Origin of the sequence: Pectobacterium sp. IFB5596 (assembly GCF_021432585.1) — a bacterium.
Lineage (GTDB): Bacteria > Pseudomonadota > Gammaproteobacteria > Enterobacterales > Enterobacteriaceae > Pectobacterium > Pectobacterium punjabense.
The window spans coordinates 1-115,343 of record NZ_LXFY01000030.1 but is presented as its reverse complement, the minus strand read 5'-3'; the positions used below and the strand labels follow the sequence as shown (position 1 = coordinate 115,343).

The window sequence follows — 115,343 nt, the reverse complement described above, 5'->3', positions numbered from 1 at the left end:
ATACTGATCTTTGCGTTACAATTTTCATAGTAATATCTACAGTGATGATTTAAGAAACGTATGTCATCATCTTTAAATTCTTCATGAGACAACAGGGAATAGAATCCATGAATCAACTGTGTCTCATATATCGCGGAACGGTTTCTAATTCTGCGAAGAAAGCTGGATTGGGCCACCATGCGCAAATGGGGTAGCGTTACTTGTAGTATATCGATGTAAATTTCATTTTTTTTCATTATACCTCCCTATAATATTTAGGTTTAGTAAATAACTTAGTGATAGTTGCAACCGAGGATAGCGGCCCGGCCCACAAGGGCTACTTTGTTATTTGTTAGTGTTGCTCATCAACCAGTCCCAGTAAAGACATATCATAAATAATGTCTTTTCTATCATCATCAGTTATACAGTCGAGGAGTTCATTTAGACTGTGTTTTGATAAAATTTTTAAGATTACATCTTTGTGATATTTTTTAGTTTGTTCAGTCTCCCTTCCTGCGTCCGATATAAGGGTAATAACTTCAAGCATTAGGTCTTCTGTTGGTGAATTAAAGGAGCCTTCCAATGCATCATAGGCAAATGCATGCTCGGACTCATTCTCACTCCATGTTTTACCATTTTCTTTTGATACCAAATTTTTGTTTTGGCAGTAAGAATAGCATGCATTAAAAAAAATGTTTTTTATTTCGTCATAATTGTTCATTTTTAATTCATCCTTTCTTCTTCGGAATTAATCTGGAATGATTCTTATCTAACACGTCTATATTAATATTATGATATCTATCTGGGAATTTTTTCATAACACCTAAACAACTCTCACAGGCTGCCCGTTCTGTGAATATGGGGGTTACACTGCCTTTTGCTGAGATATTGCTTCCTAATCTATCGGCTAAGTTATCTAGTACTTTGTATTCTGAATCAGTGTTTCTTAAAATAGGTCTCACAGCCTGCGGTTGGCGTCACGAGGCTTTTTGACAGGTACTGATTATCGACGCCTGCTTTCCCGATGCCCGCGAATGTGCTCGCTATCGAAATACTAAATCCTAAGGTTTCTTTAGCCCCAAGATGAGGTCAATTAATTATTTTTTTTGCGGCGGCCCGCAAGGGCCGCTCTATCTTAACTATTTAGATTTTTTCAATCAACCCAAGTAGTTGCATGTCAGAAAGTAAGTCTTTCTTCTCATCTTCGCCAATATCTTTAATCAGTTCTTCCAGAGGTTTTTCCGCAAGTATATCAGTAATGAATTTTCGTAGGTTAGACTCTACATCTTTCAGTCCTCTACCTGCTTTAAGTATTAGTGTGAGTACATTAAGCATGAGGTTTTCTATAGGCCGTTCGAATGCATTTTCATATTGATAGTAAGCATAAGCTATTTCTTCGCCACTATATCCCCATTTTTCTCCGGTTTTTTTGTATGTATCTAATTTGCTTCTACAGCAGCTGTAAAAACAGTCTAAAAATTCAGCTTTTAATTCATAATACGTTATGCGGTCTTCCATTAATTTTTTCTCCGAGGGATAAGCATTACATCATTGTTATCGAGGACTTCTATTTTGATATTTGGATATTTTTTCTGAAACTGATCCACTACGCCTAGGCAGCTTTAGCACACAGCTCGCTCTGTGAAGATTGTCACTGTCCCTTTAGCATCTGTGTTTTTTCCTAATTTGTCAGCTAGATTGTCCAATATCTTGTATTCTGAATCAGAGTTTCTTGATATTTTATCTCCCGCCTTATTTGGCAAAATCATATGAGTAAAGTTGCTCTGATTACCTTTTCCTACAAAACTTTTTTCCCCAATGTCAATCTTACTGTGTGCTGCCATGGATTTTGGCATGTCGGGTATATCAATTTGTGCCACGGCCACATTACCTAAGGTTCTTATGTCACGTGAAAATGGTGCTCTTGCGTCCGGCTTGCGGTTGGCGCCTGACAGGTACTGATTACCGACGCCTGCTTTTCCGATGCCCGCGAATGTGCTCGCTATCGAAATACTAAATCCTAAGGTTTCTTTAGCCTCAAGATGAGGTCAATTAATTATTTTTTGGCGGCCCATAAGGGCCGCTTTGTTATTTATTAGGATTGCTTATCAATCAATCCCAGTAAAGACATATCATAGAGAAGGTATGATTTTTCTTCCTCGGTGATCTCCTCTAACAGCTGTTCAAGAGGATGTTCAACGAGAATTTTTTCTATCATCTCTCTATGGTATCTTTCGGTTATTTCTGGCCCTCTTCCTGCAATCATAATTAAAGATAAGACTTCAAGCATCAAATTTTCAATGGGGAGATAATAAGATCCCTCTGCTTGATAATAGGCATAGCCAATCTCTTGAAAGTAAATATTTTCTATTTCTTTCCCTTTGTTCTTAACAAATATCATGTTTCTACAACAGTCATAATATTTAATTAAAAATGATTCTTTTATTTCTTTGTAATAAATATGTTCCATTTTCTAGTTCTTTCTCCCCCAAATAAACCTGACACCATTATTATCTAAGACATAAAATTTAATTTCAGGTTTTTTTCTGAAATTTTTCAATAACACCTAAACAGTTTTCACATGCTGGTTTTTCAGTGAAAGTAGTTTTATTATTGATTTTGGTGATCGTCTGTGCAGCCACTTCTGAGAAATGGCCTGTTCACCGAATGGTAAATAGGCTTGCAATTTAAATGATATCAATTAACTATAGGTCGACGTTTTTTTATGTTCATATTTATTTCCCATGAAAATGGATTTTTTAACTATTCACAACATCCATGAATTAAACTTCATGGATGCTGTCTAAATTACTCTTAATCTCTTATTTTGGACCTTCCCACAGGAGTTTCGACTTCATTTCTTTTGGAACCATCTCAAAAAGAGATGATATAAGTTCTTTTTGTCCACTATAGATTATTGAAATGCCATCGTTACAATTCTCAATATAATACCTTGCCTGATTGTTAAGAAAATAGATGTCGTGATCTTCAAAATCTGGCGTCAAGATAGTATAAACTAAGTTATGGACAAGTTCCGCTTCATAGTAGCATGATAAATCAGATGATTTTTTATGTTGTTGCATGTTCCTGATATAAGGAATGGAAAGTAACAACATCTTTATATATATTTCGTTCTTTTTTAATCTCTTCATGAATAGGATGGCTTCTCTATTTATTAGTGTGTTGTTTTAAATCAGATACTTTATGATGTTATTCTTCAGGAGAAAAATAGATATCAAAAGCACACTCTAGATCTAAATCAGCTAATGCCTTCATCTGCTCTGGCCATAGTACTGGGCCAGAGTGACCGACTGCCGACCACCATACACAGCTGAGTGTCATCTTAACGCCAGGTATATTTTGTAGTTTTTTTAGACCCTCTTGGCAAGGATCAAGCTTAGCGATAATCAAATCAATATGATCTCTTAGGTCTTTTGAAGAAATGAAGTCTTCGGATGACAGAAACCATCCTGATGTTTTTACTTCACGGGTTCGACCTAAACTATTTGTTTTTCTATCACCAATGATATTTTTCTGAGTCGGTTCAATATTGAGGATCGCGCTAACTTCATCAGGGTGCATCTCACCAGGATAAATCAGCAACTTTGCGCGACACTCCAAACATGTCTCATAGTTCGGATTTGGCGGTGTGATTCTTGAATTAACAGTGTTCATGGTAAGTAATCCTCAATATTACCAATTATGTAAACCAATTTATCTATATAATTTCCGAATTTTCTGCTCTATTTTTAAATTATCTTCGGTAATTTCCATTCAAATTCTCCTCATAAATGATCTGGAAAGATTCTTAATAATATTTTTATTATTTAATTCCCCCTGAGCCTATGGTTGGCTCAGGGGGATGGGTTTTATATTATTATCATGTTATCTAAGCCAAAATGGCAGATCATCAGGCCCCAGTGCATCATACTGTTCGAGGGGACGATTTTCATCCTCGATAAACCAAGGTAAGTCAGAAATAACGGTTTTTACTGCTTCGTATTCATACCCCTGATATGAATTGAAAAGATGGTAATTTATTTCAGCAGATTCCACACACTCTAAGAATGCTTCGAAATAACGCTTGAATATATCTGATAGCATAGCTTGATTCGGATTTATCCAGCTTTTTTCTCGACAGCCTATCATTTTATGATCCCAATCAATTGATGTACTGGGGAAGATAGAAAACAAGTCTCTTACTCTATTCATTTTTTCTTTAGCAAGTGATAGTTCTTCAAGGCGTAGATACTTCTTGTAGAGTCTATCAACTAAAATATCCCAATCTGTATCTGGGTAGTTCAATTTTGTTAAATTGTTAATACACTGAAAGAATAGTGAAAGATCATTGACTGTGCCCAGCTCAACGAATAAACCTCCACCACTGAATCCTATTGTTTTCATTCTGTTTTAAACCTGATTGATGAAGGGGTAATACTGCCATTGGATCTCTCGGCTATACTTTTTCTGATAACTGCTGTTTTCCTTTGTGTCATCCGTTGCGCCCCAGCTCCTTAAGCCATGGCTGAGCATCGGGTTGAGCGTAAAATATCCGCCCGCCAGCGTGGTGCTATAGCTGAGTCCAAGGCTAGCGCTACTGACCGTAGGGCTGCTGACTTCAAGGCGTTCACCCGCCATCCGGTTCTCGGTGCGTCGACGAGAGAGCGCGCCGTCCAGCGCCAGCTTCTGCTTCCCATCCCGATAGAGCGTTCTGTTAAGGCTGAGCCGATGAGTATTACTTTGTCCTTCATAGCGATATGCGCTGCTGCCGATCGGGATCGGTTGGAAAAAGTCATTCCAGGCGTATTGGTAGCCGAGCGTCCAGTAGCCATAGGGCAAAGACATCCCGCCCGATAAGGCTTTGCTGCCGTAGTTATGGCTGAACGCGCTATCGCGGCTGGCGGTGAACCACCAGCGATCGGCGAGCCGCAGCGGGTTATCGAGGGTAAGGTGGGTCGAAAGCTGTTCGCGCCCTGTGTTTTTTTGTCCGCTGTTGTCAGCGCTGAGAGAGAGGGTGACAGGACGGGCTTGCGTGGTGCGCTTGAGATAAACAATCGAACTCCCTGCTTGTTTTCCCGGTTGAATATCAATGGCAACCTGCCGCGAAGGCAGACGATTCAACTGTTCCATCCCTTGTTCGATGTCGCGCAGATTAAGAATATGTCCTTCCAGCCTAGGGAAGGCCATCTTGATTGCGAGTGGCGTTTCCCCTTCCATGCGAATAGCTTCTATCTTTCCCTCGCTGACGCTGATGGTGAGCGTGCCGCCGGAGAGGTCTTGCTCCTGTAAATAGGCCTGACTGGTGACAAAGCCACGATTGAGGTAGGCATTGGTGGTTTCCCTCACGGCGTTATGGATTGTGGCTAAATCAAGGCAGCGGCTTTGGTAGCGTTGCTGAATGGCCGTGCGATCTTTCGCTGGGAGCGACTCTGCATCATGAAAGACAACTTTTTGGATGGGGAAGCAGACGGCATCTTTTGTGGTTGGTGCGGTGACCGCCGGTATTGTTAAGGTTGTGCTGTTTTCCAGCGATAAACGCTGCTGTTTGGCCTGTTCCAGTAATGACTTTTGTTGGAGTTCCAGCGCATCTCGATCCGTTGGGCTGATGGCGGTGGCGGCAAAGGTTGAGCTGCTGAGACTCAAAAAAATAAGGCTTATAAAAGAAAGGGTTTTACACAAAATGAACGCAATCCTTACGTTGATTTACATTTTGCGCTTATATACACAAATGCCTTATGCCGTGGCTAGGTAAAATCGATACCCGATAGAAATTCGACAGAATGCATTGAGAAGTTTAATTTATGAGAATAAAAATGATAGTCATTATCATTTTTATATAATTAGGCAGATAACTCTATCGCAAGATAGCGTTATCTTTATATTTATCATAGGGTTTCCGCTGTGGTGGAAACCCTATGAAGTTTGAAGCGAGGAAGGCTATTTAAAGTCTGCGTACGGCGTAAGCGGTTGCGGCGGGCTGTCGAGATCGCCCTGCCAGCCGGCCGCGGAGTAGCGCAGGTAGAGGAGACCGTGGCTTGGGGTATAGTCCTTCGCTTGCTGAATATCAATACCGACACCCAACGTCCAGTGTGAGCTGAGGCGGCGTTCGACGACTGCACGTGCCGTATAGCCGAAACCGGAACTGCTACTTCCCTGCTCGATGGTGTCTCTGTCGGTGAGCGCGGCGTTACCGAGCAGGCCAGTTAGCGGATAGCGGCGCTGGTCTTTGGTAGAGGAGCGTGACCACGACAGCGATCCGCCAAGTTCCCATGACCAGTTTTCTGTCCGCTGCCGATAGTTTACCGGCACGCCCAGCGAGAAGTATTGCTGCGGACTGTAGTAGCCGCCCTGACCGAGTGAATAGCCGCTTAAGTCTTTCTGGTGGCGCCACCACATGCTGTTCAGGCCGACCGTGACGCGTCGGTTATCTTCGTTAATCAACTTGTAGTAGTAGCCTGCCATCGCACGGGCGCGATCGTTATCGGCCACGTTTTTACCGGTAATCTGGTGGACGCTGAAATCACTCCAGACGCCGTGTGCTTCGCCCCGATCGTAGCTCAGACCAAGGCTGACACCCGTCGCACGTACGCCGCCCCAGGTAATGCCGGTGCCCGGATCTCTGGTGCCGCCGAATGCCAGTAATGAGCTGGAGATCGGACGGCGTGAGGCGGTCGCTGTCCAGCCAATCTGACGCCAGTCGCCGCTGTAGCTGGCACCGCCGACGACATCGACGACGTCAAAGCCGAGCGGCGTGGTGCCGATATCCGCTGACCAACGGTTGTTTTTCCAGCCTGCGGCGACGCTTGTGCCGGTGGCTTTCTGTGATTTCCCGTCGAAACAGTCCCGCGTGGCGCAGGTGCCGAAGGTTTCTCGGTAGGCACCGGTACTGTCTGCTGAGAAGGAACCGGCGTTCATCTGCACAGTATCGGTACGGAAGAAGGCGCGGCCATCGTACAGCGGCATATCTAACTGCAACAGGGTGTTGTGGGCGCTTAGATCGGAAATCCCACCGGTGCCGCTTGAACTCGAATAATCATGATCGAGGGTGACGGTAATATCCTGTTTGCGATACAGGTCTGCGGCATCGGCGCGGATGCTGCGTTGTAGCCAGTCGTCGCTGCGATTATTACGCGTCAACCGGGTGTAGTCGTCGTCGCTTTGTGGCAGCGCGGGGGTAATGCCGCTGGCGACCATGGCCTGTTTATAGTCCTGCTTTGCCTGCTCTGGTTGAGACTGCTGCTGTTCAACGCGTGCCGCATCGCGATAGACCAATGCTTTCCCCTGACCGATCGGTTCTTTCTGTGCGTCGATTTTTAGCTGATGGAAAAGCGCGGTCGATTTTTGTGGATTCCCTACCGCTTGCCAGGCGTTGGCGACGCGCCGTTGGCCGTTGAGTGTATCTGCTGCCTGCGCCGGAAGCTGGTTCAGACGCTGACGCGCGTCATCTTGTCGACCCTGTGCGATAAACGCGTCGATCTCACCTAATTGTGCATCGGGGTTCTGCGGTTCTCGTGTACGAATGCGTTGATATTCCGCCAGCGCCGTCGCGTATTCACCCCGAGCCAGCGCCCAGTCTGCCAACAGCAGGTCGATACGGGAGTCTGTCGGTTGCTGACGCAGAAATGCAATGGCAGCGGATTCGTCACCCGCATCGCGCATCGCTTCCGCTTTCGCCAGCGTGGTCTGAATGGTCAGGCGCTGGGATAAATCGCGCATGTCATCGCTCCACTGCGCAGTAGGCAATGTGTTCAGGTGAGCGAGTGCTTGCTCATCCCGGTTGGTGGATGACAGGTAAAGTGAATAAACATAGTTTTTTTCCGCGTTGGCTGGTGGAACGGCAGCAGCACCGTGTACCACGCTGTCCGCCTGCTGCGTTTTCCCCTGTTGGCGCAGCACTTGGGCATAGTGATAGGCCAGCCAGACGTCATTCGGATCTTGCTGGTTCGCCTGACGATATTTTTCCTCCGCCTGCGCCCATTGCTGCTGTTCTGCCAACTGATCCGCCTGCTGTTTCAGGATGTCGAGTTGCAGCGCCGCCAGCGTCTCTCGCATTGTATTCTGCTGGCTGCGCGGCAGGCTGTTGAGGTAAGCGAGTGCTTTCTCCGGCGATTGACGTTGGTAAATACCGACCAGACCGCGCAAGGCGTTGTCATTGCCGGGTTCGAGATGTAAAGCCTGCTGATAGAGTGGTTGTGCGGCGGCATCATTTTTACTGGCAACGGCCACGTCGCCCAGACCAATCAGCGCATAGGCATTGGTGTTATCCATCTGGCGTGCCTGTTGATACTTCTGCCGCGCCAGCGGTAGATTGTTGGCCTTCAGCGCATTGTCACCTTCCGCAATGGTGGTCCAATACTGTGTGCTTTGGATGAGTCCTTCCCATTTGCCGCTGTTCAGGCGATTCACATCCGCCTGTAATGCCTTCTGGAACTGCGCCAGTGCTGTTACCCGATCGCCTGCACGCAGGTAAACCAGACCAATTGCACCGATTAGCTCAGGATCGTTTGGTGTGGCAGCCAGCGCTTTATTTAACTCGCCAAGCGTGGCGCTATTGCCGCCGCCATCCTCAATCTGTGCCAACGCGCGCAGCCGACCTTGATAAACAGGGTCGGCGAGTATCCCCTGCTGACGACTGAGTTCTTTACGTGCAGTTTCTGCCTGCTCACCTTCATCAAACACGGTCAGGAAACGGTTTAGTTCAGCCACGCTTTGTGGCGTAACCAGCATCCGGCCGATAATTTCCAGCCACAGCGAAGCCGCCTGTCCACGCCCGACAGGATCGTTAGAAAGCTGCTTCAGTAGAGGATAGGCTTGTTCGTTACGATTCTGACTAAACAACAAGCGCGATAGCGCCATGCGCAGCGGCACATTATTCGGATAGGCCTGATCCAGCGTTTCCAGTTGCTTAATGGCAAGAGGTTGCTGGTTTGGCAAACGTGAAACCAGACGCCAATACTCCACGGCAAGATCGAGTGTGGGTGGGTCGCCGTGAAAGAGCGCGTCGTACTGCACTTTGGCTTCCGCATAGCGCCCAGATGCTGATAACAAGCGCGCCTGCTGCAATTGTTTACGCGGCTCTTCCTGCGTCAGCGCCAGCGTCATTGCTGACTGACGGTAGATTGCAGAGTCGGGTGCCACAGCCTTCAACTTTTCCAACTGCTGGCGAGCCTGCGCCTGATCGCCTTGACGCAGTACCAGCCGCAACCTGGCAGCGATAACATCGGGGTTATCCGGGTTGATCAGCTCCAGTCGATAGAGCGACTGGCGCACGATATCGTCTTTATTGCTGGCTTCTCCCAAACGCACCTGATCCATCAGGAACTGCTCTGGTGATGCGGTTTCTGCGCTGTAGGCCTGCGGTGCCGCAATCAACAATAACGGGAGGAGTCGCAGCCAGTTTACGGTGTTGTTGTGCATTGGCTGCCTCGGGACGGTAAAAGTTGGCCTTGTGACGTGAAGCGGTAGCGCTTCTCATCCCATCCCTGACCAAAGAGCGTCAGGGATGCAGCGAAATAGGCATTGTCGCCCGGTGGATTCGCGGCAAGCCGTTGTCGCTGGGCCGCTAGTGCATCCGGTTGGCGTGATAGCATTGGCAGCAGTGAAGCGGAAAACCCTACCGGCCCCTGTCCGGTGACGGCACCTGTTGCCGTGTCCGTTTTTTCAGGTGGTAGCCCTTGTTGGATCGTGTGTTGAATCATGGGCTGAAACTGTTTGATCAAGTCGGCTTTTCCTCTGCTGCTATCAGCCATCATCCCCGCCCATAGATAGACGCGAATGGCGTCATAGCTACCGACATTGGGTTTGGTGGTATCGGGTTGCCAGCCTTTGTCTTTTTGCCAGATGACCCAATCAGGCGAAAACCCTTTCGGCGCGGTTTCCAGCAGCAGGCGCTGCGTGGTGCGCTGCATGTTCTTCCACGTTTCACCCAGCGGAGCAAAGCGAGCCAGCAACTGTGGCGGCAGGTAGCTGGGGTTTACGCGCCAGCTTTCTTTTTCTGCAAAGCCTACCTTGCCAGGCAATAGCATCACGCCCAGCCCCGGAATCGTCACGACCTCTTCCTTAGCAATACGTTTAAGCAGTGCCGTGCCCAGCGTTTTGTAGCGCGTATCTTTCCACAACCGACCCGCTTCAAGCAGGTTATAGGCGATCCACAAATCGGCGTCGGACGCGGAGTTAGGGTCGAGCACCGTCCACTGCTTATCTTTGCTTTCTCCCCACAGCCAGGCGGGTAGGTTGGCACGTAAATCGCCTGCGGACAGGTTGTTTTCCGTCCATTGCAGCAGCCGATCAAACATCTCTCGATCGTTGGCGACCAGGGCAAAGAACATGGCGTAGCTTTGCCCTTCAGACGTGGTGATTTTATTGGGGGCGGAGGTATCAATCACCCGCCCTTGCTCGCTGATGTAATACTGTTTGTACTGTTCCCAGGCGGGCCAGTCACAGACGGCCGCGGTGGCTAGGGAAGCCCATAGCCACAACAGCGTTGGGATCAGGTAGCGCAGCACGCGTGGCATGGTGCGTTAATCCCTTTCATCTGGTGACAGGCGACGGCGGCTGAAGAATTTCAGGCCACGCCACAGCAGCCAGGCAACAATAATCACGGTGAGCGTCGATATGACCGCGAGCCAGATGGGATGTTGTGCTAATGCGTGCCAGATACGTTCCCACCACGGCAGATGACCGACGTAATAAACGTCTCCGACACGCAGATTATTGATGCCTGACTCGCGGATGACGGAAACGGAACCGAACAGTGATGCTCTTTTCTCGCTGTCGATTAGCGCGTTGTTGAGTAACGCATAGCCCTGTGGACTATCGGCCAGTAGGGCGACAACACTGCGCTGGTCGTGATACGGGGATTGAAAGCCAATAATCGCCGACATCGCACCCGCGCTGCTGACGGTGGTTTTACTGTCTGGCTTCGCGTCAGAATCGGGCGAGCCGATGTCTGGGATAGCGGTCTGGCGTATCGGCTGTTTGATCCAACTTTGCGTTTGCTCGACCAGTAGATTGATCTTGCCGTCGTCATGCAGTTCAGGCGGGATCGCGCCGATCATCAAAATATCGCTGTCCTGTTTGTCGACCTGTGTCCAATCATCGCTGAGCTGTACCGCCAATGCTGGGTAGCCAGTTTGTGCCCCAATATTGCCGATGGCGTTCAGCATTGCGCTGACCTGAGCGGGTTGAGGCTGTTTGTTCACCAGTACCAGCGTTTGTGACAGGTCAGCCAGCCGGCTGAATGGGTAGCCCGCATTGGCAAAGGCACGCAGATCCGGCATCGCCATAAAGTGGCGATAACCAGAGAAGTTAATGGTTGAATTGCTATCGATGACGGCGTGATTCACGACCGGTGTATAGGTTTCACAGCGGTCAGCAGTGCCGCTGGAGAGCAGCGTGGTGTAATTGAAATCAAAGCGCAGCTGGTTGATGGTGCCGAGTTTCAACGCAGGGATAGTCAGGGTTTTGTTGGAATCCAATAACCCCTGTGTGAGCGGCAAACGCATCAACAGTGAATTCTGGTCGTGTTCCGCTGCCAGCGAGAAGGCTTGTACAAACTGATTATTTAGATTGATGCTCAGACGTGAACCGTCCTGCACCTGCGGCGCGGTGTAGCGATATTTCAGGCGCATATCGATGCCCTGACTGCGGATAAGAAACAGGTCAGGCGGCAGGTTCATCGTCAGTGAAATTGGCCGAGGTACGATACCGTCGGTCTGCAACTGCTCGTTATATTGCTGAAGCTCGGCGAAGGTCATCGGGCGGTCGGTGCGTACCCAGTTTGGCGCATCATACGGTTGGCGTGGGGCGAGCTGTTCGACCTTATCGATGGTAACGCTTTGCCCACGGAACAGCGTGTTCCCCTGTGCAATGCCCTGCACGGCGGTGAGCAACTCATTATCATCACGACCCTGTACCAATAACAGCTTAACGTGGGGATCGTCAGGGTGGCTGATGATAGACACCGTCGGTCCGTTTACGGCCGGGGCATCACGCAGGAAATCAGGGCGCTTGTCGTTGGTGGCGAAAACAATGCCGTGGCGATCTGGCAGTTGGTTGAAAAGAGCAGGGAAAGATTGCCCACGCCATTGTGCTTTGCTGCCAAACCAGGAGGCGAGCATGGCGGCGGCACGCTGTTGCACCAGATCCGGCTGGCCTGCGAAGACGATAGGTAGCGTCAACGGTCGGGTATCGCGGCTGTCAAAAAACGGTGCGGGGAACGGCGACAGGTCGTCCTTCAGCGTCAGCTTCTGGAATTGCAGATTGAGTGCGCTGGCTTTGCTGATATCCAGCCACAGGCTGGTGCTGGCGGGGTTTTCACAGATGTTTTGATAATGGCCGACGAACACCAGTTGCAGACGGTTGAAGTCCGTGATGTAGCGCGGGTCGATAGGAACACGGACACGGTTGGATTTCCCCATCTGCTCTTTGCTAATGGTGGTAACGCCCATCAGCTCATTGTTCAGGTAAACCTTGATATGAGATTCGGTGGGGATCAGCGCCGGTGACGGCGTAAACTCCAGATCGAGCGAGGCTTGTGTCACGACTTCATCGCTGCGAACGCCGAATTCAATCTGTCCGTCGGGATTAATACCGCGCAGCGCAAAGGAGCCCGGTGCAGGCGCAATTTGCGCAAACGGCAGTACCATGTTGCGCACGGCGGCGTTGGCTGACGGCTGCACCAGTGGGATCGTGGGCATGTTCGTCGTAGACATGCCAGTCGCTGGCGCGGCGGTGGCAGCATTGGCGGGTAGCTGGGCGGCACCTCCCGCAGCCGGAGTGGGTGCGTGCGGCGCGGTGACAGCCTGAGATAATGAGCTGACGCCTAAAGCCAATGCGGTGAACCAGATTATTTTTTTCGTCATTGTGTCATCATCGATGTTAAGGGTCTTTTTCTTTGTCGGGAAAAAGACCGTTGGTCACGGCCTGTGAATGGCAATCAAGCCACTGTCTTTTCTGTAAACAGGTTCTCTTGTGCAAATCGCGTTTCATGGGCAGACGGCGTATTGCCCCGATGTACGGCCTTTTTCGCCAGTACAGCATCTGGCTGGTCAGTTACTGCGCGTCTTCCTACATAGCGCGGGATGAATGACACAACCCACACCACGATGTTGAGGAAGGCCAGGATAATATTGCGTATCACTGGCGGTGCGTAATCTGCCAGACGCAGGTAGCCGCGAAAGCCAAGTGCCAGTACATCGACCAGACTTTCGACCGGTTTATCCTGCGGGAAGCTGTCTTGCCAGAGCGCCCAGGTATCGGCGCGGGCAAAGGTACATTGAATGAAATCAATATGCTGGCGGATGCTCAGGTTGGTCATGCGTAAGCCAATTTTGTTGTCGAATGCGCGGGTGACGCTGAAAGGGAAGGCGTACTCCTGCTGGCCGCGTTTTAGCAGCAGCGAGACGTTGTCTCCGACCTGAAGAATACCTGATTCACGGGCTTCAACGCCGACTCCGCCGTCAGAGTAGTCGCGCAAGACGCAAGGGAAAAGGTGGCCATCGGCACGGAGGATGGAAGCGGACATCGACATTTCCACCCGGTGGGCCTGACGTACCTGCTTGGCTTCTACGGCAACCGCGACGGCTCCGCCTAAAATGGTCATGTTGTACACGACCCACAGCAGGCTGATGAGCACCGTCATGATCTCTTCCGGCGGCCCGTAAATCAGACGCCAGAGGCCATACACGACCCCTGCGATATTCAGCAGCACCAGCACCAGATAAGGTCGCGTAATCACCCAATCGACATGCTGTTCTTCCACCAGTCCGCCTTTGGCCGTCACGTTGAATTTCCCTTTGTGTGGGTTAAACAGCGCGACGGTAGTCGGGCGGGCGATGTACCACGCCAGCACGGTTTCATAGATTTCACTCCAAAAAGAGTGGCGGTAGCGGCCCTGAATGCGTGAGTTGGTCAGGCTGGCGTGTACCATGTGTGGCAGCACGTAGAGCGCAATAGCTAACGCCGGGGCGAAGATGATGTAAGCGTGCATCAGGAGAAACGCCAGCGGCGCGGTCAGGAAGATCAGCCGGGGAATACCGGACAGAAAGTGCATCATGGCGTTGGCGTAACACAGCCGCTGTCCTAGCTTCAGCCCTTTGCCGAACAGCGGGTTATCCAACCGGAAAATTTGCACCATCCCGCGCGCCCAGCGAATACGCTGACCGATGTGAGCCGAGAGACTCTCGGTTGCCAGTCCCGCCGCCTGCGGAATGCGGATATAGGCTGAGCTGTAGCCACGGCGATGCAGGCGCAGTGAGGTGTGGGCATCTTCCGTCACTGTTTCGACCGCGATACCGCCAATCTCATCCAGCGGTTTACGCCGCAGAATGGCGCAGGAGCCGCAGAAGAACGTGGCATCCCACATGTCGTTACCGTCCTGAACCAGACCGTAGAACAGCGTGCCTTCATTGGGCGTACGGCGGAAGCGTCCCAGATTGCGTTCGAATGGATCGGGCGAGAAGAAATGGTGCGGTGTTTGTAACATCGCCAACTTTTTATCTTTGAAAAACCAGCCCATGGTTAACTGCAAAAAGGAGCGGGTAGGGACGTGGTCGCAGTCGAAAATGGCAACGAACTCGCCTTTCGCCTGCTTCAGGGCATTGTTGATGTTACCGGCCTTGGCGTGTTCGTGCGTGACGCGGGCGATGTAATGGACGCCGACTTCCTCTGCGAAGGCTTTAAATTCGGCGCGGCCGCCGTCATCCAGAATATAGATGTTGAGCTTGTCTTTAGGCCAGTCGATGCCTAGCGCGGCATACACCGTCGGTTTCACGACGCTCAGTGGTTCATTATAGGTCGGGATCATCAGATCGACGGTCGGCCACGTTTTGCTGTCTTCCGGCAGTGAAACCGGATGACGGTTCAGCGGCCATATCGTCTGAAAGTAGCCTAGCACCAACACGACCCAGGCGTAGGTTTCCGCTGCGAGCAGTAACAGGCCACATACCAGGCTGACAGGGTCGTCCCAGTTCAGGGTTTCGGTATAACGCCACCACAGGTAACGACACGACACCGTGAAAGAGAGTGCGATCATCATGAGCGTCGGCATGCGTCCCGGCATATTGCGAACGAGCATGGCGATGCCCCACAGCAGCGTCATGAAAATAAACTGCGACAGCAAATCAAACGGCTGCGTGATGCACAGCAGCGCCAGCGCCGCACACAGCAGACTCAGTGCCACCGTGACCAGCCTTTGTACGCGGTTCGTCGGTGTGGTGCCTGATTGACTATCTTCGCGATCGTTCGTATTCGCGTGGCTAAAGCGGGCGAACAGCGCTTGCTGCGCGTTCATGTAGCGTTGCCGCCAGCGCGGCAGCGCGGAGAAGTAATTGCGGCGCGATGTCGGCAACTGGCCGTTTTTGATGGTCAGCAGCCAAATACCCTGCGTCACATAGCGAAGCACATCGGCTGGGCGCGGGCGCTGAGGCGAGATGTGCGGGAACCAGTAGGTTCGCTGCGCGCGAATCTGTTGCCATCCCTCAGACTCCAGCCGCAGGACGATCCAGCCGAGTATCGCAAACAGCGTGGCGAAAAAGGCGGCAAAGGCGGAGGCACCCTGCTGACGATAGCTGCGGTAGCGCCGCTGTATCGCCTGTCTGGCGGGCGGAACGAGGAACAAGCGCAGGATGCCACTCATACGCCGCTTTCCTTAACGTGAATCAGGCACCAGTTTGCCAGCGTCATGATCTCTTCCGCTGCCACGCTGTCCGGGCGACATTCGCCCAGCGGTTGCTTCAGCATCAGCGATTCTGCTAAGGCTTCGTCACGGTGTACCACCAGCGGCAGCAGGTGTGACAGCGTGTGCAGCCAGAGCTGGTGCAAATCCTGTTGAAGTGTGCTGAGAGTAGAAAATTGATTCACCAGAAAATGGCACTGGCGCGGCAACGCCTGCTGATGTAAGCGCGAATGGCAGTTGGCATCGGCCACCACCACCTGAAAAACGGTATTCGCGGTGGCTAACGCCTGCCGCGTGAGCGGGCTATTGTCTGCCGGTACATCGATCAGTATCCAGCGATGGCGACCCGCCGCGCTGAGCTGTGCCAGATTGTTTTGCCAGAGTGCGGGGTGCTGGTGGTAATGCTGTTGGAGCGTCGCGATCTCCTGTGTATTCAGGCGACCAAACGGCAGGAAATCCAGTCCGGGGAGATATTGCATGGCACCCGTTTGCCACGGCGCGCCATCGGCTTCCGCTCGCGCCCAGCCGCGGCGCTGTTCAAACGGCATATTAAAATTAATGCGCAGCAAGTTGTCCGGCGAAAAATCAATCACCAGTGCGGATTCGCCCAGCCGTTGGAAGGCCCAACCCAGCGCGGCGGCGATTGAGGTGGTGCCTACGCCTCCGCGGATTCCTTGCAATGCAATAACGGGCATTGTCAGTTGCTCCCAGCCGGTTCTTTTAATTCATCCAGCAGCGGCCAGCGAGCCATCATTTGGCTCAGGCGCGCCTGACGGGAAATATCGATATAGCTTATTTCAGGCAAAGAAAAAGCCTGACTGAGAACCCGTAGATCGTCGTCGGTTCTTGCATTTTCGGTTAAATCGGCGCGTGCGCTGGTATCTATACGAGTCGGTTCGTTATTCATCCCATGCCTCTGAAATAGGCTATCCATTATCATTGATATCGATAAAGGGAAAACATCCAAATAACAGATGTGGTGCGTCTTTTACTGCACCCATAACAGACAGTCTGGCAGATGAAGGGTTATGCCTCTGCTGTCTTTAATAAGGAGTCAGGTGTGCCCGTTAACTATAGCAATGAATTGATGATTGCAATGTGAATAGGAAAAAATAGTAACGGGTGATTTATCAAGGGATAGGAATAATTTATAGCGCAAAGTTGTGATCCTTCGGGGGGCTGCTAGAGTTTATTTTGACTGTGTTATTAAGGTGGAACGCTGCCATTAACGGAAAAGAAAATCAGTCTATGAAGCAGAACTTTTCATTAGGTATCCGTCATCTTTGGGATGAGTTGGCTACGCTCCAACTGGCGGGATTTTATTGGGTGAATATTGACCGACAGGTTGATGCCGCATTATTTTGCCAACAAGTTATGCATAGCCAAAATAACGACGCGAGAGTGGCGTTAATCGGCTGTGGGGAACGGTCTGACGCGCTGTTGACGACATTGTTTAATACCGAAACAAAACAGTTATCTTGCTATATATTGCCGGAAAATAAAGCCGCGTTGCTGAATTTAACCGATGACTTGATGCGCGCATTACGTCCGAAACATCGTCTGTTAGTGCTTTATGCTCCCGCCAGCCTGTGGAGAGATATCTCACCGGAAAGACTACAGCGCTGGGTGGATGACACGGCAGTATGGCTACATCAGCGCCAATGTACGCTGGTGGTTCTCAGCCATAGCAGCGGCGTAACCCGTTTGAGAAATATGTTGATCTCCCAACACCGCGGGCTTTACGGCTTGGCCAGCCTGCAATGGCAGCAGGATCGCGCACAGTATCTGGTGTCATGGTGGGCAACGGAAAGAGGCGTGCGGGCGAATAAGGTACAGATGCTGCAACCCGATCATGGCGGTTGGCAAATGCTGGCGGAAGAGGAACCCATCCTCACACCATCTCTGAATGACGATGGGCTCTTTTTGATGGAAAAGAGCGTGATGGAGGGTGCCCCCGCGCTGTCAGAAAATTGGCAGTTACTGGACGATAATGCCATTTTGGTACAAACCGGCATGTTGACGAATGCGGCGACGCTCGTTTTTGCACTGAATCAAACCAATCAGGTGGATACACTCGTCAAACAGGTTCATAGCCTGCGGCGGCAGCGTGGTGAATTGCTGAAGATTGTGGTGCGGGAAATGAAGCCCTGCCTGCGCGCCAGCGACGAACGCTTGCTATTGGCGTGTGGCGCAAATCTTATTGTCTCCCATTCAGAACCGCTATCTCGCTTCCTGACACGGATTGAAAGCGTGCAAGGGCAGCGCTTTACTAAACATGTTCCTGTCGATGTCGAGGTTCTGCTGACCACCATGCGGCCGCTGCAAATTAAGGGCTATCAGCCGCCTGAGACCTTTCGCCAGTCTGTGCAAATGTTGATTGATAGTACATTGATGCCTGAAGGCAGCAAAGGCGTGCTGGTGGCATTGCGCCCGGTTCCGGGGGTGCGAGCAGCGCAGGTGCTGACGCTGTGCACGCTGCGGCGTTTTGGTGATGTCGTCACGATCGCGCAGGGCCGTCTGTTTTTATTTCTGTCTAATTGTCGTTTGAATGAATTGGATATCGCGTTGAAGTCTATCTTCCGTCTTCCGGTAGATGAAGTGTTCAGTAATCGGATTGTGTGGTCACAAGACTTACAGATTTTAGCGGAAATCAAATCGTTGGTGCAGGACAGCACTTCCGGGCAAGAACAGCAGATTAATGATTACGTCCAATTGCAGCAGACCGAATCTGCACCACGCAGCCAAACGCCGCGGCGTGAGCCTATTGCGATTGATTTACTAAACCCTGATTTACTGGGACCCGATTTACCGACCCGTGTGCCGGGAGAACCATCATGATGAATCTGATTGATATCGTTCAACTGGTGCTATTAAGCGCGGTCATCTTCTTTACGCTTGGCTATTTGGCGCACCGTGTGGTCCCCCACTGGCTTCAGTATTGGAAAAACAGGCTATTGTCGCCGCGTTACCTGAAGCCAGCAAGTGTCTGGATGCGTAGCCCTTCTTCAACCAAGACGGTCTCAACCAAGCCGACTTCAGCAGAGACTAAAAAATAAAATGGACGAAAAAACACGCAAGCAACAGCAAGATACGAAAAAACAGCAGGATACGTGGCGCTACTGGCGTGGTCTCGGTGCCTGGAATGTGTATTTTTTGCTGAAATTTGCCCTGTTATGGTTTGGATACCTGAATTTTCATCCGCTGCTTAATCTGGTCTTTCTGGCATTTTTGTTGTTCCCCATCCCCAACGTCACGCTGCACCGCTGGCGTCATATTATTGCCATTCCGCTCGGTATCGGGCTTTTTTACCACGATACCTGGCTGCCGGGCATCAACAGTATTCTCAGCCAGGGGACGCAGGTTGCTGGCTTTAGCGCCGCCTATTTGCTGGAGCTGTTAGACCGCTTCATTAACTGGCAAATGGTCGGTGCGGCGGTGGTTATCATCGTGGCTTACCTGTTCTTCGCGCAGTGGATTCGTATTACGGTGTTTACCGTGGCGGCGCTGGCATGGCTAAACGTTGTTAATCTGGCAGGCCCTGCCGTTTCGCTGATGCCTGCGGCATCGACGACGCCCGCGCCCTCGGCCGCGGCTTCCCCAACGGGCGGAGAGACCGCGCTACCCGAGGCCACCTTACCGCCAACGAACGCGAACCTCACTGCTTATTTGAACCAGTTTTATACGCGAGAAAAGGCGCGCACCACGGCGTTTCCTACCGTGCTGCCACAGGATGCGCAGCCCTTTGATCTCCTGATTATCAACATTTGTTCGCTGGCATGGTCGGATATAGAAGTGGCGCAGTTGGAAAATCATCCGCTGTGGAAGAAGTTCGATATCCTGTTCCGTCAGTTTAACTCTGCTACCGCGTATAGCGGACCGGCGTCAATTCGCCTGCTGCGGGCAAGCTGTGGTCAACAGTCTCACACCGATTTGTACCAGCCAGTGAACCAGCAGTGCTTCTTGTTCAGTAATTTGGTGAAACTGGGTTTTGAAGAGCAACTGATGCTCGATCATTCCGGCGTCTTTGGGAATTACCTGCGTGAGGTGCGTGAAGAGGGTGACATTCAGATTCCGATGCTGTCACAGGAGGGCATCAGCCACCAGATTACCTCGTTCGACGGTGAGCCGATTTATAACGATTTGGAGCTGTTAAATCGTTGGTTGGGTGAGCGAAATAAAGCAACGACGACGCGTAACGCGACCTTCTTCAACCTGATTCCGCTGCATGATGGTAACCGCTTTGTGGGCACCAACCAGTCGGCTGACTATGCGCCACGTGCAAAGATTCTGTTTGACCAACTGGATGCTTTTTTTGACGTGTTGCAGAAATCTGGTCGCAAAGTCATGGTGGTGGTGGTACCGGAGCACGGCGCAGCGCTGGCTGGCGATAAGATGCAAATGTCTGGCCTACGTGATATTCCCAGTCCGAGCATCACGCATATTCCTGTCGGCGTAAAACTGTTTGGTTTGCAGGCCCCGCATCAGGGCGACGCGCTGGAGGTGACGTCACCGAGCAGCTATCTGGCGATTTCGGAACTGGTCGCGCGGATGGTGGACGGCAAAGTGTTCACCGCACCTTCTGTGGATTGGCAAACGCTGGCGAGCACGTTGCCGCAAACGGAAGCGATTTCGGAGAATGAGAACGCGATCGTGATGCAATATCAGGGAAAACCCTACATTCGTTTGAACGGCGGAGACTGGGTGCCATATCCGCAATAGCGTCAATCGCCATAACATAGTGCGAATCGTTTAAGTATCGAGATACACGGGCGACCACCGGGGTGAGGCATCTCTGCGGGAACCTCCCCCTGTGTTTCCCCTAAAAACGGGCTTAAGTGAGCAAGAGTAGCCCGTCATCACACGTCTTATCGGGTAGCGGCGAGGCTGCTGCTGCCCGCCTTTCTTCATCGCTCGTTATCTTCGCACTGCCCCTGAATCGCTATGCTGGCTTATACAGGGGATATCCCCTATTCTGAGGCCGCGTTACGGCTCCCGCCAAAGGGAGCCTAGGATTAAGATGAAATCCCCTGAGCACCAGCAGAAAACAGCGTTGAGGCGGCGATAAGCTGCCTTATACTGTTTCCAGCGCGCTACTGGTGCGCGTGGCGGTGCGTTTTTCGCGCTGTGTATGGGTCAGATATTCAGATCTGCATAAAAAGGTTGACGGAGAAAGCGCTTGCGGCTCAGACGTTCATTAACGATTAAACAGATGACAGCCGTGTCTGCCGTGGCACTGGTGACAATCAGTCTGTTCATCGTCATACAGCTTTTCCACTTCGTTCACCAGCGCCGTGAGGATTATGCCAAGCAGTTGGAAAGCATCGCGTATTCCGTGCGTCAACCACTGACGGACGCGGTGCTACAAGGGGAGGTGCAACGCGCTGGCAATATTCTGGATAGCTTGCTTCCGGTTGCCTTTCTTAGCCGGGCAGATGTATTGCTGCCGGATGATTTTCAGACGCTCCACGCCAATTTCCCGAAAGAACGCCCGGTGCCGGACTGGATCGCGCGGGTCTTTAAGCTGCCGATCCGTATCTCTATTCCACTCTATTCGCCACCGCAGACGCAATATTCGGCACCGCTGGCGCATCTGGTCTTGCAGGCAGATTCCTATCGGATGTATCAATTTATCGTCAGCACCTTTTCAACCATGTTGGCGACGTATCTGCTGCTGGCGTTGATTATGTCGATCGCCATTACCTGGTGCATTAACCGACTTCTGATACACCCGCTGCGTGGGATTATTGTCGAGTTACAGAATCTACCGCCGGATGCGATGCTTCACCGACCCCTCACGCTGCCACCCTGGCATCAGGATGATGAGCTGGGCGCGCTAGTGCGCAGCTACAACCGTAATCAACAACTGCTGGAGCAATCTCTCTCTGCCAGTACTGAAGGTGTCGGGTTGCCGGACAACGCGCATTTTATACGACGCCTTGAGCAGCGTCTGGCGGATGCGACTCCGTTTAGCCTGCTCGTTTTTGGGCTTGATTCCTCCGCCAGCCAGAGCGATATGGCTGCGCTTGCGAAGCAATTCTGTGCGGTGATAGAAGAACAACATGAGGCAGGGAGCCTTTATCTGGCGCGCCTCGATTGTGACGAGTTCGCCATCATCGGGAAGACGCTAGAATCCGCTGGACGGGCGCAAGATTGGGCACAAAACGTGATGCTGGCGATTAATTCCCCCTTTTTACCTACGGGATCGCACCCTGCTCGGGCTGTCAGCGCCGGTGTCCTAACGATTACCGACCCTCGGCCAGAGGAGGCGGCACTGCGTTTGTCGCAGGCGCGTTTCGCCATGCAGCTGGCGCGGTGTGATAAGAAATGCGGTATTCATCTCCTTATCGCGTCTTCCTGAGTATTAAAAGGTAACGAAAATGTTACTTTTTATCGTGGTATTCCCTGAACGGCATCTTCCCCGTATAGCGGGGCTTTGAGAGCTTTTTACGGATTTTTTCTGCTGTAAAAATGTGCATCTGTTACAAGTAAATTGCACTGATGTTTCTTTATAACTCTTGCTGACGTGATTCAGCTCTTGTTTTTAACCTGTCGTTCACAAACTAAACTTATAAAACATTCTCAGCTTGTTATTGCAATGTTACTTTCCGGCGCAATCACAGGCGGCATTTTCGTACCCTATTCCCCTCCTGTGTTTTCCCCACCATAGGACGTATGTATGAAAACATCAATTTTTAAAAGTCTTTATTTTCAGGTTCTTGCCGCCATTACGATAGGGATACTGTTGGGGCATTTCTACCCCCAGCTTGGTGAGCAAATGAAGCCTCTGGGCGATGGGTTTGTTAAATTAATTAAAATGATTATTGCGCCGGTTATCTTCTGTACGGTCGTAACCGGTATCGCAGGCATGGAAAGTATGAAGTCGGTCGGTCGTACTGGTGCGGCCGCTCTGCTGTATTTTGAAATTGTGAGTACGATTGCGCTGATTATCGGTCTGGTCGTGGTCAACGTGGTGCAACCAGGCGTGGGAATGAATATCGACCCGAGTACGCTTGATGCTTCTGCGGTGGCGGTCTATACCCAACAGGCTTCGCAACAGGGTCTGATTCCATTCCTGATGGATGTGATCCCGGCGAGTGTGGTTGGTGCGTTTGCCAGCGGTAATATCTTGCAGGTTCTGCTGTTTGCTGTGATGTTTGGCTTTGCGCTGCACCGCCTGGGGCCAAAGGGCAAGGTCATTTTTGATGTGATCGACAGCTTCTCCAAGGTCATTTTCGGCGTCATTAACATGATCATGAAATTGGCTCCTCTGGGTGCGTTCGGTGCCATGGCCTTTACCATCGGTAAATATGGCGTTGGTACGCTGGTGCAGTTGGGGCAACTGATCCTCTGCTTCTACATCACCTGTGTTCTGTTTGTATTTCTGGTGTTGGGCAGCATTGCGAAAGCAACGGGCTTCAGTATCTTCAAATTCATTCGTTACATCCGTGAAGAACTGCTGATCGTACTGGGTACGTCCTCTTCTGAATCCGTGCTGCCACGTATGTTGGAGAAGATGGAGAAGGTCGGTTGTAAGAAATCTGTCGTCGGGTTGGTTATCCCTACCGGCTATTCGTTCAACCTTGATGGCACCTCCATCTATCTGACAATGGCGGCAGTGTTTATCGCTCAGGCAACCAACAGCCACATGGATATCTGGCATCAGATTACGCTGCTGGTGGTGCTGTTGCTGTCCTCTAAAGGCGCAGCAGGCGTGACGGGAAGTGGGTTTATTGTACTGGCAGCAACGCTGTCTGCCGTAGGCCATCTGCCTGTTGCTGGTCTGGCGTTGATTCTGGGTATTGACCGCTTCATGTCAGAAGCTCGTGCGCTGACCAACCTGATTGGTAACGGTGTTGCGACTATCGTGGTAGCAAAATACTGTCGCGAGCTGGATGAGAAGAAACTAGACGCTGAGCTGTCCGGTAACAATAAGGGCGATAACGCGGCCACGCCAACGGCACAGTCGTAATTCCAGCATGCAGTTGTAAGCATGTAGTTATCATGTAAGCCTGGTTCTCGTAAGCCTAGTTTTCTAAATCAATTCCCTACGGCGCTCTGCACCGTGGGGAATTTTTTTGTCTGTAAATTTTTTGTGTGTAAACAAGCTGCACCCAACCCAACGGTTTTCCTCCACTTTTTAAACGTCCCAAAACGTAAAAATATTGTTAAATATGACTATTTTTATCTTTTTTGCAGATTATTTCACCTCCTGAAGTGACATAGACAAAAGCGCGCTGTCCAAGGGAATGGTACACTTCGCGTCTTCAATTTTTTTCCGTGATATATCCACGAGAGTGTGCGGTGGCAGACGCAAGGCCACCATAATGATCAACAATAACCACATTATTATGTTGGATAGCTATAAGTAGGGGTTCACATGCAGGGCACCAAAAAGGCGCTTTTCGTTGGTGGTGTGTTGCTGGCCATGGTCAGCAGCAGCGTGCAGGCTGAAGCACTACAGCCCGATCCTGCCTGGCAGCAGGGTAAACTGGACAATGGTTTTACCTGGCAGTTATTAACCACACCACAGCGCCCCGGCGATCGGGTTGAGCTACGTCTGGTTGTTAATGCTGGATCGTTGCTGGAAAACGCCCAGCAAGTGGGCTTTGCACATTTTCTTCCTCGTCTGGCACTCGCGCCCGGTGATAAGCTGTCTGCTGCTCAGTTGCCTTCCATGTGGATGCGTGACGCTAACGGTTCACGCGTCCTGCCCCCGGTCATTGTTTCGTACGATTTCACGTCGTATAACCTGAGCCTGCCGAATAATCGCCCGGAACTGCTGAAAGAAGCGTTGGCGTGGCTAGCGGAAAGCGCAGGGCAGATGACGTTCGACGAAAAAAGGCTACAGGCCGCGCTGAAGGTTCCCGATCAGGTGACCACCTTTCCGATTAACCCGCAGGACCCGAGCTGGCGCTATCGCCTGAAAGGTTCACCCCTATTGGCGCACGATCCGGCTCAAGACGTCAAACCGCCGCTGAATGGCGAGCAACTTCAGCAATTTTATAAAACCTGGTATACGCCAGATGCGATGACGCTCTACATCGTTGGTCATGTGGATAACCGCAACGTGATCGAGCAGATCGGTAAAGCCTTCTCCCCGTTGGAAGGCAAACGCGAAACGCCTGCGCCGCTGCCGACATTAAGCCCGCTGCCACCACAGGCGATTAGCCTGATGAATAACAATGCTCAGCAGGATACGCTGTCGCTGATGTGGGATGCGCCGTGGCACCCGATTCGTGAATCTCAGGCGCTGGTTCGCTACTGGCTGGGCGACATGACGCGAGAAGCGATGTTCTGGCACCTTCAGCAGGTGCTCGAGAAGAGCCCGCAGAAGGGCAACAATCTCCGTTTCGACTGCAACGTGTTTTATACCCGCTCTCAGTGTGCAATTCATATGGATGTCCCGAATAGTGAGAGCGTTGAGCCGAGTGTGATATTTATGGCGCGCGAGCTGGCTGCGCTGCGTGAAAAAGGGCTGACACAACAAGAATTTGACGCGTTGATCGCGCGTAAGACGGACGAATTGAATAAGCTGTTTGCCACCTATGCACGTACCAGCACGGACATCCTGATGGATCAGCGTTTGCGATCCCAGCAGAATGGTGTGGTGGATATTGCTCCCGAGCAGTATCAGAAACTGCGTCAGACTTATCTGTCTGCCTTAACGCTTGATATCCTGAATCAGGAGCTGCACCAGCAACTGGTACAAGATACGACGATGATGTTGATCCAACAGCCGGGTGAACCTGAAGCGAATATGAAGGCGCTACAGGAAACCTACGACCAGATTATGACGCCAGCCGTCGAACCTGTTGCCAGCGCGTCTGCGGCAGCGTCTGAAGACGCTAAATTACAGGACAAGGTTCCCGCTGCGCAGTAATCCCGCGATCCGTAAAGAGAAAAGGCCGCAGTCGCGGCCTTTTGCTTATTATCACACGACGTCATGTTTACGCAGGCATTGCGTCAAGCGGGATGATCGCGCCACGGTATTGAATGACTGTGCTAGCCGTCAGGTGACCGCGCTCTGCCGCTTCCTGCGTGCTGCCGCCGTTCAGGCGAACTGATAGATAGCCCGCGCTGAAGGAATCGCCTGCTGCGGTGGTATCAACCACTTTCTCTTTTGGCAATTTGATCGCGGGAACATCAACCAGTTCTTGCCCGCGCTCTGACACGATGCAGGAATCGGCACCGCGTTTAATGACGACTTCGCTAACGCCCAAACCGTGCGTCCGTTCCAGCACCACTTCCAGCGGCTTCGTACCCCACAGCATGTCTTCGTCATCCAGCGTCAGGAAGGCAATATCCGTACAGGACAGGATGTCGGTGTAGGCCTGTTGCGTTTCTTCCTTGCTCTGCCACAGACGTGGACGGTAGTTGTTATCAAAAATCACTTTACCGCCGTTGGCGCGGCAGGCGCGCAGCAGGGCGAGCAGACGCTGACGGCTTTCGGCATTCAGAATCGCCAGACTGATGCCGCTCAGGTAGAGATAGTCAAATTGCGCCAGCGCCTGACCAATTTTTTCTGCTTCCGGGCTGTCCAACCAGTAGCGTGCCGCGGCATCGTTGCGCCAATAGTAGAATGTGCGCTCGCCGCTATCGTCGGTTTCAATGAAATATAAACCGGGCAGTTTGTTATCCAGCCGCTGAATCAGGTCGGTTTTCACCCCTTCGTTTTGCCAGGCGGCAACCATCTCTGTACTGAAGCTATCGGTGCCGAGTGCGGTCACGTAATGCACGCCCAGCTTTTCAGCGTTTACCTGACGGGCAATGTAAACGGCAGTGTTCAGCGTATCGCCGCCAAATCCACGGTTAAGATCCGTGCCCTTCTGCGACAGTTCGATCATGCATTCGCCGATTACGGCAATGTTAGTAGTTGTCATCACTTTTGGCCTGTTTGAAAAGGTACCCTGGGACGCGAATTATTCGGGTATAAAAAACGCGAAATTAACCTCAGTCTCAACATTACGTGAGACTGAGTCAATAGCCTTGAAACGATGTTTTATTTTTTCATGACGCAGATCGGAAAACCAGCGCTTTCCCGCTGTTTTTAGCGAGGAGGGGGCGGTGCTTTCTCTTTCTCTTGTTCGCTCTGGTCTGTCGAGATGTCGCCTTTGTAGTTCGCCGTCGCGATCCAGGCAGCGCAGAAAAGCGTTAGGCGCGCGAAGAAATAGAAGAACGCCATTAGGCCAATAACCGAGCCGAACGCAGCTCCTGAAGGAGAACTGGCGAGTTTAGGCAGCGCGACGGTCATCGCAAATTTGATGGCTTCAAAACCGACTGCGGCAATCAGCGTGCCGCGAAAGAGCGCTTTGCGCTTGGGTTTGTGGCGCGGTAAAACAAAAAATATCCATAGAAATAACAGATAGTTGGCGAAGATGGAGATTGACAGCGCAATCAGTGTCAACGCGGGACGTAGCCATTCGATGCCATCCAGCCCCAGCGCGGTGACGATCATGTTTTGCGCGGTGCCAGCAACAGAAGTCAGGAAAAGCGTAATAATGAGCGCAATAACCAAACCGGTCAGCGACAGGAAATCCCGCGTGTACTGAAAGTAAATTTTCTCTTCATCTTTCGGGTTTCGTTCCCATACGTCACGCGACTGAGCGCGAATCGCTTCACGCAGATTTCCCATCCAACTGATACCGGAATAGAGTGCGATCAGCAAACCGGTAAGCCCGACGGTGGTACGCTGCTGCACGGCGGTGTTGACGGTACTTTTCAGCGTATTAGCCAGATTGGGATCGCTGATACTGTTAACGATGCGGTTAATCAGCCCGGTCAGCAGGTCGGGGTTAGAGGCCAACACGAAACCTACGGCGGCAAAAGACACCATGAGAATGGGGATCAGCGACAGAAAGGAAAAATAGGTAATCGCCGCGCCAAACTGGTTGCCCATGCGATCGTTGAAACGTTCGCCTGCGCGAATCAGGTGTGCCACGCTGGGAATCGCCTGAATTCGTGCGGCCAGACGTTTGCTCTTGCCCAGAAACGAGAGCGGCTTCTGTGGCAATGTGTCCCCTTCTGGGGTTGACGATGTTGGTTTGCGATCCGGGTCTGCCGGTACAGGCATTGCGTTTCTCCTGTGTTCGGGATTATAAGATTGATTATAACCAACAATATAAGAATGTTACTTTTCGATGTTTTTTGAACGTACGTCATACACGGACGTTAAGCGAGTGAATTTTCCATGCCAACACCTTCCCCATCCGAACCGGCGCTGAGTGGTCTGCGCCTTAATCTGAGTATCGTTTCGATTGTGGCGTTCAACTTCGCCAGCTATTTGAATATTGGTCTGCCGCTGGCGGTGCTGCCGGGGTATGTGCATGACCACCTTGGCTATAGCGCATTCTGGGCCGGGTTGGTCATCAGCCTGCAATATTTCTCCACGCTATTGAGCCGCCCCCATGCCGGTCGCAGTGCTGATGAAAAAGGGCCGAAAAAGATTGTCGTTTGGGGATTAGTCGGTGTCATGCTGAGCGGCGTGTTTTATCTGTTTGCTGCCTTTAGCGATGCGTCGCCCGCGATCACGCTGCTGCTGCTGTGTCTCGGACGTGTCGTGCTGGGTGCCGGACAGAGCTTTGCAGGAACCGGTGCAACGCTCTGGGGCGTTGGCGTGGTGGGCTCCCGACATATCGGGCGCGTGATTTCGTGGAATGGCATCGCGACGTACGGTGCGATGGCGATTGGTGCACCGCTCGGCGTCTGGCTCAATCATATCGGTGGGCTAAAGCTGCTCTCGGTGTGCATCATTCTCATCGCCGCCGTGGCGATTATCTTCGCGCTGCCGCGTCCGGCCGTGCAGGTCGCGCCCGGTAAAAAGATTCCCTTCCGCGAAGTACTGGGGAAAGTCTGGGTTTACGGCATTATTCTGGCGATCGCCTCTGCGGGTTTTGGCGTGATCGCCACATTCATCACGTTGTTTTATGCCGATCGTCATTGGGATGGCGCCGCGCTGACCTTGACCATTTTCAGCTGTGCTTTTGTTGGGGCGCGGCTAGTCTTCCCCAACAGTATTCAGCGGTTTGGCGGGCTGCGCGTCGCGATGGCGTGTTTTGTGGTTGAAATTGTAGGCTTGCTGCTGGTGTGGGGCGCGGTGCAACCGCTCATGGCGGAAGTCGGTGCATTCCTCGCAGGGGCGGGTTTCTCTTTGGTATTCCCAGCATTGGGGGTTGTGGCCGTCAAGGCGGTATCACCACAGAATCAGGGCAGCGCGCTGGCAACCTATACGATATTTCTCGATTTATCGCTGGGCATCGTCGGGCCAGTGGCGGGTGTGCTGATGGCCTATACCGGTATCGCCTCTATTTATCTGGCGGCGGCGCTGCTGGGACTATGCGGTCTGGCACTGACGTGGCGACTGACTCAGCGAATCACCAGCGTATAAGAGAATGACAATACAGGCCGTAGACAATCCTAATTCATGAAATGAAAACGGGGATAATGGAATAGAAGAGTAAAGCGTCCGCGCCAAGGATGGCGCGGCTCGAGCGTACATGGATGTATTTACAGCGTCTTTACGATCTATCCATTATCGCCGCTCTGCGTGCTTTGTTATGTCCTTCGAATAGCCACCGAAGTGGCTACTCTCAGACGATAGCGTCGATTATTTCAGCTTCAGCGTGTGGATGATGCCTTCCGCTTCGCTCTGCGCCTGTTGCTGATTGCTGGCTGGCAGCGTGATCTGCAAGGTCAGCAGTTGGTTTTCCACTTTGCCTAACACTACAGAGGAATAAGCCTGCTGTCCGCTGCTAGTGATAATGCTGTCGAGCTGTTGCAGCTTCTTGCCGTCAACGTCGATGGTTTTGTTGGTAACGACCTGAAGGTTGGCGTCACGCGTGCGCTGATGATCTTCCAGACGCTGCGCCAGCACGGCCAACTCGTCCGTGGTGTCATCGCCAAGAATCACGATGACAGCTTTCTGCCCGTTGTCATTCGCGTAAACGTGCATGTTGTTTGCTTGTGTACCGACTTTACCGCTTTGGTCACTCATATCGGCTGGTAGAGTAAACGCAATTTTACCCTCCAGTAATTCAATGTTCTGGCCCGCGCTGGCTGCGGCGGCAGGTTTATCTTGTGCGCCCGCTTTTGCGGCGTCATCCGTTTTGCCATCACAGGCAGCAAGCAGGCCGACAAGCAGGCCGACACCGAGGTATTTGATTACATTCGACATAGGTTCCCTTTCTCTCGTTTTTTAACAGGTAATCTTTTTAAACAGGTAATAACAGTATGGCACCCTATTCAGATAGCAAAAACAAGCATTTTGTTGTTGCAAACCATTGTTTGAGCCTGCGTTATTTTTACAAAACGATGAGTGGCTTAAGGAAAAAGGCGGTGTGAATCACCGCCCGATAAGAATTAATGGTGACTGCTGGCGGAGTGATAGTCGGCAGTGCTTTTCTGCTCGCTCAGGCGTTTGAGCACCATGTTCAGCATGACACCGTACATCGGCAGGAAGAAGGCCAGACTGATAAGCAGTTTGAAGGCGTAATCGACCATCGCAATTTCGACCCAGTTTGCCGCCATGAAGACATCGGTGCTGCGGTAAAATGCGATGAAGAAAAAGGCCAGCGTGTCGCTGAAGTTACCAAACACGGTTGAAACAGCCGGTGCCACCCACCACGCGCGCTTTTGGCGCAGTCGGTTGAAGACGTGGACATCCAGAATTTGACCGAGAACATACGCCATGAAGCTGGCGCAGGCGATACGTGCCACGACGATATTCACCTGACTCAGCGCCTCGAACGTCTGCCACGATCCCTGATAAAATAGTGACGAAACCAGATAGGAGATCGCCAACGCAGGCACCATTACGGTCAGAATGATACGACGCGCCAGCGGTGCACCGAAAACCCGAACCGTCAGGTCAGTGGCCAGAAAAATAAACGGGAAGGTAAACGCGCCCCAGGTAGTATGAAAACCGAAAATCAATACCGGGAGCTGAACCAGATAATTACTCGACGTAATGATCAGGACGTGGAACAACGATAGCCAGATCAGCGCCGTAAGCCGCTGCTGGGGAGTAAAACGATACATAATGTGACCTTTTTGGTTATTGGGGTTAGGGAACCCAAGGAATAACGTGCAGATTTATGCTGCAACGCGGCGGCATAATACGCAATTGCCTCGCTAATGCAATGTGTTTTGCCAGGAAAAGATGGTTGTTTTCTGCGCAAACGTTGTCGTCGCTTGCGTCGGGAAATCCTCAGCGTAAACTAAGGCGGTTTTTTGATTCCAGTACTGAGAATGTTGATGACCGATCCCTTTACCAACCCGGATAAAACCCTTGATGCGCAGGGGTTGCGCTGTCCTGAGCCTGTGATGATGGTACGTAAGACGGTGCGCCAGATGGAAACCGGGCAAACGCTGCTGATTATTGCCGACGATCCGGCCACCACTCGCGATATTCCCGGTTTTTGCGTGTATATGGAGCATGAGCTTCTGGCGCAGGAGACCGAACAGCTTCCCTATCGTTATCTGCTGCGCAAGGGTTAATACTCGTCATACTTCCAGCCGCAGGTGCGCGGCGTTACACCGCGCACCGTAGACTGCGATTAGTCCTGTTTTCTCAGCAGCCGCAGCGCGTTGGCGGTGACCAGTGCCGTTGCGCCGGAATCCGCCAGCACAGCGAGCCACAGCCCGGTAATGCCCAGCACGCTGGTGACCAGAAATACGGCTTTCAGCCCCAGTGCGATCATAATGTTCTGACGAATATTATGCTGCGTCGCTCGCGACAGGCTAATCATGGCCGCCAGCCCGGTCAGGCGGCTGTGGGTTAATGCTGCATCGGCGGTTTCCAGCGCCACATCTGTACCGCTTCCCATCGCGATGCCGATGGTTGCGGCTTTCATCGCTGGCGCGTCGTTGATGCCGTCGCCCACCATCGCTACGGGGTGCTGCTTACTCAATTCGCTGACTGCCGTGACTTTATCGGCAGGGAGCAGGCTGGCTCGGTAATCGATCCCCAATGTCGCGGCAATGGCTGCCGCCGCACGGGGATTATCGCCCGTGAGCATGACGCCGCGAATCCCCAACTGCTGTAGGGCATCCAACGCTTCACGCGCATCGTGGCGCAGCGTATCGCTCAACGCCAACAAACCTAGTAGCCTGTCGTCTTCTTGCACTACCACCACGGTTTTCCCTTCGCTTTCCAGCGAATCAACTCGTTGCAACCAGTCGGCATCAAGCAGATCGGACGCGACACGAGTTGGCGCGCTGACCTGAATCCGCTTGCCGCCTATCGTACCTTCAACGCCGACACCTGCCAGCGCTTTACGGTTTTCTGCCATCGGCAGGAATGTGCTGTTGGACAACGCATGCTGGACGATGGCTTTGGCAAGCGGATGGTGCGAGCCTGACTCCACTGCGGCGGTTCGCGTTAGCAGCGCCGTTTCGCTAATACCTGTGGCGGGTAACACGTCCGTCACTTGCGGCTTGCCTTCCGTCAGCGTACCTGTCTTATCAAACGCGATGGTCTTGATGCTGCCCAGCGACTCCAGCGCGGCGCCGCCTTTAATCAGCGCCCCCCGGCGCGTTGCCGCAGCCAGCCCAGAGGTGATCGCCGCAGGCGTTGAAATCACCAGTGCACACGGGCAGCCGATTAACAGCAGCGTCAAACCGCGATAAATCCACTCTTGCCACGGCTGTGCCAGCAGCAATGGCGGCACCAAAATCACCAGCAGTGACAGCAGCATGATGGCCGGTGTGTAGTAGCGGCTGAACTTATCAAGGAAGCGTTCTATCGGTGCGCGCCGCTCTTCTGCTTCTTCTATCAGTTGCAGAATGCGGTCGATGGCGCTGTTGCCCGGCTGTGAAACCACACGTAACTGCACAACCCGATCGACACACAGGCTACCTGCGGCAATTTTCTCACCCGGTGTGCGCTCAACGGGCACCGATTCGCCGGTCAGGGCGCTTTCATCAAAGCTGGCGTCGTTGTTCAATAGCTCCGCATCGGCAGGGAGTCGCCCGCCGGGGGCGACTTCAATGACATCACCGGGGACCAGACTCGCAACAGGGACGAGGCGTCGCTGCCCGTTTCCGACGACCGTTGCGTCTTCAGGAAGCAGCGCCATCAGTGCCGTTACGCCACGCCGGGCGCGGTTTGCCGCGTAAGACTCCAGATATTCGCCCAACATAAACAGCAGCAAAATAACGGTGGCTTCGGTGGTGGCACCAATTAAGAGCGCCCCGATGGAGGCCACGCTCATTAGTGTCTCAATCGCGAAGGGTGTACCCGTACGAATGAGCTGCACCGTTTTTTTCAGGATTGGAATCAGCCCGACAATTGTGGTTGCGATAAACGCGATCTGCCCGCCGCGCTCGCTTAGCAGGGAAAGTCCCCAGCTTGCAGCAGCCAGCAAAGTGAAAAGTATTAAGAAACCATATTCATGTACGAAACGACGTACGGTAGAGGTGTCGGGTGGTGCAATAGGGAATGCGGTGTCCTGCAAGGTGAAGCCCGCTTGCTGAACGGCATGTTGAACCTGAGGGCGAATATCGGTGTAGGCATCAACCACCAGTTTTTCGGTGGCGAACAGCACTTTGGCTTGTTCAATTCCGGTGAGATTTTTTACTGCATTTTCGATTTTACGTGCGCAACTGGGACAATCCATTCCGCTGATTTTCCAGCTGAAACGCTGGTTGGGTCGGGGCCTGTCGCTGTCGCCACCGTCGGGGTCGTCGGAATCCGCGCTACCGCCGCTGTCTGACGAATGCTGCTCTGTGCCACACGCGGTCTGTACCACGGCATCAGACGTGTGTTTGGTTGAACAGCAACTGTGGTCGGCGTGGTTCGAATGCTGGGTGTGTTCACTACAGCAGCTTTTAGTGCTGTGAGTGGTGCTGCGTGGCGCATGGTGAACGCCGTTATTGCAGCAGGCTGATTTCTCAGCGCTGTGGTGGTGTTGATGAGAGTGCATGTCTTCCCCCTATTAGTGATTGCCATTCTCATCAGGAACTTTACACCGCCGCTCAAGGCTTAGCCAGATTTTCGTGAGCGTCGCGAACGTCAGAAATAGAGGGAGCGAACAATCAAGAAATGGCCGCCAAAATAGCCCGCCGCCACAATCGCCTGATGGGCGCGGAACGGGAAACGATAATGGTGAATCAGCCATACCGCATGGGCAATAAACAGCAGTACGGTGCCTGTCAGCAGGGAGAAGTTCGCGTTTGTCCCCAGCGCAAAATAACGTTCACCGGCAATCCAGACCATCAGCGTCGTCATGATAATAAATGCGCAGGCAGGCCAGCGCTGTGCGTCCAATCGCCCCCAAATAATGGCGATAAGCAGTGCAGCCACCACGATCAGCGTCAATGCCAACGGCCAGAAAAACGTGAACGAGACTTGCCCGGTAAAGAAACCGATGGTGTACAGCAAATGGGAAAGGAAATAGGCCGCAAAGGCGTAAAGCAGGCGTTGAGTCGGGAGCAGCAGCAGGGTATCTGCCACCAGCGTTGCCAGTAACCCCAGCACGATCAGGTAGCCCGGCACGCCGAGCAGCGGTGTCTGCCAGGCTAGCGCCAGCAGCAATAGCATGGTGACGGGTTTGAATAACCAACGCTGCCACGTTGGGCCACGATAGCTGGCGTCCACATACAGCCAACCAGAAAAAAGCACAGCAATAAATGACCAAAGCATAGCGTGTCCTTTTTGTGTTTTTGTTTGTGTCAGGATAAAAATAAACCGTTCTTTATCCAGTGTAGGGGATTGTGAGGAAGTTAAACAACACGGCGTGAGACGGATACGCCTTTCGTGAGCTTCATGTTATGTTATCGCCCGTTTTTACGCCGCGACGTCGCTGAAGGGAGCATTGTGTTGAATGAGTAATGAATCCGCACTTTATCGTATTCAATTTATAAATAACGGTAAGAACTACCAGCTTTATGTGCGTGAGTTGGTACAAAGCAGCCTGTTCGGTTTTATTGAAATTGCCGACTTTGTGTTTGATAGTCAGTCTACGCTGTTGGTTGACCCGTCAACCGAGAAGCTAAAAACGGAATTCTCCGGCGTTAGCCGCAGTTTCATCCCTTTGCAGGCGATTATTCGTATTGATGCCGTGACGGAAAAAGGCAGCGCTCGCATTTCTGATTTAGGCGATAACGTCACCGCGTTCCCCTACCTTCCCGGTAAAAAGTCCTGATTTTTGCGGTGCGCCCTCTGTGGAACGAAAGGGCACGGTATTGATGCCTGGTGCCCCAGGAAATATTGTGTCCCGGAAGCGATTACGGCTTCGGTGGCTTAGGCTGCTTTTTCTGCCACGCCAGCAATTCAAACACGCCAAAAAGGAAAATACGAGCCTGAAGCGCGCGGTTCAGCGCGGGGCTGTCCTTCGGCTGGCTGGATTTTAACAGCAGCAGCTGAAAACCATGCATCAGGATCATAAACACCATCGCCACGGTCATGAAAATATTCAACGGCTTGGGAAATGGCTGAATCAGGTTAAGCAGCAGAAATCCCCACACGCCCAGCATCAATAGCCTGCCAAGGTTAATCAAAATCATCTCTTACCCTTACGTTGCTGCAAAGATCACTGACGGATGTATAAACGGTAGGCGACCTGACCGGCAATTTTCTCACGGTGTAGTTGCCAATTTTCCGGGATAGTCAGCTGCGCATTTTCCGCCTCGGTTTCCACGTAAATCCACGCGTCGGGTGCCAGCCAGCCCTGTTGTTCCAGCAGTGCGAGCGTGTTGTTCAGTAGCTCTTTGCGAAACGGTGGATCGAGAAACACGACGTCGAACGGCGTACCCGGTTGCGCCAGCCAGTTCAGGGCATCAGTATTGACCACCTCAGCGTTTTCCGCCCGAAGCAGCGCCAGATTTTGCGTTAATTGCTGGGCGACTGCACGTTCCATCTCCAATAATGTGGCATGAGCCGCATAACGAGACAGCGCTTCCAGCCCGAGCGCGCCGCTGCCAGCAAAGCAGTCCAGACAGCGCGCTTGTTGAATCACGGGAGCCAGCCAGTTAAACAATGTTTCCCGCACGCGGTCAGTGGTGGGGCGTAAACCGGGGCTATCAGGTACCGGGAGTTTTCTGCCGCGCCATTGACCACCGATGATTCGGATTTGTCCGGCGGCTGACGATGCATTTTTTTTAGCCATAGCTCACAGGGTTATTGTTGTGCCGCATCATCATGGTGTGGATGCGGGCAGGAAATTTCTGGCGCTATTCTAACGGCGGTTACGTGTAGAGGGAATGTTAAGATGGGCGTTAAGGCGCTTAAGCCAAAATTTTGTGCTGTCGGCGGTCTTCGGGTAACACGCGGCGTCTGACACACTTCGTTACGGACATTGCCTTTCGTTACGAAGATTGTGAGTAGCGAGGAAGATTGTCTGCCATTGCTCCTGCTGGCTGCGTGTTGCTGTCGGCAGGAAAGTGTTAAACTTGTTGTTTAAATATGATTTTCATTGATTGATTCGCTGCGGTGAGCAGCGTGGAGCGCGATTACACATGTCAAAAGAAAAGAAGCGCGGTTTTTTTTCCTGGCTGGGACTTGGGAAACAGGAAGAAAAACAAGAAGAGAAGCCGGTCGTTGAAGATGCGCCCGTTGCTGAATCAGATGCCGCCGCATCGACTCACCAGACCGTTGAGCCTACGCCGGAGCGCGTAGAGCAACCGCTGCCGGAAGAATCGGTAGTGGAAGAAAATAGCGTCGTTGACGAAAAGAGAGAGGTTGAAGCGCAAGCGTTGACCCCATTGGTCGCTGAGCGTGAGGATACCGTTGCGGCAGGCGAATCGACACATGTAGCCCCAGACGTTAGCGCGTCGTCTCCGATTATTCCCGCAACAGACGATCGTGACCCGATCGAGCATGACGTCCTCGATCGGGATGCCCTCGATCCGATCGTGCAGGACGAAGAACAAGAACCCGCGCAGTTAGATGACGTGCCTGTTGTGGCGCAGGAACAAGAACGCCCAACGAAAGAAGGTTTCTTCGCCCGCCTGAAACGCAGCCTGGTGAAAACGCGCCAGAACTTAGGTTCCGGATTTATCGGATTGTTTCGCGGTAAGAAAATCGACGACGATCTGTTTGATGAACTGGAAGAACAACTGCTGATTGCGGATGTTGGGGTCGAGACGACCCGTAAGATCATCGGCAGCCTGACGGAACACGCCAGTCGCCGCCAGCTGAAAGATGCTGATACGCTTTTTGTGAAGCTGAAAGAAGAAATGGCGGAGATCCTTGCTAAGGTGGACGCCCCGCTGAATATCGAAGGTAAAACGCCGTATGTCATTCTGATGGTTGGCGTTAATGGCGTGGGCAAAACCACCACCATCGGTAAAATGGCTCGTCAGTTCCAGGCACAGGGTAAATCTGTGATGCTGGCTGCGGGAGATACCTTCCGTGCGGCAGCCGTCGAGCAGCTTCAGGTCTGGGGACAGCGCAATAATGTGGCGGTGGTCGCGCAGCATACGGGTGCGGATTCGGCATCGGTGATTTTCGATGCGATTCAGGCCGCGAAAGCGCGCGGTATTGATGTCCTGATCGCAGATACCGCAGGGCGTTTACAGAACAAAGCGCATCTGATGGAAGAGCTGAAAAAGATTGTGCGCGTGATGAAGAAGCTGGACGAAGACGCGCCGCATGAAGTGATGCTGACGTTGGATGCGAGCACTGGGCAGAATGCAGTGAGCCAGGCCAAGCTGTTCAATGAAGCGGTCGGGCTGACGGGTATTACCTTGACTAAACTGGACGGCACCGCGAAAGGCGGGGTGATTTTCGCCATTGCCGACCAGTTTGCGATTCCTATCCGCTATATTGGGGTAGGTGAAGGCATTGAAGATTTACGGCCATTCAAGGCCGACGATTTTATTGAGGCACTTTTTGCCCGAGAGGATTAAAACGGATGATTCGTTTTGAACAGGTCAGTAAAGCTTACCTCGGTGGGCGTCAGGCATTGCAAGGGGTGGATTTCCATCTGCGCCCTGCAGAAATGGCGTTCCTGACTGGCCATTCCGGCGCGGGGAAAAGTACCCTGCTGAAGCTGATTTGTGGCATTGAACGTCCCAGCGCGGGTCAGATTTTGTTTGGCGGCCACAATATTAGCCGCCTGAAAAAACGCGAAGTTCCATTCCTGCGACGTCAGATCGGCATGATCTTTCAGGATCACCACCTGTTGATGGAACGCACAGTCTATGACAACGTCGCGATGCCGCTCATTATCGCGGGTGCCAGCAGTGAGGATATTCGTCGTCGGGTCTCTGCGGCGCTGGACAAGGTGGGTCTGCTGGATAAAGCGAAAAACTATCCTATCCAACTGTCCGGCGGTGAACAGCAGCGTGTGGGCATTGCGCGCGCGGTGGTGAATAAACCCGCTGTGTTGCTGGCGGATGAGCCGACCGGCAACCTGGACGAAGCATTGTCAGAAGGGATTTTACGCCTGTTTGAAGAATTCAATCGTGTTGGCGTCACGGTACTGATGGCGACGCATGATACCGGGCTGATCGCTCGCCGTCATTACCGTGTGCTGACGCTATCGGATGGCCGCATGGTGGGGGGAAACCACAATGGCGAATAACGTCCGTAATGCGAAAAAGCCTGTCGCAAAAGCGAAAGCACTACGCGGTGGCTGGCAGGAACAGTGGCGCTATGCCTGGACCAATACGCTGGCTGATATGCTGCGCCAGCCGCTTGCTACCTTTTTGACTGTGATGGTCATCGCCATCTCGCTGGCGTTGCCCAGCATCTGTTATCTGGTATGGAAAAACGTCAGTCAGGCTGCCACACAGTGGTATCCATCGCCGCAGTTGACGGTATATCTGGATAAATCGCTGGATGACAACGCCGCGCAGGCTGTCATCACGCAGCTTCAATCCGAAGACGGCGTTGATAAAGTCAATTATCTGTCGCGTAATGAAGCGATGGGCGAGTTCCGCAACTGGTCTGGTTTTGGCGGCGCGCTGGATATGCTGGAAGAAAATCCGCTGCCGGCAGTCGCGATTATCACGCCGAAAATGAGCTTTCAGGATTCCACCACGTTGACGACGCTGCGCGACCGCGTGGCGGCGACGCAGGGCGTGGATGAAGTACGGATGGACGACAGCTGGTTCGCACGGCTGGTGGCGTTGACTAACCTTGTCGGACAAATTTCAGCGACGATTGGTATCCTGATGATCGTTGCCGTCTTCCTGGTCATCGGTAACAGCGTGCGTCTGAGTATTTTCAGCCGCCGTGAAACCATCAACGTAATGAAGCTGATCGGCGCGACGGACGGTTTTATTCTGCGTCCGTTCCTGAATGGTGGGGCGGCGATGGGGCTGGGCGGGGCGGTGCTGTCGCTGATTTTATCGCAGGCGCTGGTTTGGAAACTGGATGCGGTGGTGGCGCAGGTTGCTGCCGTCTTCGGTACGACGTTTGCCGTCAAAGGGCTGAGCTGGGATGAGTCCCTGCTGCTGCTGTTAATCGCCGGTATGATTGGCTGGCTGGCCGCCTGGCTGGCAACGGTACAACATTTACGTCGTTTTACACCACAGTAAGCTTTTTCTGGTATAATTTTCCCCTGTAATTCAGACCGTATTGCAGGGGAAACCTCCTCAGCGCCATCTCTTCTTTGTACTTCCCGCTGTGCTTTCCCCTTGATTCACCGTTCGTTTGTCTCCTGCTTGATCTCTGGCATGAGGTGAATAAAATGATAGGAACTTGCGAGCGAAATCACAGTCTGAATAGACGGATTTTAAGGTATTCGATAAATACGCTTTAAGGTGCCGCATTTTGCCATTTTCGCGCAAAACGATGCGGTGAAGCAGTGCTAAGATAGCCGACTGTAATATGACGAGCAGAGTAATTGAGAGGGTTGAATGACCAACGATATGCAAACTTTCACCTTAGTTCCCCAGGGCAGTCTGGAAGGGTATATTCGTGCCGCCAATGCCTATCCGATGCTGACGGCGGAGGAAGAGCGGGCGCTGGCTGAACGACTGCATTATCAGGGCGATCTGGAGGCTGCTAAGCACCTGATTCTGTCACACCTGCGCTTTGTTATTCACGTTGCCCGCAATTATTCCGGCTACGGCCTACCGCAGGCAGATCTGATTCAGGAAGGGAATATCGGCCTGATGAAGGCGGTACGTCGCTTCAACCCTGAGGTTGGCGTGCGTCTGGTTTCTTTCGCCGTGCATTGGATCAAAGCTGAGATTCATGAATACGTGCTGCGTAACTGGCGTATCGTGAAAGTGGCGACCACTAAAGCACAGCGTAAACTGTTCTTTAACCTGCGTAAGACGAAAACGCGCCTCGGCTGGTTTAATCAGGACGAAGTCGAATTGGTCGCGCGTGAACTTGGTGTGACCAGTAAAGACGTGCGCGAGATGGAATCCCGTATGGCGGCACAGGACATGACGTTCGATCCGACGCCGGAAGAGGATTCTCACGACGGCAAAGCGATGTCGCCGATGCTTTACCTACAGGATAAATCGTCTGACTTTGCCGATGGCATTGAAGAAGACAACTGGGAAACGCATGCGGCCGATAAGCTCACTTATGCGCTGGAAGGGCTGGATGAACGTAGCCAGCACATTATTCGCGCGCGCTGGCTGGATGATGACAACAAATCCACCTTGCAGGAACTGGCTGACCGATACGGTGTTTCCGCCGAGCGTGTGCGTCAGTTAGAAAAGAATGCGATGAAAAAACTGCGGGCAGCAATAGAAGCCTAATTGCTTTCATTGTGTCTTGGTAAGCGACCGGGTAATGCCCGGTCGTTTTGTTTGTGTCTGCAGCGGCAGGAATTCGAGGGCGGTTTACGGCTTCTCTGAATTGATGGCATCAAGAATCAGCGGCGTTTCTTTTCTGCGGATATAACGCCAGCCGCCGGATACCGGTGAGAAGCCGCAGGACACCATAAACCGTGCCAGCACGTCCTCTTTGATCGCGGCATGATTGGCCGTTGCCAGCCACCACTCTTTAACCTCAGGAAGCTGACGACGCGCTTCGTCAATCAAAAGTTGCCCTACACCACGTCGCCGCGTGACTTCTCGCACCATCAGATCGCTCAGTTCCGCATATTCCCCTTCAATCTCGACCAATACACCGCCTAACAGCCGATCGTTAAAACGGGCGGTAAACAACCGCCGATCGAGCGTGAGCCCTTCTTCGAGTAACTCAATGTTCTGATGCGGCCAAATTTTCGCCAGATCAATTTTATCCTGAGGGCTGAACCGGGTGAGGCATTCAACGGTTAGTTTCATTTTTATCGGCACTCCATCATGTGAGTGAAGAATAATGTAGTTGTTTTGTAGTGGAACAGTTGTGTAATTTGAGCGTTATGGTTAATAGGGCAAATGTTTTTCTCATTCTTTGTTTTTCGAGTAATCCATCAACAATTAATGCATAAAGTAGAATATCTGACTATATATAAATTAAATGCTGGTTTTTGCATCTGGCATTTTATGCTGTTTGCTCCGCTTGTTTCTGACAGTGTTAGTTGATTTGCAGCATAATATTCCTGTTTAATAATATGAAAAATAAAGCCTTATTAGAAATTATTACTAATAATAACCTAAGCCTTTCTTACTTATAAGAAAATAGCCAGGTTATGGCGGATGGCGGTCAGGTTTTCGGCAATATCCATAATGACAGATGGGGTAAAAAGAATGAAATTCAGTAAAGGTAAAGTATTGCTGATGAGTTGCGTGGCGGTGGCGTTTAGCCACGCTGTTAATGCTGCCGATATTAAAGTTGCGGTTGTTGGCGCGATGTCTGGTCCCGTTGCGCAGTATGGTGATATGGAATTCATTGGCGCACGTCAGGCTATTGCCGATATCAACGCAAAAGGCGGCGTAAACGGCAACAAACTGGTTGGCGTTGAATATGATGACGCGTGTGACCCTAAGCAGGCGGTTGCCGTCGCGAACAAAGTCATCAATGACGGTATCCGTTACGTGATTGGGCATCTGTGTTCCTCCTCCACGCAGCCAGCATCTGATATCTATGAAGAAGAAGGCGTGATCATGATTACGCCTGCGGCAACCAACGCCGATTTGACGACGCGCGGCTACAAAATGGTGCTGCGCACGACGGGGCTGGACTCCGATCAGGGGCCAACTTCGGCGAAATACATTGTCGAAACCCTCAAACCGCAGCGTATCGCCGTGGTTCATGACAAACAGCAATACGGTGAAGGTCTTGCCCGCTCTGTTCAGGATAGCCTGAAAAAAGCCGGTGCGAATGTTGTGCTGTTTGAAGGTGTGACGGCGGGTGACAAAGATTTCTCCACGCTGGTTGCGCGTCTGAAGAAAGAAAACGTGGATTTTGTTTATTTCGGCGGCTACTACCCGGAAATGGGGCAGATTCTGCGTCAGGCGCGTCAGGCTGGTATGACAACCAAGTTCATGGGCCCAGAAGGTGTGGGTAACTCCTCGTTGTCTAACATCGCAGGTGATGCATCTGAAGGCATGCTGGTGACGCTGCCGAAGCGTTATGATCAAGTGCCAGCTAACCAACCGATTGTGGATGCGCTGAAGGCCAAGAAGCTGGACCCAACGGGCCCATTCGTCTGGACGACCTACGCTGCGCTGCAATCACTGACCACGGCGATGGCACGTACCGGCAGTGATGAGCCAGAAAAACTGGTCGCGGATCTGAAAGCGAACTCCGTGGATACCGTAATGGGACCATTAAGCTGGGATGCAAAAGGCGACCTGAAAGGGTTTGAATTTGGCGTATTTGAGTGGCACAAAGACGGTACTTCCAGCGCAGTGAAATAATCATCATGTCGGGGAGGCGGTAACGGATAAATGCCGTTGCCTGCCTTTTCGGCGTGGAGAGCATTCTTCGCTTTCTGAGTGTGTACCACTACTAATCCCTCAATACCGAAGCCCCCGTTGCCGTAAGGCGCGGGGGCGGCATTTAAGGTTAAGGTATGTCCGAGCAGTTCCTCTACTTTCTTCAGCAGATGTTTAACGGCCTGACGTTGGGCAGCACCTATGCGCTGATCGCCATTGGCTACACCATGGTTTACGGCATTATCGGTATGATTAACTTCGCGCACGGCGAGGTTTACATGATCGGTAGCTATGTTTCCTTTATCGTTATTGCGGCTCTGATGATGATGGGCATCGATGCTGGCTGGCTTCTGATTAGCGTCGCCTTCGTTGCCGCCGTGGTCATTTCCAGCGCCTACGGCTGGAGTATCGAACGGGTGGCCTATCGGCCTGTTCGAACGTCAAAGCGTCTGATTGCACTGATTTCTGCCATCGGGATGTCGATTTTCCTGCAAAACTACGTCAGCCTGAATCAGGGTTCACGTGATGTTGCGCTGCCGAGTCTGGTGACCGGGCAGTGGGTGCTGGGCGAAAGCAATGGCTTTGCCGCCACCATTAGCACCATGCAGTTGACCATCTGGATTGTGACATTCCTCGCCATGCTGGCGCTGACCCTATTTATTCGCTATTCCCGTATGGGGCGCGCCTGTCGCGCCTGTGCGGAAGACCTGAAAATGGCCAGCCTGCTGGGTATCAGCACCGACCGCGTTATCTCTCTGACCTTCGTTATTGGCGCACTCATGGCCGCTGTTGCGGGTGTGTTGCTGGGACAATTTTACGGTGTCATCAACCCCTATATCGGCTTTATGGCCGGGATGAAAGCCTTTACGGCTGCGGTGCTGGGCGGGATTGGCAGTATCCCTGGCGCGATGATCGGCGGGTTGATTTTGGGTGTAGCCGAAGCGCTGACGTCCGCTTACCTGAGTACGGAATACAAAGATGCGGTGTCATTTGCGCTGCTGATAGCGGTGCTGCTGGTGATGCCAACTGGTATTCTGGGTCGCCCGGAGGTTGAGAAGGTATGAAACAGCTCAACCTGTTTAATGCGTTTGTTTCCGCGTTCATGCTGCTGGTGCTGGCCTCGTTTTTAATGGGCATGCAACTGGCGCTGGATGGCACCAAACTTGTGGTGCGCGGTGCCGATGAAGTTCGCTGGTATTGGATTGGTGCGGGCTGCATCGTGGTGTTCTTCTTCCAGTTGATTCGCCCGTTCTTCCAGCAAAGCATCAAGAAATTTTCCGCACCGTCACTGGTTCTGCCGAGCTTTGATGGCAGTACGCCACGGCAGAAGGTATTGGCTGCGGCATTGATTATCGCCGCGATCGCCTGGCCGTTTCTGGTCTCGCGCGGTACGGTGGACATCGCTACCCTCACGCTGATTTACGTGATGCTGGGTCTGGGCTTGAACGTTGTAGTGGGTCTGTCCGGTCTGCTGGTTTTGGGCTACGGTGGGTTTTACGCCATTGGCGCGTATACCTATGCGCTGCTGAACCACTATTACGGATTGGGCTTCTGGGAAAGTTTGCCGCTGGCGGGCATGGTGGCGGCGCTGTCTGGCTTCCTGCTGGGGTTCCCGGTGCTGCGACTGCGCGGTGACTATTTGGCGATTGTGACGCTCGGGTTCGGTGAAATTGTCCGTATCCTGTTGTTGAATAATACCGAAATTACCGGTGGCCCGAACGGCATCAGCCAGATCCCTAAACCGACCTTCTTTGGTCTGGAATTTGGCCGCAGCGCACGCGATGGCGGATGGGATACGTTCCACAACTTCTTTGGCCTGCAATATGACCCCAGCGACCGCATTATCTTCCTGTATCTGGTCGCGCTGCTGCTGGTCGTGTTGACTCTGTTTGTGATTAACCGTCTGCTGCGGATGCCGCTGGGACGTGCCTGGGAAGCATTACGCGATGATGAAATCGCCTGTCGTTCTCTGGGGCTGAGTCCAACGCGCATCAAGCTGACCGCTTTCACCATCAGCGCCGCATTCGCGGGATTCGCCGGTACGCTGTTTGCCGCGCGTCAAGGGTTTGTCAGTCCTGAATCGTTCACGTTTGCAGAGTCGGCCTTTGTGCTGGCTATTGTCGTGCTGGGCGGCATGGGCTCGCAGTTTGCGGTCATACTCGCTGCGATTCTGCTGGTCGTGTCCCGTGAGCTGATGCGCGATCTGAATGAATACAGCATGCTGTTGCTGGGTGCATTGATGGTTCTGATGATGATTTGGCGTCCGCAAGGCTTGCTGCCGATGAAGCGTCCTGAAATGAAGTTGAAAGTCGCGAAGAAGGAAGAGCAAGCATGAGCACGCAGCCACTGTTATCAGTCAGAGGTCTGATGATGCGTTTTGGCGGCCTGCTGGCGGTCAACAACGTTGAAATGGATATTCATGCGGGCGAAATCGTCTCGCTGATTGGTCCTAACGGGGCGGGAAAAACCACGGTCTTTAACTGCCTGACTGGTTTTTATCGTCCGAGTGGTGGCACCATCATGCTGCGCGATCGTCATCTGGAAGGGCTGCCCGGACAGGCCATTGCCCGTATGGGCGTGGTACGTACGTTCCAGCACGTTCGTCTGTTCCGTGAAATGACGGTGATCGAGAACTTGCTGGTCGCACAGCATCAACACCTGAAAAGCGGTGTGTTTGCTGGGCTGCTGAAAACACCGGGCTTTCGTCGCGCGGAAGCGGATGCGCAAGAGCGTGCGGCCGTGTGGTTGGAACGTATAGGCCTGCTGGATTTAGCGAACCGTCAGGCGGGGAATCTGGCGTACGGCGATCAGCGTCGTCTGGAAATTGCCCGTTGCATGGTGACGCGGCCTGAGCTGTTGATGCTCGATGAGCCCGCAGCGGGTCTGAACCCGAAAGAAACTGACGAGTTAAATCAGCTGATTGCGGAGCTGCGTGATAGTCATGAGGTGTCTGTTCTGTTGATTGAACATGATATGAAGCTGGTCATGGGAATTTCCGATCGAATTTATGTCGTCAATCAGGGCACGCCGCTGGCACAAGGCACCCCAGCTGAAATTCGTAACAACCCGGATGTCATCCGTGCATATCTGGGTGAAGGATAACGTTTATGCTGTCATTACATCAGGTTTCTGCCCACTACGGAAAAATTCAGGCGCTACATCAGGTTAGCCTGCATATCAATCAGGGTGAGATTGTCACGTTGATCGGTGCCAACGGTGCCGGTAAAACCACGCTGCTGGGGACGCTGTGCGGCGATCCGCGTGCGACGGAAGGCACAATCACGTTTGACGGTAAGGACATCACACACTGGCAGACTGCGCAGATTATGCGTGAGGCCATCGCGATTGTGCCAGAAGGCCGTCGCGTCTTTTCCCGTATGACGGTAGAAGAAAATCTGGCGATGGGTGGGTTCTTTGCCGAGCGCGATCAGTATCAGGAGCGCATTGCGCGCGTCTACGATCTGTTCCCGCGTCTGTATGAACGACGCGCCCAGCGTTCTGGCACCATGTCCGGCGGTGAACAGCAGATGCTGGCGATTGGCCGTGCGCTAATGAGCCAGCCGCGTTTGCTACTGCTGGACGAGCCGTCGCTGGGGCTGGCACCGATTATCATTCTGCAAATTTTTGATACTATCCAGCAACTGCGAGAAGAGGGCATGACCATCTTCCTGGTGGAGCAAAATGCCAACCAGGCGCTGAAACTGGCTGACCGGGGTTATGTGCTTGAAAACGGTCATATCGTGTTGGAAGATACCGGTGCGGCATTGTTAGCTAATGAAGCGGTACGCTCGGCCTATCTGGGCGGATGATATTAATAAATAGTCGATATCGGGCCGGTTTACCGGCCTGTTTCGTAGAAGGGTTAAGAAGACATGGCTATTGAAGGGTTGTTAGCGCACCGCATCGCTCAGTTAAAAAGTTCCGCCATCCGTGAACTGCTGAAACACAGCAAGATGGAAAACATTATCTCGCTGGCTGGCGGGATTCCGTCAGATGCATTGTTTGATTTTGAAGGGTTAAACCAGGCTACGCAGTTGGCAATTACCGAACAGCCGAAAACGGCGTTCCAGTATGGCTTAACCGAAGGCAGCAGCGTGCTGCGCGATCGCATTGCCGATCTGTGCGCGGTGCGCGGCGTAAAAACACGCGGCGACGATATTGTTGTGACGGCAGGTTCACAGCAGGCGCTGGATCTGATTATGCGTGCGATGGTCGACCCGGGCGATGTGTTTGTTGTTGAACGCCCAACGTATCTGGCGGCGTTGCAAACGCTGGAACTGGCACAGGCGCAGGTGATGTCTGTGTCATCCGATGCCGACGGTATGGTGGTCGATGAGCTGGAAGAATTGCTGAAGACGCAGCGCATCAAAGGCGTTTATATCGTACCGAACTTCGGTAACCCGAGTGGCGTGACGCTGAGTTATGAACGTCGCCTGCAATTGATTCAACTGGCGGAGCGCTATGGGTTTGTCATTATCGAAGACGACCCGTATGGTGAGCTACGCTTCACCGAAGAACGTAACCCGACGCTGTTCCAACTGGCGCAGGATAAATTGGGTAGCACGGAATACGTGCTGTATACCTCCACGTTCTCGAAAGTGCTGGCACCGGGGCTACGTCTTGGTTGGGCGATTCTGCCGGATTGGCTGCTGCACAAAGTGGCGATTATTAAACAGGCCGCCGATCTGCACGCCAGTGCCTTGTCGCAGACCGTCGCAGAATGCTATCTGGGGCTGGGACGTCTGGATACGCAGATCGAAAAAATCCGCCATGCCTATAAGCACAAAGGCGAACTGCTGGCACAGCTTATTGAGAAGGAACTGGGTGATGTGATCACCTTTAACCAGCCTAAAGGCGGGATGTTCCTGTGGGCGAAGTTCCGTCAGGATAACTTCAACACCACTGAATGGCTGAAGAAGACGCTGGAACAAGGCGTGGTCTTCGTACCGGGTGAGTTCTTCTTCCCAGACAACATTGATTACTCAACGCTGCGCCTATCCTTTGCGACGGCAACGGATGAGCAAATGCATGAAGCGGTGGCTCGCCTGCGTCGGGCGCTGTAATTGCTGATAAGGCTCAATCTGTTAATGAAAAAACCGCTGATATTTCAGCGGTTTTTTTGTATGTAGACAACGGATCTTGGTAATCGAGATGTTGTATGAGAGCAAATGTGTGCGATTTCGACCCCCTTCACCATGGGCGTAAAATGCATTTGCGGCTACAGATTCGGCCGTTCCCATTCTTTAAAGAGGGGGTTTAATGGGAATAAACGTTCTTCATGCAGTTTCATATGCTTTAAATAGCTCAGAGGCACACATTGCGTACGCATTGTGGTTCTATGCCCCTGATTTGTTATCAATGGTCATGTTTTTTACCGCGGCACTGATGGCGACAATTCAATTGATGCCGTTGGGTAAAAAAGCCTAGCCACAAGCCGCCCAAGAGGGCGGCTTTTTACTGTAGGTTGTAGCAAAAAGTGGCGTGGTTAAAACGTTTCCCAGTTTTGGTTACTCGAATGACTGGCTAACGCCAGTTTCGGCCTTGAGAGCGTAGCCACCTGCGGCGTGGCTCGCTGTGGCTGGATGCTGTCAATTTTGAACGCGCCCATCAATTCAAGCAGATTTTTGGCCTGTTGGCTCAGGCTATCTGCGGCGGAAGCCGACTCTTCAACCAGTGCCGCGTTCTGCTGAGTGACCTGATCGAGCTGGTTCACCGCATCATTGACCTGAGAAACGCCCTGTTCTTGTTCGTGGGTGGTCAGGCCGATCTCATTAATCAGGTCGGCGACACGCTGTGACTGTTCTACGACTTCTCCTATGGTTACGCCCGCTTCGTTAACGAGCGCCTCACCGGCTTCCACTTTTCCTACGCTAACGCCAATCAGATCCTTGATTTCACGTGCAGCAGAAGCGGAGCGTTGAGCCAATGAGCGAACTTCTCCGGCGACGACGGCGAACCCGCGTCCCTGCTCTCCCGCTCGCGCGGCTTCGACGGCGGCGTTGAGCGCCAGAATGTTGGTTTGGAAAGCAATACCGTCAATCACGCCGATAATATCGCCGATTTTACGTGAGCTAGCCGTGATCTCTTCCATGGTCCGCACGACGTTGTTGACGACATCTCCTCCTTTACGGGCGGCGACACTGGCTGAGTTGGCGAGCTGTGCAGCGGTACGCACGGTGTCGGCGTTCTGTTTAACCGTGGTATTCATTTCTTCCATGGAAGCAGCGGTTTCTTGCAGGTTGGCAGCCTGTTCTTCCGTGCGCTGGCTGAGATCGGTATTCCCCATCGCAATCTGACTAGCACCCGTGGCGATAGACTCGCTGCTTTGATGGACTTGCCCGACGATATTGCTCAGGCTTTGGCGCATTTCCTCCATTGCGGCGAGGACGCTGGTCGTGTCTCCGGCGCGTCGTTCAATCGCGACAGCAAGATTCCCCTGTGCAACCTGACGGGTAATCTCCAGCGTGTAGGCCGGTTCCCCACCAAGCTGGCGCTTGATTTTCCGGGTAATCCACCAGGCAACAACACCTCCCAGTAGGGCAGAACCCAGTGCGATGATCAGCATTAGGGTGCCAGCGTGTAACGCATTATTCTCAGATTCATTGGCGAGCGTGACGGTAAGCTGTTTTTGCATTCCAACCATTTTATCCAAAATGTCGAATACGCTTGCTTGCGTGGTGCGCACTTCCGTCAGCAGAAAGTTACGAAATGCGTCGTGTTCGCTGGTCATGGCCAGGTCGATGGCTTTTGTCATGCTGTTGGTATACGCGGGGCGAGCCTGTTCCAGCGTGGCGAGCAGTGTTTTAGCCTCGCTATCCACTGCGTTTTTACGTATTTGTGCGAGCAAGTCGCTATTACGTGCGATGGTTTGTTCGATGCGATCTTTTTCCACCTTCATTTGCTGCTGATCGGCCAGAAGTGCAATATTTCTGATGGATCGTGCCGCGATGTTGACGTTGTCCTTAACTTCCTGCATTAGCAGGAGATTGGAAATACGTGTTTGTGACAAAAACTGAATATTCCCCCCGAGTTTTTCTAATTGAACGCGGCCTAATATGGCGACTAAAAAACCAATAACGATAATGAGCGTAAAGCCTGCTCCTAACATTTTTCCCAAACTTATATTCTTCATGATGTTCCTTTTTTATTTATTGAAGTCTGACACAGCAGGTGTCGTTGTTTTATGCTAGGGGTGATGGTACAGACGCGATTCGCCCCACGGACTCTATTGTTTTCATCATTCCGCTTATCTCCCAACGTTTCTTCGATGCAGGAGTATCGGCGACATGTATGCCCAGTCGCTGCATTGGCGAAAGGAAATAATTGTCGCTTTCATACGCGTATGGAATGCCTGTTGGGAATATTTACAGGCTAAGAGAATGACAAATAAAGTGTAGGCAATAACGTGGTAGGTTGATGGCAGAATAAACGTAACAAAAACCCCTGATTTATTGGGTGGCAGAAATTTAATATTATTTTCTTATGGCAAATAGGATAGGTAATAAATATTAATCAATAAATTTATACCTAATAAGAGGTATTTCTTTTATTTATTTCCATTAGTTTGTAACGTGTTATTTCTAATTGTGATGTTTATTATTTTTTGCGGTTTTTTTAACCTTATTATTTATGCTTGCTATTCCTAGACCATAAAAAAAGCTGCTGGGGGTTCAGCAGCTTTATTTTTATGGTTTGACCTCGAAGGAGACGCCAGATTGGTCGTATGCGTTAAAAGGTTTCCCAGTTATCGCTGCTGGCGTTACCTGATTGGCTGGCTAAAGCCAGTCTTGGCGCAGCGGGTTGTTTCACCTGTGACGCCAGTCGTGGTGCTTGTGCTTGAATGCCGCTGATTTTGAAAACGCCCATTAATTCGAGCAGCGTTCTGGCCTGTTCACTCAGGCTGTCGGCGGCAGAGGCTGATTCTTCCACCAGTGCGGCATTCTGTTGAGTGACCTGATCGAGCTGATTCACCGCATCATTCACCTGAGCGACACCCTGTTCTTGTTCATGCGTTGTCAGGCCGATTTCGCTGAGCAGGTTCGCAACATGTTGAGATTTTTCTACAATATCTTTGATGGTGATGCCTGCGTCGTTAACCAGTTTCTCACCCATTTCCACATTGGCCACGCTCACGCTAATCAGATCTTTGATTTCACGCGCGGCGGAAGCAGAACGCTGCGCCAGAGAGCGCACTTCGCCTGCGACCACGGCGAAGCCACGGCCTTGTTCACCGGCTCTGGCCGCTTCAACGGCGGCATTCAGTGCCAAAATGTTGGTCTGGAAGGCGATACTGTCGATGACGCCGATAATGTCGCCGATCTTGCGAGAACTGGCCGTAATATCTTCCATCGTTCGCACAACGTTATTCACTGCGTCGCCGCCTTTTTGTGCCGTAGTGCTGGCAGAATGGGCTAACTCCGTTGCGGTGCGCACGGTTGCTGCATTCTGCTTCACGGTGGTATTCATCTGTTCCATTGAGGCGGCGGTTTCCTGAAGATTCGCGGCCTGTTCTTCTGTACGCTGGCTGAGATCGGTATTTCCCATCGCAATCTGTGTCGCGCCCGTGGCGATAGATTCGCTGCTCTGATGTACCTGGCCGACAAGGTTACTCAGGTTTTGGCGCATGTCTTCCATCGCCGCCAGTACGCTCGTGGTGTCTCCGTCGCGCAGTTCAATCATAACGGCCAGATTCCCTTGTGCAACCTGACGTGTCACTTCCAGCGTGTAGGCTGGCTCTCCTCCAAGCTGACGTTTAATGGTTCGGGTGATCCACCATGAGATAAGCAGGCCCAGCGCGACAGAAAGCAGGGCGATAATGACCATCAGCGTACCTGCGTTAGTCGCATTTTTTAAAGACTGGTCGGCAATTTCAACCGTGAGCTTCTCTTGCCAGTTAACCATGTCACTCAAGGCTTTAAAGACAGAATCCTGCTTGGCTTTTACATCGGTTAATAACAGGTCGCGTGCTTCGCTATTCTTGCCTGCCGTTGCCAGCGTGATGGCCTCTTTCATGGCGACGCTGTAAGCGGGGCGTACCTGTTCCAGTAGTGTTACCAGTTCCTTGGCATGCTTATCGACAGTGCCATCGTCTATTTTTGCCAGTAACGCGTTATTGCGGGAGATTATCTCCTCGATACGCGTTTTCTCTTCCTGTATTTGCTTCTCGTCTTCCAGCAGTACTAGATTTCTGACAGCAATCGCATTGGTGTTAATGTTGTCTTTAAACTCTTCCATCATCAGAAGGTTGGCGATACGGACTTGTGACAACACTTGAATGTTTTCGCCGAGTTTGTCTAACTGGATACGACCAAATATCGCCACCAGAAAACCGATAGCGATGACCAGAGTAAAGCCAGTCCCTAGCATTTTACCCAGGCTGCTATTTTTGATGAGATTCATTTTGTCCCTTATTATATGTTGAAAGCGATTATTGTTAAAACTGGTGTACTTTTAATGTGAAATAGACGTTGCGAGAACATATTTATTTTGCAAACGTCATTGCGTTTATGCTTCCCTTTACTCATTGCCCGTTTCCTTATGGTAATAAACGCAAGCTGCGCTTACTGGTTCCTGTGACGTTATTCGTTAAATGATGACGATGGTGGATAAAATGCGGTGTGCTGTGAGTGTGAGTCCGATCGGAGAACAGTTACATATAAGAAGAAATGATGGCGCAGGAGTATAAAGGGATGAAAGGAAAGCCGCAATATCGGTAGGGTTTATACTTAGTGCTAGCAGAGGTGGGGAAGTGTAATGTTAAATTGACAGCGATGTTAATAAACGTTGCGGGTATGATTTTTTGCTTATTTATTCAGCCCTAAAGCGATATTTGTTTTTTATTCATTCTTTTTTTTCGAAAGATATGATGTTTTTACCATCATCTATTTGATGTTTTTATAATCGTAGAATGGAGTTTCTCTTGTTTTCTATTGATTTTATTCTATCTCACTTAATATAAAGCTAATTGCTGATTTTTATTTTTTATTAATTGCTTTTCCCTATTGAAAGTGTTGGCTCTTTTCTTCCATTTACGGTGTAAACGTACTGGGTGGTGGTGTGATGAGCTCATGTCATCAAGGAATAAAAAAACCGCCGATCGCTCAGCGGTTTTAGATTTCTTTCGATTAGCCGTTAAAAGGTTTCCCAATTTTGGCTATGGCTTCCCGTTTTGCTTTTCGGATTGGCGAGGGAAAGCGTTGCGCTGGTGGGCCTTTTCAGCGGCGATGCAACGTGCGGTGACGACCCGCCTTCAATGATAAAGACTTTCATCAGCTCTACCAGATGAGCGGCCTGATCGCTCAGGCTATCGGCAGCGGAAGTGGATTGCTCAACAAGCGCCGCGTTCTGCTGGGTGACCTGATCGAGTTGGTTAACAGCATCATGAATCTGTGAAACGCCGGACTCTTGTTCCTGCGTGGTGACGCCAATTTCGTTGATCAAGTCGGCAACATGGCGAGCCTGACGCACTAATTCTTCGATCGTTGCTCCCGCATCGCTGACGAGTGCGGAACCGGCTTCGACTCTTTCGACGCTGTGGCCGATCAACTCTTTAATCTCTTTGGCGGCGGTGGCGGAACGCTGTGCTAATGAGCGCACCTCGCCTGCGACCACGGCAAAACCACGCCCTTGCTCGCCCGCGCGTGCGGCTTCTACCGCGGCGTTGAGTGCCAGGATATTGGTCTGGAACGCGATGCCGTCGATGACACTGATGATGTCGCCAATTTTTTGCGAGCTGTGGGTGATTTCTCTCATGGTGATAACAATATTGCTGACGGCTTCGCCGCCTTTAGCCGCGGTATTGCTGGCTGCCTGCGCCAGTTGGGCGGCGTTACGCACCGTATCTGAGTTCTGGCGTACGGTTTGGCTCATCTCTTCCATGGAGGCGGCGGTTTGTTGCAGGTTGGCAGCCTGTTCTTCCGTGCGCTGGCTGAGGTCGGTGCTGCCTGCGGCGATTTGGCTGGAACCGGTCGCGATGGACTCACTGCTTTCTCGCACCTGTTCAACAATACCACTCAGGCTTTTGCGCATGTGGTTCATGGCGGACAATAGACTGGTTGTGTCGCCTGCCACCAGATCAATCGGTATGGCGAGATTACCTTGGGCGATTTCCTGCGTGACCAACGTAGCGTAGGCGGGTTCACCACCCAGTTGTTTCTTGATATGGCGAGTAATCAGCCAGGCGATGCATACGCCAATCAATGACGCTATGCCAGCCAGCATCAATAGCGAATTGCCATCATAGTAAGACTCTTCAATCGCATTGGTGGCCGTTTGCGTGGTGTAGTCTTTCTGCAACTGAATCATGGTGTTCAGGTTGTTGAAAAGTTTGGTTTGTATCGGCTCAAGCTGGGTTCTGACTAACTCGATGGATTCGGCCTGTTTATTGTTGAGCGATAGGGCGACGGATTGGCGGCCTACGGTGGCAAATTCAGTGCGGTTTTGCTGAAGCTCACCCAGAATATTACGGACCTCTTTTGCCCGCAAATTCTGTTCCAGTTGAGTGACAAGCTTCGCGTTTTTGGCGCTCGTGGTTTCAATCAGTTTTTGGTTGTCCTCCAGAACCGTTCTTTCCGTTGTGATCAGCATGCGCAACGTGGCTTTGATCGTGACATTCAGATTATCTTTCAATTCTTGTAGCACGATGAGGTTGGCAAGATGGTGTTTAGCAAGGTTGTCTGTGGTATTACCGAGGCCAATCAGATGCATTCTGCCGAAAATGGCCACTAATAGGCCGATAATTATAACAATGGCAAAACCCGAACCGACCTGAGTACCCAGTTTCATTTTTCTTATACGCTGCATGTTATCCTCATGATCTATTTAAAATATTTATTATTACGCGAGTTTCCTTTATTCCTCAGAAGCAATGTATTGGCACAGTTCCCGATCCTTCAGATGAATAACTGACCCGTTCAGTTTGGAATATCGGCATTTTTCGGGAAAACATTGATTTTAATTCTTACTGCTGGGGCATAGCGCACGATGACAAAAAAAACAGAAATATCGTGTATACCCGTCATACTTCAAGTTGCATGTGCGTTGGCTGCGTTCAGTCACCCGAATCACTTACCTGAGTAAGCTCATCGGGATTCCTTCTCTTGCCGCCTGCCTGAAACTTGAATTATTTAGGGTATATAAGGGGGGCGAGGAAAAGTAAGCAGGGGGAATGCAGGACATCCCCCTGTGGGTCATTAGAACTGTTCCCAGTTTTGGCTATGGCTCCCCGTACTGCCTGTAGGGGTTGTCAGTGAAAGTTTTGCGCTTGAGGGCCTTTTTAACGTGGGTGCACTACGCTGTGAGGAGCCGCCTTCAACGATGAAGACTTTCATCAGCTCTACCAGATGGGCGGCCTGATCGCTCAGGCTATCGGCGGCGGATGCGGATTGCTCGACGAGCGCGGCGTTCTGCTGAGTGACTTGGTCGAGTTGATTAACAGCATCATGAATCTGTGAAACGCCGGACTCTTGTTCCTGCGTGGTGACACCAATTTCGTTGATCAAGTCGGCAACGTGGCGAGCCTGACGCACTAACTCTTCGATCGTCATTCCTGCGTCACCGACCAGAGCAGAACCTGTCTCAACTTTCTCGACGCTATGGCCGATCAGTTCTTTAATCTCTTTGGCGGCGGTGGCGGAACGCTGTGCTAATGAGCGCACCTCGCCTGCGACCACGGCAAAACCACGCCCTTGCTCGCCCGCGCGTGCGGCTTCTACCGCGGCGTTGAGTGCCAGGATATTGGTCTGGAACGCGATGCCGTCGATGACGCTGATGATGTCGCCAATTTTTTGCGAGCTGTGGGTGATTTCTCTCATGGTGATAACAATATTGCTGACGGCTTCACCGCCTTTAGCCGCGGTATTGCTGGCGGCCTGCGCCAGTTGGGCGGCGTTACGCACCGTATCTGAGTTCTGGCGTACGGTTTGGCTCATTTCTTCCATGGAGGCGGCAGTCTGTTGCAGGTTAGCCGCCTGTTCTTCCGTGCGCTGACTGAGGTCGGTGCTGCCTGCCGCGATCTGGCTGGCACCGGTCGCGATAGATTCACTGCTCTCACGTACCTGTTCAACAATACTGCTCAGGCTTTTGCGCATACCGTTCATTGCCGCGAGTACGCTATGATCGTCTCCGGGGCGTAGATTGACCGCGACGGCCAGATTTCCCTGTGCAACCGCTTGGGCGATTTGTGCAGCGTAAGCTACCTCGCCGCCCAACAAGTTTTTGATGGTGCGGGTAATCAGCACGGAAACCAGAATACCGACGAGAACCGCAAGCGCCGCGAAGAAGATCAGGGTGTTACCATCTGAGCGTGCTTCCTGCATGGCGCTTGCCGTCATCTCCAGCGTTCGCTTTTTCTGTAATTCCGTCATGCTGTCGAGCGCGGCGAAAACCGGTGCCTGCGTAGCCTGCATCTCGTTGACCATGAGCTGCACGGCTTGCGCTCTTTCTTCCGCGTTTTCGGATACGCCAAGCTCAACCGCTTTATTCACCGCATCTCGGTAAGCCGGGCGAGCCTGCGTCAGGTTGTCTAGCAGGCTGCGGGTTTCTGGCTCAGACAGGTTTTCATACAGCTTGGATAGGGTTTCCGTATTACGAGCAATTTGCTGATCGATCAGGCGCTTTTCTTCCTGAATTCGGCTCCTATTGTCTGTCAGGCCGATAGTACGTACCGAACGTGCCACAGCATCAAAACCGCTTTTAGCATCCTGTATCAGGATGAGGCTGGTGAGGTTTTTTTCGGACAGCGACTCAATATCTTCGCCTAGGTCGAGCAAATGCACACGCCCCAGAACGGCGACCATCAGACCGATGATAATGACAGAGGCGAAGCCAGTACCCAACATGGTGCCAAGCTTCATTTTTGCTAAAAAATTCATAGTGTTCCTTTATTATTTTTCATCGGCTGATGCAGGTTTAGCCTTATGGATTGGGCTGCTATCTACGATAGGTCAGGAATAGGGCGTCTTGCTGATGACATGCACGTGTTATGCAGACTTGCCTGACAGGAGCGCGCGTTGTCTCTTGCCATGGACATATTATAAAGACAGTGCATGGATAGGCAGATGTGGAATATAAGAGTAAAACGGGCGTATTTTTTGGCATAAGGCGGAAAACCGCTGATATTCGGCGGTTTTCCGTATTGAAACCTTGAAATTCTTACATGACCAGCCAAAGTGCCCAGGTAAAGAGGAACCCGGCAAGTCCGAGAAGAGTGGTCAACACCGTCCAGGTTCGCAGGCCATCGGCGACGGACAGCCCCAGATATTTGGTGACGATCCAGAAACCTGAGTCATTAACGTGCGACAGACCCAGCCCGCCAAAGCAGGCAGAGAGTGTCACCAGTACCAATTGCATCTGATTCAGGCCACTGACGGCTTCGCTCAGCAGGCCGCAGGTGGTAAGAATAGCGACGGTGGCTGAGCCCTGCGAGGCACGTAGCGCCAGCGACAGAATAAATGCGGCAGGCACCAGCGGCAGATGAATACTGGTCAGCGTATCCGCCAGCGCTTTACCGATGCCTGATTCCACTAGCACCTTGCCGAACACACCACCGGCACCCGTCACCATGATGACCATTGCAGCGGCAGGCAGGGCATCACCCATTACACCGCTGGCTTTTTCCAGTGACCAGCCGCGACGCAGGGCAATTAGCCAGAACGCTAAGGCCAGTGCAATCAGCAGCGCCACGGCGGGAGAACCGACCAGCGACATCACGTTACGCACCGGGTGTCCGGTAGGCAGAACGGTAGCGGACACGGTACCGAGCATAATGATGGCAATCGGAATCGCAATCAGTGCAGCGATCAGCCCAGCTGAAGGTGCAGAAACGGGAGCGGTGTCCGGTGTTGAATCTTCCGGCTTCGCCAGTTGTAATTGCTCTAGTACTTCGACGGAAAGCGCATATTTACGACGGTTCATGGCCTTGGCAGCCCAGTAGCTGATGAGGCCAACAGGAATCGACACCAGTAGGCCAATGATGGTCAGCCAGCCGATATCCGCATTTAACAGGCCTGCGGCGGCGACAGGGCCGGGGTGCGGTGGCAGCGCGACGTGCACCGTCAGCATCACGCCCGCGACGGGCAAACCGAATTTAATCGGAGAGACTTTCGCGACTTTCGCAAAGCCGTAAATAATTGGAGCGAGGATAATAAAGCCGACATCGAAAAAAACCGGAATACCCAGAATAAAGGCGGCGATGGTTAAGGCTGCCACCATCAATCCCGGCCCCATGAGTTGAGCGAAGCGGTGTGCTAAGGATTCCGCGCCGCCGGACACTTCGATCATTCTGCCGAGCATGGCGCCGAGGCCGATAATAATCGCCACCGAACCGAGAATACCGCCCATACCGGAGGTAATCACCTTCATCACGTCAGCAGTAGGAATACCCGTTGCTAAGGCAACAAGTAAACTGACAACCAGCAGGGCGACAAAGGGCTGAATTTTAAATTTAATGACCATCAGCAGCAGGAGTAATACCCCGGCGATAGCGATGCAGAGTAAGAGCGAGGTGGCCATGTTCTTATCCTCATTGACCCATTTTGCAATTCAGAGGCTGAAAAGGTAGTGGGTTATTGTTTTATTTGAATAAAGGGATGCCTCGACTCCTGTAATACATACAGGAGTCTGACCTATTCTTTTTTATTTATTCGCGTATAACGACTATTTCTCTGGTGTTAATATTATTTCCTGTAATAAGTGAATTAGTGTTTTTTCTCCAGCCAAGTTTTAGCCCATCCTAATCCGTCTTCCGTTTTACCTCGTGGGTTATATTCACAGCCAACCCAGCCGGAATACTTCACGCGATCCAATTCGGCAAAGATGAACGGATAATTAATCTCTCCTTCATCGGGTTCATGTCGCGCAGGAACTGAAGCAATTTGAATATGTCCGATGCGGCCATCCAAATCGTGAATAATTTGCGTCAGGTTGCCATCGACAATCTGCGCGTGGAAGAAATCCAACTGGATATAGACGTTCGGTCGGTCGATCAGATTGGCTAATTCCAGCGCCTGATATTGACTGGCGAACAGATAATTCGGCTTCACTTTCGCGCTCAGCGCTTCAATCATGATATTGATGCCGTGCGGCGCAAATTTATCGGCGGCGTAGCGCAGGTTATCGATAAAGGTTTGCTGATAGGCGTCGCGGTCTTCACCTGGCGGTACCACGCCGCCCATCACCAGTACCGAAGGGCAGTTGAGCGCCAGCGCATATTCCAATGCGTTATCGATGTCCCGACGCGCATCGTCAACACGGTCGGGCAGGGCAGACACCCCCCACTCGCCTGCGGCGATATTGCCGGGCGCGGTATTGAATAACACCTGTTTTAGGCCATTTTCCCGCAGCTTTTCCGCCAGCAGCGGTGCCGGATACTCATAAGGAAACAGGTACTCGACCGAGGTAAAACCCGCATTGGCGGCGGCTTTAAAACGATCAAGAAATGGCACGTCGGTAAACAGCATAGAAAGATTGGCAGCAAACTTAGGCATGGTTAACTCCATCGCTCAGTAAAAGGTGGCTTCTCAAGAGAGTTCGGCAATCTCGTCAGCGGTGAGGTAGCGAATTTTTCGGTCACCGAGAATAAAAATCAGCTTGGCGGTTTCTTCCAGTTCTTCCATGTTGTCCGCCGCCGCTCGCAGATCCTTGCCAGTGACGACCGGGCCGTGGTTAGCCAATAAGAACGCCTTGTAGCGCGAGGCCAGCTTCGCCAGATCTTCACCGAGGCGTGCGTCGCCGGGGCGGTAATAAGGGACGACGGGTACTTTACCGACGCGCATCACCACGTAAGGCGTGAACGGCTTGATGACGTCCTGTGTATCCAACCCTTCCAGACACGAGAGCGCCGTCAGGTAGGTGCTGTGCAGGTGAACGATCGCTTTGCATTCGGGGTCGTTACGGTAAATCGACAGGTGAAAGCTGACCTCTTTCGACGGCTTATCGCCGGAGATCCACTCGCCGCTCAGGCTGACTTTGGACAGCCGCTCGGCATCCAGTTCACCGAGGCAGGAGCCGGTCGGCGTTGCCAGCAGCGTGCCGTCATCCAGTAACAGCGAGAGATTGCCCGCCGAACCGGTGGCATAGCCGCGTTGGAAAAAGGACGCGCCCAGTTTGACCATGTCCGCGCGTGCACGCTGTTCGCTGTTCAGCGCTGCCTCATTGCTGTGGTGTTTTTCACTCATGCGGCAAACTCCTTTTGGGCGCGGGCAAAGAAGTCTTCATCGCCGAAATTGCCGGATTTCAACGCCAGCGAGAGTGGATGATTGGTCGAACGCACCCACGGTACGCCGGGAGAAATAGACGGCCCGATATGGAACGCATGGATGCCCAAGGTTTGCACCACAATGCTGGAGGTTTCCCCGCCCGCGATGATGAAGCGCTGGAAGCCGTGTTGCTGAAGCTGGCGGGCGACAGCGGCAAACAGTTTCTCTACTGCCTGACTGCTGGCTTCCGCCCCCCAGCGCTGCTGAATCTGCGCCAGTTCATCGGGTGAAGAGGTGGCGTACAGCAGCGGCGCGAGCGCGTCGTCACGATGCGCTTTCACCCAGTCGGCCAGTTCCTGCACGTAGGCGTGCTGAGCATCATCGCTTGCTAAGCAGCGAGCGACGTCAATCGCACGACCTGCCGCCTGTTTCAGGTAGTGAGCAACCTGCTTGTTGGTCATCACTGAGCAGGAGCCGGACAGCACAACACCTGCGCCGGACTGTGGTTTGCCGGCGTCGGTTGCAGAACCTGTCTGCGTGGTGGGTTCTGCCCACTGACGTGCCAGGCCAATCGCCAGACCGGAGCCGCCGGTGACCAGCTTCATGTCGCGCAGCGCCTTGCCCTGCGTTAACAGGTGCTGCTCGTTCAGCGTATCCAGCACCACATAGCGCACCCCCTGTTCTTTCAACTGCGTCAGCCGCTGCTTAACGGCCTCTGCACCCTGATCCATCACGGCATACGGCACCAGTCCGCAGCGCCCGGTTGCCTGCTGTTCCATCACACGCATCAGGTTGCTATCTGTCATTGGCGTGACCGGATGGTGGCGCATTCCAGACTCGGACAACAGCTGATCGATCACGAATAAATGGCCCTGATAGACGGTTCTGCCGTTCACCGGCAGCGCCGGAGAGATGATGGTTTGCGTTTCGCCAAGCTGCGCTAATAGTGCATCGGTCACTGGACCGATGTTGCCTTTCGCGGTGCTGTCGAAGGTGGAGCAATATTTAAAGTAGAACTGCTGGCAGCCCTGCTGTTGCAGCCATGCCAGCGCGTTGAGTGAATCCGCCACGGCCTGCTCCGCTGGACAGGAGCGTGATTTCAGGCTAATCACCACGGCCTGCGTGTCGACCTTAAAATCGGACGGCGGTACGCCGTTGAGCTGCACGGTCGGCAGCCCATTGTTGACCAGAAAGCTGGCGATATCTGTGGCACCAGTAAAATCGTCGGCAATCACACCTAGCTTGATCATGGTGCCTCCTTCTTTTCCGGCAGCGTAATGCCGTTAAAAATTTTGATGACCGCACTGTCGTCTTCTTTACCAAACCCCGCGTTGCTGGCGGCGGTAAACATGTTGAACGCGGTAGAGGCCAGCGGCAGCGGGAAATGGAGTGATTTGGCGGTATCGGTGACCAATCCCAGATCTTTCACGAAGATATCAACGGCGGATTTTGGCGTGTAGTCGCCATCGACAACGTGACGCATGCGGTTTTCAAACATCCAGGAATTTCCGGCGGCGTTGGTCACCACGTCATACATGATATCCAGCGGGATATCGGCGCGCGCGGCCAGCGCCATCGCTTCCGCGCCAGCGGCGATGTGTACGCCTGCCAGCAGTTGGTGGATAATTTTAACCGTTGCGCCCAACCCGATCTCTTCACCGATGCGATAAACCTTGCCTGCGACGGCGTCGAGGACGGGCTTCAGTTTCTCAAAAGCCAGATCGGAACCGGATGCCATTACCGTCATATCGCCTGCGGCAGCCTTTGCCGCGCCGCCGGATACCGGGGCATCCAGCATGATGAGCTGATGCTCAGCCAGACGCTGTTCAATGTTTTTGGCATCCTGCGCGGAGATCGTGGAAGACACCATGACCACGGTGCCGGGTTTGAGTTTCGCGGCGACCTGCGGCTCGCCGAACAGAATGCCGTTCACCTGCGCGGCGTTCACCACCAGCAGTACCACGGCATCCAGCTTGTCAGCGAAAGCATCAATGCGGGTGTCAGCCTGCGCCGCACCCGCCTGACGTAATTTTTCGAGTGCTTGCGGATTGATATCGATGCCGTATGTTGTCAGGCCAGCGTTGATACAGGACGCCGCAGCGCCAAAGCCCATGGAACCCAGACCGATAACGGCGACAGCATAATCAGAAGTCTTTTTCATCGTGGTTGCCTTGTTAAAATTAGTGATTTTTTGTTCTCTGGTGTTAAATATAAGGACTATCAGAACAAATTATGGTGATTTTTATCACATAAATTAACATTAAAATCGTGATGATTCAGTGTAGCTGAACCCTGTAGGGAAGATGATTTCCTTTATTGTCTTTATATATCAGTTAATTATTTATATTTTGGCATTGAACGATGAGAAAGGTTGTTATGTCTGGCGTGGTTTATGACGTGAATTTATGATAATTATCGTCATCAAACGGGGTGTTTCTCACAATATTTATCAGACCCAGCACAATCAAACAGGGAACAGACAGCGTGATTCCAGTAGAACGTCATCAACAGATTATGGCGCTGATCGCCGAGCGTGGCGCAGTGAGCATTAACGAACTGACCGAGCGGCTGGGCGTGTCGCACATGACGGTGCGGCGCGATGTGCAAAAACTGGAGCAGGACGGTTTGCTGCTGAGCGTCTCCGGCGGCGTGCGCTCGCCCGAACGTCTGGCGATTGAGCCATCGCATCAGGATAAATCTGTGATGTTCAGCCAGCAGAAAGAAGCGATGGGTAAACTGGCGGCACAGCATATTCCGCTCAATAGCTGCATTTATCTGGATGCGGGAACCACGACGTTATCACTGGCGCGCGAACTGGCTGAGCGCGACGACCTTCTGATTGTCACTAATGATTTTGCTATCGCGGCTTTTCTGATTGAGTCCAGCCAGTGCCGCATGATCCACACCGGCGGCACGCTGTGTCGGGAAAATCGCTCCTGCGTTGGGGAAGCGGTGGCACAGGCGCTGCGCAACCTGTTTATTGACATCGCCTTTATTTCTGCATCGTCATGGAGCCTGCGCGGGCTGTCCACGCCGAACGAAGACAAAGTGGTTGTGAAACGCGCGGCGGTAGAAGCCAGCAGAAAACGCGTACTGCTGTGTGATACGTCGAAATACGGCCGCATCGCCACCCACCTTGCCACGCCGCTCAGCGTATTTGACAGCATCATCACCGACGACGGCCTGCCCGCTGCCGCCAAAGATGCGCTCGGCAAAATGGGGGTTGAGGTGCTGGTGGCGGGGTGAGGGTGGTGTTTATGTCTGTTTGTCTAACTGGCAAAAATATCCAGACCTTTCTCGTTGATTATATTGAGAAGACGTAGCGCGGCCCCTGAGGGTTTTTTCTCATTTCGTTCCCATTTTGAGACGCTCTCAACGGACATATTGAGAGCGTAAGCTAAAGAAGATTGCGACATTTTATAGCGGGAACGCATGTTCTGAATGTCTGCACCGCTCATTGCGTGAGCTTGTTCAATGCGTTCACGGAATTCCCTTGCTGCAACTCGATTATTGATGCGTTCCATCGTGGTATCAGTGATACCCCCATGTTCATGCAGGCTTTTCGCCATTTCCTGTAGCTCTTTCATCTTTGCAGCCATCGCATTCCACCTCTCGTAGTTCTTTCACTTTTACTAATTGAGCTATTTGTTGAACGGTGAGTTGAAATAGGTCACCAGCAATGTCTTTATAAACAGCCAGCTCATCATCTTGAATTTCTTTAACGCCTTTCCTGACCTGATTTTTTTTCCATCCATCGGCAAAAAATAGATTAGAGCCCAGCTTGAAAAAGATGATTGTTCTGGCTCCTGCACTCTTTCCGGCATTCAATGCAATTCGTTTTTTAAGCACGCCACCGCCAAGGTCACCCTCAAAACGGCCATTCATCACCTCATGAGCAATCTTACAAAGATAACTATCAGAAAGGATTTCGCTTTTTAGTTTTTTATCGAAGAGCTTAGTTGTGTATACCGCCACGGTTAATCCTTAAACATGACTAGTAATAATAACTATAGTCTAAATTACAGGTTTTCTGCAACGAGCGTGATGTTCCGGTGTGTAGCATTTTTGTACACGTCATGTAGGGTTGTAGAGAGATTCACTACACAGGCATGATGATGAAACCTGAAACTAAAGAAGCACGAATCACTATTCGGGCCAAAGTCTCCCAGCGGGATTTGATCGATATGGCTGCAAACCTTGTGTCAAAATCACGTACCGACTTTATGCTTGAAGCAGCCTGCCGCAAGGCGCAGGACATCTTGTTGGATCAACGTTTGTTTATTTTGGATAACGAACAGTTTGACGAATTTTTGGCCGAGTTGGATGCGCCTATCACCGCAGAGCGTCAGGCTCGCATTAACGATCTAATGAGCCGCAAATCGCCATGGGAATAACAGCACCAGAGCCATTACTGATAATTGTTCTTGGTGGCATGCTATTTATTGAATACATCCTTATTTAGCCACTTTTTAAATATCAAAAAAGTGGCACATAGGTTCCATTTGCTGATGCAGGATTCGGATGATAAGAAGATCTTCTTCTCGTATGCGGTAGAAAATAGCGTGTTGCCTATGATCGAATCGACGCACACCATTGCTAATTTCAGGGTACTCTTGGCCTATATAAGGGGATTCTGCTAGCAGAATCAGCGTATTCTCTAGCGACTCTGTATAATTGTCAGCCTGACTGATGCCATAGTTGATCAATGTGTACTCAAAGATGCCTGCGAAATCTTCTGCTGCAAGATTAGAGAGTTTATACATTCCGTTCGCGCTTCTTTTTTGCCGCAATTTCACGCAGCGTCAACGAACTTTCTCCACTTTGTTCCCCTGCATAAATCGCTTTTTTCAGAGCCTCTGTTTTGGATTCTTGTTGTTCAAGAAGACGAAGCGCTGACCTGATGACTTCACTGGTAGAACTATAGCGACCGCTATCTATTAATTTGGAGACAAAGTCATCCAGTTGTTCGCCGATCGTAATACTTGTCGTTCTAGGCATAAAAACCTCCTGTGTTATCTATTAACACAGATGGTAGCACAGAACAGCCTACTTAGTAGCCAATAAGAAGACGTTCTTTCCTTGTCACTTTCCTGTCATCTTCCAGTTATTTTTCTGTCACGAGCCCGTGTCATGTTTACCTTCGCATAAAAAACGCCGTGATGATGGCGAACTTAATCGATTGCAGGAGACAGGCATGTTCAACAACACAACTCGTAAAACACATGCTATTCGCACCGCAGCGGCGTGTGTGGCATTCGCGCTGATGAGCGCTGGTGCACAGGCCGCGACAGAAATTCCTTTTTGGCACTCCATGGAAGGCGAGTTAGGGAAAGAAGTGAATTCTCTGGCTGACCGTTTTAACCAAGCACACAGCGATGTAAAAATTGTACCGGTCTACAAAGGCAACTATGAGCAGAACCTGGCTGCCGGGATCGCGGCCTATCGCGCGGGGAATGCGCCCGCCATTTTGCAGGTCTATGAAGTCGGTACCGCCACCATGATGGCAAGTAAAGCCATCAAACCTGTCTATGAAGTGTTCAAAGACGCCGGCATTAATTTCGATGAGTCGGTGTTTGTGCCGACAGTCTCCGGTTATTACACCGATGCGAAGAGCGGCCACCTGCTGTCGCAGCCATTTAACAGCTCGACCCCTGTGCTGTACTACAACAAAGATGCCTTCAAGAAGGCTGGTTTAGATCCAGAGCAGCCGCCGAAAACCTGGCAGCAGATGGCGGAATACACCGCCAAATTGCGTGCTGCTGGGATGAAGTGTGGCTACGCCAGTGGTTGGCAGGGTTGGATTCAGATTGAAAACTTCAGCGCCTGGAACGGTCTGCCTGTCGCGACCAAGAACAACGGTTTTGACGGCACCGATGCGGTACTGGAGTTCAATAAACCTACGCAGGTCAAACATATCCAGCTGTTGCAGGACATGAACAAGAAAGGTGATTTCACCTACTTCGGGCGCAAGGATGAGCCGACCGAGAAGTTCTACAACGGCGAATGTGCCATGACGACCGCATCTTCCGGTTCGCTGGCAAATATTCGGGAACACGCCAAGTTCAACTATGGCGTTGGTATGATGCCATATGACGCCGATGCGAAAGGCGCACCGCAGAACGCGATTATCGGCGGAGCAAGCCTGTGGGTGATGGGCGGTAAAGATGCCGCGACCTACAAAGGCGTCGCTGAGTTTATGAAGTTCTTGGCCGAGCCGGAAAACGCTGCCGAATGGCACCAGAAAACCGGTTACTTGCCGATCACTACGGCGGCGTATGAGCTGACGCAGAAGCAGGGCTTCTATGAGAAAAACCCTGGTGCAGATATCGCTACGCGTCAGATGTTGAACAAGCCACCGTTGGCGTTCACCAAAGGTCTACGTTTGGGCAATATGCCGCAAATTCGTACCGTCGTGGATGAAGAATTAGAAAGCGTATGGACAGGTAAGAAGACGCCACAACAGGCGTTGGATAGCGCGGTAGAACGCGGTAACGCGCTGCTGCGTCGCTTCGAGCAGTCAACGAAGTAATACGTCATCGTTGAGTAATACCGGGCCGAAGGGAATCGGCCTGTTTCTTTTCTGTTTGCAATGAGTTACCGCATGACAACATCCCGCCCCGTTTTTCGCAGCAGTTGGTTGCCCTATGTGCTGGTGCTGCCGCAACTGCTGATTACCGTGATTTTCTTTATCTGGCCTGCTGGTCAGGCGCTGTGGTATTCGGTGCAGAATCTGGACCCGTTTGGGCTATCCAGTGAGTTCGTCGGCATGGAAAACTTCAGACAGCTGTTCAATAACCCCTACTACCTCGATTCGTTTTACACCACGCTGATATTCAGTTTTCTGGTGGCCGGGTTTGGCATGCTGATTTCACTCTTTCTGGCCGCACTGGTGGATTATGTCATTCGTGCCAGCCGCCTGTATCAGACGTTAATCATCCTGCCCTATGCTGTGGCGCCTGCCGTCGCTGCCGTGCTGTGGATGTTTCTGTTTAACCCCGGACTCGGGCTGATTACCCATTTTCTCGGACTGCTGGGCTATACGTGGAATCACGCGCAGCACAGCGGGCAGGCGATGTTTTTAGTCGTACTGGCGTCAATCTGGAAACAGATTAGCTATAACTTCCTGTTCTTCCTCGCTGCGCTGCAATCGATCCCCCGTTCGCTAGTGGAAGCGGGTGCGATTGATGGCGCTGGACCCGTACGGCGGTTCTTCAATCTGGTACTGCCGATGATCTCGCCGGTGAGCTTCTTCTTGCTGGTGGTCAATCTGGTCTATGCCTTTTTCGATACCTTCCCGATTATTGATGCCGCGACGGCCGGTGGGCCAGTGCAGTCGACGACCACGCTGATCTACAAGATTTATCGCGAAGGTTTTGCAGGGCTGGATCTGTCCAGTTCGGCGGCGCAGTCGGTGATCTTGATGCTGTTGGTTATCGGGTTGACCGTTATTCAATTCCGGTTTGTTGAACGGAAGGTGAATTATCAATGAAGGTGAATCTATGAAGGTCAATGGCAATGATTGAGAATCGTCGCGGGTTAGATATTTTCAGCCACGTCATGCTGATCGTCGGCATTCTCGCCGTACTGTTTCCGCTGTACGTGGGGTTTGTCGCTGCCACGCTGGATAATCAGGAAGTCTTTCAGGCGCCGATGACGCTCATCCCCGGTGCTCACCTGTGGGAAAACCTGCGTTACATCTGGCTGCACGGCGCGGGCAACAACACCACGCCGTTCGGGCTGATGTTGCTCAACAGCTTCGTGATGGCGCTGGCGATTACGGTAGGCAAAATTACCGTTTCTATCCTGTCCGCTTACGCCATCGTTTATTTTCGTTTTCCGCTACGCAGCCTGTTCTTCTGGATGATTTTCCTGACGCTGATGTTGCCGGTGGAAGTACGTATTTTCCCAACGGTGGAAGTGATTGCGCGGCTCGACATGATGGATAGCTATACCGGTTTAACGCTGCCGCTAATGGCCTCAGCGACCGCCACCTTTCTATTTCGCCAGTTCTTTATGACGCTGCCGGATGAACTGATGGAAGCGGCGCGTATCGACGGTGCCAGCCCGATGCGTTTCTTCTTCGACATGGTACTTCCGTTGTCGAAAACCAATCTGGCGGCGCTGTTTGTGATCACGTTCATCTACGGCTGGAACCAGTACCTGTGGCCGCTGCTGATTGTCAGCGATGCCAATCTGGGTACGGCGGTCGCCGGGATTAAAAGCATGATTGCCTCCGGCGATGGGGCCACGCAGTGGAATCAGGTAATGGCGGCCATGCTGCTGACCATGTTGCCGCCGCTGCTGGTTGTGCTACTGATGCAGCGCTGGTTCGTTCGCGGTCTGGTCGACAGCGAAAAATAAATCGAGACGAATTTCGGAAACGCTTATGGCATGTTTAAAACTTCAAGCCGTCACCAAGTCTTACGATGGCAAAACACAGATTATCCAACCTATCGATCTGGACGTCGCGGACGGCGAATTCGTCGTGATGGTGGGGCCGTCGGGCTGTGGTAAATCGACGCTATTACGCATGGTGGCGGGCCTTGAACGCACCACCAGCGGCGATATTTATATCGATAACCAGCGGGTCACCGATCTGGAACCGAAAGATCGCGGTATTGCGATGGTGTTTCAGAACTATGCGCTTTATCCGCACATGAACGTGTTCGACAATATGGCTTACGGCCTAAAAATCCGTGGCTTCGGCAAAACACAGATTCGTGAACGGGTAGAAGACGCGGCACGCATTCTGGAACTGATGCCGCTGTTGCAACGCAAACCGCGTGAGCTATCAGGCGGCCAGCGTCAGCGCGTGGCGATGGGGCGGGCGATTGTGCGTGAACCGGCGGTGTTCCTGTTCGACGAACCGTTGTCGAATCTGGATGCCAAACTGCGCGTGCAGATGCGACTGGAATTACAGCAACTGCACCAGCGCCTGAAAACTACCAGCCTGTACGTCACGCACGATCAGGTCGAAGCGATGACGCTGGCGCAGCGCGTCATCGTGATGAACAAAGGGATTGCCGAACAAATTGGCGCACCGGCTGATATTTATCGTCGTCCGGCCTCGCTGTTCGTGGCCAGCTTTATTGGTTCACCGGCGATGAACCTGTGGTCGGGGCGCATTAGCGATGACGGTTGCCGCTTTGAAATCGGTGAAGACATCGCGTTGGCGCTACCTGAACCGAAGCCGCAGTGGCGTGGTAAAGCATTGACGCTGGGGGTACGCCCAGAGCATATTCAGCTGGCGACGCGCGAAACGGGCGGTATCCCGTTGCAGATTTCAACACTCGAACTGCTGGGCGCGGACAATTTAGCGCACGGTAAGTGGGGCGGACAAAACGTGATCGCGCGACTCTCTTATGAGCTCTGTCCCGCTATTGGCTCGACGCTTTGGCTGCATTTGCCAACATCATCATGGCACCTGTTTGATTCGCAAAGCGGATTACGGATGGAATAATGGAAATAATCTGGCCTTACCCGAGCATCGTCGCCCACCGCGGCGGTGGCTCACTGGCACCGGAAAACACGCTGGCGGCGATTGATGTTGGTGCCAGCCTCGGTCATAAGATGATCGAGTTTGACGCCAAGCTGTCGCAGGACGGCCAGATTTTCCTCCTGCACGACGACACGCTTGAGCGCACCAGCAACGGCTGGGGCATTGCAGGAGAACTGCCGTGGGACAAGCTGGTCGGGCTGGATGTCGGCGGCTGGTACGGTCATAAATTTGTTGGTGAACGTCTGCCGCTGCTATCGGAAGTGGCAAAACGCTGTGTGCAGTACGGCATGGCGGCCAATATCGAGATTAAACCTACTACCGGATATGAAACCGAAACCGGGCGGGTGATTGCGCTGGCAGCGCGTCAGCTGTGGGCCGATCATCCGGCAGCACCGCTGCTGTCCTCGTTCTCTATCGAAGCCCTGGAAGCGGCGCAGCAGGCGGTGCCAGAACTGCCGCGTGGGCTGCTGCTGGATGAGTGGGAAGAGGACTGGCTGGCGTTAACGCAGCGTCTGGGGTGTGTGTCCATTCATCTGAATCACAAACTGCTGACGGCAGAACGTGTTGCGGCGCTGAAAGCGGCGGGTTTGCGCATTCTGGTTTATACCGTTAACCAACCTGATCGCGCGCAAACTTTGCTGGATTGGGGCGTTGACTGCATCTGTACTGACCGGATAGATTTAATTGGGGCTAACTTCGCGACCGGCTGAGGTCTGCCTTATACCCGTAATAGCGTGCTGCGGCGATATTGATATCGTCGCAATAAAGATAATGCGGCGATCCTCTTTCTGACTCGGTGCCGGTAATAAGGAAGTGGCGTCATGCCCGCATTTATTGTTTCGCTTTGGCACCAGATTTTTCTGTCGTTACCCCTCTTTGTTCTTATCGCACTCGGCTATAGCCTGATTCGCTACGGTAAATGGCCGACCACCGTGACCGACGGTATGACACGCTTTGTCTTCTCTGTGGCGATGCCCGCCATGCTGTTCCGTCTGATGTCGGATTTTTCCAAACGCCCGGTGGTGGATGCCCGGTTACTGATCGCCTTTTTCGGTGGTTGCCTGTTGGTGTTTGTCTTAGGCCGCATCGTGGCGCGCAAGGTCTTTCATCTTGATGGCGTCTCTGGCTCGCTGTTTGCGCTGAGCGGCATCTTCTCTAACAACGTGATGCTGGGGCTGCCGATTGCCACACTGATGCTCGGTGAAGAGTCGATCCCGTCGGTCGCGCTGGTAGTGGTGTTTAACGGGCTAATCTTGTGGACATTGGTGACGGTATCGGTGGAATGGGCGCGTAACGGCGCGCTGTCGCTGCAAGGCTTTACCAAAACCGCACTGGGCGTGCTGAAGAACCCGCTGATTATCGGCATTCTGTCTGGTACGGCGTTCAGCCTGACCGGCTTGCCGCTGCCGTCGTACGTCGATCAGCCGCTTTCCATGCTGGGGCAGATTGCCGCACCGCTGTCGCTGGTGGCGCTGGGGATGGGGCTGGCGGAATACCGCGTGCGTGACGGTTGGCAGATTAGTACAGCGATTTGTACCATCAAGCTGTTGGTACAACCGCTGGTGATCTGGGGGATTGCTATCGCTCTCGGCCTGCCGGAAATGGAGACGCGTTCGGTCGTCCTGCTGGGATCGATGGCGGTGGGCGTCAACGTCTATTTGATGTCGCGCCAGTTCGATGTACTGGGCGGCCCGGTGGCATCAAGCCTGCTGCTCTCAACGGCGATGGCGGCATTAACCACGCCGTTGATTCTGACGCTGATGGGTGTGCGGTTATAAGGCCGCAGTAGCCTCAGGGGTTCTGCTTAATTGGCGGTGGCGGCGTGGTTCTTTGTGAGCGCTCTAGATCCTTCTGTAGCTGCTGCTGGCGCTGTTGCTGCAACTGCTGGTTACGCTGCTGGAGCTGCTGATTCAACTGTTGCTGCTGCAATTTTTGGCTCTGCTGCATACTTTGCTGTAGCTGTTTCTGGCTACTGATGCCATTTTCAAACTGCTGCTGAGGCGTGGGCGCTTGTGTCGCGTTGGCGTTTGCCAGCAGTGGCAGGCCGAGCAGAGCCGCACAGGCCAATAATGTCTTAGGGTGTTTCATTAAACCTCCACACAGGCTGTATGCCCGCATCGTGTTTTCATCAGTGCATTAGCCTGATGTGTTTCATTAAGTGTAATCGCTGTGGATGAAAACGTCGTGCAGAGTAATCCGCATTCCTGTGTGCGCAGGCTTTGGGTCGCTCCGTTGGAATGCGTTATACTGCGACGGAATTTTTCTTCGTGGTTGACGTTATCTCATGTTCCATATCGCGCTCTATGAACCGCAAATTGCACCAAACACCGGCAATATTATCCGATTAGCTGCCAACAACGGCTGTACGCTTCATTTGATCGAACCGCTTGGGTTTGATTTTGAAGAGAAGAAACTGCGCCGTGCAGGGCTGGATTACCACGATCTGGCGAAGGTCAGCCGTCATAAGAACTATCAGGATTTTCTGGCCGCAATTCCCGGCCAGCGCATTTTCGCCTGTACGACCAAAGGCAGTCGTCCCTATGACCAGCCGACGTATCAGCCGGGCGATGTGCTGCTGTTTGGATCGGAAACGTCCGGCCTGCCAGACGAGATCCGCAACGGCTTCGAATCGGATTTCCGTATCCGTATTCCCATGCAGTCCGATAGCCGCAGCCTGAATCTGTCCAATGCAGTGGCAATTATCAGCTACGAAGCCTGGCGGCAGAATGGCTTCGGTGGCTGTCTGTAGTTATATCTGTCTGTAGTTATAGCTGCCTGTAGTGATGGATAACTACTCCGCTTTACTGCTGCGCGGTGGTGATTTCTTCGTCGTAGGGTTGACCAAAAACACCACTTCCCCGCGATAATACGGTGAAGTGGCAAGGCGCTGCTGCCACTGTTTTTCCCATTTGCCGTTTTGTACCAGCCCTAGGCGGAAAGGCAGGGTCAGCTTCATCAGCGCGGGCAGGTACTCGGCGTAGTTGGTAATCGTGTTGCGCCCCTGATAAGTTTGCACCACTACCTCGTCCAATTTGCCCTGTAAGCGGTTCAGTGCAGAGACATCCCCCGTTTTCGACCAGTCAAGCAGCCCGGTAATACTGAGTTGACAATCTTCGGGTAAACGCGCGCGCAATTGCGTTAGAAATGCGACATAGCCTGCCAATTGATAACTTTTCGCGTCAAAATCTATCTGAATTCCGACGACTTGATTACCGTGGCGTTGCCACTTTTCCCGTAACTTTAGCATCCGGTTCAGATGGCGATCGGAAAGCTCCAGTGTGGTCATACGGAAAGCCAGCCAGACGCGCTTAACGCGTAGTTGGCTGGGTGGAACCCCTTGTCGCAGGAAAACGACGCTACCCTGACGGCGGGCGACTTCTCCCTGATGCAGGTACAGCGTCTGTGTCTGATGCAGAACCTGTTGTGGCCGCACAGCGGCCCACAGCCAAAAATCCTGATAGCGTGTCGCGTCGACGGTGGCATTCGCCACGTTGACGGTTGAAGGTGCAGCGTTAACGGAAGCGGCCTGCGTACAGAACGAAAGCAGGCAGGCCAGCACGATTGACGGCGTTACCAGTAATAATCGAGCTTTTCTGCCCACACGCTGCCTTTGTATTTGGTTTTCAGTTGAGTAAACCAGGCTTTGCGGGTTGCCTTGCTGATTTCCTGTGGGCCACAGTCGTTATAGCCACTCGGTGCATAGCAGTAGACCGCGCGATACAAGGCATAGGTTTTGTCTTCCGGCGGCGCTTTGGGATCGGCGATCACCTTCATATAACCATCCAGGCGGTTATATTCGGCACCGACGAATTGCGTTGGCGCATTGGTGAGTCCGCTCAACATACTGCCTTCACCCCAGTCGAAGCCCACGCTGTTATTGGTACGCAGAAAGAACTCGCCGAGGCAGTTAATCGCACGGGCGTCATTGGGGCGTTGATTCAGCGTCGCAACCACGCTATTCAGCGCCGGGCATTGATAGTCTTCCTCGGTGTCGCTGCCGTCCCAATCAAAGGCCGTTAGATCTTCCTGATTCCAGCTTTGATTTTCGCTGCTGACCAGCGGCGGGATGTCTTTTCGCAACTGAACATCTTGGAGATAGCTGGCGTAATCACCGTGGGTCAGTGATTTTGTTAGCAGGGTATGCAGCGCAATCGCTCGTTCCTCATGGCTCTGCTGCGGGCCTGTCTGCTGACGGAGTAGAGCCGCGTTGGCGCTAACTTTGAGCACAGCAGAACGGAAACGTAGGTTTTTCACTGGGCTATCGGCAGCAAAAATGCGCTCTGGGTGGCCCGCTTTGACCAGCGTTTCTGCCAAGGCTAATTGCAGGAACTGATTTTGCGTGTACCCCATTTTATGCGTTAACAGCTGACGCCAGTGCGCTTCAGCCTCATCCCAGCGTTCCAGACGTACCAGCGCTCGACCGCGTAATACTTGTAGGCTGAAACGTACGGTATCGGTCAGATCGTTTGCCTGTGTGGCGGGAACGCTGTTAACCACGGCCGCGTAGTCTTTTTGGCCATAAAACAGCTGGGCGGCCAGGAGGTAGCTGAACGCTTCCTGCATGCTGTCTTGCTCAAACAGCGGTTTCTGCGCGGCCAGTTCGTCGGCGGATAAGGTGGGTAATGCCAGCCAGCCTTCGTCTGAACGCAGGCGTTTGAGATCTTGCACCATCGTCAACGGCGCGCTGCCCGATGCGCTGGTGAACTGCCGATTTTCCAGCAGCTTGTTGTCGATTTCGTCGCTTAATTCAAGGAGGGTTTCGATATCGGCGGTGTTGTCCAGCGCATGTTGGTACGTTTTCGCTAAGGCATCCATATCGTTCATGATCCAGTAAGCGCGGCGATATAGTCCGTCAGCGGAATCGATGTATTGCCCCTCTGGATACTGTTTCAGATAATCATCAATACGCTTAACAGCCAACTGTGCAGTGTCTTTATCGGCTTTACTGGCGTCGAACATGTTGTACTCATCTAACGCGTTCTCCATGGCTTTATTGATTGCCACGCGAATCAACATGTAGCGCGAGGTTTCCGCCACCCACGGCTGTGATGAAGACGTTAACGCCTGAAAGCCGCTTTCCGCCTCATCAAAGTGACCCTGATAGAACGCCAGCGCCGCGAACAGATATTGCATGAGCGCGCCGGCATGTCCTTCGTCCGGTAGGCTGACAAGACCCTCGTTCAGCGCCTCTTTGGTATACAACGGGTTGAGGAGATTTACCCGCTGATGTGCCAGCAGCGTGCGTTGTTCCTCGGTGAGCTGTTTGTCTGCCAACAGGACGTCAAAAAATGCTTCTAATGTGGAGAGCGCATTGGAAATATGCCGTCCTTCGTTGTCGTCAGGCGAAAACGTGGAGAGGGTGCCCTGAACGGATAAAGGAAGATTCAGTTGCTTCGCTTTGTTGAGCGTCGAGAGGTAAGGTGCATCAGCCGTGACATCTTCTCCTGCCTCTGACGTCTGAGGTGTTTCCGTCGCCGCAATCCCCATGACCCGATACGCCGTGAAAGGGTCGATACGTGAACGCGTTTGATCCGGCAACGGATGGGGTAACGGCAGCGACATGTTGTGGAGGCGGCTTTGCAGCAGCATCAGATTAGCGCGTGTGTCGTTGCCCGGCTGCAAATAGGGCAGAGCGGATACGCCACATTCCGAGTCGGAAAAACCGCAAACTCCGTCGCTGGAACTGAATGCCTGACTGCTCATTAACGTGGTCAACACGCCAGCTAGCAGCGTTACTCCTTTCATGGTTGGTATCCTTCATTCAACACGGGTCTTGCCTGTTTTCGGCATGAGTGCGATCACTCTACGCAATCGCGTAAAAAACTCAATGCTGGGGAGATAAACAGAACGTGACAGGTGCCCGTGTTGGGCACCTGAGAGGATGTCGCGGTAGGAAAGAGGTTGTGCGATTTACCGTTGATGCAACGGTAGCCAGATGATTAAGCGCAATCCACCCAGTGGGCTGTCTTCCGCTTTTACCCACCCTTTGTGCTGCGTAATCGCGGTTTCCACAATAGCGAGCCCCAAACCGCTACCGCCAGATTCGCGGTCACGCGCTTCATCGGTACGGTAGAAGGGGCGGAAAATCTGTTCACGATCTTCCGGGCTAACGCCGGGGCCGTCATCATCCACTTTGATGGTGATGCCCTGATTATCCACCGAAAAAGCCACTTCGATGTGGTTGTGAGAATAACGCAGCGCGTTGCGCACGATATTCTCCAGCGCACTGTCGAGCGAGGCCGGGTTACCGAAGAGCGTCCAGGGGCCTGGAGGGTAAGGGACTTCCAGCGTTTTACCCATCTGCTCGGCTTCAAAAGCTGCATCGTCTAGCACATTGCCCCACAGTTCATCAGCATGCAGGAACTCGCGGGTCAGTTCATTCTTGTGCTGATTGCGCGACAGCACCAGCAGGTCGTTAATCATGCTGTCGAGCCGCTGGGTTTCCGTCTCGATGCGGTTCAGTTCATTGCCTTCTCCCTGACGCCGACGCAGTAGCGCCGTTGCCAACTGCAAGCGCGTCAGCGGCGTCCGCAGTTCGTGCGAGATATCAGACAGCAGACGTTGCTGTGCGGTCACCATCCGTTCCAGCGCACTGACCATTTGGTTAAAGCTGACGCCCGTCGCCTGAAACTCCTGCGGGCCAGATTCCAATTCAGGATGCTGACGTAAATTACCTTTGGCGACTTCATCGGCGGCGTGCTTGAGCTTACGCGCGGGTTTCGCCAGGCTCCAGGCGAGCCAAAGCAAGAGCGGTGAACTGATTAACATGGTGAAGATCAGTAGCAGCAAAGGACGGTCAAACAACAGGCTAATGAAATCGGACTGCGGGCTGCTGGCAGGACGAATCAGATAAAGCTGGTAGTTGTCATCACCATCGCGGATCGCAAAAGGACCGAGAAGCTCAATGCGGCCGTAATTTTTCTTTTGTGGATGATCGGCGTTATCCGACAACCCGATAAAATTACGCACGATCGGGGTTTCATGCTTCTCTGCGCCAAAGATCCGGCCTTCGCTGGTGACCAGAAAAAGGCGCTGCCCCGGTGGAGCCCACTTCTCCAACACCCAGAACAGTCGTAGCCACCAGCGCAGATCGTTGGCAGGGGTGTTGGCGAGGTCTGCTTCAATGTGCTGTTCCAGCATGATGCCCTGCCGCTGCTCGTTTTCCAGCAGGGCGGTAAGCTGGCGCGAGTCCAGCTTGGGCACCATCAGAACCAGCATGAGTACCAGCGCCAGCGTTAACCAAAAAATGGCAAAGATACGGGCGGTCAAACTATTGATCATGCAGCCGATACCATCAAATAGCCTCGTCCACGCAGCGTTTTAAACCAGGGCAAGCTGTCTTTACGCTCTGGCAATTTACGCCGTAGGTTCGAGATATGCATATCGATCGCACGGTCAAACGGCGTCAGCCGTTTCCCCAGAACTTCCTGACTTAAATGCTCGCGGGAAACCACCTGTCCTAACCGCTGCGCCAGCAGATAGAGCAGCGTGAATTCGGTGCCTGTCAAATCCAGTACAACATCGTCAAAGCTGGCTTCCTGCCGTCCGGGATTCAGACGCAGGCCATCGACTTCCAGCGTTGGCGCGCTGTTATCACCCGCCTGCTGTTGATCGGTCCAGTTGGAACGGCGGAGAATCGCGCGAATTCGTGCCACCAGTTCCCTATCGTTAAAGGGTTTCGGCAAATAGTCATCCGCACCCAGCTCCAGGCCAAGAACGCGATCTAACTCACTGCCGCGGGCGGTCAACATGATGACCGGCGTTTGATGCTGCTGTCGTAGTTCTTTTAATGTATCGATACCGTTTTTCTTCGGCATCATTACATCCAGTAATAACAGGTCAATGGTGTTATCTATTATCTGTAACGCCTGCTCGCCGTCGTAGGCGACAACGACGTTAAAACCTTCCATTTCGAGCAACTCTTTCAATAAAGCGGTCAGCTCTTTATCGTCATCAACCAGCAGAATTTTATTCATGTTTTCTCTACCTCCAAGGGCAAAATACGACATAGATTAGCGCTATTCCATGACTTTACGTAGTTTTACATCCTCTGACGCATGTTTGCAGCAAGATGCGTAGACTCATGCTCATTGATTCACAAAATGACGTACCGCTCTGGAGAGTTATTGATGCAACAGTTCGCAACCTTATCTCTTGCTTCACTGCTTATGTTAGGCACTTTTACCGCCTTTGCAGCAGAGAGTGGAGATGCTCCGGTGAGCAGCGGCTGGCATATTGATGATTCCGCCACGAAAGGCGTATCCAGCCAGCAAGGTATGTTCGATGGCGTGAGGTTGACTGAGCAACAGCGTCAGCAAATGCGTGATTTGATGCACCAGAGTCGTCAGGACAAACCGGCGTTTAACATCGAAGATATTAAAGCCATGCATCAGTTGGTGACCGCAGAAACGTTTGATGAAGCGGCGGTGCGAACGCAGATAACCCGAATGATGAGTGTGCAGATTGAGCGTCAGATTCAGATGACCCGAGTGCGCAACCAAATGTATAACCTGCTGACGCCAGCACAGAAAGACATTTTAGAGCTGAAGCATAAGCAACGAATGAAAGAGATGCAGCAGCAGATATCCATGTTTAACCAGATGGCCGCGCCATCACCAGGCACCACAAGCGATACTGAGACAGAGAATCCCGAGTAGTAGTGTAGTAAGTAGTCTGTAAGCGTAGTGCAGTCCGAGTAGCAAATGTGTAGTAGGTACACACCCTGTTTTTCCTTGCCATAGACACCATCCCTGTCTTTTTGCCCTCCATGATGGAGGGCTTTTTTTTGGTTTTTTTTAACGTTGATGGCGCATCTTGGCGCTAATAAGTCTGTGTCCGATTTACGTGGGTAAGATCATTCTTCAGCATAGTGAAGTGCTGCCATTAACTGGCATAATACACATGTCATTCTCGGTCAATATCTTAACGGGATACACCTATTGGGCATGCGCAGGTGTGTTGGCCTATACTCGTCATACTTCAAGTTGCATGTACGTTGGCTGCGTTCACTCACCCGAATCACTTACTTGAGTAAGCTCATCGGGATGAAATGAGAGACATCCTGTCTCTCACCGGAGGCCAGCCTTTGGCTGGTCAAATTCGTTCCTGACGAATTTGTCCTTCTCTTGCCGCCTGCCTGAAACTTGAATTATTTAGAGTAGACACTCGTTAAGGCCGCGCTGGTTAGCGTCGATGTATAATCGTGGCCGAGAGAAACACTTATTGCCGATACTTGCTGATGAGAAAGAGCGGGTATATATCGTTATTATTGAGGTTTTCGCATGAAAAAAGTTACCGTTGCCGCAACACAAATGGCGTGTTCCTGGGATCTGCCCAAGAATATCGAAAACGCTGAAAAGCTGGTGCGACAAGCGCATGCAAAGGGCGCGCAGGTTATCCTGATTCAGGAACTGTTTGCCGCACCGTATTTTTGTATCGATCAGAGCCCAGAGCACTATGCGCTGGCGCAGGAGCTGGAAACCAGCCCGCTGATTAAGCACTTCTCCGCACTGGCGGCGGAGCTGAATGTGGTGTTGCCGTTGAGCTTCTTTGAGCGTGCTAATAACGCCTATTACAACTCGCTGGTGATGATTGACGCAGATGGTTCCGTGTTGGACGTTTATCGCAAAACACACATTCCGAACGGCCCGGCGTATCAGGAAAAGCAATTTTTCATTCCGGGCGACACGGGCTTTAAAGTTTGGCAGACACGCTACGCGAAAATCGGTGTGGGTATTTGCTGGGACCAGTGGTTCCCAGAAACCGCACGTAGCCTGGCATTGCAGGGCGCAGAGCTGATTTTCTATCCGACCGCCATTGGTTCCGAGCCCGCCTACCCAGATATCGACAGCCAGCCGCACTGGACTCGCGTTCAGCAAGGGCACGCCGCTGCGAATCTGGTGCCGGTGATCGCATCCAACCGCATCGGTACGGAAGCCAGCAAATATATCGACGGTCTGGAAATGACGTTCTACGGTTCTTCTTTCATTGCCGATCAAACGGGGGCGCTGTTGGCACAGGCCAATAAGACAGATGAAGCGATTCTGGTGCATGAATTTGATTTAGAAGCGATTGCTGCGCAGCGTGCGTCATGGGGCCTGTTCCGCGACCGTCGCCCGGAAATGTACGGCACCATTGCCACCTCTGACGGCAAGACCCGGAGATAAGTGATGTCACAGCTAGCTACTCCTCATCTTACCACGCCGCATCAGGATGGTTTTGCGATGCCCGCCGAGTGGGCACCGCATGATGCCGTGTGGATGATCTGGCCATATCGCACCGATAACTGGCGCGAGCAGGGCATTCCGGCGCAAAAAACGTTCGCGCGCGTGGCGGAAGCCATCGCCCAAAACACGCCTGTTATCATGGGCGTGCCTGCGCGTTACAGGGCGGATGCGCAACAAGTGATGCCGGTGAATGTTACGCTGGTGGAAATGGAAAGCGACGATGCATGGATGCGCGACACTGGACCCACTATCGTGCTGAATCAGACGGGCGAACGTCGGGGTATCGACTGGCAGTTCAATGCCTGGGGCGGTGAACTGGGCGGTCTGTATGAGGACTGGCGTCAGGATGAGAAAGTCGCGGCACAGGTGCTGGACTATCATCAGGCCGCACGCTATGCCGCGCCGCTGATTCTGGAAGGCGGCTCGATCCATGTCGATGGTGAAGGCACATTGCTGACCACAGCGGAATGCTTGCTCAATCCGAACCGTAATCCGCATCTGAGTAAGGCAGAAATCGAACAGCTGATGCGTGATTACCTCAGCATCTCGACGATTATCTGGCTGGAAGAGGGCGTGTACAACGACGAAACCGACGGGCATATCGATAACATGTGTTGTTTCGTGCGTCCCGGTGAAGTGGCGCTGCACTGGACGGATGATGAAAACGATCCGCAGTATGCACGCTCTGTCGCGGCCTATGAGGTACTGTCGGCCGCGCGGGATGCAAAAGGACGCGAGCTGAAAATCTGGAAACTACCTGCTCCCGGCCCGCTCCATGCGACTATCGAGGAAGCGCAGGGCGTGGACAGCGGCGATGCGATTGAGCGCCTTGCCGGTGCTCGTCTGGCGGGGTCTTATGTGAATTTCCTGATCAGCAACCAGCAGATTGTTTTCCCACTGCTGGATGAAAAGACGGATGACGTTGCACGCGATCTGCTGCAACAGATGTTCCCTGGCTACTTGATTAGCGGCGTGCCTGCGCGGGAAATCCTGCTGGGCGGGGGAAATATTCACTGCATTACGCAGCAAATTCCTGCGGCGAAGTAACGTTTCCTATTCTCTGGTGACGGGCAATCACGTTAGCCATGATTATTCCCCCTGTTAGCATGCTGCTCACAGGGGGATCATCTCATCAGAGTTAGCTCAAAAGGCTGGCTCTATGCGGGAGTGTGTAGAGCCCGCATCAAATTTTGATGTCGTTTGGGGAATGGTTTTTAAGCCAATCCGACATCGCTGCATCCATGCGGGTTTGCCAACCACGACCAGTAGCTTTGAATGCGGCGATAACTTCCGGTGAGTATCGAATACTCACTTGTATTTTTGGAGCCGGTTTAACGGGGCGTCCCTGTTTGCGCATGGCTTTCAGTTTGCTGAAAGGCATAAGCTGCACGTTCTCACCTTCAAGCGAGCGTGTATCAGGATCTTGCGCAATGGCTTCCTGAATTTTACGGTCTTCCTCATCGGTAGGGAGGATAGTACCCTGCTTAAGTTTTGGCATATTTTTCCACCTCCGCTTTAGTGGCTTTCCGCAAACTGATAATGCGGTAAATTTCTTCGTCGTCTCCATCGCTGTAAGTAAATACGACGACATAAATTCGGTTGTTGAGATAAGCAAGGCCGTAAGTGATACCGATGTAACGGTCTTCGCTGTAGTTACCAAGAGAGTCAGATGCGGCAACCATTCGGTCCCAATCAAGATATTTAGCATCGGCCAAGTACACACCGTGTTTTTGCTTATTACTCTGATTCTTAATCGGGTCGAATATGATTTTCATTTATTTATTGTAGCTACAATAAATATGAAGTCAAACGCATAGAAACAGCCAGATAAGCTGACAGTAAACCTAGTAGTGCTGACAGTTGAATGAGATAAAAAAAGCCGGTTGGCGCAATAGCGTGAACCGGCTTTTTGATCGGACGGACCTTTGGCCGCCCATTTTCGATAAAGCTTAGCCGCGTTTTGCGTCGGCTGCGGCTTTCACGATCACCGCAAAGGCATCGGCTTTCAGTGATGCACCACCAACCAGCGCACCGTCGATGTCCGGTTGGGTAAACAGCTCTGCTGCATTCGCCGCATTAACTGAACCGCCGTACTGGATGATCACTTGTTCGGCAACGGCAGCATCTTGCTTGGCAATGTGGTCACGGATGAATTTGTGAACGGCCTGAGCCTGTGCTGGGGTTGCAGATTTGCCGGTACCGATAGCCCATACTGGCTCGTAGGCTACCACGGTGTTTTCAAACGCTTTCGCGCCCAGCGTATTCAACACGGCATCCAGTTGACGTGCGCAGACGGCTTCCGTCTGGCCTGCTTCGTTTTCTGCTTCAGTTTCGCCAATGCACAGCACTGGAATCAGGCCTGCGTCCTTCAGCACGCCAAATTTCTTGGCAATGAATTCATCGCTTTCTTTGTGGTAGGTACGGCGCTCAGAGTGGCCGATGATGATGTATTTCGCACCGATATCTTTCAGCATTTCAGCAGAGGTTTCACCGGTGAAAGCACCAGAAAGATTCACGTCAACGTTCTGCGCGCCCAGTGCAATGCGGCTGCCTGCCAGTTGGTGATTAGCTTGATCGAGGTAGATAGCAGGGGGGGCAATGGCTACGCCACAACCGTCAACGGTGCTGAGCTCTTTACGCAGGCCCGCGATCAGTTCGTTGACCATGTTTGTGCTGCCGTTCAGCTTCCAGTTACCCATAACTAATGGATGTCGCATCTTTTTTCCTCCAGCCGGAATCGCGAATGAATCAATATGTTAATAAATCAATGTATTAATGAACCGATGCATAAATTTTACTGCCGTCAGGCAATATAACTTGCCCACAGTATAGAGACGAAATGTGACCGTGGCTCTGTTTTTCGTCATGAATTACCGTGTTGATCACGGTTCAGATAGCGTTAGCTTAATCGGTTCAACAGCAAAAGTTAGCCCTTTTTCGCCATCATCTGCAACCACATAACGCAAAGCTCCCTCCGTTTGCTGATAAAAGCGCTGTCCTTTGCCCTTTTCCAGCAATTCAGTGACCTTTTTCATACTTTGTTCTTCCGTCAGCGAAGGGGCGAACGTGCGTGCCAGTGCAGCCATATAGTCGATGGCCTGTTTACGGCGCACCGTTGTTTCTTGTTCGCTCTGTGGCTGCGGTAGCAAGGTGATTTGCAGCGTTTTGATTTTCCCTGTGCCTTTCTCCAATGCGGTTGAGGCATAGAGGTAGTCGTTGATTCGGCTGGCCGCCCGCGTCAACATGCTGGTGATATTACCGGTATCGACCACCCGAAATTCGCCGATCGGCAGCGTTGGGTTGCTCAGGTTGTAGCGAGAACGGAACTGTGTGATGGTTTGATCGAAGGTTGGCGCACCGGCTAGTAGGTACGGCGCATTGGATGAGGTTTTGGGCGGAAACGTCGGATCGGCTCCCGCGTGAGTCTGGTACAGCACCAGCGATGATAAAACCAACAGTGAAGCGATGCGTTTTCGTGTCATAGGGATTTAGGTCAGCCATATTCAGAAAATATGCAGGCCGATAACGGCGGAATACGTTCGATTAAAGCGGCATTTGTACGTCATTGTCAAAAATAGTCGGTGGTCGCCTGAAATCACATCAGCTTGTCAAAAAATAGGACATGACGGCCAAAAATCGCGTAAATATTGCAGGTAAACACCTCGGTTGAGGTAAAATCACCCACAATAAAGAAGATTTATTCGGCCAGACAGGCTAACAATTCAGGGCGTTATCGTTAATGACATTACAGCAATGGTGCTTCTCGTTTAAAGGTCGTATTGGTCGTCGTGATTTCTGGCTCTGGATGGGTATTTGGGTGGCGCTGATGGCGGTATTGTTTACGCTTTCTGGTCAACGCTGGCTGGACACGCAATTGACGGCGTTTGGTTTAGTGGTCTTGTTGTGGCCGACGGCGGCGATGATGGTGAAACGGCTGCACGACCGTAACAAAAGTGGCTGGTGGGCGCTGTTGCTAGTGGTGGCGTGGGTATTGGCTTCAGGGAATTGGTATATGTTCTCCGCCATCTGGCAGTGGGGCATTGGTCGCTTCTTGCCGATCCTGATTGTCGTGATGACATTGCTCGACTGCGGTGTTTTTCTGGGGACAAAAGGAGAAAATCGGTTTGGAGCAGAGGCGGAACCATTTCGCTTCCGCCGCTAATTAGAACAACTGGCTGTTTACCAATAGTTTTCGGCAGTCATATGACCGGGTCTGCGGCGCAGGTGTTTGGTCATGTTCCGCTCTTCTTTCAGCAACAGTTGAGTATCACGCACCATCTGCGGGTTACCGCATAGCATGACATGGCTGGTAGCGGTATCCATCGGCAAGCCTACTGCGGCTTCCAGCGTACCGTTGCTGATCAACGTAGGAATACGTCCTGTCAGCGAACCTGCTTCCTCTTCCCGGCTAACCACCGTTTGAATATGCAGCTTACCATGGTAGCGCTGCTGTAATTGCTGCATCAGCGGCAGATAGCTCAGATCGCGTGAGAACCGGGCGGCGTGAACCAGCACGATGTTCTTAAAGCGTTCCAGCCCCTTGCCTTCCTGAAGGATGGACAAATAGGGGCCGATCCCCGTCCCTGTTGCCAGCATCCACAGCGTTTCACAGTCAGGAATCTCTTCCAGCACGAAAAAGCCAGCGGCCTCCTTGACGATCATGACTTCCGAACCGGGTTGCATGGCATGTAAATGAGGACTCAGTTTGCCTTCCGGCACCGTCACCAGATAGAACTCAAGCGTAGGATCGCTGGGTGCGTTCACGTAGGAATACGCGCGCTGCACCTTTTCACCCTCAATCTCCAGCGCCAACTTGCCATATTGCCCGGCAGTGAATGAATCGACGGGTGCATGCACCCGAATGCTAAACAGACTTTCTGTCCAGTTTTCCACCTGAATCACTTTGCCTGTCACCCATTCAGCCATATTTTTCTGCTCCTGTTGTACCCGTCATACTTCAAGCTGCATGTGCGTTGGCAATACTCGGCTCATCTCTGAGCCTCGCCCTGGGGGGCCGCCGCAAGCGGCGTTCAAATTGGCTAAGCCAATTTGTTCTTACTCACCCCAGTCACTTACTTGAGTAAGCTCCTGGGGACTCGCGCGATTGCCGCCTGCCTGCAACTCGAATTATCTAGGGTATCGACGCCACTATTTGTGCATGTAAGTTGTGCGTCTACGATACGCCATTTATTAACAACTGTGAAACAATCAGTCAGCGACGGTGGCCTGCTATAGCAAGAACTCGTGCAGCGTACGATCCTTACGATCCAGATAGTGCGTCGATTTAATTCGGCGGATCGTGCGGGATTTGCCGCGGATCAGCAGCGTTTCCGTGGTTGCCATGTTGCCTTTACGCGCGATCCCATCCAGCAAGTCACCTTTGGTGATGCCCGTTGCGGAGAAAATCACGTTGTCGTTGCGTGCCATGTCGTCGAGCTTGAGAACACCACCCGCTTCGATGCCCATTTGCCGACAGCGTGCAAGCTCGTCTTCACCGATGCGGCGGTTTTCAGCGCTATCGCCTTTGACTTCATGACGAGCCAGCAAACGTCCTTGCATGTCGCCATCGAGCGCACGGATAACCGCTGCCGAAATCACGCCTTCTGGCGCACCGCCGATACCGTACAACACGTCAACTTCGCTGTCCGGCATGCAGGTTAGGATGGATGCGGCTACGTCGCCGTCTGGAATAGCGAACACTTTCACGCCCAACTGCTGCATTTCTGCGATGCAGGCATCATGGCGCGGTTTAGCCAGCGTAGTGACGGTTAACTGGCTGAGCGGTTTACCCAGCTTCAGCGCGATATTGCGCAGGTTGTCCGTCAGCGGCAGGTTGAGGTCAATCGACCCTTTGGCCTCAGGCCCGACAATCAGCTTTTCCATGTACATGTCTGGTGCGTGCAGAAACGCGCCTTTTTCGCCGACGGCCAGCACAGCGAGCGCATTCGCCTGACCCATTGCCGTCATCCGTGTGCCTTCAATCGGATCGACAGCGATATCAACGGCATCGCCCAGGCCGGTACCAACCTGTTCACCGATGAACAGCATGGGCGCTTCGTCGATTTCCCCTTCGCCGATGACAATCTGACCGTTGATATTGACCTGATTCAGCATGATTCGCATCGCCTGTACGGCGGCATTGTCGGCGGCATTCTTGTCGCCACGACCTAACCACTTATAGCCTGCCAGCGCGGCTGCTTCAGTGACGCGCGAGAACTCGATGGCTAATTCACGTTTCATAAATACCTGTCTGTTGTCGATCGGGAAAGGAAGAGATGTGGACGAGGATTTTATCACAACGGGGGAAGAGGGAGGCTGAATGATAGGGAAAAAACGGGCGCGACAAACGCGCCCGATAGGAGGAATTAGGCGTCGTGCTCTTCCCAGTTACGGGCGCGGGCAACGGCTTTCTGCCAGCCGCTGTAGCGCACGTTACGCTCCACCGTTTCGATGCTAGGGCGGAATTCACGCTCAATAGTCGCTTTGCTCTTCACTTCATCGAGATCGTTCCAGAAGCCCGTGGCAAGGCCAGCCAGGAAAGCAGCACCCAGCGCGGTGGATTCACGCACTTCTGGACGTTCCACGAGCGTGCCGAGGATATCGGATTGGAACTGCATCAGGAAGTTGTTGGCGACGGCGCCACCGTCAACACGCAGTGATTTCAGACGCGTACCGGCATCTGCCTGCATCGCATCCAGCACGTCACGCGTTTGGAAGGCGATGGATTCCAGCGTTGCACGGATGATGTGGTTAGCATTCACGCCACGGGTCAGGCCGAAGATCGCGCCACGGGCATACGGGTCCCAATAAGGGGCACCCAAGCCGGTGAAGGCTGGTACGACATAGACGCCGTTGGTGTCCTTCACTTTCGTTGCGAAGTACTCGGAATCCATAGAGTCACCGATCAGTTTCAGCTCGTCACGTAGCCATTGGATAGAGGCACCGCCAACAAACACAGAGCCTTCCAGCGCGTAGTTCACCTCGCCGCGCGGGCCGCAGGCGATGGTGGTCAGCAAACCATGTTTGGACTGAACGGCTTCTTTACCCGTATTCATCAGCAAGAAACAGCCAGTACCGTAGGTATTTTTCGCCTGCCCAGGATTGACGCAAAGCTGGCCGTACAACGCCGCCTGCTGGTCACCTGCGATACCGGCGATAGGAATACGCGTGCCGCCTTTACCGCCGATGTTGGTCTGACCGTAGACTTCTGAAGACGCGCGCACTTCCGGCAGCATTTCGCGCGGAATATCCAGCGCTTCCAGCATGCGGGCATCCCATTCCAGCGTATGAATGTTAAACAGCATGGTGCGGGAGGCGTTGGTGTAATCTGTCACATGAACGCGCCCTTGCGTCATTTTCCAAATCAGCCAGGTATCAATCGTACCAAACAGTAATTCACCACGTTTTGCGCGTTCGCGGGAGCCTTCAACGTGGTCCAGAATCCATTTTACCTTGGTACCAGAAAAGTAGGGGTCGACCACCAGTCCGGTGGTGTTGCGAACGTACTCTTCCATACCGTCTTTTTTCAGCTTCTCGCAAATTTCAGCGGTACGGCGACACTGCCAGACGATCGCGTTATAAATCGGTTTCCCGCTCTCTTTTTCCCAGACGACGGTGGTTTCCCGCTGATTGGTGATACCAATACCCGCGACTTCATCTGCGCTGATATCGGCCTTGGCCAGCACTTCGACCAGCGTCGAGCTTTGTGTCGCCCAAATTTCCATAGGGTCATGTTCTACCCAGCCGGCTTTTGGATAGATCTGGGTGAATTCACGCTGTGACACGCTAATGATATTGGCGTCATGATCCAGTACGACAGCACGGGAACTGGTTGTGCCCTGATCGATAGCAACAATGTATTTTTTTTCCGGGTTCATAAATCCAATCCTGTAATGATTAACCGTGAAATAGGATGGTCGTGGCGTTAAGTTTAACGGCTTTCACGACGCGTGGTAGCTTCTGCCTCGGGTTCGCACACATCGCATGGCAGATTACGGCCAATCAGTGCGCGATAACCGAAGGCACCCAGACAGGCACCGATGATGGGGCCAAAAACAGGAACCAGGAAGTAAGGGATTTCGCGTGCGCCAGTGAAGGCGACGTTGCCCCAGCCCGCCAGGAACGCGAACAGCTTAGGACCAAAGTCACGCGCCGGATTGAGGGCGAAGCCGGTCAGCGGCCCCATAGATGCACCGATGACGGCAATCAGAATACCGATCAGCAGAGGAGCGAGCGGCCCGCGTGGGATGCCGTTACCGTCGTCGGTGAGCGCCAGAATCAGGCACATCAGAATCGCGGTGATGACGGTCTCAACCAGAAGCGCCTGCATCACGGAAATGTGCGGGTTCGGGTACGTTGAGAAAATGCCCGCTAAATTCAGGCTTTCTGTGCTGCCACGTACCATATTGTTAGTTTGTTCAAAATCCACAAACAGGTTGTAATACAGACCGTAGACCAGTGCGGCGGCACAAAATGCGCCTGCAATCTGCGCCACAATGTAAGGCACAACCTTGCGTCCATCGAAGCAGGCAAACAGCCACAAGGCGATAGTGACGGCCGGGTTGAGGTGAGCGCCGGAAATGGCGGCGGTCAGATAGATTGCCATCGCAACCCCCAGACCCCAAATGATGCTGATCTCCCACTGTCCGAAGCTGGCTCCCGCCAGTTTTAATGCGGCGACGCAGCCGACACCGAAGAAAATCAGCAGGCCAGTGCCGAGAAACTCGGCGATGCACTGGCCTTTTAGCGTTGAACGTTCTGCTTGGCTCATATTTTTTTCCTGCTGGGTAACGTACAGAGTGGTAGGTCTAAGGATACCGTTGGTGGCATCCCCTGTTTTAAATGTATTTATGATGTGAATTTATCGTTAATGCTCGAAAACGAGAAATATCGAAATTGAAATGTGTGTTGTGTGTCAAAAAAATGAGCGTATTCGCTTATAAAATGACTCGCAGTGGTTTTTCGTCCACGGTTAATAGTAACGTTCAGGTTAAATTTATTAACACAATAGGGGTAACGGGGAAGCGAATGGGGTAGTTTTCAGCCTACGCCGCCCATTTTTCCGTTTCGGCTGTCCGTTTTTCAGTTTGTACTGCCTGTTTTTCAGTTTGTACTGATAGTGTTACGTAAGAAAAGCTGCCACACTCGCGTAGTGGGGGATGTACGCTAGACAGGGCGCCATTGGCTACATACAATTTCGCTATGGTCTGTCTTGCCAGCCGTCCCACGGTCAGGATTATGTTTGTGGGCGGATGACGCGACACCGTGAGTGTTGGTTACAGAGTCCGAAAGCCAGCGTTAACCGATCTTTGCCTTGTTGCGATTAAAAGGGGTTTGAAGAATGTCATTTGAAGTGTTTGAAAAGCTGGAAGCGAAAGTTCAGCAGGCGATTGATACCATCACGCTGTTGCAAATGGAAATTGAAGAGCTGAAAGAACAGAACAACACACTGTCGCAGGATGTTCAGGCGGCAGCGGGTTCACGTGAAGCGCTGGTGCGCGAGAACGAGCAGTTGAAAGAAGAGCAAGTGGTATGGCAAGAGCGCCTGCGCGCGCTGTTAGGCAAAATGGAAGAAGTCTAATCAGGCTTGCTGGCTCAGATGCCGGAACGGCTTAGCGATTGAGCCAAATAAAAAAGGGCGTATATCGCCCTTTTTTGTGGTGATGCTACCGCAACGAAAGCGCGGAAATTCAACGATATTATTCAATATCCAGTGGGTCTTCCGACAGAATAATGCCTGTATTATCGGCATACAGATGGTCGCCGGAGAAGAAGGTTACGCCGCCGAAGTTGACGCGGATATCGCTTTCGCCAATGCCTTCGCTGCCTGCACCGACCGGAATGGCTGCCATAGCCTGAATACCAATATCCAGTTCCGCTAAATCGTCAACCTGACGCACCGCGCCATAAACGACAATGCCTTCCCACTCGTTTTGTGTCGCCAACCGGGCGATTTCCGCGTTGATCAACGCACGGCGCACTGAGCCCCCACCATCGATCAGAAGTACGCGCCCAAGGCCGTTTTCTTCAAGGAGATCGAAAAGCAGGCCGTTATCCTCGAAACATTTCACCGTGGTGATTTTGCCACCAAATGAGGTACGCCCGCCAAAGTTGGAGAACAGAGGCTCAACAACATTCACCTCTTCGTGGTAGATATCGCACAGCTCGGAAGTATCGTATTTCATAGGATTAACGTCAGGTTGCCGCCGGGATCATGAGTATATCCCTTTCTGGCGGCTGTTGGCAAAATCATCAAATGTTAACTTGATGCGCATCAGTAAATACGCATCGTTTCTTGCCCGCGCTCACTTTACCCGCACTAACTCAGTATCACACCCACGGCGAACAGAATGTTGGTCAGCAGCGCGCCTTTCACCGTTTTTTCCAGCATCGGGCGCATACTGAATGCGCTGGTTTCACGCAGTACATAGCGCGCCTGCTTAATCAGCAGCGGGAGTGCCAGAATAAACAGCCAGCCTGCCAGACTGTGCAGATAAAACGTCGCGAACAGGCCAAGACAAACCGGTGCCAGCAGTAGCAACATCGTGTGGTAGAAGCGTGCTTTTTCCGCCCCAAGACGCACCGCCAGCGTGTTTTTTCCACTAAGACGATCGTTGTCGATATCACGCAAATTGTTGATATTCAGTACCGCTGTTGCCAGCAGGCCGCAGGCCGTTGCAGGCAGCATCACGACGCTGTCAAAATGGCCTGTTTGTAGATAATACGACCCTGCTACGCTGAGCCAGCCGAAAAAGATCAACACCGAGATATCGCCAAGCCCGATATAGCCATAAGGTTTGTTGCCGACGGTATAGGTGATCGCGGCAAAAATCGCTAGCAGCCCCAGAATCAGGAAGCCAAAGATATCCGCAGGCTTTTCACACGCCAGAATCACCAAGCTAACACCGGAAATGATGGTAAGCGCCACGGTCACGATGAGCGCATTGCGCAGCTGTGACAGCGTAATAGCACCGGTTTGGATACCACGTAACGGCCCGATGCGTTCCTCGGTATCGCTACCTTTTACCGCATCCCCATAGTCGTTCGCCAGATTGGAGAGGATTTGCAGCAGTCCGGCGGTCAACAACGCCAGTAATGCTACGCCCGGTTTAAAGCTGCTATGCCAACTCGCAATCGCCGAGCCGGTGACGATGGATGCAAAAGCTAATGGCAACGTTTTTGGACGCAGACTATCCAGCCAGGCTTTGGTTTTGCTGCTATGGGTCGATAAGGTCATGGTGTGCTTCAATTTTTATTGACGATTCAATTGCGTGAATCATCCGTTTATAAACAAAAAAAGTCAGTGATGGCGGCGTCAGAAACAAAAGTGGGAGGCCAACGCCTCCCACTTTATCGTTAATCGTGCGATCCGCGAAAACGGATTATAAGATAAATCGACTCAGATCTTCATCTGCTACTAATTCATCCAGATGATTACGTACGTAATCTGCATCAATGGTAACGCTTTGACCGTGCATTTCGCTGGCGTCGTAAGATACATCTTCGATCAGACGCTCCATTACGGTGTGTAAACGGCGTGCACCGATATTCTCGGTGCTTTCGTTGACCTGCCAGGCCGCTTCGGCAATGCGGCGGATACCATCGGCGGTGAACGAAATATCCACGCCTTCCGTTGCCATCAGCGCTTTATACTGTTCAGTCAGCGAAGCACTGGGTTCTGTCAGGATGCGCTCGAAATCTTCCGTCGTCAGCGCCTGCAATTCCACACGAATCGGCAGACGTCCCTGTAGTTCTGGAATCAGATCGGACGGGCTGGCAACCTGGAACGCGCCAGACGCGATAAACAGGATATGGTCAGTTTTGACCATACCGTGCTTGGTCGATACCGTGCAGCCTTCAACCAGCGGCAGCAGGTCACGCTGAACGCCTTCACGAGAAACATCCGGGCCGGAGCTTTCGCCACGCTTACAGATTTTGTCGATCTCGTCGATGAACACGATACCGTGCTGCTCAACGGCTTCAATCGCCTGTTGTTTCAGCTCTTCTGGGTTCACCAGTTTGGCGGCCTCTTCTTCTATCAGCAGCTTGAAGGCCTCTTTGATTTTGACCTTACGGGCTTTCTGCTTCTGTCCTGCCAGATTCTGGAACATGGACTGTAGCTGATTAGTCATCTCTTCCATGCCCGGAGGTGCCATGATCTCTACGCCAACGGGGGCGGCAGCCAGATCGATCTCGATCTCCTTGTCGTCCAACTGACCTTCACGCAGTTTCTTGCGGAATGCCTGACGTGTTGCTGAGGGTTCCTGAGCGCTTTCTGCCTGTCCCCAGTTATTTTTCGCCGGAGGAATCAGCACGTCCAGAATACGATCTTCTGCCATTTCTTCCGCACGAAAACGATTTTTTTCGATGGACTGATGGCGCACCATTTTGATCGCGGAATCTGTCAGATCGCGGATGATGGAATCCACTTCTTTGCCGACATAGCCGACTTCAGTAAATTTGGTCGCTTCCACTTTGATGAACGGCGCATTGGCGAGCTTCGCCAGACGGCGAGCGATTTCGGTTTTACCTACGCCGGTTGGGCCGATCATCAGAATATTTTTAGGCGTTACTTCATGGCGGAGTGCTTCGTCCAACTGCATACGGCGCCAGCGGTTACGCAGCGCGATGGAAACAGCGCGTTTGGCTTTATTCTGGCCGATAATATAACTGTCGAGTTCGCTGACTATCTCGCGCGGGGTCATTTCAGACATGGTTGATCCTTACGCCTTGGAGGCTAATTCTTCTATCGTGTGGAACTGGTTGGTGTAGATACAGATGTCGCCAGCAATCCCCAAAGATTTCTCGACGATATCGCGGGCACCCAGTTCGGTATTTTCCAGTAAAGCGCGCGCGGCGGCTTGCGCGTAAGGACCGCCTGAACCAATGGCGATCAGATCGTTTTCAGGCTGTACGACATCACCATTACCGGTAATGATCAGTGAGGCATTTTCGTCTGCGACGGCTAACAGGGCTTCCAGCTTGCGTAGCATACGGTCGGTACGCCAGTCTTTCGCTAACTCGACAGCGGCTTTCACCAAATGGCCCTGATGTAATTCCAGCTTGCGCTCAAAAAGCTCAAAAAGGGTGAAAGCATCCGCGGTGCCACCGGCAAAACCAGCGATGACGCGGTCATGATAGAGACGACGTACTTTACGCACGTTGCCTTTCATCACAGTATTGCCCAGAGTCGCCTGTCCATCACCGCCAATAACCACTTGGCCATTGCGGCGTACGCTTACAATTGTTGTCACGAGTCAGTCCCCGTTTGAAGAAAAAGATCCCCGCATGACGCGGGGCACATTGATGTTATAGATGGGGGAACGAGTGGGGTTTTTCAACCCCCGCTGGCGAGAGGAATACAGTTTGATGCGCCCGCGCCTTTAAGACGTTGGATCATGCTGTCTGCGGCAGCACGGTTGTTGTAAGGTCCTAACATAATACGGTTCCAGCCGCCGTTGGAGGTGATGCGGCTTTCGATACCTGCAAACGCCAGCTGTGCTCTCACTGATTCGGCAGGGTCCATGGTTTTAAAGGAACCACACTGAATCGCCCAGCGTTGCGTTTTTTCAACTTTTGGTGCTTCAGGCTGTTTGACCGGCTGTGGCTTCGGTGCTTCCTGCTTTGGTGCCTCTTGTCGTGGAGCTTCTTGTCTTGGCACCACTTGCGTGACCGTTGGTGCTCGCGTTGCAGGCTGTGTCGTCACGACGGGTGGCTGCTGCATCGATTGCGTCGGTGGCTTAATGGTCACCTGCGAGCGTGGAACCTGCGTCTGGTCGTTATACGGTACTTCGGAAAGCTGTGTCGGTTGGCGACGCATATCAGACTGCATCTGTTCCAATAGCTGACGCTGTTCATCCGTCAACTGCACCGGCGAGCGGATCTCTCCACCCGCCGAAGGCTCCGTAGGTGCCGTGACGCCCAACTGACGATTTTCCAGTTCTTTGATGTAACGCCAACGTTCTTCCGGCTTGGGTGGCAGGCCATTACCTTTGCCCACGTTCTGATGCGGAAGGACGGGGGACTCTTCGGGTTTATTATGGGCGATGAAGTACAGACCGCCCGCGAAGGTGACCAAAACAGCAACAGCAAGCGCGACCATCGTTTTGGACGCACCTGAAGCGTTGCCTTTTTTTCGGCTATTTGTCGTTTTCCGACGCGTTCCTGATGAACGTCCCCGGCTCACGTAGTCTCTTTGTGCCACTGTCGTTTCGCTGTGAATTGATAGGTAAATGTACCCGTCATACTTCAAGTTGCATGTGCGTTGGCTGCGTTCACTCACCCGAATCACTTACCTGAGTAAGCTCATCGGGATTCCTTCCCTTGCCGCCTTCCTGAAACTCGAATTATTTAGGGGATAACATAATTAGGGGGTCATGTTACTGAACCCTCAAATATTTGACCAGCACCTGAAGTCTTAAAGCCTGTTACGGACGTAATTCGGGGCGGCGACGCTGTCGCGTATGACCAGCTCACTGGACAACAGACGGGAACCGCTTTGTACCGTATTACCTTGTAACTGCTCTAAGAGTAGCAGCATTGCCTCGCGTCCGATCTGATAGCGTGGTTGGGCGACAGAAGTCAGAGGCGGCCAACAATACTGCGCTTGCTCGATGTCGTCGAAACCGATAATGGAGAGATCGCGTGGGATGTCCAGCCCCATTTTACGGGCCTGTGCCAGTACGCCCAGCGCCATGAGATCGCTATGGCAGAAGATAGCGCTGGGCGGCTGAGGATGTTGCATCAGAGCAATCAGACCGTTGATCCCCGTTTCGTAGGTGAAATCGCCCCGAAAAATATATTGGTTATCGATAAGCATGCCATTGCGACGCAGAGCCTGAATGTACCCTTGCAAGCGATATTGACTCAGATGCATGTGCTCCGGGCCGGCAATGCAGGCGATGCGCTGGTGACCGGCCTGATACAGATAATGTACGGCTTCAAAGGCGGCGGTCAGATTATCGATATGCACGGTTGGCAGCGCCAGATCCGGTGAGAACTCATTCGCCATCACCATCGGTGGCAGATTACGCTGCTCTTCCTGGCCGGCATCAAATGGCAGGTTAGAGCCGAGCAACACCATACCGTCGATCTGTTTAGTGATAATCAGATCGACGAAGGTTTTTTCCCTTTGATGCTGGTGCGCGCAGTCGCCAATCAATACCAGATAGCCGTGTTCGGCAGCCGTTTCCTCGATCCCGCGAAATATTTCGGAGAAATAGGGATCGCAGATGTCGGGTACGATCGTCAGGATCGTGCGCGATTCGTTACGCTTGAGGTTGCGGTTGAGTGCGTGAGGCGAATAGCCAACGGCGATGACAGCCTGCTCGACCTTCCTGCGGGTGGTCGCAGAGACTTTTTCCGGGTTCATTAACGTTCTGGATACGGTGGCGGTGGAAACGCCCGCCTCATCCGCCACGTCTTTCATCGTCGCCGTGGTGACGCCTTTCTTCTGCTTCAACGCTTTTCTCCTTGCGTCAGCGTTAACTGGCGCTGACGGCCAGCAGAATGTTCCTGTCTGCTGACGCTCTATGATTACGGGTAATGCTGTCTGGCACGCATACTAAGGGAATGGTGCCGCGCCTCAGGATACTGCCTGCGCAGACAGTGATAACAGATTGAACGCAGGTTTTGTTGCTTAATTTGCACAGAAAGTGTGATGGATATCGTGTTCTCGACGCCGATCGCAAAAATGTGTGGCAAGAAACCTGACATGGCTTAACAGGAAACGCTAACCGTCCGTGGGGTCGACATCCAGCACCCATTTCACTTTACGTGCCTGCGGCAACGTACCGATTAGCGCCAACGATGTTCTAACCAGTTTCTGTAACAACGCTCTGGAGGGGTGCTGTAGCAGGAGTTGCCAGCGGAAGCGCCCTGCACGTTTGGGCTGTAAAGCGGGCACCGGGCCCAACAGCCAGAGTGATTCATCCCGTAGGGGGCTGGCTTCCAGTAAGTTACGCAATTGCTGGAGAAATAAGGCGGCCTGCTGATTATCATGATCGTCAGCGCGGAAGAGGATATGGCTGGTAAACGGCGGCAGAAAAACACTCTTTCGTTCAGTAAGTGCCTGACTGGCAAAGGCATCGTAGCCTTGGTGCAGCAGCGTCTGTAATAACGGGTGTTCTGGGTGGTGTGTTTGCAACGCCACCTCGCCCGCTTTGCCTGCGCGCCCCGCGCGACCCGCCACCTGAGTATAGAGCTGCGCAAAACGTTCGGCTGCGCGGAAGTCGGCGGAGAACAGCGAACCGTCAACGTCCAGCAAGGCCACCAGCGTTACATCAGGGAAATGGTGGCCTTTTGCTAACATCTGTGTACCGATAAGAAGGCGTGCGCCTCCTTGTCTGACCTGCGAGAGCTGCTGCTCAAGCGCACCTTTACGGCTGGTGGTATCACGATCGATGCGGGTGATTGGGACATCGGGAAAGAGCGGGGCAAGGCTTTGCTCTAACTGCTCGGTGCCCAGACCGACGGGTACCATATTGGTCGAGCCGCAGCCGGGACACTGTTGTGGAACCGGACGCTGGCTGTCGCAGTGGTGGCAGCGCAACATCTTCTGGTGCTGGTGGTAGGTATAATAGTGATCGCAGCGCTGGCACTCGGCAATCCAACCGCACTCATGGCACATGACTACGGGGGCGAATCCGCGCCGATTAAGGAACAAAATAACCTGATTATCGTTCGTCAGATGGTGACGGATACGGGTAATCAGCGGCTGAGATAATCCTGCCGTCAGCGGCAAACTTTTCAGATCGATAACGTGTTGTTTGGCTAGTGCGGCGTTGCCCGCTCTTTTGGTCAGGTTTAATCGGCGATACTTGCCGATCTGGACGTTATGCAGCGTTTCCAGTGCGGGCGTCGCTGTTCCCATCACGATCGGAATATCTTCCTCTCTGGCGCGGAAGACGGCCAAATCACGGGCGTGATAGCGCCAGCCTTCCTGTTGTTTATAGGAACTGTCGTGCTCTTCATCGATCACAATCAGCCCTAAACGGGCAAAGGGGGTAAATAGTGCCGATCGCGTTCCGATGACGATCGCCGCTTCGCCGCTGCGGGCGCGCAGCCAAACCGCGAGACGTTCGCTGTCGTTGAGTGCCGAGTGCAGCACATCCACCGGGGCGTTAAACCGTTCTCGGAAGCGGGCGATAGTTTGCGGCGTCAGGCCAATTTCCGGCACTAATACCAGCGCCTGTTTGCCCTGTGCCAGCACGTTTTCCAATACGCTGAGATAGACTTCGGTTTTGCCCGAGCCGGTGATACCCGCGAGCAGCCAGGCGGCAAAGTGGTTATCTTCGCTGCGGATAGCGCCGACGGCGGTGGCCTGTTCAGTATTCAGGCGTAAGCGGTCGGTGGCCAGGCTAAAGCTTTGACGCCAGTCGTGGGGCGTTTGCTCTGCGGCCCGTAATTCGCACAGCCCTTTGCTGCGCAACGCCTGCAACGCCGTCTCCGTCAGCCCGATTTCGCTCACCTGATGACGATAAAGCGGTGATTGAAGTAAGGCCGCCAGCGCCTGCTGCTGCTTGGCGGCGCGTTTGAGCGTGCTGAGCGGCGTCGCCCGGCCTTGCTCGGTGGCAAACCACTGCCAGAGCGGCGCGCGGTGTGCGGGTTTCCCCTGGCGCAGTAATATCGGCAACGCATGAAACAGCACTTCACCAATCGGGTAGTGATAGTACTCGACGGCCCACAGTAAAATACGCCACAGACTGGGGGGAAACAGCGGCTGTTCGTCCAGCACATCGTGCACGGGTTTTAATTGCTCAAGCGGAAGTTCGCTGGTGTCGCTCAGTGCGGTAATAATGCCGATGGCTTTACGGTTACCAAAAGAGACACTGACGCGAGTGCCAACCTGCGGAGTCACTCCTCCTGTGGGTAGCAAATAATCGAATGTACGTGCCAGTGGCACGGGCAAAGCGACCTGAGCGACAGACATGGCTTCTCCGTGGTAGTCGACGTGATTTGCGTGGCGATAAATGACATAACCGAGCGGTCTGTATCATGCGCGACGCGGGGTGAAAATAACGCAAGGCGCTAGTGTACATGCTGAGAGGGATAATGTGTGGCTGCGATTGCATCGGGGTAGCAGATTCTGTATGATCCGCCGCCATTGTGCCGTTTGCATAATGAAACTTACTTATACAACTTTCGTGTGGTGTCTGGCGGAACAGGGCTGGATAGCGACACGGCCTTAACTGAGGTTTCCCCATGAAAAAAGGTATTCACCCGAATTATTCTGCAGTTACTGTAACTTGCTCTTGCGGTAACGTGATCAAAACCCATTCTACCGTGGGTCGTGACCTGAACCTGGACGTTTGTGGCGAATGTCACCCGTTCTACACTGGCAAACAACGTGATGTTGCAACCGGTGGCCGTGTTGACCGCTTCAACAAGCGTTTCTCCGTACCAGGCGCTAAAAAATAAGTTCTACTGGCCAATAGGTACAGTAACTTTCTGCAAAGGCACCAACAGGTGCCTTTGTTGTTTCTGGTGGCTCAGTGCTGTTCATCGGGAAGACGAGATTCGCTCTAATGCCGCCTGCGCGAGAAAACCTGAGCGGCTTTTAAATTCAGGATTACTCGCCACGCAACGATCAATTCGGTCAATCAGTGATTTAGGCAGCGTGACGTTAATTTTTTCTGAACCGCCCATTAAACGCGTCACATCGATATCAACAACCGCCCACGTGTACCCAGTGTATTCTGCGCTTTTTGCCAATTGGCCTACTGAAGACACGGTGGGAATATCCTGACCCATCTCGATCAGCAGTTCGATATGTCCGGTAATCGCCTCTTTAGCATTCGCGATGGCATCGTCTAGCGTATCGCCTGCAGAAAAACAGCCCGGTAGATCTGGCACTGTTACGCCGTATGCGTGGGTATCGTCGCCTGCTTCAATTGCAATCGGATAAAACATAATTAAGCCTCTTCGAGTCAGCGATGATCATATTCCTGCTTGTTTCCTGATGCTTTTTACCGTACCTATCGGTAAATCTTTCTTAGGGTGGGGGATTGTGACTAACCCCGGTTTACTAGGATGCATAAAATGGTGGTGGCTTCCGTTCACTCTTATCAGTTCCCACCCATCGGCCTTGATTTCTGCTATTAACGTCCTGCTATCCATCCCTGCACCCCGTTGCCCTTTAATACGATAAAGATAACCCCAATAACTCCATCTGGCAATGTTTTGGAGTTATTGGAGTTATTTCATCCCTGCTGACGTTTTACCAGCATCCCCAGAACGAAGATACCACCCAATCCCGCAGTAATAATCCCGATGGGCAATTCCTGTGGTGCCAGTAGCTGTCGGCTGAGCCAATCGCCGCCGCACAGCAGTATCGCTCCCAGCACGGCGGTCATCGGCAGAAGCTTCTTGTGTAGCACGCCGCTCAGCGGGCGAGCCAGATGGGGAATCATCAGGCCGATGAAACCGATCACGCCAGTCAGCGCGACTAGCAGTGAGGTGGCGAACGCACAGCAGATGAAGATTTCCACCCGTACGCGAGACAGATTCACCCCCATGGAAGCCGCAGTTTGCCCGCCAGCCAACAGCGCGTCGAGCGCTCGCCAGCGCAGGGCGGTGAGGCCAAATAGCAGCACAACGCTGAACAGCGCGAAAGGTAACGTGTCCCAACGGGCAAGGCCCAGCCCACCCAATGACCAGAAAAGAATCGAACTGGCAGCCCGCTGATCGCCGGAAAACACCAAATAATTTGTCAGCGCGCCGAACAGAAATGAGATTGCCAATCCGCAGATGATGAGGCGCTCTGCGCCCCGCGCCTGTTGCAGCAGAAACAGCACGGTCACGGCGACGGCCGATAAGAGTCCGCCGCAGAAGGCCGCCATCGGTAGCGCCCAGTCACCGAGCTGCTCACCAAAGCGCGTGATGACCGCTACGGCACCCGCTGAGGCACCGGCAGAAAGGCCGAACAGAAAAGGGTCAGCCAGATCGTTACGGGTTGCTGTTTGCAAAAAGGCACCGACCATCGCTAACCCCGCGCCGCACAACGCTGCCAGCAGGCTGCGGGGAATACGCAGTTCCAGAATGATGCGTGAGGTCATCGGCGAGACGTCTGCTGACGATAACCCCACTACGCTGGCGACCTGCGTAAGAGGGATCGTCGTGCTGCCTGTCGCGATATTTAACAGCATCAGCCCAACCAGTATCAGCAGCGCGATAGCGAAGGTCGCAACATAACGTGAAGACGTTGGGCTCACTTAAAGGCATCCGGGTAAAGGGCGTGTGCCAGTTTATCGACGGCAGTGATATTCGCGGGCCCCGGTGTGAGCTCCGCATATTGCAGCTTCAGATAACGATGCTGTTGTACGGCTGGGGTAAATTTCATCAGCGGGTGTGATTCCAAAAATTCCCTTAACGCTTCTGCGCCGTTGCCTGTCTGGTAATCCAGCAAAATAATAAAGTCAGGCTCGCGCGCTGCCACGCTTTCCCATGATGTGGAAGCCCAACTCGTTGCCATATCGTCCATCACATTCTTGCCACCCGCAGCCTCAATGATGGCGGTTGGCATGGCGAATTTCCCGCTGGTAAAAGGTTTATCTTCACCCGAGTCATACAGAAAAATTTTCTGTTTTGGCCGATTGCCGATACGGGTTTGCAGGGCGGCAAGGCGCTGTTTCCACGTGTCGATCTGTTCCTGAGCCTGTTCCTGCTTACCGAAGATTTTCCCCAGCTTCAGCAGGTCGCCATAGAGCAGATCCATAGTGGCTTGCGGACGCGGCTGTTGCTGCTCGGTGAACACGCAGCTTTCGCTGAGCACCAGCGTTTGAATACCATATTTTTGCAGCGATTGCGGTGTGACTTCTCCGCCGACTTTCATGCCGTAGTTCCACCCAGCAAAGAAGAAATCCGGATGTACAGCCAGCAGGTTTTCCAACGTCGGGTATTTTGCTGCCAGTTCAGGGATCGTGCCCTGCTGCTTGATAAAGTCTGGCGTTGCCTTATACCAGCCAGTGATACCGGTCAGCCCGACAATACTTTTTTGCAGCCCAAGCGCAAACGCCATTTCCGCCATATTCAGGTCATGAATCACGGCGCGCTGCGGCGGTTGGGTGAAGGTTAGCGGTTGCCCACAGCTGTCGACCGTGACCGGAAAACCCGAGGCGTGTGCCCAGCACGACGTTAATGCCAGCAGTCCAGACAGAAGCGTTATTTTCATCAGGGTTCCTTAGTGCAGTTCAGGGGCTTCAAAGATGCGAATGGGGGAGCCATTTCGCGGATGCGGTACCGTAAAACTCTCCATCCCAAAGACCGATTTCACACAGTCAGGGTTCAGCGCGTGTGCAGGCGTTCCCCAGCGGAGTAGCGCACCCTGCTGCAAAACGGCGACGCGATCGGCAAAGGGCGTAATCAATGGCAGATCGTGCAATACCGCTAGCGTTGAAATACCGCGTTTTCGTACCAGAGACAGTAGCTGTGCGCGTGCTAACGGATCGAGATGGTTGGTCGGTTCATCTAGCAGCAGGAGCTGCGGCGTTTGGGCAAAAGCGCGTGCCAGCGAGGCGCGTTGACGTTCCCCGCCGGAGAGCGTACCCAGCAGGCGGTGGCGCAGCGGTAATAATCCGGTATCGTCCAGCGCTTCTTCGATGAGTTGGCGATCGTGCGCAGGTGTACTGAATCCATGGTGGGGAATCCGCCCTAAGGCGACGTACTCCGCAACCCGCAGGCGCAGATCTGGGGCATCATTTTGCGCCAGAATCGCGATGCGCTTTGCCCGCTCATGACGGCTGAGTGCGTTCAGCGGTTGGCCGTTCAAATGGACATCGCCTGCGGTTGCACTAAGTTCGCTGGTCAGCACGCGTAACAGTGTGGATTTGCCGCTGCCGTTGGGGCCGATGAGTGCCAAACGTTCGCCTGTATGCATGGAAAGCGAAATATCACTGAGCCTGGGAGCCCGATTAGCGTCGGCAACGGAAACATGGTGAAGCTGTAGCAGTACGGGGCTGTTAGAGAGTGGCTCTGTCATGATGCGGCATATCATCGTCATACGTTAAAAATGATATGTTATAACATAACAAATTAAATGCAATCCCGATTCACAACATGAGCGGAAAAGGAAGTGGCTGAAAGAAGATAAGGTGGCGGGTGTTAAAGGTGCAATGGGAGGAATAAGGGTTTTCTACATAGCAAAACTCCGCCGGGAAAGGCGGGGTTTTGCGAGGAAATAGACAGCGCAAACGCGATCAGTATTCCCACGTATCTGGGTCGATGCCCATTTCACGCATGATGATTTTCGCTGCCTCAGGAATTTCATCGCTGCGCTCTTTACGCAGGTCTTCATCATTCGGTAACGGTTGACCTGTGAACGCATGCAGAAACGCTTCGCACAGCAGCTCGCTGTTGGTGGCGTGGCGCAGGTTGTTCACCTGACGACGTGTGCGTTCGTCAGTTAGTATCTTCAATACTTTCAAGGGAATAGATACTGTTATCTTCTTGACCTGTTCGCTTTTTTTACCGTGTTCAGCGTAAGGGCTGACATACTCGCCGTTCCACTCAGCCATGGGATACCTTAAAAATTAATCTAATGAAGACAGCATCTGTCATGAAATGCCACAATTCTAGCGGTTATTATGCTTATGCTCAATCTATACGCAAAGAAGTTTAGATGTCTAGATGTGTTGACGTCCATTAAAACTGCGTTTACTCTTAAGTTCCTATTTTTCAGTCTCCAGCCAGGAAAAGAGCCGATGACGCGTAAACAGGCAACGATCGCAGTCCGCAGTGGGTTAAATGATGACGAGCAGTATGGCTGCGTTGTCCCCCCCATTCACCTTTCCAGCACGTATAACTTTACCGGATTCAACCAGCCACGCGCACACGACTATTCGCGTCGCGGTAACCCTACGCGTGATGTTGTGCAGCGTGCGCTTGCCGAACTGGAAGGCGGTGCGGGTGCGGTAATGACGAGCAGCGGGATGTCGGCGATTATGCTGGTTTGCACGGTATTCCTGCGTCCCGGCGATCTGCTGGTGGCACCGCATGATTGTTACGGTGGCAGCTATCGTCTGTTTGATAGCCTGAGTAAGCGTGGTGCGTTCCGCGTTAAATTTGTCGATCAAAGTGATACCGATGCGCTTAATGCCGCATTGGCAGAAAAACCGAAGCTGGTGCTGGTGGAAAGCCCGAGCAATCCACTGCTGCGCGTCGTGGATATTGCCGCGATTTGTCAGGCCGCACGGGAAGCGGGTGCCGTCAGCGTGGTAGATAACACCTTCCTGAGCCCGGCGTTGCAGAAGCCGCTGGAACTGGGAGCCGATCTGGTCGTGCATTCGTGCACTAAATACCTGAATGGTCACTCTGATGTGGTCGCAGGTGCGGTGATCGCCAAAGATGCCGACACCATTACTGAACTGGCCTGGTGGGCGAACAATATCGGTGTAACGGGGGCGGCGTTCGACAGCTATCTGCTGCTGCGTGGCCTGCGTACTTTATCGCCGCGTATGGCGGCCGCGCAGCGTAATGCGCAACAGGTGGTTGAATTCTTACAGACGCAGCCACTGGTGAAGGCACTGTATCATCCTTCACTGCCGAACAATCCCGGCCATGATATTGCCCGCCGTCAACAATCTGGCTTTGGCGCTATGCTAAGTTTTGAACTGGATGGAGATGAAGACACTCTGCGGCGTTTTCTGGCCTCGCTGGAGCTGTTTACGCTGGCGGAATCGCTAGGTGGCGTTGAGAGCCTCATCTCGCATGCGGCAACGATGACGCATGCGGGTATGGCACCGGAGGCGCGTGCCGCAGCGGGTATCTCTGAAACATTACTGCGTATTTCTACCGGTATTGAAGACGGCGATGATCTGGTTGCCGATCTGGATCGTGCGTTTCAAGCCGCAGCCAAGAGGTAAGAATGAGTGCATTAGGAGTAGCGCCATCGGTAACAGGCCGACAACTGCATAAGTTTGGCGGAAGCAGTCTGGCCGATGTGAAGTGTTACCTGCGCGTAGCCGGTATTATGGCGGAATATAGCCATCCCGGAGATTTGATGGTGGTGTCTGCCGCAGGCAGTACCACAAACCAGCTGATTAGCTGGTTGAAACTGAGCCAGAGCGATCGTCTGTCGGCGCATCAGGTCCAGCAGGCATTACGTCGCTATCACAGTGAACTGATTGCCGGGCTTTTGCCTGTGCAAGAAGCAGAGGCATTGACGGCCCAGTTTATTCGCGATCTGGAGCGTTTGGCTGCGCTGCTGGATGGCAAGATTACGGATGCTGTCTACGCCGAGGTGGTTGGGCACGGTGAAATCTGGTCAGCTCGCCTGATGTCGGCCGTGTTGAATCATCGAGATATGAAAGCCGCGTGGCTGGATGCACGTGATTTTCTCTGCGCGGAACGTGCCGCGCAGCCGCAGGTGGATGAGGGGCGCTCCTGGCCGCTGTTGCAGCAATATCTGACGCAACACGCAGGTCAGCGTTTAGTGGTAACCGGTTTTATCTGCCGCAATGACGCGGGTGAAACGGTACTGCTGGGGCGTAACGGGAGTGACTATTCCGCGACGCAAATCGGTGCGCTGGCTGGGGTTGAACGTGTCACCATCTGGAGTGATGTCGCTGGGGTTTATAGTGCTGACCCGCGCAAAGTAAAAGATGCTTGTTTGCTGCCACTGCTGCGGTTGGATGAAGCCAGCGAACTGGCACGTCTGGCAGCGCCCGTGCTGCATACGCGTACGTTACAGCCCGTTTCCGGCAGTGATATCGACCTGCAACTGCGTTGCAGCTATCAGCCTGAACAAGGGTCGACGCGTATCGAACGTGTGCTGGCCTCAGGTACGGGTGCCAAAATTGTCACCAGTCATGATGATGTGTGCCTGATTGAAGTTCAGGTGCCTTCCGAACACGATTTCGTGCTGCTGCAAAAAGAGGTCGAACAGCTTCTGAACCGTGCGCAGTTGAAACCGCTGGCCATTGGCGCCCATCAGGATCGCAGCCTGCTGCAACTGTGCTACACCTCCGAAGTGGTGGAGAGCGCATTACAGTTGCTGACACAGGCCAACCTGCCAGTGGAACTCAGCGAGCGTGATGGGTTAGCGATGGTGGCGATGGTCGGGGCGGGCGTAGGTAAAAACCCGCTGCACAGCCACCGTTTCTATCAGCAGTTGAAAGATCAGCCGATTGAATTTGTTCGCCAGGCCGATGATGGCATCAGTCTGGTTGCTGTTCTGCGCGTGGGTCCGACGGAGCATTTGATTCGCGGCTTGCACCATTCGCTGTTCCGCGCCGAAAAACGCATTGGTCTGGTGCTGTTCGGTAAAGGAAATATTGGTTCACGTTGGCTGGAGCTGTTTGCACGTGAGCAGAGCAACCTTTCCGCCCGTACCGGCTTTGAGTTTGTACTGGCTGGCGTGGTAGACAGTACGCGCAGTCTCTTGAACTATGACGGGCTGGATGCCAGCCGCGCATTGGCTTTCTTCGAAAGTGAAGCGCAAGAGCGGGATGGTGAAGATCTGTTCCTGTGGATGCGTGCGCACCCCTTTGATGATTTGGTCGTATTGGATGTGACAGCCAGTGAGTCGGTCGCCGATCTGTATCTGGATTTCGCCAGCTACGGCTTCCATGTCATCAGCGCCAACAAACTGGCGGGAGCATCTGGCGGCAATAACTATCGCCAGATTCGTGATGCCTTCGCTAAAACGGATCGCCACTGGTTGTATAACGCGACGGTGGGCGCAGGTTTGCCGGTCAACTTTGCTGTACGCGATTTACGGGAAAGTGGTGACAGTATTCTGGCGATAAGCGGGATTTTCTCCGGCACGCTCTCCTGGCTGTTTTTGCAGTTCGATGGCACCGTACCGTTCACCGATCTGGTCGATCAGGCGTGTCAGCAAGGGTTGACGGAGCCCGATCCGCGCGTTGACCTGTCTGGTCAGGACGTTATGCGCAAGCTGGTGATTCTGGCGCGTGAGGCGGGATATGACATCGAGCCTAGCCAGGTTCGGGTTGAGTCGCTGGTGCCGCCGGGCTGTGAACAGGGATCTGTCGATTATTTCTTCGAAAACGGCGATTCGCTGAACGAACAGATGTTGCAACGTCTGGAAGCCGCACAGGAAATGGGCTTGGTTCTGCGTCACGTCGCACGCTTCGATAGCAACGGCAAAGCGCGCGTTGGCGTTGAAGCTGTTCGTCCCGATCATCCTTTGGCTTCTCTGTTGCCGGGTGACAACGTGTTTGCGATTGAAAGCCGTTGGTATCGGGATAACCCGCTGGTTATCCGTGGTCCGGGGGCGGGACGTGATGTCACGGCAGGCGCGCTTCAATCTGACCTCAGTCGTTTGGCACAGTTGTTGTAGAACCTGTTGTAAGCGCGACATACCGTTGGCCGTCTCTTAGTCATATTTTTATGCAGACCAAGAGACGGTTTCGTGCGCCACAACCCCGCCATTTTCATGCTACCTCGTAGCAAACGCCCGACACGGGGCGGCTCATCCTAAGCCCGCTATCTCCTCAGCATAATTTTTTACGCCGGATAACGGCAAAACCCACGATATCTCTGGGTTTGTGTATAAAAGTCACCACTCCTGATCCATCATGAAATTTTTTCATTTACCGTGAGTAATCATCACCACCTACCAGGCTGAAAAACGTTGACTCTTTAAGCGGATTACGTCATTTTCTATATAGACGTCTAAACGTATAGACGTGTGGCGAATGATAATAACAATCACGGTCAACGGGGTAGCAGGTATGAGCTTTTTTCACGCAAACCAGCGGGAAGCGCTGAATCAAAGTCTGGCGGAATTGCAGGGACGAATTAATGTGTCGTTCGAATTTTTCCCGCCACGTACCAGCGAGATGGAAGAAACCCTGTGGAGCTCGATTGATCGACTGAGCAGCCTGAAGCCTAAGTTTGTTTCCGTGACTTATGGGGCGAATTCTGGCGAGCGTGACCGCACTCACAGCATTATCAAAACCATTAAAGAACGTACCGGTCTGGAAGCAGCACCTCACCTGACCTGTATTGACGCTTCGCGCGAACAGCTGCGTGACATCGCGCAGGATTACTGGCAGAGCGGTATTCGTCATATTGTTGCGCTGCGTGGCGATTTGCCCCCGGAAGGCGGCAAACCGGAAATGTATGCGGCGGATCTGGTTTCCCTGCTGAAAGAGGTTGGTGATTTCGATATTTCGGTTGCCGCTTATCCTGAAGTGCACCCTGAAGCCAAAAGCGCGCAGGCTGACCTGATTAACCTGAAACACAAGATTGATGCTGGCGCGAATCGCGCTATCACACAGTTCTTTTTCGACGTAGAAAGCTATCTGCGGTTCCGTGACCGCTGCGTGGCAACGGGCATCGACGTAGAGATCGTACCGGGGATCTTACCGGTATCAAATTTCAAGCAGCTACAAAAATTTGCCACGATGACAAACGTGCGCGTGCCGAACTGGATGACAAGCGTGTTTGACGGTCTGGATAACGACCCGGAAACCCGCAAAATGGTCGGTGCCTCTATTGCGATGGACATGGTGAAAATCCTGAGCCGCGAAGGGGTAAAAGATTTCCACTTCTACACGCTGAACCGCGCTGAGTTGAGCTACGCTATTTGCCACACACTGGGCGTGCGTCCAGAAGCGACGCGCTAAAGTAGCGCGCAAGATTTCAGGAAGAAACAAGGCTGCCACGCCGTTGCGATAGATTTAGGTATTGGAATAGCTGAATCTATGGCTTGTGGGAGCCAGGAAAGGGAGGAGTCTCAGGGATGAGATTCCTATTCGTATGTTTCGATGTGTCGTAACGGACTGAATCATTTCTTCTCTTGCTCCTTTGACTACATAAACCTTGCCAACTCCCCACATGCTCCCTCTGTTGCTTTGTGCCTATTTGTATTGTTAATCGCTCAGCCTACGCATCGTATTTCCCAGCCCCCATCACGCCTTTTTGTGTGATCGAAGAACACAAAATGCTGTCATCGTCAAATCACTTGAATACATTAGCCTGCTCGTTATAGCGTGACGGGAGGTTGCAATAAGCAGGCGCGATTTTAGGGATATATTATTCATTTTGGATGTTGATAGGGATTATCGTTCGTTGGTATCCTATCTATCGCTGTTAGCTATCATGATAAGGAGAATAATAATGAACATTCGGGATTTAGAGTATCTTGTCGCGCTGGCAGAACATCGTCACTTTCGGCGTGCAGCAGATTCCTGCCATGTGAGTCAACCCACGCTCAGTGGACAGATTCGTAAACTGGAAGATGAACTAGGCGTGATGCTGTTGGAGCGGACCAGCCGTAAGGTCTTGTTTACTCAAGCAGGGCTGCTGCTGGTCGAGCAGGCACGCACGGTGCTACGTGAGGTCAAGGTATTAAAAGAGATGGCAAGCCAGCAGGGGGAAACCATGTCTGGGCCGTTGCATATTGGCCTGATCCCTACTGTGGGACCGTACCTGTTGCCGCAAATCATTCCGATGCTGCATCGTACCTTCCCCAAACTCGAAATGTATCTGCACGAAGCGCAAACCCATCAACTGCTCGCGCAATTAGACAGCGGCAAACTTGACTGCGCCATTCTGGCGATGGTGAAAGAGTCTGAAGCCTTTATTGAAGTTCCTCTGTTTGACGAGCCGATGAAGCTAGCGATTTATCAGGATCACCCTTGGGCGAACCGCGAACGCGTGGCGATGTCCGATCTTGCAGGTGAAAAGCTGCTGATGCTGGAAGATGGCCACTGTCTGCGCGATCAGGCAATGGGCTTTTGTTTTCAAGCTGGAGCGGATGAAGATACGCATTTCCGGGCGACTAGCCTGGAAACACTGCGCAACATGGTCGCCGCCGGAAGCGGGATTACGCTGCTACCGTCGTTGTCGGTACCGCGTGAGCGCGAGCGCGATGGCGTTTGCTATTTGCCATGTTATAAACCAGAGCCTAAGCGCACTATCGCGCTGGTGTATCGCCCCGGTTCACCGCTGCGCGGACGCTATGAGCAGCTTGCTGATACCATCCGCGAGCACATGCAAGGTTATATGGAAAACCTGTCAAAATAAGCGGTTCAATCCGTTCAGTGCCGCCACGCGGTAAGCTTCTGCCATGGTTGGATAGTTGAAGGTGGTATTAACGAAGTATTCGATAGTATTACCTTCACCTTTTTGTTCCATGATGGCCTGCCCGATGTGGATAATTTCAGCGGCGCGCTCACCAAAGCAGTGAATACCCAAAATCTGCTTCGTTTCGCGGTGAAACAGAATCTTCAAACTCCCCACGTTCATCCCAACAATCTGCGCCCGTGCCAGATGTTTGAACTGTGCCCGCCCGACTTCATAAGGCACTTTCATCGCGGTGAGCTCTTGCTCGGTTTTCCCCACGGAGCTGATTTCCGGGATGGTGTAAATGCCAGTAGGAATATCTTCGATCAAATGCGCGCTGGCATCGCCTTTGATGATCGCCTGTGCGGCGAGTCGACCCTGATCGTACGCTGCCGATGCCAGGCTAGGATAGCCAATGACATCGCCGATGGCATAAATATGCGCCAGCGCCGTCTGGTACATGCTGTTGACCTTGAGCTGCCCGCGGCTGTCGGTGCTTAAGCCGATATTTTCCAGCCCCAGCGTTTCCGTGTTCCCCGTGCGCCCGTTGGCATAGAGCAGGCAGTCTGCTTTCATCTTCTTGCCAGATTTCAGATTGACAATGACACCATCAGACAGCCCTTCAATACTCTCGAATTCTTCGTTGTGGCGGATAACCACGCCGTTGTTCCAGAAGTGGTAGGACAGCGCATCCGACATTTCTTGGTCGAGAAAAGCCAACAACCTATCGCGGGTATTGATGAGATCGACCTTAACGCTCAGGCCGCGAAAGATAGAGGCGTATTCGCAGCCGATAACGCCCGCACCGTAGATGATAACGTGCTGAGGTTCGTGATCGAGTTGCAGAATAGAGTCGCTGTCGTAAATACGCGGATGGTTAAAGTCGACTTCTGCCGGATGATACGGACGTGAACCGGTCGCAATAATGATATTCGCGGCGGTCAGCGTTTCATGGGTATTATCTGGGTAATGAACGGCAATCGTGTGGGCGTCGATAAAGCTGGCTTCACCAGAGAACAGCTCACACTGATTACGCTCATAAAACCCTTGCCGCATACGGGTTTGCTGACCAATGACGCTGTCGGCATGGCGCAGGATGTCGGAGAATGAGGAGCGAATAATGCGGGAGTTGTCGCTGTAGAGGGGGTTTTGATTGAACTCGATAATACGGCTGACGGCGTGGCGGAGGGCTTTGGAAGGAATCGTACCCCAGTGGGTACAGCCGCCGCCGACATTGTAGTGGCGTTCAATCACCGCAATTTTGGCACCGTGCTTGGCCAATCCCATTGCTGCACCTTCACCGCCGGGACCGGAACCAATAACGATGGCATCATAATCGAATTGATGTTCTAGAGTCATGGTAGGTTAAACCTGTTTTTATACAAATTAATAACGCGACTGTAACATGCGCGATTGTAGCATTGACTGTGGCAGAACCCAATCATCCCTGCCTTTACTATGGAAACAGATTCTCACATTCTTAATATGGCAAACTTTGTCTCATTCTGCGGACAATAAAGTTTGCTATAGTGCCCCTCTGGAAAGGGGAGAGATCATTTGGGCAGCATAATGGGTGTCAGAGCACAACAAAAAGAACGAACCCGTCGTTCCCTTATCGAAGCTGCATTTAGCCAGTTAAGCGCTGAGCGCAGCTTTGCCAGCTTGAGTTTGCGTGAAGTTGCCCGCGAAGCGGGTATCGCGCCGACGTCCTTCTATCGTCATTTTCGAGATGTGGATGAGCTGGGGCTGACAATGGTTGATGAAAGCGGATTAATGCTGCGCCAGCTAATGCGGCAGGCTCGGCAACGTATTGCCAAAACGGGTAGTGTGATCAGGACGTCGGTTTCCACCTTTATGGAATTTATCGGTAATAATCCTAATGCCTTCCGGTTATTGCTGCGTGAGCGTTCAGGGACATCGGCGGCGTTCCGTGCGGCGGTGGCGCGGGAGATTCAGCATTTTATCGCTGAGCTGGCGGATTATCTTGAGGTGGAAAATCACATTCCTCGCAGCTTCGCAGAAGCGCAATCAGAAGCGATGGTGACGATTGTTTTCAGTGCGGGAGCAGAAGCCTTGGATGTTTCTCTGGAACAGCGTAAACAGCTGGAAGAACGGCTGGTGCTGCAACTGCGGATGATAGCCAAAGGTGCTTATTACTGGTACAGAAAAGAACACGACAGCAGCTTTACCGTGCCATAAATCCTCTATACCAACATGAGAAGGGAGAAACCATGACAGAAAAACCTCATCAAGAAAAAGGTACGCTGGTTCTGGCGCTGATTGCGGGCTTATCCGTCAACGGCGCATTTGCCGCCTTGTTCAGCAGTATTGTTCCATTCTCGATTTTTCCTCTGATTGCGTTGGTATTGTCGATCTACTGCCTGCATGAACGTTATTTGCACCACAGTATGCCGGAAGGCATTCCGATACTGGTGGCGGCCAGTTTTCTGTTGGGATTACTGATTTACAGTGCCATCGTGCGCGTTGAATATCCCGCCATAGGATCGAACTTTATTCCTTCGATCCTGTGCGTGGTGTTGGTTTTCTGGATTGGCCTGAAGCTGCGCCGCAGAAAAGAAACGGATTCCGTATCCGCAGAAGAGAGCGAGACGTTATAGCAGCAGGCGATGCTGGCGGGATGGCCCGCCAGTTTGTGTGCGTTACTGACGTTTTTCCAATAGCACGCCACACTCCATATGGTGGGTGTACGGGAATTGATCGAACAGCGCCAGACGGCGAATGTCGTGGGTTTCTGAGAGTGTTTGCAGGTTGTTGCTCAGCGTTTCTGGGTTGCAGGAAATATAAAGAATGCGCGGATATGCCTGCACCAGTTTCACCGTTTCGTCATCCAGTCCGCTGCGCGGCGGGTCAACAAAAATGGTCTCGCACTGGTAGCTCGTCAGATCGATACCCTGTAAGCGGTTAAACTGGCGTACGCCCTGCATGGCCTGCGTAAATTCTTCTGCCGCCATGCGGATAATTTGCACGTTCTCTATCTGATTCGCCGCGATATTATATTGTGCCGCCGCGACGGAGGGCTTGGCGATCTCGGTTGCCAGTACGCGTTCGAAATTTCTTGCCAGCGCGAGTGAAAAGTTGCCGTTGCCGCAATACAGCTCCAGTAAATCTCCCGTTGATCCCGCTGTCGCATCCAGCGCCCATTCCAGCATCTGAATATTGATTGCGGCATTCGGCTGCGTGAAGCTGTTTTCTACCTGTCGGTAAATCATATCCCGACCTGCAACCGGCAGGCATTCATCGACATAATCGCGATCGAGGCAGATTTTGGTTTTTGTCGCGCGACCAATCAACTGTAGACGGAACCCCTGCGCTGTCAGGCTATCGCGCAGCGCGCGGGCATGTTCCTGCCATTCCTCATCCAGTGCGCGGTGATACAGCAGAGAAACGATCACTTCGCCGCTAAGGGTGGACAGATAGTCTATCTGGAACAGTTTGCGGCGCAGGACGGAATCGGGCTGAATGGCGGCAAGCAGCTCTGGCATCAGGCGGTTGATCAGTTCACTGGCAGCCGGAAAGCGATCAACCCGAATGCGCTGTTTGGTTTGCTGGTCAAACATGATGTGATAAAGCTCGTCGCCATCGTGCCAGATACGGAATTCGGCGCGCATCCGATAGTGACTGACGGGAGAACGGAAGACGACAGGTTCCGGTGCATTGAACGGTGCCATCATCCCACGCAGACGCTCGGTTTTCTCTGCAAGCTGGTCGTCGTATTGTTCGATGGGCAGGATTTCTGGCGTCATGGTTTTCTCGTCAACAGCGTCTAAAAGGGTGTTATTGGCCGGGAATTGTAGGGAATCCGGCCAGGAAGTCCAGTTTTGTTACGTGATTATCCTGTAGTGATATAGAAGTCTAGACTTCCACAATTCGCGATTGTAGGATGAGCGTCCGGCCTTGTACCACAAGTTAAAAGGGAATCCAGTGTAAATCTGGAGCTGACGCGCAGCGGTAAGGAATGCCCCGGCGATAGCATTATTATGCAGACACTGTCTTCAACTTTTGAGGATGGGAAGTCATCGCTTTCGTTGTATCCCCTACCGTCGTTGACGGTTTGTGGTAACAACGGCATCCAAGCCCGAAGACCTACCGGAATACGTCGCAATTGGTTCTGCATATCGCGTGCTATTAACAGAGCCTGCGGCATCCTTATTATTTCTCGGATGCTTTAACAATGATTAAAAAAATTTCGCTGCTGACGGCGCTTTCCGTCACGGCATTTTCTGGCTGGGCACAGGAAAACAGTTCATCTCCAAATTCGTCATCGAAAAAAAATGCCGATGACATGGTAGTCACAGCAAATCGTTTCGCACAGCCAGTTTCGTCGGTGCTGGCACCCACGACTGTAGTGACCAGAGAAGAGATCGAGCGTTGGCAGGCGAAGAGCCTGACTGATGTTATGCGCCGCTTGCCGGGTGTGGACATCGGACAAAACGGCGGCTTAGGGCAAAAAAGTTCGTTGTTTATCCGTGGGACTAACTCGAGCCATGTGTTGGTGCTGATCGATGGTATTCGCCTTAATCAAGCGGGTCTAAGTGGTTCATCTGACCTCAGCCAAATCCCCCTCTCACTGGTGCAGAAAGTTGAATATATTCGTGGCGCACGTTCTGCGGTTTATGGTTCTGATGCAATTGGCGGCGTAGTAAACATCATCACCACCAGAGAGAAGAACGGTACGACGCTGTCCGCTGGTATCGGCTCTAATGGGTATCAATCTTATGATGCAGTAACGCAACAAGCATTTGGCGACAGTACAACAGCGACATTGGCTGGTAATTACGTCTACACCAAAGGATTTGACGTGGTTGCTTACGGTACTGCTTCGCCCGCGCAACCCGACCGTGACGGATTTATGAGTAAATCGCTGTATGGGACGGTTGAACATAAGTTTGGTGAGCATTTTAGCGGTTTTTTACGGGGCTATGGTTATGACAACCGTACTGACTACGATAACTTCTCTGCAGTAGATACTCGCCAGCTTTATAGCCAAACATGGGATACCGGTCTGCGTTATCAGAGCGGCATCTACTCCACGCAGCTAATTGGAAGCTATAGCCATAGCAAGGATTATGACTACGATCCGCTCCGAGGCCTACATGGTGTTGGTGCGACGTTAGTTGATTCTCAGCAATACAACGCACAGTGGGGCAATACACTGCAAGTGGGCACGGGTACAGTGAGTGCTGGTGTTGATTGGCAGGATCAGATCATCAAGCCTGATTCAACTAATGTGAACCGAGAGGAAAGCCAGCACAATACTGGTATTTACCTGACTGGTCAGCAACGTTTTGCTTCCATAGTGCTTGAAGGGTCTGTACGTGGCGACGATCAATCTGAATTCGGTTGGCATAGTACTTGGCAAACCGGGGCGTCCTGGGAATTTATTGAAGGCTATCGCCTGATTGCTTCTTATGGTACTGCATTTAAAGCGCCAAATATGGGACAGCTATATGGAAGGTTTGGCAGCAACCGTGACCTTCAGCCAGAAGAAAGTAAACAGTGGGAAAGTGGGGTTGAAGGCCTTACTGGGCCAGTTACATGGAGGGTTTCTGGATACCGCAATGACATCGACAATCTGATTGATGCAACAGGCAGTACAGGTTACGTTTATGAAAATGTCGGTAAAGCCAAAATCAAAGGAATTGAAGCCACCGCCAGTTTTGACACTGGGCCTGTAGGTCATCGTATTAGCTATGACTATGTTGACTCACGTAATGCCATCACCGATGAGCCACTGGCTCGCCGTGCAAAGCAGCAGGTGAAATATCAACTGGATTGGCAGGTGTTCGACCTCGATTGGAGCGTAACGTACCAATATCTGGGAGGTCGTTATGACAAAGATTATGGCAATTATGTTCCTGCGATTGATGACTACCAGACTGTCAAGCTTGGCGGCGTAAGCCTCTGGGATCTCGCTGCCTCATATCCGATCACCTCTCATCTGACAGTTCGTGGTAGAATCGCCAACCTGTTTGATAAAGATTATGAGACGGCATATGGCTACCGCACGGCAGGGCGAGAATACTATCTCACAGGAAGCTATACTTTCTAACCTGCCATCCCGTCCTACGGTTCTGGTTTTCGATTCCGGCGTAGGCGGGCTGTCTGTTTATGATGAAATCCGGCAGCTCTTGCCGGATCTTCACTATATATACGCATTCGATAACGAAGCGTTTCCGTATGGTGAAAAATCACAGCAGTTTATTATCGAGCGCGTGGTTGAGATTATTAACGCAGTTCAACTACGCCATCAGCTCGCATTGGTTGTAATCGCCTGTAATACGGCGAGTACGATTTCCCTTCCTGCCCTGCGTGAGCGCTTTACTTTCCCTGTCGTGGGCGTTGTCCCTGCGGTGAAGCCTGCGGCTAAGCTGACGCGCAACGGCGTTGTCGGCCTATTGGCAACGCGCGCAACGGTTCAACGTCCGTATACGCACGAACTGATTGCCCGTTTTGCGACGGATTGCCAGATTTTGTCATTGGGATCGTCAGAACTGGTCGAGTTAGCAGAAGCGAAACTGCAGGGGGAGACGATCTCCATTTCTGAACTGCAGAGAATTCTGCGCCCTTGGCTGCGTTTACCGGAACCGCCAGATACGGTTGTGCTTGGGTGTACGCATTTTCCTTTATTAGCAGAAGAACTGAAAATGGCCTTGCCAGATGGTACACGTCTTGTGGATTCTGGTTCTGCTATAGCTAAAAGAACAGCATGGCTGATTGCTAATCTGGATAATCCTCCACTTTCGACAGATAAGAATCTGGTTTACTGCCTGACGATTACGCCTAAAGTCGCCACGCTGTGGCCAATATTGCAGCGTTATGGCTTCGATTCGCTGGAAAAACTGCCACTTTAATCGCTTTGTGGGTGAATAGTAGACAAACGATAATTATTTTGCATTTAGCACTTGTCAGCCGCCGAGAAGTCCCTATAATGCGCCTCCACTGACACGGCAACAGCGACACGCGGTTGGGGTGACAGAAAAAAGATTTAATAAAGG

107 protein-coding genes and 1 riboswitch (1 of these 108 running past the window's edge) are annotated in these 115,343 nt (G+C 52.4%); of the genes, 42 read left to right on the top strand and 65 right to left on the bottom strand.

Translation table 11 applies throughout. The annotated features are described in order from the left end of the window. The 15 genes from A6301_RS18270 to bcsR form a co-directional block, all read right to left on the bottom strand. Nucleotides 1-236: the 5' portion of a hypothetical protein gene (locus tag A6301_RS18270; protein ID WP_205540654.1), read on the bottom strand. Its footprint begins 100 nt before the window's first position; the window shows 236 of its 336 coding nt (coding positions 1-236); it begins with the start codon at nt 234-236; its stop codon lies off the left edge, out of view. Nucleotides 237-331: 95 nt separating this feature from the next. Then, nucleotides 332-700 (bottom strand): hypothetical protein, encoded by a 369-nt coding sequence (locus A6301_RS18265; RefSeq protein WP_234258434.1) that lies wholly within the window; start codon nt 698-700, stop codon nt 332-334. Between the two features lie 7 nt (nt 701-707). Next, the gene (locus A6301_RS18260; protein ID WP_215483679.1) at nt 708-941 is read right to left on the bottom strand and encodes a deaminase domain-containing protein; all 234 of its coding nucleotides are present in this window, start codon (nt 939-941) and stop codon (nt 708-710) included. 181 nt (nt 942-1,122) lie between these two features. Further along, nucleotides 1,123-1,497 carry a hypothetical protein gene (locus tag A6301_RS18255; protein ID WP_234258433.1) on the bottom strand — a complete coding sequence of 125 codons (375 nt, stop codon included), beginning with the start codon at nt 1,495-1,497 and terminating at the stop codon, nt 1,123-1,125. A 104-nt stretch (nt 1,498-1,601) separates the two neighbouring features. Then, on the bottom strand, nt 1,602-1,934 hold the full coding sequence (locus A6301_RS18250; RefSeq protein ID WP_255764864.1) for a deaminase domain-containing protein: 333 nt from the start codon (nt 1,932-1,934) through the stop codon (nt 1,602-1,604). A gap of 140 nt (nt 1,935-2,074) precedes the next feature. Beyond that, nucleotides 2,075-2,449: a hypothetical protein gene (locus tag A6301_RS18245; RefSeq protein WP_234258431.1), complete on the bottom strand. Its 375-nt coding sequence runs from the start codon at nt 2,447-2,449 to the stop codon at nt 2,075-2,077. A 740-nt stretch (nt 2,450-3,189) separates the two neighbouring features. After that, nucleotides 3,190-3,654, bottom strand: coding sequence for a DUF4279 domain-containing protein (locus A6301_RS18235; RefSeq protein ID WP_234258429.1), 465 nt, complete (start codon nt 3,652-3,654; stop codon nt 3,190-3,192). 210 nt (nt 3,655-3,864) lie between these two features. Then, nucleotides 3,865-4,383, bottom strand: coding sequence for a hypothetical protein (locus tag A6301_RS18230; RefSeq protein WP_234258428.1), 519 nt, complete (start codon nt 4,381-4,383; stop codon nt 3,865-3,867). A gap of 6 nt (nt 4,384-4,389) precedes the next feature. Beyond that, nucleotides 4,390-5,622 carry a ShlB/FhaC/HecB family hemolysin secretion/activation protein gene (locus tag A6301_RS18225; protein WP_234258427.1) on the bottom strand — a complete coding sequence of 411 codons (1,233 nt, stop codon included), beginning with the start codon at nt 5,620-5,622 and terminating at the stop codon, nt 4,390-4,392. A 294-nt stretch (nt 5,623-5,916) separates the two neighbouring features. Next, nucleotides 5,917-9,396, bottom strand: coding sequence for a cellulose synthase complex outer membrane protein BcsC (bcsC, locus tag A6301_RS18220; RefSeq protein WP_234258426.1), 3,480 nt, complete (start codon nt 9,394-9,396; stop codon nt 5,917-5,919). Then, on the bottom strand, nt 9,378-10,493 hold the full coding sequence (bcsZ, locus tag A6301_RS18215) for a cellulose synthase complex periplasmic endoglucanase BcsZ (protein ID WP_234258425.1): 1,116 nt from the start codon (nt 10,491-10,493) through the stop codon (nt 9,378-9,380). Before bcsZ ends, bcsC begins: the two co-directional genes overlap by 19 nt. 6 nt (nt 10,494-10,499) lie before the next feature. Further along, nucleotides 10,500-12,842 carry a cellulose biosynthesis cyclic di-GMP-binding regulatory protein BcsB gene (gene bcsB / locus A6301_RS18210; RefSeq protein ID WP_234258424.1) on the bottom strand — a complete coding sequence of 781 codons (2,343 nt, stop codon included), beginning with the start codon at nt 12,840-12,842 and terminating at the stop codon, nt 10,500-10,502. Between the two features lie 74 nt (nt 12,843-12,916). Then, a complete protein-coding gene (bcsA, locus tag A6301_RS18205; RefSeq protein ID WP_234258423.1) occupies nt 12,917-15,616 on the bottom strand; it encodes a UDP-forming cellulose synthase catalytic subunit in 2,700 nt (899 codons plus the stop codon). After that, nucleotides 15,613-16,350: a cellulose biosynthesis protein BcsQ gene (bcsQ, locus tag A6301_RS18200; RefSeq protein ID WP_014917066.1), complete on the bottom strand. Its 738-nt coding sequence runs from the start codon at nt 16,348-16,350 to the stop codon at nt 15,613-15,615. The genes bcsA and bcsQ overlap by 4 nt, the downstream gene beginning before the upstream one ends. Before the next feature lie 2 nt (nt 16,351-16,352). Then, nucleotides 16,353-16,562 carry a cellulose biosynthesis protein BcsR gene (bcsR, locus tag A6301_RS18195; RefSeq protein WP_165800637.1) on the bottom strand — a complete coding sequence of 70 codons (210 nt, stop codon included), beginning with the start codon at nt 16,560-16,562 and terminating at the stop codon, nt 16,353-16,355. A 341-nt stretch (nt 16,563-16,903) separates the two neighbouring features. Here bcsR and bcsE point away from each other — a divergent pair, with 341 nt between their 5' ends. The 6 genes from bcsE (at nt 16,904) to A6301_RS18165 (ending at nt 25,535) form a co-directional block, all read left to right on the top strand. Beyond that, nucleotides 16,904-18,493, top strand: a complete 1,590-nt coding sequence (gene bcsE, locus A6301_RS18190; protein WP_107168721.1) for a cellulose biosynthesis protein BcsE — start codon at nt 16,904-16,906, stop codon at nt 18,491-18,493. After that, nucleotides 18,493-18,711 carry a cellulose biosynthesis protein BcsF gene (gene bcsF / locus A6301_RS18185; protein ID WP_234258494.1) on the top strand — a complete coding sequence of 73 codons (219 nt, stop codon included), beginning with the start codon at nt 18,493-18,495 and terminating at the stop codon, nt 18,709-18,711. The genes bcsE and bcsF overlap by 1 nt, the downstream gene beginning before the upstream one ends. Before the next feature lies 1 nt (nt 18,712). Beyond that, complete coding sequence (bcsG, locus tag A6301_RS18180) at nt 18,713-20,374, top strand: cellulose biosynthesis protein BcsG (RefSeq protein WP_234258422.1); 1,662 nt, start codon at nt 18,713-18,715, stop codon at nt 20,372-20,374. A 490-nt stretch (nt 20,375-20,864) separates the two neighbouring features. After that, nucleotides 20,865-22,013, top strand: a complete 1,149-nt coding sequence (locus A6301_RS18175; RefSeq protein ID WP_107168637.1) for a HAMP domain-containing protein — start codon at nt 20,865-20,867, stop codon at nt 22,011-22,013. Nucleotides 22,014-22,331: 318 nt separating this feature from the next. Beyond that, the gene (locus A6301_RS18170) at nt 22,332-23,624 is read left to right on the top strand and encodes a dicarboxylate/amino acid:cation symporter (RefSeq protein WP_107168638.1); all 1,293 of its coding nucleotides are present in this window, start codon (nt 22,332-22,334) and stop codon (nt 23,622-23,624) included. Between the two features lie 408 nt (nt 23,625-24,032). Then, the gene (locus A6301_RS18165) at nt 24,033-25,535 is read left to right on the top strand and encodes a pitrilysin family protein (protein ID WP_234258421.1); all 1,503 of its coding nucleotides are present in this window, start codon (nt 24,033-24,035) and stop codon (nt 25,533-25,535) included. Between the two features lie 67 nt (nt 25,536-25,602). Here A6301_RS18165 and A6301_RS18160 read toward each other — a convergent pair whose 3' ends face one another. Both A6301_RS18160 and yhjD read right to left on the bottom strand, forming a co-directional pair. Further along, nucleotides 25,603-26,535: a sugar kinase gene (locus A6301_RS18160; protein ID WP_234258420.1), complete on the bottom strand. Its 933-nt coding sequence runs from the start codon at nt 26,533-26,535 to the stop codon at nt 25,603-25,605. 167 nt (nt 26,536-26,702) lie between these two features. Continuing rightward, nucleotides 26,703-27,725: an inner membrane protein YhjD gene (gene yhjD, locus A6301_RS18155; protein ID WP_234258419.1), complete on the bottom strand. Its 1,023-nt coding sequence runs from the start codon at nt 27,723-27,725 to the stop codon at nt 26,703-26,705. A 117-nt stretch (nt 27,726-27,842) separates the two neighbouring features. Between yhjD and A6301_RS18150 the strand changes: the two genes are divergently transcribed. Continuing rightward, entirely contained in the window at nt 27,843-29,039 is a 1,197-nt protein-coding gene (locus A6301_RS18150) for an MFS transporter (RefSeq protein WP_234258418.1), read from the top strand. Between the two features lie 219 nt (nt 29,040-29,258). On the opposite strand, the gene A6301_RS18145 is transcribed toward A6301_RS18150, so the two are convergent. Both A6301_RS18145 and A6301_RS18140 read right to left on the bottom strand, forming a co-directional pair. Further along, nucleotides 29,259-29,825 carry a DcrB family lipoprotein gene (locus tag A6301_RS18145; RefSeq protein WP_234258417.1) on the bottom strand — a complete coding sequence of 189 codons (567 nt, stop codon included), beginning with the start codon at nt 29,823-29,825 and terminating at the stop codon, nt 29,259-29,261. A 185-nt stretch (nt 29,826-30,010) separates the two neighbouring features. Further along, on the bottom strand, nt 30,011-30,688 hold the full coding sequence (locus A6301_RS18140) for a 7-cyano-7-deazaguanine/7-aminomethyl-7-deazaguanine transporter (protein ID WP_205540669.1): 678 nt from the start codon (nt 30,686-30,688) through the stop codon (nt 30,011-30,013). A 216-nt stretch (nt 30,689-30,904) separates the two neighbouring features. On the opposite strand from A6301_RS18140, the gene tusA reads away from it, so the two are divergent. Beyond that, entirely contained in the window at nt 30,905-31,147 is a 243-nt protein-coding gene (gene tusA, locus A6301_RS18135) for a sulfurtransferase TusA (RefSeq protein WP_103862344.1), read from the top strand. 59 nt (nt 31,148-31,206) lie between these two features. Here the strand turns inward: tusA and A6301_RS18130 are convergent, their stop codons facing one another. Both A6301_RS18130 and A6301_RS18125 read right to left on the bottom strand, forming a co-directional pair. After that, nucleotides 31,207-33,573, bottom strand: coding sequence for a zinc/cadmium/mercury/lead-transporting ATPase (locus tag A6301_RS18130; protein ID WP_234258416.1), 2,367 nt, complete (start codon nt 33,571-33,573; stop codon nt 31,207-31,209). 89 nt (nt 33,574-33,662) lie between these two features. After that, nucleotides 33,663-34,292 carry a lysoplasmalogenase gene (locus A6301_RS18125; RefSeq protein ID WP_205540671.1) on the bottom strand — a complete coding sequence of 210 codons (630 nt, stop codon included), beginning with the start codon at nt 34,290-34,292 and terminating at the stop codon, nt 33,663-33,665. Nucleotides 34,293-34,473: 181 nt separating this feature from the next. Between A6301_RS18125 and A6301_RS18120 the strand changes: the two genes are divergently transcribed. Beyond that, nucleotides 34,474-34,794: a DUF1820 family protein gene (locus A6301_RS18120; protein ID WP_107168647.1), complete on the top strand. Its 321-nt coding sequence runs from the start codon at nt 34,474-34,476 to the stop codon at nt 34,792-34,794. A gap of 82 nt (nt 34,795-34,876) precedes the next feature. Here the strand turns inward: A6301_RS18120 and A6301_RS18115 are convergent, their stop codons facing one another. Together A6301_RS18115 and rsmD are read right to left on the bottom strand one after the other, a co-directional pair. Next, nucleotides 34,877-35,152 (bottom strand): DUF1145 family protein, encoded by a 276-nt coding sequence (locus A6301_RS18115; protein ID WP_161797826.1) that lies wholly within the window; start codon nt 35,150-35,152, stop codon nt 34,877-34,879. A gap of 29 nt (nt 35,153-35,181) precedes the next feature. Continuing rightward, nucleotides 35,182-35,757, bottom strand: a complete 576-nt coding sequence (rsmD, locus tag A6301_RS18110) for a 16S rRNA (guanine(966)-N(2))-methyltransferase (RefSeq protein ID WP_234258415.1) — start codon at nt 35,755-35,757, stop codon at nt 35,182-35,184. Nucleotides 35,758-36,106: 349 nt separating this feature from the next. Between rsmD and ftsY the strand changes: the two genes are divergently transcribed. From ftsY to rpoH, 4 genes are all read left to right on the top strand, one after another. Beyond that, a complete protein-coding gene (ftsY, locus tag A6301_RS18105; RefSeq protein ID WP_107168650.1) occupies nt 36,107-37,498 on the top strand; it encodes a signal recognition particle-docking protein FtsY in 1,392 nt (463 codons plus the stop codon). Between the two features lie 5 nt (nt 37,499-37,503). Next, entirely contained in the window at nt 37,504-38,175 is a 672-nt protein-coding gene (gene ftsE, locus A6301_RS18100; protein ID WP_005976428.1) for a cell division ATP-binding protein FtsE, read from the top strand. Then, the gene (ftsX, locus tag A6301_RS18095) at nt 38,165-39,133 is read left to right on the top strand and encodes a permease-like cell division protein FtsX (RefSeq protein WP_215483691.1); all 969 of its coding nucleotides are present in this window, start codon (nt 38,165-38,167) and stop codon (nt 39,131-39,133) included. The genes ftsE and ftsX overlap by 11 nt, the downstream gene beginning before the upstream one ends. A gap of 321 nt (nt 39,134-39,454) precedes the next feature. Beyond that, complete coding sequence (rpoH, locus tag A6301_RS18090; protein ID WP_107168652.1) at nt 39,455-40,312, top strand: RNA polymerase sigma factor RpoH; 858 nt, start codon at nt 39,455-39,457, stop codon at nt 40,310-40,312. Between the two features lie 84 nt (nt 40,313-40,396). Here the strand turns inward: rpoH and panM are convergent, their stop codons facing one another. Then, complete coding sequence (gene panM / locus A6301_RS18085) at nt 40,397-40,843, bottom strand: aspartate 1-decarboxylase autocleavage activator PanM (RefSeq protein ID WP_107168653.1); 447 nt, start codon at nt 40,841-40,843, stop codon at nt 40,397-40,399. Between the two features lie 405 nt (nt 40,844-41,248). Between panM and A6301_RS18080 the strand changes: the two genes are divergently transcribed. From A6301_RS18080 to A6301_RS18055, 6 genes are all read left to right on the top strand, one after another. After that, nucleotides 41,249-42,361: a branched-chain amino acid ABC transporter substrate-binding protein gene (locus tag A6301_RS18080; protein ID WP_107168654.1), complete on the top strand. Its 1,113-nt coding sequence runs from the start codon at nt 41,249-41,251 to the stop codon at nt 42,359-42,361. A gap of 155 nt (nt 42,362-42,516) precedes the next feature. Then, on the top strand, nt 42,517-43,443 hold the full coding sequence (livH, locus tag A6301_RS18075) for a high-affinity branched-chain amino acid ABC transporter permease LivH (protein WP_107168655.1): 927 nt from the start codon (nt 42,517-42,519) through the stop codon (nt 43,441-43,443). Continuing rightward, entirely contained in the window at nt 43,440-44,714 is a 1,275-nt protein-coding gene (locus A6301_RS18070) for a high-affinity branched-chain amino acid ABC transporter permease LivM (RefSeq protein ID WP_107168656.1), read from the top strand. Before livH ends, A6301_RS18070 begins: the two co-directional genes overlap by 4 nt. Then, nucleotides 44,711-45,481: a high-affinity branched-chain amino acid ABC transporter ATP-binding protein LivG gene (livG, locus tag A6301_RS18065; protein ID WP_107168657.1), complete on the top strand. Its 771-nt coding sequence runs from the start codon at nt 44,711-44,713 to the stop codon at nt 45,479-45,481. The genes A6301_RS18070 and livG overlap by 4 nt, the downstream gene beginning before the upstream one ends. A 5-nt stretch (nt 45,482-45,486) precedes the next feature. Next, complete coding sequence (gene livF / locus A6301_RS18060) at nt 45,487-46,188, top strand: high-affinity branched-chain amino acid ABC transporter ATP-binding protein LivF (protein ID WP_107168658.1); 702 nt, start codon at nt 45,487-45,489, stop codon at nt 46,186-46,188. A 63-nt stretch (nt 46,189-46,251) separates the two neighbouring features. Further along, complete coding sequence (locus A6301_RS18055; protein WP_107168659.1) at nt 46,252-47,442, top strand: PLP-dependent aminotransferase family protein; 1,191 nt, start codon at nt 46,252-46,254, stop codon at nt 47,440-47,442. 422 nt (nt 47,443-47,864) lie between these two features. Here A6301_RS18055 and A6301_RS18050 read toward each other — a convergent pair whose 3' ends face one another. The 9 genes from A6301_RS18050 to ltnD form a co-directional block, all read right to left on the bottom strand. Then, entirely contained in the window at nt 47,865-49,511 is a 1,647-nt protein-coding gene (locus A6301_RS18050; RefSeq protein WP_107168660.1) for a methyl-accepting chemotaxis protein, read from the bottom strand. 596 nt (nt 49,512-50,107) lie between these two features. Next, nucleotides 50,108-51,778 (bottom strand): methyl-accepting chemotaxis protein, encoded by a 1,671-nt coding sequence (locus A6301_RS18045; protein ID WP_215483694.1) that lies wholly within the window; start codon nt 51,776-51,778, stop codon nt 50,108-50,110. A 732-nt stretch (nt 51,779-52,510) separates the two neighbouring features. Next, on the bottom strand, nt 52,511-54,181 hold the full coding sequence (locus tag A6301_RS18040) for a methyl-accepting chemotaxis protein (RefSeq protein WP_205540676.1): 1,671 nt from the start codon (nt 54,179-54,181) through the stop codon (nt 52,511-52,513). A 389-nt stretch (nt 54,182-54,570) separates the two neighbouring features. After that, on the bottom strand, nt 54,571-56,250 hold the full coding sequence (locus A6301_RS18035) for a methyl-accepting chemotaxis protein (protein ID WP_234258414.1): 1,680 nt from the start codon (nt 56,248-56,250) through the stop codon (nt 54,571-54,573). Between the two features lie 280 nt (nt 56,251-56,530). After that, a complete protein-coding gene (locus A6301_RS18030; RefSeq protein ID WP_205540678.1) occupies nt 56,531-57,889 on the bottom strand; it encodes a GntP family transporter in 1,359 nt (452 codons plus the stop codon). A 185-nt stretch (nt 57,890-58,074) separates the two neighbouring features. Beyond that, a complete protein-coding gene (otnI, locus tag A6301_RS18025) occupies nt 58,075-58,863 on the bottom strand; it encodes a 2-oxo-tetronate isomerase (RefSeq protein WP_234258413.1) in 789 nt (262 codons plus the stop codon). A 33-nt stretch (nt 58,864-58,896) separates the two neighbouring features. Next, on the bottom strand, nt 58,897-59,553 hold the full coding sequence (gene otnC / locus A6301_RS18020; RefSeq protein ID WP_234258412.1) for a 3-oxo-tetronate 4-phosphate decarboxylase: 657 nt from the start codon (nt 59,551-59,553) through the stop codon (nt 58,897-58,899). Continuing rightward, nucleotides 59,550-60,824, bottom strand: a complete 1,275-nt coding sequence (gene otnK, locus A6301_RS18015) for a 3-oxo-tetronate kinase (protein WP_234258411.1) — start codon at nt 60,822-60,824, stop codon at nt 59,550-59,552. Before otnK ends, otnC begins: the two co-directional genes overlap by 4 nt. Further along, complete coding sequence (gene ltnD / locus A6301_RS18010) at nt 60,821-61,735, bottom strand: L-threonate dehydrogenase (RefSeq protein WP_234258410.1); 915 nt, start codon at nt 61,733-61,735, stop codon at nt 60,821-60,823. The genes otnK and ltnD overlap by 4 nt, the downstream gene beginning before the upstream one ends. Nucleotides 61,736-62,058: 323 nt before the next feature. Between ltnD and ygbI the strand changes: the two genes are divergently transcribed. Beyond that, nucleotides 62,059-62,820 (top strand): DNA-binding transcriptional repressor YgbI, encoded by a 762-nt coding sequence (gene ygbI / locus A6301_RS18005; RefSeq protein WP_234258409.1) that lies wholly within the window; start codon nt 62,059-62,061, stop codon nt 62,818-62,820. Between the two features lie 23 nt (nt 62,821-62,843). Here the strand turns inward: ygbI and A6301_RS18000 are convergent, their stop codons facing one another. Together A6301_RS18000 and A6301_RS17995 are read right to left on the bottom strand one after the other, a co-directional pair. Further along, on the bottom strand, nt 62,844-63,143 hold the full coding sequence (locus A6301_RS18000) for a DNA-binding transcriptional regulator (protein ID WP_234258408.1): 300 nt from the start codon (nt 63,141-63,143) through the stop codon (nt 62,844-62,846). Further along, the gene (locus tag A6301_RS17995; RefSeq protein ID WP_052235212.1) at nt 63,124-63,549 is read right to left on the bottom strand and encodes a type II toxin-antitoxin system RelE/ParE family toxin; all 426 of its coding nucleotides are present in this window, start codon (nt 63,547-63,549) and stop codon (nt 63,124-63,126) included. Before A6301_RS17995 ends, A6301_RS18000 begins: the two co-directional genes overlap by 20 nt. Nucleotides 63,550-63,689: 140 nt before the next feature. Between A6301_RS17995 and A6301_RS17990 the strand changes: the two genes are divergently transcribed. After that, nucleotides 63,690-63,968 (top strand): DUF1778 domain-containing protein, encoded by a 279-nt coding sequence (locus tag A6301_RS17990; protein ID WP_234258492.1) that lies wholly within the window; start codon nt 63,690-63,692, stop codon nt 63,966-63,968. Between the two features lie 75 nt (nt 63,969-64,043). On the opposite strand, the gene A6301_RS17985 is transcribed toward A6301_RS17990, so the two are convergent. Beyond that, the gene (locus tag A6301_RS17985; protein ID WP_039308505.1) at nt 64,044-64,337 is read right to left on the bottom strand and encodes a type II toxin-antitoxin system RelE/ParE family toxin; all 294 of its coding nucleotides are present in this window, start codon (nt 64,335-64,337) and stop codon (nt 64,044-64,046) included. After that, nucleotides 64,330-64,572, bottom strand: coding sequence for a type II toxin-antitoxin system ParD family antitoxin (locus tag A6301_RS17980; protein WP_012772867.1), 243 nt, complete (start codon nt 64,570-64,572; stop codon nt 64,330-64,332). The genes A6301_RS17985 and A6301_RS17980 overlap by 8 nt, the downstream gene beginning before the upstream one ends. Before the next feature lie 196 nt (nt 64,573-64,768). On the opposite strand from A6301_RS17980, the gene ugpB reads away from it, so the two are divergent. From ugpB to A6301_RS17950, 6 genes are all read left to right on the top strand, one after another. Continuing rightward, nucleotides 64,769-66,103: a sn-glycerol-3-phosphate ABC transporter substrate-binding protein UgpB gene (ugpB, locus tag A6301_RS17975; protein ID WP_107168670.1), complete on the top strand. Its 1,335-nt coding sequence runs from the start codon at nt 64,769-64,771 to the stop codon at nt 66,101-66,103. A gap of 72 nt (nt 66,104-66,175) precedes the next feature. Beyond that, entirely contained in the window at nt 66,176-67,063 is an 888-nt protein-coding gene (gene ugpA, locus A6301_RS17970; protein WP_107168671.1) for a sn-glycerol-3-phosphate ABC transporter permease UgpA, read from the top strand. Nucleotides 67,064-67,089: 26 nt separating this feature from the next. Then, entirely contained in the window at nt 67,090-67,935 is an 846-nt protein-coding gene (gene ugpE / locus A6301_RS17965; protein WP_107168723.1) for a sn-glycerol-3-phosphate ABC transporter permease UgpE, read from the top strand. 25 nt (nt 67,936-67,960) lie between these two features. Beyond that, a complete protein-coding gene (locus A6301_RS17960; RefSeq protein ID WP_234258407.1) occupies nt 67,961-69,034 on the top strand; it encodes a sn-glycerol-3-phosphate import ATP-binding protein UgpC in 1,074 nt (357 codons plus the stop codon). Next, nucleotides 69,034-69,783 carry a glycerophosphodiester phosphodiesterase gene (gene ugpQ / locus A6301_RS17955; protein ID WP_205540689.1) on the top strand — a complete coding sequence of 250 codons (750 nt, stop codon included), beginning with the start codon at nt 69,034-69,036 and terminating at the stop codon, nt 69,781-69,783. The genes A6301_RS17960 and ugpQ overlap by 1 nt, the downstream gene beginning before the upstream one ends. Before the next feature lie 111 nt (nt 69,784-69,894). After that, the gene (locus tag A6301_RS17950; protein WP_107168674.1) at nt 69,895-70,851 is read left to right on the top strand and encodes an AEC family transporter; all 957 of its coding nucleotides are present in this window, start codon (nt 69,895-69,897) and stop codon (nt 70,849-70,851) included. A 13-nt stretch (nt 70,852-70,864) separates the two neighbouring features. Here the strand turns inward: A6301_RS17950 and A6301_RS17945 are convergent, their stop codons facing one another. Next, nucleotides 70,865-71,161, bottom strand: a complete 297-nt coding sequence (locus A6301_RS17945; protein WP_205540690.1) for a hypothetical protein — start codon at nt 71,159-71,161, stop codon at nt 70,865-70,867. A 196-nt stretch (nt 71,162-71,357) separates the two neighbouring features. On the opposite strand from A6301_RS17945, the gene A6301_RS17940 reads away from it, so the two are divergent. Beyond that, the gene (locus A6301_RS17940) at nt 71,358-71,822 is read left to right on the top strand and encodes a tRNA (cytidine(34)-2'-O)-methyltransferase (RefSeq protein ID WP_107168676.1); all 465 of its coding nucleotides are present in this window, start codon (nt 71,358-71,360) and stop codon (nt 71,820-71,822) included. A 42-nt stretch (nt 71,823-71,864) separates the two neighbouring features. On the opposite strand, the gene A6301_RS17935 is transcribed toward A6301_RS17940, so the two are convergent. From A6301_RS17935 to cpxR, 4 genes are all read right to left on the bottom strand, one after another. Further along, a complete protein-coding gene (locus tag A6301_RS17935) occupies nt 71,865-72,674 on the bottom strand; it encodes a DUF3142 domain-containing protein (protein ID WP_234258406.1) in 810 nt (269 codons plus the stop codon). Further along, nucleotides 72,644-74,818 carry a hypothetical protein gene (locus tag A6301_RS17930; protein WP_234258405.1) on the bottom strand — a complete coding sequence of 725 codons (2,175 nt, stop codon included), beginning with the start codon at nt 74,816-74,818 and terminating at the stop codon, nt 72,644-72,646. Before A6301_RS17930 ends, A6301_RS17935 begins: the two co-directional genes overlap by 31 nt. 165 nt (nt 74,819-74,983) lie before the next feature. Further along, nucleotides 74,984-76,354, bottom strand: a complete 1,371-nt coding sequence (cpxA, locus tag A6301_RS17925) for an envelope stress sensor histidine kinase CpxA (RefSeq protein ID WP_107168682.1) — start codon at nt 76,352-76,354, stop codon at nt 74,984-74,986. Then, nucleotides 76,351-77,049, bottom strand: coding sequence for an envelope stress response regulator transcription factor CpxR (gene cpxR, locus A6301_RS17920; RefSeq protein ID WP_107168683.1), 699 nt, complete (start codon nt 77,047-77,049; stop codon nt 76,351-76,353). The genes cpxA and cpxR overlap by 4 nt, the downstream gene beginning before the upstream one ends. A gap of 153 nt (nt 77,050-77,202) precedes the next feature. Here cpxR and cpxP point away from each other — a divergent pair, with 153 nt between their 5' ends. From cpxP to aguA, 3 genes are all read left to right on the top strand, one after another. Then, nucleotides 77,203-77,730 (top strand): cell-envelope stress modulator CpxP, encoded by a 528-nt coding sequence (gene cpxP / locus A6301_RS17915; protein ID WP_215483334.1) that lies wholly within the window; start codon nt 77,203-77,205, stop codon nt 77,728-77,730. Between the two features lie 624 nt (nt 77,731-78,354). Further along, a complete protein-coding gene (gene aguB / locus A6301_RS17910; RefSeq protein WP_039474891.1) occupies nt 78,355-79,239 on the top strand; it encodes an N-carbamoylputrescine amidase in 885 nt (294 codons plus the stop codon). A gap of 3 nt (nt 79,240-79,242) precedes the next feature. Beyond that, complete coding sequence (gene aguA, locus A6301_RS17905; protein WP_234258404.1) at nt 79,243-80,346, top strand: agmatine deiminase; 1,104 nt, start codon at nt 79,243-79,245, stop codon at nt 80,344-80,346. A 136-nt stretch (nt 80,347-80,482) separates the two neighbouring features. Here aguA and A6301_RS17900 read toward each other — a convergent pair whose 3' ends face one another. The 4 genes from A6301_RS17900 to A6301_RS17885 form a co-directional block, all read right to left on the bottom strand. Further along, entirely contained in the window at nt 80,483-80,797 is a 315-nt protein-coding gene (locus tag A6301_RS17900) for a BrnA antitoxin family protein (protein ID WP_039502359.1), read from the bottom strand. Next, complete coding sequence (locus A6301_RS17895; RefSeq protein WP_072037288.1) at nt 80,784-81,014, bottom strand: BrnT family toxin; 231 nt, start codon at nt 81,012-81,014, stop codon at nt 80,784-80,786. The genes A6301_RS17900 and A6301_RS17895 overlap by 14 nt, the downstream gene beginning before the upstream one ends. 234 nt (nt 81,015-81,248) lie before the next feature. Then, a complete protein-coding gene (tpiA, locus tag A6301_RS17890; RefSeq protein WP_107168687.1) occupies nt 81,249-82,016 on the bottom strand; it encodes a triose-phosphate isomerase in 768 nt (255 codons plus the stop codon). Between the two features lie 165 nt (nt 82,017-82,181). After that, on the bottom strand, nt 82,182-82,781 hold the full coding sequence (locus A6301_RS17885; RefSeq protein WP_107168688.1) for a YiiQ family protein: 600 nt from the start codon (nt 82,779-82,781) through the stop codon (nt 82,182-82,184). 257 nt (nt 82,782-83,038) lie between these two features. Between A6301_RS17885 and A6301_RS17880 the strand changes: the two genes are divergently transcribed. After that, nucleotides 83,039-83,461: a DUF805 domain-containing protein gene (locus A6301_RS17880; RefSeq protein WP_205540694.1), complete on the top strand. Its 423-nt coding sequence runs from the start codon at nt 83,039-83,041 to the stop codon at nt 83,459-83,461. A 17-nt stretch (nt 83,462-83,478) separates the two neighbouring features. On the opposite strand, the gene fpr is transcribed toward A6301_RS17880, so the two are convergent. The 4 genes from fpr to A6301_RS17860 form a co-directional block, all read right to left on the bottom strand. After that, entirely contained in the window at nt 83,479-84,225 is a 747-nt protein-coding gene (gene fpr, locus A6301_RS17875) for a ferredoxin--NADP(+) reductase (protein WP_107168690.1), read from the bottom strand. A 303-nt stretch (nt 84,226-84,528) separates the two neighbouring features. Continuing rightward, complete coding sequence (glpX, locus tag A6301_RS17870; RefSeq protein WP_205540696.1) at nt 84,529-85,539, bottom strand: class II fructose-bisphosphatase; 1,011 nt, start codon at nt 85,537-85,539, stop codon at nt 84,529-84,531. Between the two features lie 125 nt (nt 85,540-85,664). Beyond that, nucleotides 85,665-87,176 carry a glycerol kinase GlpK gene (gene glpK, locus A6301_RS17865; protein ID WP_107168692.1) on the bottom strand — a complete coding sequence of 504 codons (1,512 nt, stop codon included), beginning with the start codon at nt 87,174-87,176 and terminating at the stop codon, nt 85,665-85,667. Between the two features lie 53 nt (nt 87,177-87,229). Beyond that, entirely contained in the window at nt 87,230-88,069 is an 840-nt protein-coding gene (locus tag A6301_RS17860; protein WP_010281531.1) for an MIP/aquaporin family protein, read from the bottom strand. Nucleotides 88,070-88,639: 570 nt separating this feature from the next. On the opposite strand from A6301_RS17860, the gene zapB reads away from it, so the two are divergent. Then, nucleotides 88,640-88,879 carry a septal ring assembly protein ZapB gene (gene zapB, locus A6301_RS17855; RefSeq protein WP_005973326.1) on the top strand — a complete coding sequence of 80 codons (240 nt, stop codon included), beginning with the start codon at nt 88,640-88,642 and terminating at the stop codon, nt 88,877-88,879. A 118-nt stretch (nt 88,880-88,997) separates the two neighbouring features. Here zapB and rraA read toward each other — a convergent pair whose 3' ends face one another. From rraA to priA, 7 genes are all read right to left on the bottom strand, one after another. Then, nucleotides 88,998-89,483 (bottom strand): ribonuclease E activity regulator RraA, encoded by a 486-nt coding sequence (gene rraA, locus A6301_RS17850; protein WP_005973328.1) that lies wholly within the window; start codon nt 89,481-89,483, stop codon nt 88,998-89,000. A gap of 134 nt (nt 89,484-89,617) precedes the next feature. Then, nucleotides 89,618-90,535, bottom strand: coding sequence for a 1,4-dihydroxy-2-naphthoate polyprenyltransferase (locus tag A6301_RS17845; protein WP_107168693.1), 918 nt, complete (start codon nt 90,533-90,535; stop codon nt 89,618-89,620). 145 nt (nt 90,536-90,680) lie between these two features. Then, nucleotides 90,681-92,012: an HslU--HslV peptidase ATPase subunit gene (gene hslU / locus A6301_RS17840; RefSeq protein ID WP_107168694.1), complete on the bottom strand. Its 1,332-nt coding sequence runs from the start codon at nt 92,010-92,012 to the stop codon at nt 90,681-90,683. Nucleotides 92,013-92,021: 9 nt separating this feature from the next. Continuing rightward, complete coding sequence (gene hslV / locus A6301_RS17835) at nt 92,022-92,552, bottom strand: ATP-dependent protease subunit HslV (protein WP_005973334.1); 531 nt, start codon at nt 92,550-92,552, stop codon at nt 92,022-92,024. 83 nt (nt 92,553-92,635) lie between these two features. Further along, the gene (gene ftsN, locus A6301_RS17830) at nt 92,636-93,502 is read right to left on the bottom strand and encodes a cell division protein FtsN (protein WP_234258403.1); all 867 of its coding nucleotides are present in this window, start codon (nt 93,500-93,502) and stop codon (nt 92,636-92,638) included. 213 nt (nt 93,503-93,715) lie between these two features. Continuing rightward, complete coding sequence (gene cytR / locus A6301_RS17825) at nt 93,716-94,759, bottom strand: DNA-binding transcriptional regulator CytR (RefSeq protein WP_205540699.1); 1,044 nt, start codon at nt 94,757-94,759, stop codon at nt 93,716-93,718. A 270-nt stretch (nt 94,760-95,029) separates the two neighbouring features. Further along, nucleotides 95,030-97,228, bottom strand: a complete 2,199-nt coding sequence (gene priA / locus A6301_RS17820) for a primosomal protein N' (RefSeq protein WP_234258402.1) — start codon at nt 97,226-97,228, stop codon at nt 95,030-95,032. 272 nt (nt 97,229-97,500) lie between these two features. Between priA and rpmE the strand changes: the two genes are divergently transcribed. Beyond that, nucleotides 97,501-97,716, top strand: a complete 216-nt coding sequence (gene rpmE, locus A6301_RS17815) for a 50S ribosomal protein L31 (RefSeq protein ID WP_010281510.1) — start codon at nt 97,501-97,503, stop codon at nt 97,714-97,716. Between the two features lie 81 nt (nt 97,717-97,797). On the opposite strand, the gene A6301_RS17810 is transcribed toward rpmE, so the two are convergent. The 6 genes from A6301_RS17810 to metJ form a co-directional block, all read right to left on the bottom strand. After that, complete coding sequence (locus tag A6301_RS17810) at nt 97,798-98,208, bottom strand: type II toxin-antitoxin system HicB family antitoxin (protein ID WP_107168698.1); 411 nt, start codon at nt 98,206-98,208, stop codon at nt 97,798-97,800. Between the two features lie 27 nt (nt 98,209-98,235). Further along, nucleotides 98,236-98,415, bottom strand: a complete 180-nt coding sequence (locus A6301_RS17805; protein ID WP_010281507.1) for a type II toxin-antitoxin system HicA family toxin — start codon at nt 98,413-98,415, stop codon at nt 98,236-98,238. 83 nt (nt 98,416-98,498) lie between these two features. After that, complete coding sequence (locus A6301_RS17800) at nt 98,499-99,509, bottom strand: iron ABC transporter permease (RefSeq protein WP_234258401.1); 1,011 nt, start codon at nt 99,507-99,509, stop codon at nt 98,499-98,501. After that, nucleotides 99,506-100,468, bottom strand: coding sequence for an ABC transporter substrate-binding protein (locus A6301_RS17795; RefSeq protein WP_234258400.1), 963 nt, complete (start codon nt 100,466-100,468; stop codon nt 99,506-99,508). Before A6301_RS17795 ends, A6301_RS17800 begins: the two co-directional genes overlap by 4 nt. A gap of 9 nt (nt 100,469-100,477) precedes the next feature. Beyond that, nucleotides 100,478-101,275, bottom strand: coding sequence for an ABC transporter ATP-binding protein (locus A6301_RS17790; protein WP_234258399.1), 798 nt, complete (start codon nt 101,273-101,275; stop codon nt 100,478-100,480). Between the two features lie 217 nt (nt 101,276-101,492). Continuing rightward, nucleotides 101,493-101,810: a met regulon transcriptional regulator MetJ gene (metJ, locus tag A6301_RS17785; RefSeq protein ID WP_005973355.1), complete on the bottom strand. Its 318-nt coding sequence runs from the start codon at nt 101,808-101,810 to the stop codon at nt 101,493-101,495. 186 nt (nt 101,811-101,996) lie between these two features. Between metJ and metB the strand changes: the two genes are divergently transcribed. From metB to oxyR, 4 genes are all read left to right on the top strand, one after another. Beyond that, a complete protein-coding gene (gene metB / locus A6301_RS17780; RefSeq protein ID WP_039281157.1) occupies nt 101,997-103,157 on the top strand; it encodes a cystathionine gamma-synthase in 1,161 nt (386 codons plus the stop codon). Between the two features lie 2 nt (nt 103,158-103,159). After that, nucleotides 103,160-105,595, top strand: a complete 2,436-nt coding sequence (locus A6301_RS17775) for a bifunctional aspartate kinase/homoserine dehydrogenase II (protein ID WP_107168702.1) — start codon at nt 103,160-103,162, stop codon at nt 105,593-105,595. A 394-nt stretch (nt 105,596-105,989) separates the two neighbouring features. Continuing rightward, complete coding sequence (gene metF, locus A6301_RS17770) at nt 105,990-106,886, top strand: methylenetetrahydrofolate reductase (RefSeq protein WP_107168709.1); 897 nt, start codon at nt 105,990-105,992, stop codon at nt 106,884-106,886. A gap of 493 nt (nt 106,887-107,379) precedes the next feature. After that, nucleotides 107,380-108,288: a DNA-binding transcriptional regulator OxyR gene (gene oxyR / locus A6301_RS17765; protein WP_010281486.1), complete on the top strand. Its 909-nt coding sequence runs from the start codon at nt 107,380-107,382 to the stop codon at nt 108,286-108,288. Here oxyR and sthA read toward each other — a convergent pair. Beyond that, a complete protein-coding gene (sthA, locus tag A6301_RS17760; protein WP_012772922.1) occupies nt 108,280-109,686 on the bottom strand; it encodes a Si-specific NAD(P)(+) transhydrogenase in 1,407 nt (468 codons plus the stop codon). The genes oxyR and sthA overlap by 9 nt on opposite strands. A gap of 210 nt (nt 109,687-109,896) precedes the next feature. On the opposite strand from sthA, the gene fabR reads away from it, so the two are divergent. Together fabR and A6301_RS17750 are read left to right on the top strand one after the other, a co-directional pair. After that, nucleotides 109,897-110,526: an HTH-type transcriptional repressor FabR gene (fabR, locus tag A6301_RS17755; protein ID WP_010308157.1), complete on the top strand. Its 630-nt coding sequence runs from the start codon at nt 109,897-109,899 to the stop codon at nt 110,524-110,526. Between the two features lie 32 nt (nt 110,527-110,558). Continuing rightward, the gene (locus A6301_RS17750) at nt 110,559-110,945 is read left to right on the top strand and encodes a YijD family membrane protein (protein WP_107168710.1); all 387 of its coding nucleotides are present in this window, start codon (nt 110,559-110,561) and stop codon (nt 110,943-110,945) included. Between the two features lie 42 nt (nt 110,946-110,987). On the opposite strand, the gene trmA is transcribed toward A6301_RS17750, so the two are convergent. Next, nucleotides 110,988-112,091, bottom strand: a complete 1,104-nt coding sequence (gene trmA / locus A6301_RS17745; RefSeq protein WP_014916979.1) for a tRNA (uridine(54)-C5)-methyltransferase TrmA — start codon at nt 112,089-112,091, stop codon at nt 110,988-110,990. Between the two features lie 129 nt (nt 112,092-112,220). Next, nucleotides 112,221-112,454: riboswitch (cobalamin riboswitch) on the top strand. 65 nt (nt 112,455-112,519) lie between these two features. Between trmA and btuB the strand changes: the two genes are divergently transcribed. Together btuB and murI are read left to right on the top strand one after the other, a co-directional pair. Next, entirely contained in the window at nt 112,520-114,397 is a 1,878-nt protein-coding gene (gene btuB / locus A6301_RS17740) for a TonB-dependent vitamin B12 receptor BtuB (protein ID WP_234258398.1), read from the top strand. Beyond that, nucleotides 114,342-115,199, top strand: coding sequence for a glutamate racemase (gene murI, locus A6301_RS17735; protein ID WP_234258397.1), 858 nt, complete (start codon nt 114,342-114,344; stop codon nt 115,197-115,199). Before btuB ends, murI begins: the two co-directional genes overlap by 56 nt. Nucleotides 115,200-115,343 lie beyond the last annotated feature (144 nt).

Bases quoted from the DNA above. Each gene is read 5' to 3' on its own strand.
- A6301_RS18165 (WP_234258421.1), top strand. From the start codon at position 24,033: ATGCAGGGCACCAAAAAGGCGCTTTTCGTTGGTGGTGTGTTGCTGGCC.
- yhjD (WP_234258419.1), bottom strand. From the start codon at position 27,725: ATGCCTGTACCGGCAGACCCGGATCGCAAACCAACATCGTCAACCCCA.
- A6301_RS18175 (WP_107168637.1), top strand. From the start codon at position 20,865: ATGACAGCCGTGTCTGCCGTGGCACTGGTGACAATCAGTCTGTTCATC.
- otnK (WP_234258411.1), bottom strand. From the start codon at position 60,824: ATGATCAAGCTAGGTGTGATTGCCGACGATTTTACTGGTGCCACAGAT.
- livF (WP_107168658.1), top strand. From the start codon at position 45,487: ATGCTGTCATTACATCAGGTTTCTGCCCACTACGGAAAAATTCAGGCG.
- A6301_RS18030 (WP_205540678.1), bottom strand. From the start codon at position 57,889: ATGGCCACCTCGCTCTTACTCTGCATCGCTATCGCCGGGGTATTACTC.
- A6301_RS18140 (WP_205540669.1), bottom strand. From the start codon at position 30,688: ATGTATCGTTTTACTCCCCAGCAGCGGCTTACGGCGCTGATCTGGCTA.
- A6301_RS18070 (WP_107168656.1), top strand. From the start codon at position 43,440: ATGAAACAGCTCAACCTGTTTAATGCGTTTGTTTCCGCGTTCATGCTG.
- A6301_RS17880 (WP_205540694.1), top strand. From the start codon at position 83,039: ATGACATTACAGCAATGGTGCTTCTCGTTTAAAGGTCGTATTGGTCGT.
- ltnD (WP_234258410.1), bottom strand. From the start codon at position 61,735: ATGAAAAAGACTTCTGATTATGCTGTCGCCGTTATCGGTCTGGGTTCC.
- bcsF (WP_234258494.1), top strand. From the start codon at position 18,493: ATGAATCTGATTGATATCGTTCAACTGGTGCTATTAAGCGCGGTCATC.
- A6301_RS18255 (WP_234258433.1), bottom strand. From the start codon at position 1,497: ATGGAAGACCGCATAACGTATTATGAATTAAAAGCTGAATTTTTAGAC.
- A6301_RS18150 (WP_234258418.1), top strand. From the start codon at position 27,843: ATGCCAACACCTTCCCCATCCGAACCGGCGCTGAGTGGTCTGCGCCTT.
- A6301_RS18235 (WP_234258429.1), bottom strand. From the start codon at position 3,654: ATGAACACTGTTAATTCAAGAATCACACCGCCAAATCCGAACTATGAG.
- A6301_RS18120 (WP_107168647.1), top strand. From the start codon at position 34,474: ATGAGTAATGAATCCGCACTTTATCGTATTCAATTTATAAATAACGGT.
- rsmD (WP_234258415.1), bottom strand. From the start codon at position 35,757: ATGGCTAAAAAAAATGCATCGTCAGCCGCCGGACAAATCCGAATCATC.
- rraA (WP_005973328.1), bottom strand. From the start codon at position 89,483: ATGAAATACGATACTTCCGAGCTGTGCGATATCTACCACGAAGAGGTG.
- bcsE (WP_107168721.1), top strand. From the start codon at position 16,904: ATGAAGCAGAACTTTTCATTAGGTATCCGTCATCTTTGGGATGAGTTG.
- A6301_RS17980 (WP_012772867.1), bottom strand. From the start codon at position 64,572: ATGCCTAGAACGACAAGTATTACGATCGGCGAACAACTGGATGACTTT.
- bcsC (WP_234258426.1), bottom strand. From the start codon at position 9,396: ATGCACAACAACACCGTAAACTGGCTGCGACTCCTCCCGTTATTGTTG.
- oxyR (WP_010281486.1), top strand. From the start codon at position 107,380: ATGAACATTCGGGATTTAGAGTATCTTGTCGCGCTGGCAGAACATCGT.
- fpr (WP_107168690.1), bottom strand. From the start codon at position 84,225: ATGGCTGAATGGGTGACAGGCAAAGTGATTCAGGTGGAAAACTGGACA.
- ftsX (WP_215483691.1), top strand. From the start codon at position 38,165: ATGGCGAATAACGTCCGTAATGCGAAAAAGCCTGTCGCAAAAGCGAAA.
- ugpB (WP_107168670.1), top strand. From the start codon at position 64,769: ATGTTCAACAACACAACTCGTAAAACACATGCTATTCGCACCGCAGCG.
- A6301_RS17930 (WP_234258405.1), bottom strand. From the start codon at position 74,818: ATGAAAGGAGTAACGCTGCTAGCTGGCGTGTTGACCACGTTAATGAGC.
- A6301_RS17885 (WP_107168688.1), bottom strand. From the start codon at position 82,781: ATGACACGAAAACGCATCGCTTCACTGTTGGTTTTATCATCGCTGGTG.
- aguA (WP_234258404.1), top strand. From the start codon at position 79,243: ATGTCACAGCTAGCTACTCCTCATCTTACCACGCCGCATCAGGATGGT.
- bcsB (WP_234258424.1), bottom strand. From the start codon at position 12,842: ATGACGAAAAAAATAATCTGGTTCACCGCATTGGCTTTAGGCGTCAGC.
- cpxA (WP_107168682.1), bottom strand. From the start codon at position 76,354: ATGATCAATAGTTTGACCGCCCGTATCTTTGCCATTTTTTGGTTAACG.
- glpX (WP_205540696.1), bottom strand. From the start codon at position 85,539: ATGAAACGTGAATTAGCCATCGAGTTCTCGCGCGTCACTGAAGCAGCC.
- A6301_RS17900 (WP_039502359.1), bottom strand. From the start codon at position 80,797: ATGCCAAAACTTAAGCAGGGTACTATCCTCCCTACCGATGAGGAAGAC.
- hslU (WP_107168694.1), bottom strand. From the start codon at position 92,012: ATGTCTGAAATGACCCCGCGCGAGATAGTCAGCGAACTCGACAGTTAT.
- A6301_RS18245 (WP_234258431.1), bottom strand. From the start codon at position 2,449: ATGGAACATATTTATTACAAAGAAATAAAAGAATCATTTTTAATTAAA.
- A6301_RS18170 (WP_107168638.1), top strand. From the start codon at position 22,332: ATGAAAACATCAATTTTTAAAAGTCTTTATTTTCAGGTTCTTGCCGCC.
- A6301_RS18050 (WP_107168660.1), bottom strand. From the start codon at position 49,511: ATGAAGAATATAAGTTTGGGAAAAATGTTAGGAGCAGGCTTTACGCTC.
- cpxR (WP_107168683.1), bottom strand. From the start codon at position 77,049: ATGAATAAAATTCTGCTGGTTGATGACGATAAAGAGCTGACCGCTTTA.
- ugpE (WP_107168723.1), top strand. From the start codon at position 67,090: ATGATTGAGAATCGTCGCGGGTTAGATATTTTCAGCCACGTCATGCTG.
- A6301_RS17805 (WP_010281507.1), bottom strand. From the start codon at position 98,415: ATGGATAGCAGGACGTTAATAGCAGAAATCAAGGCCGATGGGTGGGAA.
- ftsY (WP_107168650.1), top strand. From the start codon at position 36,107: ATGTCAAAAGAAAAGAAGCGCGGTTTTTTTTCCTGGCTGGGACTTGGG.
- A6301_RS18080 (WP_107168654.1), top strand. From the start codon at position 41,249: ATGAAATTCAGTAAAGGTAAAGTATTGCTGATGAGTTGCGTGGCGGTG.
- murI (WP_234258397.1), top strand. From the start codon at position 114,342: ATGGCTACCGCACGGCAGGGCGAGAATACTATCTCACAGGAAGCTATA.
- A6301_RS17750 (WP_107168710.1), top strand. From the start codon at position 110,559: ATGACAGAAAAACCTCATCAAGAAAAAGGTACGCTGGTTCTGGCGCTG.
- otnI (WP_234258413.1), bottom strand. From the start codon at position 58,863: ATGCCTAAGTTTGCTGCCAATCTTTCTATGCTGTTTACCGACGTGCCA.
- A6301_RS18055 (WP_107168659.1), top strand. From the start codon at position 46,252: ATGGCTATTGAAGGGTTGTTAGCGCACCGCATCGCTCAGTTAAAAAGT.
- A6301_RS17810 (WP_107168698.1), bottom strand. From the start codon at position 98,208: ATGTTTTATCCGATTGCAATTGAAGCAGGCGACGATACCCACGCATAC.
- bcsG (WP_234258422.1), top strand. From the start codon at position 18,713: ATGGACGAAAAAACACGCAAGCAACAGCAAGATACGAAAAAACAGCAG.
- tpiA (WP_107168687.1), bottom strand. From the start codon at position 82,016: ATGCGACATCCATTAGTTATGGGTAACTGGAAGCTGAACGGCAGCACA.
- A6301_RS17990 (WP_234258492.1), top strand. From the start codon at position 63,690: ATGAAACCTGAAACTAAAGAAGCACGAATCACTATTCGGGCCAAAGTC.
- A6301_RS18000 (WP_234258408.1), bottom strand. From the start codon at position 63,143: ATGGCGAAAAGCCTGCATGAACATGGGGGTATCACTGATACCACGATG.
- rpmE (WP_010281510.1), top strand. From the start codon at position 97,501: ATGAAAAAAGGTATTCACCCGAATTATTCTGCAGTTACTGTAACTTGC.
- metB (WP_039281157.1), top strand. From the start codon at position 101,997: ATGACGCGTAAACAGGCAACGATCGCAGTCCGCAGTGGGTTAAATGAT.
- metJ (WP_005973355.1), bottom strand. From the start codon at position 101,810: ATGGCTGAGTGGAACGGCGAGTATGTCAGCCCTTACGCTGAACACGGT.
- A6301_RS17950 (WP_107168674.1), top strand. From the start codon at position 69,895: ATGCCCGCATTTATTGTTTCGCTTTGGCACCAGATTTTTCTGTCGTTA.
- trmA (WP_014916979.1), bottom strand. From the start codon at position 112,091: ATGACGCCAGAAATCCTGCCCATCGAACAATACGACGACCAGCTTGCA.
- otnC (WP_234258412.1), bottom strand. From the start codon at position 59,553: ATGAGTGAAAAACACCACAGCAATGAGGCAGCGCTGAACAGCGAACAG.
- A6301_RS18045 (WP_215483694.1), bottom strand. From the start codon at position 51,778: ATGAATCTCATCAAAAATAGCAGCCTGGGTAAAATGCTAGGGACTGGC.
- A6301_RS18230 (WP_234258428.1), bottom strand. From the start codon at position 4,383: ATGAAAACAATAGGATTCAGTGGTGGAGGTTTATTCGTTGAGCTGGGC.
- bcsR (WP_165800637.1), bottom strand. From the start codon at position 16,562: ATGAATAACGAACCGACTCGTATAGATACCAGCGCACGCGCCGATTTA.
- ugpA (WP_107168671.1), top strand. From the start codon at position 66,176: ATGACAACATCCCGCCCCGTTTTTCGCAGCAGTTGGTTGCCCTATGTG.
- A6301_RS17960 (WP_234258407.1), top strand. From the start codon at position 67,961: ATGGCATGTTTAAAACTTCAAGCCGTCACCAAGTCTTACGATGGCAAA.
- aguB (WP_039474891.1), top strand. From the start codon at position 78,355: ATGAAAAAAGTTACCGTTGCCGCAACACAAATGGCGTGTTCCTGGGAT.
- livH (WP_107168655.1), top strand. From the start codon at position 42,517: ATGTCCGAGCAGTTCCTCTACTTTCTTCAGCAGATGTTTAACGGCCTG.
- A6301_RS17985 (WP_039308505.1), bottom strand. From the start codon at position 64,337: ATGTATAAACTCTCTAATCTTGCAGCAGAAGATTTCGCAGGCATCTTT.
- A6301_RS18125 (WP_205540671.1), bottom strand. From the start codon at position 34,292: ATGCTTTGGTCATTTATTGCTGTGCTTTTTTCTGGTTGGCTGTATGTG.
- tusA (WP_103862344.1), top strand. From the start codon at position 30,905: ATGACCGATCCCTTTACCAACCCGGATAAAACCCTTGATGCGCAGGGG.
- metF (WP_107168709.1), top strand. From the start codon at position 105,990: ATGAGCTTTTTTCACGCAAACCAGCGGGAAGCGCTGAATCAAAGTCTG.
- A6301_RS18265 (WP_234258434.1), bottom strand. From the start codon at position 700: ATGAACAATTATGACGAAATAAAAAACATTTTTTTTAATGCATGCTAT.
- A6301_RS18160 (WP_234258420.1), bottom strand. From the start codon at position 26,535: ATGACAACTACTAACATTGCCGTAATCGGCGAATGCATGATCGAACTG.
- A6301_RS17940 (WP_107168676.1), top strand. From the start codon at position 71,358: ATGTTCCATATCGCGCTCTATGAACCGCAAATTGCACCAAACACCGGC.
- panM (WP_107168653.1), bottom strand. From the start codon at position 40,843: ATGAAACTAACCGTTGAATGCCTCACCCGGTTCAGCCCTCAGGATAAA.
- zapB (WP_005973326.1), top strand. From the start codon at position 88,640: ATGTCATTTGAAGTGTTTGAAAAGCTGGAAGCGAAAGTTCAGCAGGCG.
- glpK (WP_107168692.1), bottom strand. From the start codon at position 87,176: ATGAACCCGGAAAAAAAATACATTGTTGCTATCGATCAGGGCACAACC.
- bcsQ (WP_014917066.1), bottom strand. From the start codon at position 16,350: ATGCCCGTTATTGCATTGCAAGGAATCCGCGGAGGCGTAGGCACCACC.
- ftsE (WP_005976428.1), top strand. From the start codon at position 37,504: ATGATTCGTTTTGAACAGGTCAGTAAAGCTTACCTCGGTGGGCGTCAG.
- A6301_RS17945 (WP_205540690.1), bottom strand. From the start codon at position 71,161: ATGAAACACCCTAAGACATTATTGGCCTGTGCGGCTCTGCTCGGCCTG.
- A6301_RS18035 (WP_234258414.1), bottom strand. From the start codon at position 56,250: ATGAATTTTTTAGCAAAAATGAAGCTTGGCACCATGTTGGGTACTGGC.
- A6301_RS18040 (WP_205540676.1), bottom strand. From the start codon at position 54,181: ATGCAGCGTATAAGAAAAATGAAACTGGGTACTCAGGTCGGTTCGGGT.
- A6301_RS17790 (WP_234258399.1), bottom strand. From the start codon at position 101,275: ATGACAGAGCCACTCTCTAACAGCCCCGTACTGCTACAGCTTCACCAT.
- rpoH (WP_107168652.1), top strand. From the start codon at position 39,455: ATGACCAACGATATGCAAACTTTCACCTTAGTTCCCCAGGGCAGTCTG.
- cpxP (WP_215483334.1), top strand. From the start codon at position 77,203: ATGCAACAGTTCGCAACCTTATCTCTTGCTTCACTGCTTATGTTAGGC.
- livG (WP_107168657.1), top strand. From the start codon at position 44,711: ATGAGCACGCAGCCACTGTTATCAGTCAGAGGTCTGATGATGCGTTTT.
- fabR (WP_010308157.1), top strand. From the start codon at position 109,897: ATGGGTGTCAGAGCACAACAAAAAGAACGAACCCGTCGTTCCCTTATC.
- bcsA (WP_234258423.1), bottom strand. From the start codon at position 15,616: ATGAGTGGCATCCTGCGCTTGTTCCTCGTTCCGCCCGCCAGACAGGCG.
- bcsZ (WP_234258425.1), bottom strand. From the start codon at position 10,493: ATGCCACGCGTGCTGCGCTACCTGATCCCAACGCTGTTGTGGCTATGG.
- A6301_RS17860 (WP_010281531.1), bottom strand. From the start codon at position 88,069: ATGAGCCAAGCAGAACGTTCAACGCTAAAAGGCCAGTGCATCGCCGAG.
- ugpQ (WP_205540689.1), top strand. From the start codon at position 69,034: ATGGAAATAATCTGGCCTTACCCGAGCATCGTCGCCCACCGCGGCGGT.
- sthA (WP_012772922.1), bottom strand. From the start codon at position 109,686: ATGACTCTAGAACATCAATTCGATTATGATGCCATCGTTATTGGTTCC.
- A6301_RS18130 (WP_234258416.1), bottom strand. From the start codon at position 33,573: ATGCACTCTCATCAACACCACCACAGCGCTGAGAAATCAGCCTGCTGC.
- A6301_RS17845 (WP_107168693.1), bottom strand. From the start codon at position 90,535: ATGACCTTATCGACCCATAGCAGCAAAACCAAAGCCTGGCTGGATAGT.
- btuB (WP_234258398.1), top strand. From the start codon at position 112,520: ATGATTAAAAAAATTTCGCTGCTGACGGCGCTTTCCGTCACGGCATTT.
- A6301_RS17795 (WP_234258400.1), bottom strand. From the start codon at position 100,468: ATGAAAATAACGCTTCTGTCTGGACTGCTGGCATTAACGTCGTGCTGG.
- A6301_RS17775 (WP_107168702.1), top strand. From the start codon at position 103,160: ATGAGTGCATTAGGAGTAGCGCCATCGGTAACAGGCCGACAACTGCAT.
- priA (WP_234258402.1), bottom strand. From the start codon at position 97,228: ATGTCTGTCGCTCAGGTCGCTTTGCCCGTGCCACTGGCACGTACATTC.
- A6301_RS18145 (WP_234258417.1), bottom strand. From the start codon at position 29,825: ATGTCGAATGTAATCAAATACCTCGGTGTCGGCCTGCTTGTCGGCCTG.